The 113,159-nt window shown below is 65.8% G+C and carries 100 protein-coding genes and 1 pseudogene (2 of these 101 running past the window's edge); 61 read left to right on the top strand and 40 right to left on the bottom strand.

Translation table 11 applies throughout. From position 1 onward, the window contains the following. On the top strand, positions 1–128 hold the 3' portion of the coding sequence (locus ABD687_RS13260) for a solute carrier family 23 protein (protein WP_302263696.1). The gene continues 1,477 nt to the left of window position 1, outside the view; only the last 128 of its 1,605 coding nucleotides appear in the window; its start codon lies beyond the left edge, outside the window; it ends in the stop codon at positions 126–128. A 139-nt stretch (positions 129–267) separates the two neighbouring features. Here ABD687_RS13260 and ABD687_RS13255 read toward each other — a convergent pair whose 3' ends face one another. Beyond that, positions 268–2,058 (bottom strand): CocE/NonD family hydrolase, encoded by a 1,791-nt coding sequence (locus tag ABD687_RS13255; RefSeq protein WP_302263697.1) that lies wholly within the window; start codon positions 2,056–2,058, stop codon positions 268–270. A gap of 233 nt (positions 2,059–2,291) precedes the next feature. On the opposite strand from ABD687_RS13255, the pseudogene ABD687_RS20725 reads away from it, so the two are divergent. From ABD687_RS20725 to ABD687_RS13240, 3 genes and pseudogenes are all read left to right on the top strand, one after another. Beyond that, a pseudogene (locus ABD687_RS20725) lies at positions 2,292–3,033 on the top strand (DUF5937 family protein); the annotation flags it as partial. A gap of 87 nt (positions 3,034–3,120) precedes the next feature. Beyond that, positions 3,121–3,378 carry an ArsR/SmtB family transcription factor gene (locus tag ABD687_RS20720; protein WP_302266388.1) on the top strand — a complete coding sequence of 86 codons (258 nt, stop codon included), beginning with the start codon at positions 3,121–3,123 and terminating at the stop codon, positions 3,376–3,378. A gap of 253 nt (positions 3,379–3,631) precedes the next feature. Next, entirely contained in the window at positions 3,632–5,188 is a 1,557-nt protein-coding gene (locus tag ABD687_RS13240; RefSeq protein WP_302263698.1) for an AbgT family transporter, read from the top strand. 892 nt (positions 5,189–6,080) lie between these two features. Here the strand turns inward: ABD687_RS13240 and ABD687_RS13235 are convergent. Next, positions 6,081–6,845 (bottom strand): IclR family transcriptional regulator, encoded by a 765-nt coding sequence (locus ABD687_RS13235; protein ID WP_264271577.1) that lies wholly within the window; start codon positions 6,843–6,845, stop codon positions 6,081–6,083. Between the two features lie 217 nt (positions 6,846–7,062). Between ABD687_RS13235 and ABD687_RS13230 the strand changes: the two genes are divergently transcribed. Genes ABD687_RS13230 through ABD687_RS13215 form a run of 4 tightly spaced genes read left to right on the top strand, consistent with a single transcriptional unit; the run spans position 7,063 to position 12,206 of the window. Continuing rightward, positions 7,063–8,451 carry an NAD-dependent malic enzyme gene (locus ABD687_RS13230; RefSeq protein WP_310290462.1) on the top strand — a complete coding sequence of 463 codons (1,389 nt, stop codon included), beginning with the start codon at positions 7,063–7,065 and terminating at the stop codon, positions 8,449–8,451. Between the two features lie 23 nt (positions 8,452–8,474). Beyond that, the gene (gene aceB / locus ABD687_RS13225; protein WP_310290465.1) at positions 8,475–10,103 is read left to right on the top strand and encodes a malate synthase A; all 1,629 of its coding nucleotides are present in this window, start codon (positions 8,475–8,477) and stop codon (positions 10,101–10,103) included. Further along, positions 10,100–11,377 carry a DUF6986 family protein gene (locus ABD687_RS13220; protein WP_310290470.1) on the top strand — a complete coding sequence of 426 codons (1,278 nt, stop codon included), beginning with the start codon at positions 10,100–10,102 and terminating at the stop codon, positions 11,375–11,377. The genes aceB and ABD687_RS13220 overlap by 4 nt, the downstream gene beginning before the upstream one ends. Continuing rightward, positions 11,370–12,206: a bifunctional allantoicase/(S)-ureidoglycine aminohydrolase gene (locus ABD687_RS13215; RefSeq protein WP_217390763.1), complete on the top strand. Its 837-nt coding sequence runs from the start codon at positions 11,370–11,372 to the stop codon at positions 12,204–12,206. The genes ABD687_RS13220 and ABD687_RS13215 overlap by 8 nt, the downstream gene beginning before the upstream one ends. 144 nt (positions 12,207–12,350) lie before the next feature. Here ABD687_RS13215 and ABD687_RS13210 read toward each other — a convergent pair whose 3' ends face one another. Then, positions 12,351–13,049: a maleylpyruvate isomerase family mycothiol-dependent enzyme gene (locus ABD687_RS13210; RefSeq protein ID WP_264271581.1), complete on the bottom strand. Its 699-nt coding sequence runs from the start codon at positions 13,047–13,049 to the stop codon at positions 12,351–12,353. Between the two features lie 161 nt (positions 13,050–13,210). Here ABD687_RS13210 and ABD687_RS13205 point away from each other — a divergent pair, with 161 nt between their 5' ends. Further along, complete coding sequence (locus tag ABD687_RS13205; protein ID WP_310290475.1) at positions 13,211–13,801, top strand: GNAT family N-acetyltransferase; 591 nt, start codon at positions 13,211–13,213, stop codon at positions 13,799–13,801. Positions 13,802–13,834: 33 nt separating this feature from the next. On the opposite strand, the gene ABD687_RS13200 is transcribed toward ABD687_RS13205, so the two are convergent. The 4 genes from ABD687_RS13200 to ABD687_RS13185 form a co-directional block, all read right to left on the bottom strand. Then, complete coding sequence (locus ABD687_RS13200; protein ID WP_310290478.1) at positions 13,835–14,326, bottom strand: FBP domain-containing protein; 492 nt, start codon at positions 14,324–14,326, stop codon at positions 13,835–13,837. Positions 14,327–14,620: 294 nt separating this feature from the next. Continuing rightward, positions 14,621–15,379 (bottom strand): formylglycine-generating enzyme family protein, encoded by a 759-nt coding sequence (locus ABD687_RS13195; protein ID WP_310290482.1) that lies wholly within the window; start codon positions 15,377–15,379, stop codon positions 14,621–14,623. 201 nt (positions 15,380–15,580) lie between these two features. Continuing rightward, a complete protein-coding gene (locus ABD687_RS13190) occupies positions 15,581–16,321 on the bottom strand; it encodes an aspartate/glutamate racemase family protein (protein WP_310290484.1) in 741 nt (246 codons plus the stop codon). A gap of 45 nt (positions 16,322–16,366) precedes the next feature. After that, the gene (locus tag ABD687_RS13185; protein ID WP_310290488.1) at positions 16,367–17,887 is read right to left on the bottom strand and encodes an NCS1 family nucleobase:cation symporter-1; all 1,521 of its coding nucleotides are present in this window, start codon (positions 17,885–17,887) and stop codon (positions 16,367–16,369) included. A gap of 302 nt (positions 17,888–18,189) precedes the next feature. On the opposite strand from ABD687_RS13185, the gene ABD687_RS13180 reads away from it, so the two are divergent. The 6 genes from ABD687_RS13180 to ABD687_RS13155 all read left to right on the top strand — a co-directional run bounded on the left by ABD687_RS13180 (position 18,190) and on the right by ABD687_RS13155 (position 25,300). Continuing rightward, positions 18,190–18,981, top strand: a complete 792-nt coding sequence (locus tag ABD687_RS13180; RefSeq protein WP_310293419.1) for a hydroxypyruvate isomerase family protein — start codon at positions 18,190–18,192, stop codon at positions 18,979–18,981. A gap of 71 nt (positions 18,982–19,052) precedes the next feature. Continuing rightward, positions 19,053–19,970 carry a 2-hydroxy-3-oxopropionate reductase gene (locus ABD687_RS13175; protein WP_310290491.1) on the top strand — a complete coding sequence of 306 codons (918 nt, stop codon included), beginning with the start codon at positions 19,053–19,055 and terminating at the stop codon, positions 19,968–19,970. Positions 19,971–20,139: 169 nt separating this feature from the next. Then, a complete protein-coding gene (gene gcl, locus ABD687_RS13170) occupies positions 20,140–21,945 on the top strand; it encodes a glyoxylate carboligase (protein ID WP_310290494.1) in 1,806 nt (601 codons plus the stop codon). Between the two features lie 31 nt (positions 21,946–21,976). Continuing rightward, the gene (locus tag ABD687_RS13165) at positions 21,977–23,122 is read left to right on the top strand and encodes a glycerate kinase (RefSeq protein ID WP_310290497.1); all 1,146 of its coding nucleotides are present in this window, start codon (positions 21,977–21,979) and stop codon (positions 23,120–23,122) included. Positions 23,123–23,171: 49 nt separating this feature from the next. Next, positions 23,172–24,563, top strand: a complete 1,392-nt coding sequence (allB, locus tag ABD687_RS13160) for an allantoinase AllB (protein WP_310290500.1) — start codon at positions 23,172–23,174, stop codon at positions 24,561–24,563. Positions 24,564–24,808: 245 nt separating this feature from the next. Further along, a complete protein-coding gene (locus ABD687_RS13155; protein ID WP_302263712.1) occupies positions 24,809–25,300 on the top strand; it encodes a hypothetical protein in 492 nt (163 codons plus the stop codon). Positions 25,301–25,312: 12 nt separating this feature from the next. On the opposite strand, the gene ABD687_RS13150 is transcribed toward ABD687_RS13155, so the two are convergent. Beyond that, a complete protein-coding gene (locus ABD687_RS13150) occupies positions 25,313–26,260 on the bottom strand; it encodes a GlxA family transcriptional regulator (RefSeq protein WP_310290508.1) in 948 nt (315 codons plus the stop codon). Positions 26,261–26,365: 105 nt separating this feature from the next. On the opposite strand from ABD687_RS13150, the gene ABD687_RS13145 reads away from it, so the two are divergent. Then, positions 26,366–27,016, top strand: coding sequence for a cysteine hydrolase family protein (locus ABD687_RS13145; RefSeq protein WP_310290511.1), 651 nt, complete (start codon positions 26,366–26,368; stop codon positions 27,014–27,016). 94 nt (positions 27,017–27,110) lie between these two features. Further along, positions 27,111–28,463: a flavin monoamine oxidase family protein gene (locus ABD687_RS13140; protein ID WP_310290514.1), complete on the top strand. Its 1,353-nt coding sequence runs from the start codon at positions 27,111–27,113 to the stop codon at positions 28,461–28,463. A gap of 186 nt (positions 28,464–28,649) precedes the next feature. Here ABD687_RS13140 and ABD687_RS13135 read toward each other — a convergent pair whose 3' ends face one another. After that, positions 28,650–28,907: a metal-sensitive transcriptional regulator gene (locus ABD687_RS13135; RefSeq protein ID WP_149619517.1), complete on the bottom strand. Its 258-nt coding sequence runs from the start codon at positions 28,905–28,907 to the stop codon at positions 28,650–28,652. 533 nt (positions 28,908–29,440) lie between these two features. Between ABD687_RS13135 and ABD687_RS13130 the strand changes: the two genes are divergently transcribed. From ABD687_RS13130 to ABD687_RS13105, 6 genes are all read left to right on the top strand, one after another. After that, positions 29,441–30,838, top strand: coding sequence for an MBL fold metallo-hydrolase (locus ABD687_RS13130; RefSeq protein WP_310290518.1), 1,398 nt, complete (start codon positions 29,441–29,443; stop codon positions 30,836–30,838). Positions 30,839–30,946: 108 nt separating this feature from the next. Continuing rightward, the gene (locus tag ABD687_RS13125) at positions 30,947–31,531 is read left to right on the top strand and encodes a rhodanese-like domain-containing protein (RefSeq protein WP_310290520.1); all 585 of its coding nucleotides are present in this window, start codon (positions 30,947–30,949) and stop codon (positions 31,529–31,531) included. Positions 31,532–31,639: 108 nt separating this feature from the next. After that, entirely contained in the window at positions 31,640–31,936 is a 297-nt protein-coding gene (locus ABD687_RS13120; RefSeq protein ID WP_310290524.1) for a rhodanese-like domain-containing protein, read from the top strand. Between the two features lie 69 nt (positions 31,937–32,005). Continuing rightward, positions 32,006–32,899: a sulfite exporter TauE/SafE family protein gene (locus tag ABD687_RS13115; RefSeq protein WP_310290527.1), complete on the top strand. Its 894-nt coding sequence runs from the start codon at positions 32,006–32,008 to the stop codon at positions 32,897–32,899. 163 nt (positions 32,900–33,062) lie between these two features. Continuing rightward, positions 33,063–33,713 (top strand): class I SAM-dependent methyltransferase, encoded by a 651-nt coding sequence (locus ABD687_RS13110; protein WP_310290530.1) that lies wholly within the window; start codon positions 33,063–33,065, stop codon positions 33,711–33,713. A 169-nt stretch (positions 33,714–33,882) separates the two neighbouring features. Next, positions 33,883–34,230: a monooxygenase gene (locus tag ABD687_RS13105; protein ID WP_302263722.1), complete on the top strand. Its 348-nt coding sequence runs from the start codon at positions 33,883–33,885 to the stop codon at positions 34,228–34,230. On the opposite strand, the gene ABD687_RS13100 is transcribed toward ABD687_RS13105, so the two are convergent. The 4 genes from ABD687_RS13100 to ABD687_RS13085 form a co-directional block, all read right to left on the bottom strand. After that, a complete protein-coding gene (locus ABD687_RS13100; RefSeq protein ID WP_310290533.1) occupies positions 34,227–35,414 on the bottom strand; it encodes a siderophore-interacting protein in 1,188 nt (395 codons plus the stop codon). The genes ABD687_RS13105 and ABD687_RS13100 overlap by 4 nt on opposite strands. Positions 35,415–35,539: 125 nt before the next feature. Continuing rightward, positions 35,540–37,021, bottom strand: a complete 1,482-nt coding sequence (locus ABD687_RS13095; RefSeq protein WP_310293421.1) for a carboxyl transferase domain-containing protein — start codon at positions 37,019–37,021, stop codon at positions 35,540–35,542. Positions 37,022–37,047: 26 nt separating this feature from the next. Continuing rightward, positions 37,048–38,280 carry a CaiB/BaiF CoA transferase family protein gene (locus ABD687_RS13090; RefSeq protein ID WP_310290537.1) on the bottom strand — a complete coding sequence of 411 codons (1,233 nt, stop codon included), beginning with the start codon at positions 38,278–38,280 and terminating at the stop codon, positions 37,048–37,050. 44 nt (positions 38,281–38,324) lie between these two features. After that, positions 38,325–39,689 carry an SLC13 family permease gene (locus ABD687_RS13085; protein WP_310290540.1) on the bottom strand — a complete coding sequence of 455 codons (1,365 nt, stop codon included), beginning with the start codon at positions 39,687–39,689 and terminating at the stop codon, positions 38,325–38,327. A gap of 135 nt (positions 39,690–39,824) precedes the next feature. Here ABD687_RS13085 and ABD687_RS13080 point away from each other — a divergent pair, with 135 nt between their 5' ends. After that, on the top strand, positions 39,825–40,526 hold the full coding sequence (locus ABD687_RS13080; RefSeq protein WP_377700283.1) for a FadR/GntR family transcriptional regulator: 702 nt from the start codon (positions 39,825–39,827) through the stop codon (positions 40,524–40,526). Positions 40,527–40,553: 27 nt separating this feature from the next. Here ABD687_RS13080 and ABD687_RS13075 read toward each other — a convergent pair whose 3' ends face one another. Continuing rightward, positions 40,554–41,444, bottom strand: coding sequence for a LysR family transcriptional regulator (locus ABD687_RS13075; RefSeq protein ID WP_310293423.1), 891 nt, complete (start codon positions 41,442–41,444; stop codon positions 40,554–40,556). A gap of 130 nt (positions 41,445–41,574) precedes the next feature. On the opposite strand from ABD687_RS13075, the gene ABD687_RS13070 reads away from it, so the two are divergent. Together ABD687_RS13070 and ABD687_RS13065 are read left to right on the top strand one after the other, a co-directional pair. Continuing rightward, entirely contained in the window at positions 41,575–42,990 is a 1,416-nt protein-coding gene (locus ABD687_RS13070) for a M20 family metallopeptidase (RefSeq protein ID WP_310290543.1), read from the top strand. Positions 42,991–43,014: 24 nt separating this feature from the next. Then, positions 43,015–44,322: an MFS transporter gene (locus ABD687_RS13065; RefSeq protein ID WP_310290545.1), complete on the top strand. Its 1,308-nt coding sequence runs from the start codon at positions 43,015–43,017 to the stop codon at positions 44,320–44,322. Between the two features lie 69 nt (positions 44,323–44,391). On the opposite strand, the gene ABD687_RS13060 is transcribed toward ABD687_RS13065, so the two are convergent. Then, a complete protein-coding gene (locus ABD687_RS13060) occupies positions 44,392–45,291 on the bottom strand; it encodes a LysR family transcriptional regulator (protein ID WP_264271607.1) in 900 nt (299 codons plus the stop codon). An 85-nt stretch (positions 45,292–45,376) separates the two neighbouring features. On the opposite strand from ABD687_RS13060, the gene ABD687_RS13055 reads away from it, so the two are divergent. After that, a complete protein-coding gene (locus tag ABD687_RS13055; RefSeq protein ID WP_264271608.1) occupies positions 45,377–46,303 on the top strand; it encodes an EamA family transporter in 927 nt (308 codons plus the stop codon). Between the two features lie 108 nt (positions 46,304–46,411). Here ABD687_RS13055 and ABD687_RS13050 read toward each other — a convergent pair whose 3' ends face one another. The 7 genes from ABD687_RS13050 to ABD687_RS13020 all read right to left on the bottom strand — a co-directional run bounded on the left by ABD687_RS13050 (position 46,412) and on the right by ABD687_RS13020 (position 55,010). Next, a complete protein-coding gene (locus ABD687_RS13050; protein WP_264271609.1) occupies positions 46,412–47,389 on the bottom strand; it encodes an aldo/keto reductase in 978 nt (325 codons plus the stop codon). A gap of 181 nt (positions 47,390–47,570) precedes the next feature. Beyond that, the gene (locus ABD687_RS13045; RefSeq protein WP_310290550.1) at positions 47,571–48,653 is read right to left on the bottom strand and encodes a maleylacetate reductase; all 1,083 of its coding nucleotides are present in this window, start codon (positions 48,651–48,653) and stop codon (positions 47,571–47,573) included. 135 nt (positions 48,654–48,788) lie between these two features. Beyond that, a complete protein-coding gene (locus tag ABD687_RS13040) occupies positions 48,789–49,277 on the bottom strand; it encodes a MarR family winged helix-turn-helix transcriptional regulator (RefSeq protein WP_302263732.1) in 489 nt (162 codons plus the stop codon). 1 nt (position 49,278) lies between these two features. Next, complete coding sequence (locus ABD687_RS13035) at positions 49,279–50,907, bottom strand: MDR family MFS transporter (protein ID WP_310293425.1); 1,629 nt, start codon at positions 50,905–50,907, stop codon at positions 49,279–49,281. Between the two features lie 243 nt (positions 50,908–51,150). Next, the gene (locus ABD687_RS13030; RefSeq protein WP_302263740.1) at positions 51,151–52,689 is read right to left on the bottom strand and encodes an MFS transporter; all 1,539 of its coding nucleotides are present in this window, start codon (positions 52,687–52,689) and stop codon (positions 51,151–51,153) included. 20 nt (positions 52,690–52,709) lie between these two features. After that, the gene (locus ABD687_RS13025; protein ID WP_310293427.1) at positions 52,710–53,945 is read right to left on the bottom strand and encodes an amidohydrolase; all 1,236 of its coding nucleotides are present in this window, start codon (positions 53,943–53,945) and stop codon (positions 52,710–52,712) included. A 204-nt stretch (positions 53,946–54,149) separates the two neighbouring features. After that, positions 54,150–55,010 (bottom strand): prephenate dehydratase, encoded by an 861-nt coding sequence (locus tag ABD687_RS13020; protein WP_310290556.1) that lies wholly within the window; start codon positions 55,008–55,010, stop codon positions 54,150–54,152. Between the two features lie 236 nt (positions 55,011–55,246). On the opposite strand from ABD687_RS13020, the gene ABD687_RS13015 reads away from it, so the two are divergent. The 5 genes from ABD687_RS13015 to ABD687_RS12995 all read left to right on the top strand — a co-directional run bounded on the left by ABD687_RS13015 (position 55,247) and on the right by ABD687_RS12995 (position 61,099). Then, on the top strand, positions 55,247–55,759 hold the full coding sequence (locus tag ABD687_RS13015; RefSeq protein WP_310290559.1) for an RraA family protein: 513 nt from the start codon (positions 55,247–55,249) through the stop codon (positions 55,757–55,759). 525 nt (positions 55,760–56,284) lie between these two features. Then, positions 56,285–56,992, top strand: coding sequence for a FadR/GntR family transcriptional regulator (locus tag ABD687_RS13010; RefSeq protein WP_310290561.1), 708 nt, complete (start codon positions 56,285–56,287; stop codon positions 56,990–56,992). Then, complete coding sequence (locus tag ABD687_RS13005) at positions 56,989–57,954, top strand: asparaginase (RefSeq protein WP_310290565.1); 966 nt, start codon at positions 56,989–56,991, stop codon at positions 57,952–57,954. Before ABD687_RS13010 ends, ABD687_RS13005 begins: the two co-directional genes overlap by 4 nt. Positions 57,955–58,056: 102 nt before the next feature. Beyond that, positions 58,057–59,490, top strand: a complete 1,434-nt coding sequence (locus tag ABD687_RS13000) for an aspartate ammonia-lyase (protein ID WP_310290568.1) — start codon at positions 58,057–58,059, stop codon at positions 59,488–59,490. A 79-nt stretch (positions 59,491–59,569) separates the two neighbouring features. Then, on the top strand, positions 59,570–61,099 hold the full coding sequence (locus tag ABD687_RS12995) for an amino acid permease (RefSeq protein WP_310290571.1): 1,530 nt from the start codon (positions 59,570–59,572) through the stop codon (positions 61,097–61,099). Between the two features lie 104 nt (positions 61,100–61,203). Here the strand turns inward: ABD687_RS12995 and bcp are convergent, their stop codons facing one another. Next, positions 61,204–61,680: a thioredoxin-dependent thiol peroxidase gene (gene bcp / locus ABD687_RS12990; RefSeq protein ID WP_264271348.1), complete on the bottom strand. Its 477-nt coding sequence runs from the start codon at positions 61,678–61,680 to the stop codon at positions 61,204–61,206. 303 nt (positions 61,681–61,983) lie between these two features. Here bcp and ABD687_RS12985 point away from each other — a divergent pair, with 303 nt between their 5' ends. The 6 genes from ABD687_RS12985 to ABD687_RS12960 all read left to right on the top strand — a co-directional run bounded on the left by ABD687_RS12985 (position 61,984) and on the right by ABD687_RS12960 (position 71,029). Continuing rightward, on the top strand, positions 61,984–63,717 hold the full coding sequence (locus ABD687_RS12985; RefSeq protein WP_310290577.1) for an ABC transporter ATP-binding protein: 1,734 nt from the start codon (positions 61,984–61,986) through the stop codon (positions 63,715–63,717). An 87-nt stretch (positions 63,718–63,804) separates the two neighbouring features. Further along, entirely contained in the window at positions 63,805–65,793 is a 1,989-nt protein-coding gene (locus ABD687_RS12980) for an ABC transporter ATP-binding protein (protein WP_310293429.1), read from the top strand. Positions 65,794–65,959: 166 nt separating this feature from the next. Next, positions 65,960–68,155, top strand: coding sequence for an acyltransferase family protein (locus ABD687_RS12975; protein WP_310290579.1), 2,196 nt, complete (start codon positions 65,960–65,962; stop codon positions 68,153–68,155). 145 nt (positions 68,156–68,300) lie between these two features. Next, on the top strand, positions 68,301–68,957 hold the full coding sequence (locus ABD687_RS12970; protein ID WP_302263759.1) for a pentapeptide repeat-containing protein: 657 nt from the start codon (positions 68,301–68,303) through the stop codon (positions 68,955–68,957). A 60-nt stretch (positions 68,958–69,017) separates the two neighbouring features. Continuing rightward, positions 69,018–69,782: a CPBP family intramembrane glutamic endopeptidase gene (locus ABD687_RS12965; protein ID WP_302263761.1), complete on the top strand. Its 765-nt coding sequence runs from the start codon at positions 69,018–69,020 to the stop codon at positions 69,780–69,782. 95 nt (positions 69,783–69,877) lie between these two features. Beyond that, complete coding sequence (locus ABD687_RS12960; protein ID WP_377700282.1) at positions 69,878–71,029, top strand: MFS transporter; 1,152 nt, start codon at positions 69,878–69,880, stop codon at positions 71,027–71,029. A gap of 309 nt (positions 71,030–71,338) precedes the next feature. Here ABD687_RS12960 and ABD687_RS12955 read toward each other — a convergent pair whose 3' ends face one another. Beyond that, entirely contained in the window at positions 71,339–71,623 is a 285-nt protein-coding gene (locus ABD687_RS12955; protein ID WP_302263763.1) for a transcriptional regulator, read from the bottom strand. 2 nt (positions 71,624–71,625) lie between these two features. Continuing rightward, positions 71,626–72,282 carry a hypothetical protein gene (locus tag ABD687_RS12950; RefSeq protein WP_310290585.1) on the bottom strand — a complete coding sequence of 219 codons (657 nt, stop codon included), beginning with the start codon at positions 72,280–72,282 and terminating at the stop codon, positions 71,626–71,628. Positions 72,283–72,420: 138 nt separating this feature from the next. On the opposite strand from ABD687_RS12950, the gene ABD687_RS12945 reads away from it, so the two are divergent. Further along, complete coding sequence (locus ABD687_RS12945) at positions 72,421–73,776, top strand: MATE family efflux transporter (RefSeq protein ID WP_310290587.1); 1,356 nt, start codon at positions 72,421–72,423, stop codon at positions 73,774–73,776. A 12-nt stretch (positions 73,777–73,788) separates the two neighbouring features. Here ABD687_RS12945 and ABD687_RS12940 read toward each other — a convergent pair whose 3' ends face one another. Then, on the bottom strand, positions 73,789–74,448 hold the full coding sequence (locus tag ABD687_RS12940; protein WP_310290590.1) for a GntR family transcriptional regulator: 660 nt from the start codon (positions 74,446–74,448) through the stop codon (positions 73,789–73,791). Positions 74,449–74,593: 145 nt separating this feature from the next. Here ABD687_RS12940 and ABD687_RS12935 point away from each other — a divergent pair, with 145 nt between their 5' ends. The 4 genes from ABD687_RS12935 (at position 74,594) to ABD687_RS12920 (ending at position 78,166) form a co-directional block, all read left to right on the top strand. After that, positions 74,594–75,928, top strand: a complete 1,335-nt coding sequence (locus ABD687_RS12935; RefSeq protein ID WP_264271339.1) for an MFS transporter — start codon at positions 74,594–74,596, stop codon at positions 75,926–75,928. Positions 75,929–75,997: 69 nt separating this feature from the next. Next, complete coding sequence (locus tag ABD687_RS12930; RefSeq protein WP_302263770.1) at positions 75,998–77,218, top strand: alpha-hydroxy acid oxidase; 1,221 nt, start codon at positions 75,998–76,000, stop codon at positions 77,216–77,218. 34 nt (positions 77,219–77,252) lie between these two features. After that, a complete protein-coding gene (locus ABD687_RS12925; RefSeq protein ID WP_302263771.1) occupies positions 77,253–77,825 on the top strand; it encodes a hypothetical protein in 573 nt (190 codons plus the stop codon). 38 nt (positions 77,826–77,863) lie between these two features. After that, positions 77,864–78,166, top strand: a complete 303-nt coding sequence (locus tag ABD687_RS12920) for a hypothetical protein (protein WP_264271336.1) — start codon at positions 77,864–77,866, stop codon at positions 78,164–78,166. A gap of 330 nt (positions 78,167–78,496) precedes the next feature. Here ABD687_RS12920 and ABD687_RS12915 read toward each other — a convergent pair whose 3' ends face one another. Beyond that, positions 78,497–78,826 carry a hypothetical protein gene (locus ABD687_RS12915; RefSeq protein WP_302263772.1) on the bottom strand — a complete coding sequence of 110 codons (330 nt, stop codon included), beginning with the start codon at positions 78,824–78,826 and terminating at the stop codon, positions 78,497–78,499. Between the two features lie 57 nt (positions 78,827–78,883). After that, positions 78,884–79,438, bottom strand: a complete 555-nt coding sequence (locus tag ABD687_RS12910; protein ID WP_302263774.1) for a CGNR zinc finger domain-containing protein — start codon at positions 79,436–79,438, stop codon at positions 78,884–78,886. 145 nt (positions 79,439–79,583) lie between these two features. Here ABD687_RS12910 and ABD687_RS12905 point away from each other — a divergent pair, with 145 nt between their 5' ends. Next, positions 79,584–80,558 carry an EamA family transporter gene (locus ABD687_RS12905; RefSeq protein WP_377700281.1) on the top strand — a complete coding sequence of 325 codons (975 nt, stop codon included), beginning with the start codon at positions 79,584–79,586 and terminating at the stop codon, positions 80,556–80,558. A 96-nt stretch (positions 80,559–80,654) separates the two neighbouring features. Here the strand turns inward: ABD687_RS12905 and ABD687_RS12900 are convergent, their stop codons facing one another. The 3 genes from ABD687_RS12900 to ABD687_RS12890 all read right to left on the bottom strand — a co-directional run bounded on the left by ABD687_RS12900 (position 80,655) and on the right by ABD687_RS12890 (position 83,739). After that, positions 80,655–82,937: a heavy metal translocating P-type ATPase gene (locus tag ABD687_RS12900; RefSeq protein WP_302263775.1), complete on the bottom strand. Its 2,283-nt coding sequence runs from the start codon at positions 82,935–82,937 to the stop codon at positions 80,655–80,657. 75 nt (positions 82,938–83,012) lie between these two features. After that, entirely contained in the window at positions 83,013–83,336 is a 324-nt protein-coding gene (locus ABD687_RS12895) for a heavy-metal-associated domain-containing protein (protein ID WP_302263776.1), read from the bottom strand. A 73-nt stretch (positions 83,337–83,409) separates the two neighbouring features. Continuing rightward, positions 83,410–83,739 carry a metal-sensitive transcriptional regulator gene (locus ABD687_RS12890; protein WP_310290596.1) on the bottom strand — a complete coding sequence of 110 codons (330 nt, stop codon included), beginning with the start codon at positions 83,737–83,739 and terminating at the stop codon, positions 83,410–83,412. Positions 83,740–83,822: 83 nt separating this feature from the next. On the opposite strand from ABD687_RS12890, the gene ABD687_RS12885 reads away from it, so the two are divergent. After that, positions 83,823–85,091, top strand: a complete 1,269-nt coding sequence (locus ABD687_RS12885) for a carboxylate--amine ligase (protein ID WP_302263778.1) — start codon at positions 83,823–83,825, stop codon at positions 85,089–85,091. A gap of 325 nt (positions 85,092–85,416) precedes the next feature. On the opposite strand, the gene ABD687_RS12880 is transcribed toward ABD687_RS12885, so the two are convergent. Then, on the bottom strand, positions 85,417–85,833 hold the full coding sequence (locus tag ABD687_RS12880; RefSeq protein ID WP_302263780.1) for a VOC family protein: 417 nt from the start codon (positions 85,831–85,833) through the stop codon (positions 85,417–85,419). Positions 85,834–86,102: 269 nt separating this feature from the next. On the opposite strand from ABD687_RS12880, the gene ABD687_RS12875 reads away from it, so the two are divergent. Next, positions 86,103–87,413: a helix-turn-helix domain-containing protein gene (locus ABD687_RS12875; RefSeq protein ID WP_302263782.1), complete on the top strand. Its 1,311-nt coding sequence runs from the start codon at positions 86,103–86,105 to the stop codon at positions 87,411–87,413. On the opposite strand, the gene ABD687_RS12870 is transcribed toward ABD687_RS12875, so the two are convergent. Then, the gene (locus ABD687_RS12870) at positions 87,410–89,206 is read right to left on the bottom strand and encodes an HNH endonuclease signature motif containing protein (RefSeq protein ID WP_302263784.1); all 1,797 of its coding nucleotides are present in this window, start codon (positions 89,204–89,206) and stop codon (positions 87,410–87,412) included. The two genes, ABD687_RS12875 and ABD687_RS12870, sit on opposite strands and share 4 nt — an antisense overlap. A gap of 255 nt (positions 89,207–89,461) precedes the next feature. On the opposite strand from ABD687_RS12870, the gene exaC reads away from it, so the two are divergent. From exaC to thpD, 7 genes are all read left to right on the top strand, one after another. Next, positions 89,462–90,985: an acetaldehyde dehydrogenase ExaC gene (gene exaC, locus ABD687_RS12865; RefSeq protein ID WP_302263786.1), complete on the top strand. Its 1,524-nt coding sequence runs from the start codon at positions 89,462–89,464 to the stop codon at positions 90,983–90,985. Positions 90,986–91,160: 175 nt separating this feature from the next. Continuing rightward, entirely contained in the window at positions 91,161–92,189 is a 1,029-nt protein-coding gene (adhP, locus tag ABD687_RS12860) for an alcohol dehydrogenase AdhP (protein ID WP_217387020.1), read from the top strand. Positions 92,190–92,337: 148 nt separating this feature from the next. Then, positions 92,338–92,751, top strand: a complete 414-nt coding sequence (locus ABD687_RS12855; RefSeq protein WP_217387021.1) for a DUF779 domain-containing protein — start codon at positions 92,338–92,340, stop codon at positions 92,749–92,751. Positions 92,752–93,315: 564 nt separating this feature from the next. Beyond that, on the top strand, positions 93,316–93,861 hold the full coding sequence (gene ectA, locus ABD687_RS12850) for a diaminobutyrate acetyltransferase (RefSeq protein ID WP_254455710.1): 546 nt from the start codon (positions 93,316–93,318) through the stop codon (positions 93,859–93,861). A gap of 143 nt (positions 93,862–94,004) precedes the next feature. Further along, entirely contained in the window at positions 94,005–95,273 is a 1,269-nt protein-coding gene (ectB, locus tag ABD687_RS12845) for a diaminobutyrate--2-oxoglutarate transaminase (RefSeq protein WP_217387023.1), read from the top strand. A gap of 66 nt (positions 95,274–95,339) precedes the next feature. Continuing rightward, positions 95,340–95,744, top strand: a complete 405-nt coding sequence (locus ABD687_RS12840) for an ectoine synthase (RefSeq protein ID WP_264271322.1) — start codon at positions 95,340–95,342, stop codon at positions 95,742–95,744. 144 nt (positions 95,745–95,888) lie between these two features. Then, on the top strand, positions 95,889–96,788 hold the full coding sequence (gene thpD, locus ABD687_RS12835; RefSeq protein ID WP_310290611.1) for an ectoine hydroxylase: 900 nt from the start codon (positions 95,889–95,891) through the stop codon (positions 96,786–96,788). Here the strand turns inward: thpD and ABD687_RS12830 are convergent. Next, positions 96,785–97,240 (bottom strand): pyrimidine dimer DNA glycosylase/endonuclease V, encoded by a 456-nt coding sequence (locus ABD687_RS12830; protein WP_310290614.1) that lies wholly within the window; start codon positions 97,238–97,240, stop codon positions 96,785–96,787. The two genes, thpD and ABD687_RS12830, sit on opposite strands and share 4 nt — an antisense overlap. 91 nt (positions 97,241–97,331) lie before the next feature. Between ABD687_RS12830 and ABD687_RS12825 the strand changes: the two genes are divergently transcribed. From ABD687_RS12825 to ABD687_RS12810, 4 genes are all read left to right on the top strand, one after another. Then, positions 97,332–97,778 (top strand): acyl-CoA thioesterase, encoded by a 447-nt coding sequence (locus ABD687_RS12825; RefSeq protein WP_310290616.1) that lies wholly within the window; start codon positions 97,332–97,334, stop codon positions 97,776–97,778. Between the two features lie 147 nt (positions 97,779–97,925). Further along, entirely contained in the window at positions 97,926–98,141 is a 216-nt protein-coding gene (locus ABD687_RS12820; protein ID WP_264271318.1) for a hypothetical protein, read from the top strand. Between the two features lie 595 nt (positions 98,142–98,736). Further along, entirely contained in the window at positions 98,737–99,042 is a 306-nt protein-coding gene (locus ABD687_RS12815; RefSeq protein WP_310290617.1) for a transcriptional regulator, read from the top strand. 220 nt (positions 99,043–99,262) lie between these two features. Next, the gene (locus ABD687_RS12810; protein WP_310290622.1) at positions 99,263–99,790 is read left to right on the top strand and encodes a DUF3253 domain-containing protein; all 528 of its coding nucleotides are present in this window, start codon (positions 99,263–99,265) and stop codon (positions 99,788–99,790) included. A 494-nt stretch (positions 99,791–100,284) separates the two neighbouring features. On the opposite strand, the gene ABD687_RS12805 is transcribed toward ABD687_RS12810, so the two are convergent. From ABD687_RS12805 to ABD687_RS12785, 5 genes are all read right to left on the bottom strand, one after another. After that, positions 100,285–100,773, bottom strand: coding sequence for a hypothetical protein (locus ABD687_RS12805; RefSeq protein ID WP_264271315.1), 489 nt, complete (start codon positions 100,771–100,773; stop codon positions 100,285–100,287). A 224-nt stretch (positions 100,774–100,997) separates the two neighbouring features. After that, the gene (locus ABD687_RS12800) at positions 100,998–102,248 is read right to left on the bottom strand and encodes a phospholipase D-like domain-containing protein (RefSeq protein ID WP_302263802.1); all 1,251 of its coding nucleotides are present in this window, start codon (positions 102,246–102,248) and stop codon (positions 100,998–101,000) included. 137 nt (positions 102,249–102,385) lie between these two features. Next, on the bottom strand, positions 102,386–103,861 hold the full coding sequence (locus ABD687_RS12795; protein ID WP_310290626.1) for an aldehyde dehydrogenase: 1,476 nt from the start codon (positions 103,859–103,861) through the stop codon (positions 102,386–102,388). 732 nt (positions 103,862–104,593) lie between these two features. Then, positions 104,594–105,412, bottom strand: coding sequence for a CPBP family glutamic-type intramembrane protease (locus ABD687_RS12790; protein WP_310290630.1), 819 nt, complete (start codon positions 105,410–105,412; stop codon positions 104,594–104,596). Between the two features lie 212 nt (positions 105,413–105,624). Further along, the gene (locus ABD687_RS12785; protein ID WP_310290633.1) at positions 105,625–107,133 is read right to left on the bottom strand and encodes a SulP family inorganic anion transporter; all 1,509 of its coding nucleotides are present in this window, start codon (positions 107,131–107,133) and stop codon (positions 105,625–105,627) included. Between the two features lie 436 nt (positions 107,134–107,569). Between ABD687_RS12785 and ABD687_RS12780 the strand changes: the two genes are divergently transcribed. Beyond that, positions 107,570–109,888 (top strand): helix-turn-helix transcriptional regulator, encoded by a 2,319-nt coding sequence (locus ABD687_RS12780; protein ID WP_310290636.1) that lies wholly within the window; start codon positions 107,570–107,572, stop codon positions 109,886–109,888. Positions 109,889–109,904: 16 nt separating this feature from the next. Here the strand turns inward: ABD687_RS12780 and ABD687_RS12775 are convergent, their stop codons facing one another. Continuing rightward, positions 109,905–110,561 (bottom strand): IclR family transcriptional regulator, encoded by a 657-nt coding sequence (locus ABD687_RS12775; RefSeq protein ID WP_310290639.1) that lies wholly within the window; start codon positions 110,559–110,561, stop codon positions 109,905–109,907. A gap of 256 nt (positions 110,562–110,817) precedes the next feature. Between ABD687_RS12775 and ABD687_RS12770 the strand changes: the two genes are divergently transcribed. The 3 genes from ABD687_RS12770 to ABD687_RS12760 form a co-directional block, all read left to right on the top strand. Continuing rightward, positions 110,818–112,053, top strand: coding sequence for a CaiB/BaiF CoA transferase family protein (locus ABD687_RS12770; RefSeq protein WP_310290642.1), 1,236 nt, complete (start codon positions 110,818–110,820; stop codon positions 112,051–112,053). 1 nt (position 112,054) lies between these two features. Then, positions 112,055–112,933 (top strand): hydroxymethylglutaryl-CoA lyase, encoded by an 879-nt coding sequence (locus tag ABD687_RS12765; protein ID WP_310290645.1) that lies wholly within the window; start codon positions 112,055–112,057, stop codon positions 112,931–112,933. A gap of 76 nt (positions 112,934–113,009) precedes the next feature. Beyond that, a protein-coding gene (locus tag ABD687_RS12760; protein ID WP_310290647.1) for a 2-hydroxycarboxylate transporter family protein crosses the window boundary here: on the top strand, positions 113,010–113,159 show its 5' portion. It continues 1,260 nt past the right edge of the window; 150 of the gene's 1,410 nt are visible here — the first part of the coding sequence; the start codon lies at positions 113,010–113,012; its stop codon lies beyond the right edge, outside the window.

Below are 113,159 nucleotides of genomic sequence, written 5' to 3'. Positions count from 1 at the left end.
CCGTCGTCGACGACGACGAATTCAAGGGCATCGTCGAGGAGTATCGCAAGAAATGCGAGGCGGCCGGCGTCCCGTGCCCGGACGAGTCCGAGTTCGTGCGATCCGGGAAGCCCCCGCAGCTTCACTGAGCGACTCTGGCCCGTGCGGCCATTGGCACGGATCCAGGAACCACAGTCGACCCGGTTCCCTGGGTCCGTGCGGACGCGCATTTTCGGGTTGTACACATCGCTTCCATTGCCGGTTCTGCCAACCGGCGAGGCAATGGAGCTAGTCGGGTAACACGTCTAGTGAAAGCGACGTCGGATGGGCATCCGACATGTGCACGGTGTTTTCGGCCACGATCTTGATCCTGTCGGTGGCAATCGTCCCGCCGGTATTTGAGTTCACGTCAAAGCGCGGAAAGTTGCTCGATGAAACATCAAGGCGGATCCGATGGCCTGCGGCAAAGAGATTTGCGGTCGCAGGTGCCGAGACCGTGACGCGGTATACCCGGTGGGGCTCCATTAATTCAGGTTTGGTGAAGGAATTGCGATAACGCACCCGCAGGATTCCTTCGGTGAGATTCATGGCAAAACCCTGGGGGAAGTCGTGGCTCGGCGGGTACTCGTCGATCAGCTTGATGGTCAGGTCGGTATCCTTGGCCGAGGATGAGAGGAAGATCTCCGCGGTCACTTCACCTGCGATGCCCACTTGCTCCTGCAGGGGCTGGGTGCGGAATACCAGAACGTCGGGCCTGGCACTGAGCGGTAGGTGCGGCTGGCTGGCTCCGAAGATTTCGTCGCTGGGCACCTGGTTGTAGGCCCCGCCGCGCATGACTGGTTCGCCGCTGGTGACCTGGCCACCGATGGTGGGGACCGGGTCGTTCGGATCAAAGGCATAGGTGATAGAGGTTTCCTGTTCGACCGGTTCGGGAATCAGTCCCCCGTCTGGCGAGCAGTACAGGGTGACCCTTTGCGCGTTTTCCGGGGGCCACGTAGCCGCGTGTTCCCATCGGCCGCCATGATCCAGCCGGCCATGGGCCGTGGCATTGCCCCTGCCGCCACCCATCAGGAAATAGGTGACAGCGGCCCGTTGCACGGCACTCGTGTCCCGTCCCAGGACCTCGTCCATCCAATCAGCCCTAAAGTCCAGGTACGACGGAGCAAGATTGCCGTCAAAATATGCCGCCGGGCCAAAGTCGACGTCGCCTGCGTAGCTCTGGCAGCGTTTCCCATGGGTCCAGGGTCCCAGGAGCAGGTAGGCCGGACTGGACTTGCGATCTCCGAGCTGCTGAAAATTCTCGATGGCCGAGGCAATGTAGGGGTCGTACCAGCTGGAGATGTGGAAGCTTGGCACATCGGGAAACTTGTCGTAGGAATCGCGGGCATAGATTGCAGGCTGTGCCCAGTAGTCGTCGAAGTTCTCATGGGCCCACTGCTCCAGCAGGTAGCCTTCATAATCGGGGGCCAGACTCAAAGGTGAGCTGCCCTGCCGCCACGGCGTCTGGTGGAACCAGTCCGCTACGTTCAGCGCGGCCAGCCCGGAAGCGAGAACGGGATCGCCTGCTGCTGCCGGACTTCGCACCGCATGGCGGAAGGCCCACGTGGCCTGCTTGAGTTCGAAGGCGCCGCCCATGCGCATGCCCACCTCATAGGCCGAGGAGAATCCGCCCGAGTCCATAAACATGGCAGCCAGGCCGGAGGGGGCCAAAGCAGCCGCCGCCGTTTGCACATGGGCCGAGTAGGACACCCCGTTCATCAGCACACGCCCGTCACACCAGGGCTGGGCTTCGATCCAGGCGATCGTGTCTACCCCGTCCTGTCCCTCATTGAGGTATTTGACGAATTCGCCCTCCGAATTACCTCGGCCGCGGCAGTCCTGACGGATCACGACATAGCCTCGTCGGACGAAAAAATCGGCGATCTCGGATGGCAGAGGTATTGGCTGGTCATGTATTGACTGGTCCGAATCCCGGCTTGAACGCTTCCCATAGGGTGTGCGTTCCAAGAGTACGGGCCGGGGCGCTTCGGGAGCATCGCCCAGGTATACGTCGGTGGCAAGCCGGCATCCATCACTCATCGCAACCATGAATTCCTGCGGATGGCCGACTTCCTCAGACAGCAAGGATCTGTCGTCGATATATCTGGTCAACTGTGATCTCATTCCTTGATTTTCACTTCCCGGTGTTACTTTTAGGTTGCGCCGGCGGAGCCCTACATCATGAAGTTAGCCAGTGAACCGGCGCCGCGTGCGACAGTTGGCTGAATTGAGTCAACTGTTCGTAACAAGGCCGGCATGGCAGAGGAGGTCTCATGGCCATTGCACTTCAATTTGCAGGATTCGACATCAACAACCTGCGCGTATCGGTCTCCCCCCTGTCCGAACTGATGGCGGTACTCCACGTCTTGGCGGAACCTGACCATCACTTCGAATCGTCCGCAAAAGTTCAGGCCATCGCGCGGAATCTGGACGATCGGCTGATCGCCGAGTTCAACGCTCTCTCGCCCCTGTGGGCACGGTCGCGCACGATTCTTCTTTCCGGTGTCCACCGGACCAAAGCAGAATCTTGACCGTGAACTCGCTGGCATGGCCGCCCTGCCGCTTGAGGCTTTCGTCTCCATGGCGGCCGAAGCCATCCGCGGCTTCAGCAAGGACCTCCCGGCAGCCTCGGAACTGTTGCATGATGAAAAAACCCGTCGGGAGTTCCTTGACACGTGCCGGTCGCGATCTTTGGGCCGATTCGAGTTGGCCGAACAACTTCTGAATGACCCGGAGCAGTTCAGGCGGAGGATCATCGAATTTTGCTCGGATTGCTGGAGTTCGTTCTTCAGGAAGGAATGGGAGGATCTCGCCCTCAACATCAGCGGCGCCGCAGCCCAACTCGCAGACAAGCTGAACCGCGACGACCCCATCGCAACGATCGCCTCGCTCAGCGTCACGGCCAAGGCGTTCCGCGGAGCCTCCGAGGTCCGTTTCGACACGCTCCAGCAACGCCGGGTGAAGATGGCAGGACGCCAGCTGCTGCTGGTCCCCTCGCGTTGGATCGGCAACCACCTCACGGTTAAGGACAATGCCGGGTACCCGGTCATCGTCCATTTTCCGGCGCAGACCCCGCAGGAGGAACTCCTGCAGATCCAGCAGATGCGTGGCAGGCTCAGCGCGCTTAGTGCCGACTCCCGAATGGAGCTGTTCCGGCACATCTCGGCAGAGCCCATGACGACCTCCGATCTTGCGGTCAGGCTCGGTCAACCCGCGGCACAGATCTCCCGATCCCTGCGGGTACTGCGCGAAGCGGGCTTGGTGGTCTCGGACCGCCAGGGAAAGCTGGTCTACCACCGCATCGACACCGCCACGGTGCTCAGGATGGGCCCGGACCTGCTGGCCACCCTGACCAGATGACTTCTCCTACCTGGCGGCACGTTTCCGACGTCGGCGAATGGTGGGGATCATTGGTTGGCATTCATTGAACCGTCCTTATGCATCTCGCGGGACAGTTTCCAAATCCTCGTCGCAACTTCCGGAACGATTGTCGAAAATTGGATAATCATCTCCCAGCACCGCGGTGCTTGTAATACAAATCACGAGTGGGGTTTTCGATTCCCACGCTACTGGGCAATCCGCGGCTCAGGGTTACCGCACTACTGGAGGATCCATGACCATCACCAAAATCGGAGGCCGGAGCGAATCGCTCGGGCTCCGTTTGCTCGCCAGCGTGGAAAGGGCAGGCAATGCACTGCCGCATCCGTTCTGGCTGTTCTGGATTCTCTTCGGCGTGCTTGCCGTCGCCAGCTGGATATTGTCGAGCGCAGGGGTGCGCGTCACGGATCCCGCGACCGGAGAGACTGTCGGGGTCAACAACGCGTTGAGCGTCGAGGCCATTCGCTCCCTGCTGACCGGCGCGGAGGAATCCTTCGTCACGTTTGGGCCGCTGGGGACGGTGCTGATCGTCATGCTGGGCGTTGCCGTGGCGGACAGGTCCGGACTCTTCGAGGTCATTGCCCGACGTGCGCTCAGCAATGTGTCGCCGCGTTCCGTCGTATTCGCCGTGGCTCTGGGCGGCGCGCTTTCCAAGTTCCTCTCCGACTCCGCCTACGTGGTGTTGATTCCGCTGGGCGCGGTGGCTTTTAAGGCCGTAGGCCGCTCTCCGATGCTGGGCATGATCGTAGCCTTCGTCTCGATCAATGCAGCCGGAGATGCCAATCCACTGATCGCCCCCGGCGATGTGGTCTTTGCAAAGGTAGCCACCGAGGCCGCCCACCTCATCGATCCGAGTGTCACCGTTCGAGCCACGGACAACATGTACTTCACGACGGTCTCAGCCATAGTGTTGGCGATTACGGTCACCCTGGTCACCGAGCTGATCCTGAAGAAGCGTGAGCACACCCTGGTGGTCGACACCGAGCAGGCCGACACGGCGGCAATGTCCGCCATGGCTCCCAGCGCCCTGCTCTCCGACGAGCAGGAACGCCGTGGACTGCGCGTCACGGGACTCTCCGCGGTGGCCTTCCTCGCGCTGCTGGCCGCGGCCATCATTCCTGCGGGATCACCGCTGCGTGGAGCGGGCGGGGAGTTCCTGGAATCGCCGTTTCTGGACGGCATAGCATTCTTCCTGTCGATGTTCTTTCTGGTTCTGGGCACGGCTTTCGCCTCCGGTTCCCGGCAACTGGACTCCGCCTCAGACATCCCTCGTTTCATGGCCGACGGCGTTCGTTCGATTGCACCGCTGATCGTCCTGTTCTTTGCCGTCTCCCAGTTTTTGGCGTTGTTCAAGTTCACGAAAATCAGCACCGTGGTGGCCGTGGTCGGTTCCGATGCCATCCAAGGCCTGGGGATCAACAGCGTTGGCCTCTTCTTGATTGTTGTCGTCTGCATCGCGGTCCTCAACCTGATGATCACTTCCGGTCAGGCCCTGTGGGCGCTCGTTGCACCGGTCATCATCCCGATGATGATGCTGCTCGGGACAAATCCTGCCACCACGATGGCGCTCTACCGCATCGCCGATTCGTGCACCAACTCCATCACCCCGATGAGCACCAGCTTCGTTCTCTGTGTGGGCTACCTCCAGACGCTGAACAAGAAGGCGGGCATTGGCACGCTGATCTCCTTCACGTTGCCGTGTGCGTTGATCATGTTCGTGGTGTGGCTCGGTTTGTTCCTCGCCTGGTGGGCGCTGGGCATTCCGCTCGGTCCCGGTGCCCCCGTGCGGTAGCGCAGGCGACAACCGGCCGCCTGCGGCTCGGTGCCGGGGGCAGGTTCAAGGGATGAATCCAAAGGAATCGTCAGTTGGTGGGCCCAGTTTCCGGGTCGTAGCTGGCGGGGCAGCAAGGACCATGTCCAACCGATCACCGACTCCCCATGCCCTTAGGATCCGGAGGCTTCGCCCAGGGATCCCGGCCCGACGAGCGTTGTCGCTGCCATGTCGTCGGGCCTTGGGGCCCGAGCGACCGTCCTCCCTGACAGGAAATTGGCTGACTCGGTCCTTGGGCACGTTCGCCCGCCCTTGCGAGGATATGCAAATGCACCATTTCGTGGTGCCCCGCGGCCGACAGCAGAAGGACGATCTTGGCTCCTGAAGCATTCGCGGGTGATGCCGAAGAACGCACCAATATGGGCAGCCAGACGGCGTTGGCAGGAGGGGGCAACATGGCCACTGCTCTCTGGCGGTGCTCCACGGGGGAGTGTTTCCGGTCCACACGTCGTCACAGTTTGGAGGTGGAAGCTCCAGGTGTTGGGCTCCGGCTTAGGAAACCCGCGAGATGCTTGTTCACATTTCGTAGGCATGGGACCGGTATCGAGAGCATGCTGGTGAGGATCCCAGGGGCGGCAAGAGGGTGACCTCCTCGTTTTCCGCACCGTACCGGGCCGGCGGGCAGCCCCGAGTCCAGTGACGCAACGGTCTGCTGGACGCCTGGGCACGGCAGGGCCGGTCGCAGAACGCGCCGATCATGTGCATCGTGGCCATGGAAAGCCGCGCGGCTTCCCGCCCTACGCGGCGGCTCGCCTACGCAGCGCGCGCCAAGGCGCCGACGCGATGAAGGATCGTGCGTACAAAGTGGATTCAGGAATTCCCGGTTCCATGACGTCCCGTGCGGTCGGTCGCCCTAGCCCGTCGTGACGGCGAGGGCCGCGGAAAGCTGGGCCGTCGCTGCGCGCAAGCGCGGCACGGCCCTGGCTGCGAACTCGTCGTTGAGCCGGGTGACGGGCCCGGAGACGGAGATCGCCATCGGGGTCGGCGCGCCGGGGACCGCCATCGCCAGACAGCGCACGCCGAGCTCCTGCTCTTCCTCGTCGATGGCATAGCCGCGGGTGCGCACCTGATCGAGTTCCTCGAAGAGCTGGTGCATGGTGCCGATGGTTTTCGGCGTGTGGGGCGCCATGCCCGCCTGGTTGACCAGGCGCTGGACCCGGTCGTTTTCCAGCACCGACAGGATTGCCTTGCCCACTCCGGTTCCGTGGAGCGACGAGCGGCGACCGACCTCGGTGATCATGCGCATCGCGTGCGGCGACTGGGCTTGGGAAATGTAGGTGACCATGTCGCCGTCGAGCACCGCGATGCTGGCCGACTCGCCCAGTTCGTTCACCAGGTTCTGCAGGATGGGCGTGGACAGGGCGCCCAGCTGGCGGTTGGCGACCTCGCCCAGGCGGATCAGCCGCGGGCCGAGGGCGTAGCGGCGGTTGTTCAGCTGGCGGACGTAACCAATGCCTACCAGGGTGCGCAGCAGCCTGTGGATGGTGGGAAGCGGGAGCGGGGTGTCCATGGCAAGTTCGCTCAGGGCCGCCTCCCCGCCGGCCCGGCCAATGAGTTCAAGGAGCTCGAAGGCGCGCTCGACGGATTGGACGCCCGATGTCGTCTTTACTTCGGCCATGGCGATGCTCCTGGGTCTGCTGGTGCGCGGGCGGGAACCGTCAAAAGGTCCCGCAAACGGTCAAGTCTTGTGGTGCAACACTACCGGAACCCAAGCTATTTCTTCCACGATCCGAAACTTTGATCACAATTCCCGTGACCCACTCCACATAAGTGCTTGTAATTTCACTTCGTAGATAATAGTATCCACTATACGGAAACTTTTTCAGGAGGACGATATGGCCGTACCTAGCCCGGGATATTCACTGACGCTGCGTGTCCAAACGCCCGTCTCGATCACTGCAACCAGCGAACTGGCCGCGGCCGTGGGCCGCGCCGGAGGGTCAATCACGGCACTTGACGTGGCCGAATCCGGCCATGACCACATGGTCGTCGACGTCAGCTGCAACACCACCGATGCCGCACACGGCCAATCGGTCCGCGATGCCCTCGATGCGCTGGACGGCGTGAACGTCCGCAATGTCTCGGATCGCACCTTCCTCATGCACTTGGGCGGCAAGCTGGAGGTCGTCCCGAAGGTCGCCCTGCGAAACCGCGACGACCTCTCCCGTGCGTACACCCCCGGGGTTGCCCGCGTGTGCATGGCCATCGCCGAGAACCCCGAGGACGCCCGCAACCTCACCATCAAGCGCAACACCATTGCCGTGGTCACCGACGGCTCCGCCGTCCTGGGCCTGGGCAACATCGGCCCTGCCGCCGCGCTTCCGGTCATGGAGGGCAAGGCCGCGCTGTTCAAGCAGTTCGCCAACGTCGATGCCTGGCCGGTCTGCCTGGACACCCAGGACACCGAGGAGATCATTATGATCGTCAAGGCCCTCGCCCCGGTCTACGGAGGGGTGAACCTCGAGGACATCGCCGCACCGCGCTGCTTCGAGATCGAGGCCCGCCTGCGCGAGGAGCTGGACATCCCGGTCTTCCACGACGACCAGCACGGCACCGCCATCGTCACCCTCGCAGCATTGACCAACGCGCTGCTGGTGGTCGGCAAGCAGATCGACAAGGTCCGCATCGTCGTCTCCGGCGTCGGTGCCGCCGGCAACGCCATCATCCAGCTCCTGGCCGCCCGTGGCGCCAAGAACATCATCGCCGCCGGCCGCAACGGAGCGATCAGCCGCACCGATGTTTCCGCAGACCCGCACCGCCAGTGGCTGGCCGACAACACCAACCCGGAACAGTTCACCGGGACGTTCAGGGAAGCCATGGTCGGCGCCGACGTCTTCATCGGCGTCTCCGCCCCCAACGTCCTGGACGAGGCGGACATCGAGGCCATGAACGAGAATGCCATCGTCTTCGCCATGGCCAACCCCGACCCGGAGGTCGATCCGATCGCCGCCGGCCGCCATGCCGCCGTGGTCGCCACGGGCCGTTCGGACTTCCCGAACCAGATCAACAACGTTTTGGCCTTCCCGGGTTTCTTCCGCGGACTGCTCGACGCACGCGTTTCAGACATCACCGACGAAATGTTGTTGGCCGCAGCCGATGCCATTTCCGCCCGGGTGAGCCAAGATGAACTCAACCCAGGTTTCATCATCCCCTCCGTCTTCGACCCGCACGTGGCCGCAGACGTTGCCGAGGCCGTCTCCTCCGCGGCCGTGAAGAACAAGTAGCAAGAAAGATCTGGTCCACCACGATGAGCATCACACTGACCCACACCCCGTCCGTTGCCAAGGCCGATGAGATCCTCTCCACCGAGGCGCTGGCCTTCGTCCTGAAGCTGCACGAGAAGTTCGCCGGAACCCGCGAGGAGCTGCTGGCGGCACGCACCAAGGCCCGCGCGGAGGTCGCCAAGACCGGCACCATGGACTTCGACCCGGCCACCGCGGACATCCGCGCCGGCGACTGGAAGGTCGCCCAGGCGCCGGCCGCCCTGCAGGACCGCCGCGTGGAAATCACCGGCCCGGCTTCCCCGGCCAAGATGGCCATCAACGCGCTGAACTCCGGCGCCAAGGTCTGGCTTGCCGACCTTGAGGACGCCTCGACCCCGACCTGGCACAACGTCGTGGACGCGCTGGTGAACCTCACCGAGGCGGCCGCCGGCACGCTGTCCTTCGAAGACGCGGGCAACGGCAAGTCCTACGCGCTGCGCACCGACGCACCGCTGGCCACCGTCGTGGTCCGCCCGCGCGGCTGGCACCTGCCGGAGGCCAACGTGCTCATCAACGGCGCACCGGCAATCGGCGCGCTGGTCGACTTCGGCCTGCATTTCTTCCACAACGCCAAGGCGTTGGCGGAATCGGGCCAGGGCCCGTTCTACTACCTGCCCAAGATGGAGTCCTACCTCGAGTCCCGCCTGTGGAATGAGGTGTTCGCCTTCGCCGAGGCGGAACTCGGGATCGAGCACGGCACCATCCGTGCCACCATGCTCATCGAAACCATCCCGGCCGCGTTCCAGATGGACGAGATGCTCTACGAGCTGCGCGACTACGCCTCGGGCCTGAACGCCGGGCGCTGGGACTACCTCTTCTCCATCATCAAGTACTTCCGCGAGGCCGGCGAGAAGTTCGTCATGCCGGACCGCGCCGATGTGGCCATGACGGCGCCGATGATGCGCGCGTACACCGAACTGCTGGTGGCCACCTGCCACAAGCGCGGTGCCTTTGCGATGGGCGGCATGGCCGCCGTCATCCCGAACCGCCGCGAGCCGGAGGTCACCGCCGCCGCGTTCGAGAAGGTCCGGGCCGACAAGACCCGCGAGGCCAACGACGGCTTCGACGGCTCTTGGGTGGCACACCCCGATCTGGTCCCGATCTGCGTGGAGGTCTTCGACTCCGTGCTCGGCGCCAAGCCCAACCAGATCGACCGCCAGCGTCCCGAGGTCGCGGTCACCGCCGAACAACTGCTCGACGTCGCCTCGGCACCGGGCTCGGTGACCGAGGCCGGGGTCAACGCCAACCTCTACGTTGCAGTGGCATACACCGCCGTCTGGCTCTCGGGCAATGGCGCGGTGGCCATCCACAACCTCATGGAGGACGCGGCAACGGCGGAGATTTCCCGTTCGCAGATCTGGCAGCAGATCAACAACCAGGTCGTCGCCGCAGACACCGGCAACACCATCACCGCCGAACTCGTCGCCGATGCCCTGGCCGTCCAGGTCGCCAAGCTGCGCGACGAGGTCAACGACGAGGAAACCTTCGCCGCCTACTATGCCCCGGCCGCCGAACTCATCGGCCGACTGGTCTCCGGGCGCGAGGAGGACTTCGAGGACTTTCTCACGCTGCCTGCCTACCGCCTGCTGAGCACCGAGCTGGTGGCAAAATGATCCGCCAGGGCGCGCTGGGCGCGGCCGCACTGGCACGCATCGAAAGTGACCTGGCAGCCACCGACGAACTGCTGGAGCAGAACTACCCGGGCGACGACGGACGGCGCCAGCCGATCCACACCGCCTACGTCCCGGCCGACCGCTTCACCCCCGAGCTGCCCGCGGCCTGGGGCGCCGCGGCGCTTGAGGCCGCCGGCGGCGTGGCGGGCCTGGCCGACCTGGCCGGGAAGCTGGGACTGACGCGGCCGGAGGAACTTGCCGCGCTGGTTGCCGCGAAGCTGGGCCGCGAGCCCATCGAGGACCTGCGCCTGGACTTCGAGGACGGATACGGCAACCGCGGCGATACGGCCGAGGACGCCGCTGCCGTTGCAGCGGCAGAACAGGTCGCCAAGGCCGTGGCGGCGGGCGTGGCTCCGCCGTTCATCGGCATCCGCTTCAAGTGCCTCGAGGCACCCACCCGGGCCCGCGGGCTGCGGACGCTGGATCTGTTCGTCTCCACGCTGGCCCGCGCCGGCGAATTGCCGCCGGGCCTGGTGCTGACCCTGCCGAAGGTCACCACCGTCGCCCAGGTCCGCGCCATGGTCTTCGTCTGCGAGCAGCTGGAGGCGGCGCACTCGCTGCCCGCCGGGCGCCTGCGCTTCGAGGTCCAGATGGAAACCCCGCAACTGATCCTCGCCCATGACGGCACCGTCCCCTCGGCGACGCTGCTGCACGCGGGCCAGGGGCGGATCACCTCGCTGCACTATGGCACCTACGACTACTCGGCCTCGCTGGGCATCGCGGCGGCCTACCAGTCGATGGAGCACCCGGCGGCCGACTACGCCAAGAACGTCATGCAGGTGGCCGTCGCCGGCACCGGCGTGCACCTCTCCGACGGCTCCACCAATATCCTGCCCCTGGGCGATCCGGAACAGGTCCAGGCCGCCTGGGCACTGCATGCCCGGCTGGTGCGCCGCCACCTGGAGCGCGGGATCTACCAGGGCTGGGACCTGCACCAGAACCAGCTGCCCACCCGCTACCTGGCCACCTACGCGTTCTACCGCGAGGGCTTTGCCGCCGCGGCGGCGCGCCTGCGCAACTACGTGCACCGCATCGAATCGGCCATCATGGACGAACCGGCCACCGCCAAGGCGCTGGCCAACTTCATCCGCCGCGGCCTGGTCTGCGGCGCACTGACCGCCGAGGAGATCGCCGCGGAAGCAGAGATTTCCCTATCCACCCTTGAATCAATCGCCCTGACGCGAGCAACACAGACGGAGGACTCGAATGTCTAAGATCCAGACTCGTGCGGATGCAAGCTACTACACGAACTACGGAGGGCACCCGCCGCAGACCGACCTGTTGACCGACCGCGCCATCGTCACCGAGGCCTATACGGTCATCCCGCGCGGGGTGCTGCGCGACATCGTCACCTCGGTCTTCCCGGAGTGGACCGGCACCCGCGCCTGGGTGCTGAACCGCCCGGTCGCCGGCGGCTCGACCACCTTCGCCCAGTCCATCGTGGAGGTCTCCCCGGGCGGCGGTTCGGATCACCCGGAGCCGCAGGCCGAGGTCCAGTCCTTCGTCTTCGTGGTCTCCGGCCGGCTGACCGTGACCATCGACGGCGCCGCGCACACCCTAGAAGAGGGCGGCTTCGCCTACGTCCCGGCCGGCACACAGTGGCAGGCCCACAACAACGGCGTCGAGGTGGCGACCTTCCACTGGATCCGCAAGCGCTACGAGGTCCTGGCCGGCGTCGCGGCCCCGGGACCGGTCGTCGGCAACGAGCGCGACATCGAGCCCGGCGCGATGCCGGAGACCGAGGGCAAGTGGCGCACCACGCGCATGCTTGACCCGCAGGACGTGGCCTTCGACTTTGGCGTGAACATCGTAACCTTCGAGCCCGGCGCCTCCATCCCGTTCGCCGAGACCCACGTGATGGAGCACGGCCTGTACGTCTTGGAGGGCAAGGCCGTCTACCGGCTGAACGCCGACTGGGTCGAGGTCGAGGCGGGGGACTACATGTCGCTGCGCGCCTTCTGCCCGCAGGCCTGTTACGCCGGCGGACCGTCGAACTTCCGCTACCTGCTCTACAAGGACCAGAACCGCCAGATCGCCTTGTAACGCGGCACAGCGCTTAACACCGTCGGGCCCTTCGAACGCGATGCGTTCAAAGGGCCCGACGGTGTTTGGGGGAGGGGAAACCCCCTGCCCCCCATCTCGGCCGGCGCCCGTTGGGAAAGGGGTGGTGCCGGGGAGAGGCGTTTGCTACCAGGCCGGGAGCACCGGCAGGGGTCCGCTGGATTCAATGTAGCGTGCCTGGCCGCGCGCGAGCCACTCGATCAGGCCCTCGCGGTCCGACTTGACCTGCAGGGCGCCGTCGCCGACGACCCACTCGTCGCCTTCCTCGGTCACCAGCGTCATGCCCGGGGCGTCCTTGGCGCGCATGGTGCGCACCGCCGCCTCCACGGCGTCCAGCTGCGAGTCAGGGTCGGCCTCCTCGATGGTCCAGGCGGTGTCCAGGTCGTGGTGGTGCACGACGACCTCGGCGATGCGCAGCGCCACGATGGAGGTGGCGGGGATGACCTTGCCGTGCAGGTTCACTTCCTGGACCGCGAGCTCCCCGGCCAGGCGCTCGCACTGTTCGGCGAAGTACTCCGCGGCGCTGCGGAATTTCTCGACGAGTTCCCGGCCCGGCAGGGCAGCGAGCGCGGCGATCTCCGCGTTGCGGGCCTCCGGGGAGGCATAGAGCTGCTGCTCTTCCCCGCTGGTGGCCCAGTCGATGAGCTTGACCAGCGAACGGCCGTTGGATGCCAGGTGGGCAATGACATCGGCCCGGCTCCACCCCTCGCACAGGGACGGCGCCGACATTTCGTCGGCGGACAGGGTGTCGATCGTGGCCAGCATCATGTTGGTTTCGCGGCCGAGTCGGGAAAGGTCCGAGTGCAGGCGGGCAGTGTTGATCATGCAGACACCCTACCAACGAGCGGGCCGGCGACGGGCCCGGAATCCAATCCATATCGAACCGGTATCGACTCATATGCAGGGGCGTGGCTCGGTGCCGGGCCGCCATTCCCGGCTTTTTTGCCGCCGGACGGTAGTTTGGTGGAATGATCCCGGACCGGCAGATGACGCAACGGCTACGTCTCGATCCACCCGTCCCCGAGGACCTGGATGAGGTCTTCGCGATCTCCGGCGATCCGCGGACCTGGGCGCACATCCCCGGCGAACGGGTCACGGATCCGCGGCAGACCGAGGCCTCGCTGGAAACGTTTGGCGCCGGCTGGCGGGAGCACGGCCTCTCGCACTGGGTCGTGCGGCTGGGCGAGGCCGGCGCCTACCCGCCCCTGGAGCCCGGCCAGGTACTGGGCACCGGGGGAGTGCACCTGCTTGCGGCGATTGCCGGCAAGCCCGTATGGAACCTTGGCTACCGACTGGACCCGGCCTGCTGGGGCCACGGATTCGCCACCGAACTTGCCCGGTACGCGGCGGAACGCGCCCATGCCGCCAGGGATTCGGTGCCGGTGATCGCCCGGGTTCTTTCCACCAACCCCGCATCGCTCAAGGTGGCGCAGAAGGCCGGTCTCGAACTTCGTTGGGAGGGAGCTCCGTCGCCGCAGACGGCCGCAGCGGTCGGGAACCGGCCGGCTTCCCGGCTCATCCTTGCGGACCGTGAGCTGGATGGCGACGTGCTGGCATGGCTGGTGTCGCGGGGCTAATTGCGTCGTTCCGCAAGAGGCCAGCTGCCGGGATCAGGCGTCGTCGCGCACCCGCTTGGCGAAGTTCAGCACATGTTCGCGCAGCACGGTGATGCGCCGGTCGACCTCCGCCTCGCGATCGAAACCGAGGTAGGGCAACGATTTCATCATGCGGACATTGGCGGGGCACTGGAACTCGGCGCACACCAGGATGCCGATGGTGTCGCCACCGCGGCCGGCCTGGCCACCCTTCCTGGCATTGAAAAACACCACGTCGTTGGGCAGGTCAACGTCCTCGCACCACGAGCACTGGGGCCGGTTGCGGATCTTGCCCTCGGTCTTGCGGAACATGATGCCCACGGGTGCATCGTCGAGAACGGTGACGACATAGCCGACCAAGGGCAGCTTCGGATCCCTCCACCCCAGGAACTCGAAGGTGTCCCAATCCAGGGAGTCGAAGTCCTCCGGGAGCGTGATGGCCTTGCGTTCACGCATCGAGGCATTGATGAAGGATGTACGGATCTGTTTTTCGGAAAGTGAATGCATGGTAATTCGGGGCCTGACTGTCGTGCCGCCTCGTCGCCGCGGCGAAGGGGAGGGGGCATGCTTCGGGTGGGGCAAAGGATCCGCGCGCGGTCGGGCGACGAGTCGCCGATCACCCGGCGGCGGATGTGGGCGCGCCAAAGGGGCGCGAAATATCACCGAAAGTGGACAGCCTTATCTCGAGCCGGCGGAAAAGACGCCGGCTACCTCCGAACGCCCGCGGGGCGGTTGAGACGAGATCAAAATGGACATGCGAAAAAGTATACGCGCACGGATGGGGTGACTTGCGGGACGCGGTCAGTCACGCAGCAGGCTCCGCAATGGCGTCCACCCGAGGGGAAGAGAGCCGCGGATATCGGCCCGCCGGCGATCCGCCGTGGCGGACCACCCCTGTGCAGCGGACTCGCCGCGCTCGCCGACCGCTCCCCGCGCCACCCGGAATCCGACGTCCTCAAGCACGGCATCGGGTGCGCTGCCCCGGCGCACCGAGGCACGGCAGCTCCAGGACTTGTCGTCCCAGCCGCCACCGCGCAGACTTCTGTAGTCCCCGTAGCGTGCCGTGTCCGCAAAGTCCCAGCACCATTCCCAGATGTTGCCGATCATGTCGAAAAGGCCGAAGCCATTGGGCTCCTTGCGCCCGACTGGTTGCGGGCCGCCGACTCCGTCTCCGGAAGTCCACGCGATCTTTGGCAGCGGAGCATAGGTGGGCGCCGTGGTGCCCGCGCGACAGGCAAATTCCCATTCGGCCTCGGTCGGCAACCTGTAGCCCCCGGAGCCGACATTCCAGGTGATCTCTCGACCTGCCATCTGGTAGGCCAGATCGAGTCCGTGGTCCTGCGAGAGCTTGTTGCACCAGCGCACCGCTTCGAACCAGGTGACCGGGTGGGCGGGCACATCCTGCGCGGAGGCCTCGACGAGTTCGGCACCGCCCGCGTCCGCCCATTGGGCCTGGGTGACAGGTGTCTCGGAGAGATGGAACGGGCGGAGGCTGACCTCGCGGACCGCATCGGATCGGGCGTCGCGCAGGCGGGCCTTGCCCGCCGGGATCGAAGCCATTGAAAGTTCCACCTACCGATCATCCCGCAAAGGGCGGCGGCGAAGTGTCTTCCGGCCTCGGCGAACCCAAAGACGCGGGAGGTGGCACGATCGGGCGTGCTTCACGCTGCAGGCCAATTCTGCGACCATTGGCCAAATGAACGGGCGGCTGCCCTACCGGCAGCCGCCCCCCGTCAAGCGTGGTTCTCGATTTCCGGCGCGTCAGCCAGCGTTGACGGCGGCCTTGGTGATCGGCCAGCCGGTGACGACCTTGGGTCGCGGAGTGGCGTAGGTGCGCACCTTGGAGGTGCTCAGCCCCAGTCGGATGAGGGATTCGGCGATGGTCACCGCGGCGCGCACGCCGTCGACGATCGGCACGCCGGTGGCCTCGGCGACCTTGGCCTCAAGCTCAGCCATGCCGCCGCAGCCAAGCACGATGACCTCGGCCTTGTCGTCCTGCACCGCCTGTCGCGACTGCTCCACGATGGCGGCCACGGCGCGTTCGGGATCGGACTCAAGTTCGAGCACGCCCAGTCCGCTGGCGCGGACCGAGGCGCAGCGGTCAGTGAGCCCGGCCAGCTTCAGCCGGTCCTCGATCAGCGGAACCGTCCTGTCCAGCGTGGTGACCACGGAGTACTTGTGCCCCAGGAACTGGGCGGTGGATGCGGCCGCCTCGGTGATGTCCACGACCGGTACATCGAGCAGTTCCTGCAGGCCCTCCCGGCCGTGTTCGCCGTAGCCGGCCTGGATGACGGCGTCGAAGGGCTCGGTGTAGTTCACGACCTTGTCCATGACGGCAATGGCGGCGAGGTAGCTCTCGAAGTTTCCCTCGCAGGAATCGGCGCCGAAGTCGGGCGTCAGCTCGATGATCTCGGTTCCCGGGGAGGCCGCCGAACGGGCCGAGTCGCCGATGGACCGGGTCATGGACGCGGTGGTGTTGACGTTGAGGACCAGAATGCGCATGGGGAAACTCCTGTGTGGCGGTGGATCTGAAGCGGGCGGTGGGCCCTAGTGGGTGGGGGCGACGGCGATGGCCTCGCCGTCGACGTCCTGGTGGACCTGGCCGCGCTTGGCGATGGCCAGGTAGACGAGGGCGCCGAGGCCGGAGCCGATGAACCAGGCGAAGGCCGAGACGTGTCCCAGGGCCGGGGAGAAGGCCAGGACCAGTGCCGCAATGGCGGAGATGCCCAGGGCGGTGATGGCGCGGAAGTTCACGCCGCGGGTGAAGAAGTACGTGCCCTCGGGGTTGGTGCGGTAGAGGTCCGGGACATTGATCCGGGCGCGGCGCAGGATCCAGTAGTCGGCCATGATGATGCCGAACAGCGGGCCGAGCAGGGCGCCCAGGCCACCGAGGAAGTAGGTGATGACGGCGGGGGAGTTGTAGAGGTTCCACGGCAGGATCAGCAGGCCGATGACCCCGGAGATGATGCCGGCGCGGCGGAAGTTCAGCACCTTGGGGAAGAGGTTTGTCAATGCGTAGATCGGGGCGACGAAGTTGGCCATCAGGTTCACCGCGATGGTCAGGATCAGCAGGGCCGCCGATGCCGCCAGCAGCAGGAAGGTGTTCGGAATGGCTGCGACGACGTCCGAGGGGCTGTCGATGATGGTGCCGTCGATCTTGAACTGTGCACCGGTCATGACCACGACGATCACGCCGAAGAGCAGCATGTTCAGCGGGATGCCCCAGAAGTTGCCGCGCACGATCGAGCCCTTGGACGTGGCGCTGCGGGTGAAGTCGCAGAAGTTCAGCACGAAGGTCGCATAGATGGAGACCCACAGGGCGCCGCCGCCAAGGATCCCGAGCCACATGTCGACGCCGGTCTTGGCGTCGCCGGTGGACCAGGCGATGGAGCCGCCGGCCTGGGCGAACATCCATATGGCCAGCGCACCCATGGTGACGAGGATGACCGGGCCGGCGAAGGCCTCGTACTTGCGGATCATTTCCATGCCGTAGCTGACGATGACCAGCTGCAGTGCCCAGAGGGAGACGAAGCAGATCCAGCCCAGCATGGAAAGGCCCAGGAAGCTGTTGGAGTTAAGGCTCGCGGCGGAGGGGGCCACTGCCAGGATCATCACCACGAGCACCACGGATGCCAGGTAGGTCTGGATGCCGAACCAGGCGATTGCCACCGCACCGCGCAGGAGGGCGGGGATCTGTGCCCCGCGGATGCCGAAGGCAATGCGGCTCATAACCGGGAACGGGACCCCGGTCTTTTCGCCCATGAAGCCGGAGAAGTTCAACAGCCCAAAGAGCAGTATGGCGCCGAACCCCAGGGCCAGCAGGATCTGCCAGCCGCCCAAGCCGAGTGCAAAGAGCCCGATCGCAAATGCGTAGTTCCCCAGGGAGTGGACGTCGTTGGCCCACAGCGTGAAGATGCTGTAGCTGGACCAGGTCCTTCCCGCCTTGGTGGTGGGTGCCAGGTCGCTGTTGTACAGCGACGCGCTGAGTCCATGGGGATTCAGTTCGTGCTGGACCACGGGCGGAACGCTGGATTCGGACGTCGCTGTGCGCACATCTGGATGGGTCATGAGAACTCGTACCTTTCACCACAGGGGGTGTGACGGAGATTACTTCGTGGATCGATGATGGCATGATTCCATGTAAAAGAAAAGGATTTTCATCTGGTGGAATTGCCGGGAAAAATTCCGTGACCCGAATTTGACTGGTCACGCCCGGTTCGTGTCCGTTTCCGTCGCCCGGGGCGTGTTAGTAGGCCGACGGGCGGAGCTGTCGGGCACCCTTGACAGTGACTAAGCCCACTCGCTAGAGTTCTCATCAAGCAATAAACATATTTCACAATATGGAAGTTGGAACCATGAAGGAGTCGAAGATGGCCTACACCGTCAACTGTTCAATCCTGCTCACAGAGATCCCCCTGCTGGAGCGCGCCGCCGCGGCCAAGGCCGCGGGCTTTGACAGCGTTGAATTCTGGTGGCCGTTTGCAAGGGCCGTACCCGCCGACTCCGAAGTCGACGCCTTCGTTGCCTCGATCAAGGACGCGGGCGTCACCCTCGAGGGCCTGAACTTCTTCGCCGGCGACATGCCGGCCGGGGACCGCGGACTGGTTTCCTGGGTCGGACGCGAATCCGAGTTCCTCGACAACATCGACGTCGTGGCAGGCATCGGCGAGGCCACCGGCTGCAAGGGCTTCAACGCCCTGTACGGAAACCGGCAGCCCGGCATCGACGGCCAGGCGCACGACAAGCTGGCCATTTCCAACCTGGTCGCGGCAGCCAAGGGCGTCGAGCGCATCGGCGGCACGGTGATGCTCGAGCCGATCTCCGGTTCCGAGGCCTACCCGCTGAAGACCTCCGCCGACGCCTTCTTCGTCCTGGACAAGGTCCACGCGGCGGGCGCAGGAAACGTCAAGCTGCTCGCCGATTTCTACCACCTGGCCGTGAACGGAGACGACGTGGCCGCGCTGATCGAGGGCCACGCCCACGAATTCGGCCACATCCAGATCGCCGACGATCCGGGACGCGGGGCGCCGGGCACCGGAACCCTTCCGCTGGGCGAATGGATCACCCGCTCACGCGACCTCGGCTACGCCGGCGGTGTCGCCCTCGAATACAAGGCGGCGCACGCCGACGCCTTCAACTGGCTCATCCGCCAGCCCGCCTAACCGGCACCCCAAACACTTTCGGGCACGCGCTGCCCGAGCCACCAGCACGCACAAGTTTTCAGGAGCACGGCATGTCGAACACGCACAAGATCGCATTCATCGGCCTGGGCATCATGGGCCTTCCCATGGCCATCAACCTGGCCAAGGCAGGCTTTGAGGTCACCGGCTACAACCGCAGCCCGGAAAAGACCGCGGAACTCGTGGCCGCCGGCGGCAAGGGTGCCGGGTCCATCCCCGAGGCCGTGGCCGACGCCGACATCGTCATCACCATGGTCCCGGACTCCGCTGACGTCGAAGACGTCGTCACCGGCGAGGCCGGGGTCTTCGCGCACGCCAAGTCCGGCGCCCTGTGGATCGACAATTCCTCCATCCGCCCCGACGTGGCGGCGCGCCTGTCCGACGAGGCCCGCGCCGCGGGCCTCCGCCCGCTGGACGCCCCGGTCTCCGGCGGCGAGGCCGGCGCCATCGGCGGAGTGCTCTCCATCATGGTCGGCGGCGAGCAAGCAGACTTCGCCGACGCCGAGGCCGTCTTCAATGCCGTGGGCAAGACCATCGTGCTGGTGGGCCCCTCGGGTTCCGGCCAGACCGTCAAGGCAGCGAACCAGCTGATCGTCGCGGCCAACATTCAGGCGCTCTCCGAGGCGGTCGTGTTCCTTGAGGCCTACGGCGTCGACACCGATGCCGCGCTCACGGTCCTGGGCGGCGGGCTCGCCGGCTCCAAGGTCCTGGACCAGAAGGGCCAGAAGATCCTTGACCGGTCCTTCGAGCCAGGCTTCCGCCTGGCCCTGCACCACAAAGACATGGGCATCGTGACCTCCGCCGCCCGCGAGGCGGGCGTCGTGCTTCCGCTCGGCGCACTCGTCGCCCAGCTCGTGGCCTCCACCGTGGCCAGCGGCGACGGCGCACTTGACCACTCCGGACTTTTCCGCGGCGTACAACGCCTCAGCGGATCCGCCGACGTGCCGGCCGAACCCGTAGCCGCCAACTAGCAAGCAGGGCAGTTGGTGCGGTGCCGGCCCGGAAGCCGGCACCGCACCGTCCGCCCCAGGGATCCTTCGCGGCCAGCACCCGCTGTGCGCCATCGGTCCACCCAAACCCACACCCTCCTCCCGCCAGGCAAGTGCCGGCGCCGGGGATTGACACAAGGAGCTGAACACCATGGCAAAGTTGCGCGTCGTTGATGCAATTGTCCTGATCCTGGAAAAGGAAGGCGCCACCGAGGCCTTCGGGCTGCCCGGTGCTGCCATCAACCCCCTGTACTCGGCCATGCAGCGCCGCGGCACCATCCGCCACACGCTGGCCCGCCACGTCGAGGGGGCCAGCCACATGGCCGACGGCTACTCACGGGCCACGGGCAAGATCGGGTTGTGCCTGGGCACCTCGGGCCCCGCCGGCACCGACATGATCACCGGCCTCTACGCCGCGATCGCCGATTCCATCCCGATGCTCTGCATCACCGGACAGGCGCCGACCGACAAGCTGCACAAGGAAGACTTCCAGGCCGTGGACATCGAGTCCATCGCCAAGCCGGTCACCAAGTTCGCAGCCACCATCCTGGAGCCGGGCCTGGTCCCGGGATACTTCGCCAAGGCCTTCCAGATCATGCGCTCGGCACGCCCGGGCCCGGTCCTGCTGGATTTGCCGATCAACGTGCAGATGGCGACGATCGAATTCGACATCGACGCCTACGAGCCGCTCACCCCGGACAAGCCGGCAGCCACCCGCGGCCAGGCCGAGAAGGTCCTGGACCTGCTGGTTGCCTCCAAGCACCCGATGATCATTGCCGGCGGAGGGGTCATCAACGCCAACGCCTCGGACAAGCTCGTCGAGCTGGCCGAACTGCTGAACATCCCGGTCTCCCCGACCCTGATGGGCTGGGGCACCATTCCCGATGACCACCGCCTGCAGTCGGGCATGGTCGGCATCCAGACCCACACCCGCTACGGCAACGTCTCCTTCCTGGCCTCCGACTTCGTGCTGGGCCTGGGCAACCGCTGGGCCAACCGCCACACCGGAGGCCTGGACACCTACCGCAAGGGCCGCACGTTCGTGCACATCGACATCGAGGGCACCCAGATCGGCCGGGTCTTCTCCCCGGATCTGGGCATCATCTCCGACGCCGGCGCCGCGATCGACCAGCTGCTGGCCGCGGCCCGCGACCGCAAGGCCGCAGGCTCCCTGCCGGACTACTCGGCGTGGGCCTATCAGTGCACCGCGCGCAAGGGCACGCTGCACCGCAAGACCAACTTCGAGAACATGCCGATCAAGCCGCAGCGCGTCTACCAGGAAATGAACGAGGCCTTCGGCCGCGACACCACGTACGTCTCCACCATCGGGCTGTCGCAGATCGCCGGCGCGCAGATGCTGCACGTCTACGGTCCGCGCCAGTGGATCAACGCCGGCCAGGCCGGCCCGCTGGGCTGGACCGGCCCTGCGGCCCTGGGCGTGGTGCGCGGCAAGCCGAACTCCACCGTCGTCGCGCTCTCCGGGGACTACGACTTCCAGTTCATGATCGAGGAGCTGGCCGTCGGCGCGCAGTTCAAGCTGCCCTACATCCACGTGGTGGTCAACAACTCCTACCTGGGCCTGATCCGCCAGTCGCAGCGCCCCTTCGAGATGGATTACCACGTCTCCCTGGGGTTCGAGAACATCAACTCCCCGGAGACCAACGGCTACGGCGTTGACCACGTCAAGGTCGCCGAGGGCCTGGGCTGCAAGGCGGTGCGCGTGGAGGACCCGTCCAAGCTGGCCGAGGGCTTCGCCGAGGCCGGACGCCTGGCCGCCGAATTCCAGGTGCCCGTCGTCGTCGAGGTCATCCTGGAGCGTGTGACAAACATCGCCATGGGTGCTGAACTGGATGCAGTCAACGAGTTCGAGGACCTGGCCACCGCGGCCGCCGACGCCCCCACGGCGCTGGCCCCGCTGGAAGCATCGCACGGCGTCCACGTGGGCGCATCGGTCTAGGCCGGAACAACACGAGAGGAGGCGGCACACCATGTTGGTAGTAGTGGCACCGGACAAATTCAAGGGATCGCTCACCGGCGCGCAGGTTGCCGCCGCCATCGAGGCGGGGGTGCGCGCGGCAATGCCCGGGGCGCGCACGCTCGCGGTGCCCGTCGCCGACGGCGGAGAGGGAACCCTCGCCGCGGCCGCCCAATGCGGCTTCGAGCTGCACCAGGCGACGGTCGCCGGGCCCACCGGGGAGCCGGTGCGCGCTGCCTTCGGCCTGCGGGAGGAGGTGGCCGTCGTGGAGATGGCCGAGGCCTCCGGCCTGGACCGGCTGCCCGGCGGGAAGGATGCGCTCGGGGCCACCAGCCTCGGCACCGGCGAACTAATCGCCGCGGCGCTGGACGCCGGGGCGACCCAGGTCATCCTCGGCGTGGGCGGGAGCGCCTGCACCGACGGCGGGGCCGGCATGCTTCAGGGACTCGGCGCCAGACTGCTGGACGAGCAGGGCAACGAGCTGCCGCTGGGCGGCGGAACGCTTGGCACCCTGGAGCGCGTCGAGCTCGGTGCACTGGATCCGCGGATCGCCACGACCACCTTCACCCTCGCCGCCGACGTGGAGAACCCGCTCACCGGGCCCAACGGCGCAGCCTTCGTCTTCGCCCCGCAAAAGGGCGCAAGCCCGGAGCTGGTTTCGGCGCTGGATGCCGCGCTGGGGCATTGGGCTCAGGTGCTGGGCGGTGAATTCGGCCCCGGGCACATTAACGCGCTTGCCGCAGCCGCCGGGGCCGGGGCCGCCGGCGGCGTGGGCTTCGCCGCGATGGCCGTGCTGGGAGCAACCCGGCGCCGCGGCATCGACGTGGTGCTGGAGCTGACCGGACTGGAAGAAGCACTGTCCGGGGCCGTCGCGGTGTTCACCGGCGAGGGCAGCCTCGACACCCAGTCGCTGGAAGGCAAGACGCCGGTCGGCGTTGCCCAGCTGGCCGCCGCCCACGGCATTCCCGTCTACGCAATTTGTGGACGCAACCAACTTTCCGCCGAGCAGGCAACCGACGCGGGCTTCACCGCTGTCAGGTCGCTGCTCGAGCTGGAACCCGATGTTGCCCGTTGCATGAGTGAGGGTGGACCACTTGTGCAACGGGCGGCAACCCTCTTGGCCGAAGAATTCCTGGCCACCCACGCGGCCCCCGCGTAACCCCGCCAACCACCGCATTTTCCAACGCACGAGATCTAAGGACGAGACCATGGGCAACACCGAGCTCACCGAGGCAACGACGCCACGGACGGAAGAAAACACAGGCGCGGACTTCGACCTGGTGATCCGCGGCGAGCGGATCGTCACGGGCGCCGGAACCGTCGCGCGCGAAATCGGCATCCGCGACGGCAAGATCGTGGCCATCGAGCCGCTGGGCAACAACCTCTCCGGCGCGCGGCTCATCGAGCTTTCCGCCGAAGAGGTGCTGATCCCGGGCCTGGTGGACACGCACGTGCACGTCAATGAGCCGGGGCGCACCGAGTGGGAGGGCTTCGAGTCCGCCACCAAGGCCGCCGCCGCGGGCGGGGTGACCACGATCGTGGACATGCCGCTGAACTCGATCCCGCCGACCGTCAACGTCGAGGCCCTCGAGCTCAAGCAGGACGCTGCCCGGGCCAAGGCCTACGTGGACGTCGGATTCTGGGGCGGGGCCATCCCGGGCAACAAGTCCGACCTGCGCGAGCTGCACGACGCGGGGGTCTTCGGTTTCAAGTGCTTCCTGCTCCACTCCGGCGTCGAGGAATTTCCGTACCTCGAACCCGACGAGATGGAAGAGGACATGACCGAGATCGTGTCCTTCGCCTCGATGATGCTGGTCCACGCCGAGGATTCGCGCGCCATCGACCGCGCCCCAAACGCCGAGGGCGACCACTACGACCGCTTCCTGGCCTCGCGTCCGCGCGGCGCCGAGAACGTCGCGGTGGCCGAGGTCATCGAGCGCGCCCGCTGGACCGGCGCCCGCGCCCACATCCTGCACCTGTCCTCCTCCGACGCGCTTCCGATGATCGAATCGGCCAAGCGCGACGGCGTGAAGCTGACCGTGGAGACCTGCCCGCACTACCTCACGCTGCTGGCCGAGGAGATCCCGAACGGCGCCACCGCGTTCAAGTGCTGCCCGCCGATCCGCGAGGCCTCCAACCGCGAACTGCTCTGGAAGGGACTCGAGGACGGGATCATCGACTGCATCGTCTCGGACCACTCGCCCTCGACCATCGACCTCAAGGACGTCGAGAACGGCGACTTCGGCGTGGCCTGGGGCGGGGTCGCCTCGCTGCAGCTGGGCCTGGCGCTGATCTGGACCGAGGCCCAGCGTCGCGGCATCAAGCTCGAGACCGTGCTGGACTGGATGTCCAAGCGCCCGGCGGAAATCGCCGGCCTGCAGCACAAGGGTGCGATCGCGCTGGGGAACGACGCCGACTTCGCCTTCTTCGCACCCGAGGACAGTTTCCTGGTCGATGTGAACAAGCTGCACCACAAGAACCCGATCTCCCCGTACCAGGGCAAGGTCCTGGCCGGCAAGGTCCGCCGGACCTTCGTGCGCGGCACCGAGGTCGACTTCACGACCCCGCAGGGCAAGCTGATTCGCCGCGGCGAGGTCTAGGCCGCCGAGCCGACTTAAACTTCCGGGCCGCCCCGGCTTCTCCCGCCACCTTCAACGCGTCTCCTTGGTCAGTGACCGCGCTGAGGGTGCGGGGATCGCCGGAGCGGCCCGGTATTCTTAACTTCGGATCGGCCCGCCAATCGCTTTATCCAAGAGGTTGACTATATGCTGGAGTGGTGCGGGTTTGCACCACGCATCGCACCACGTCGACGTGGGGCCGAACAACTTCGAGCCGGGGGAGCGCCATGGCGGGGACAGACAGGACGCAGGCGTATTCCGCGACCCCGCCGGACCGCGGTCCGGGCAGGGATTCGGCGGCCCCGAGCTGGCAGCGGGTCAATTGCCTGGGGATGGTGGTGACCGCGGTCCTCACCGGCGCGATCCTTTTCGTGCTCGCCGGCAATAGCCACGGCGGCCTGAACGAATTCCGGATGGTCAACACCCTGCTGCTGGTGGCCTTCGGTTTCGTGGTGTTGGCCGCGCTGTTCAGCGCATTGGGCGCGAAGTTCCTCGGGCTCACCTCCCGTTGCACCTGCATGCTCGCCGTGGGGCTGGCCTGGGCGCTCTGCGTCCCGCTCGCCGCCTGGATCAACATGGGCGGGGCGACGGCCGAGGCGTTCGAGGTGGAGTTCGGCGACTGGGGCTGGGCACTGCTTCCGGCGTTGGCCTATGCCCTGGTGATTCTCGCATTGCAGCTGGGCGATCGCCGTCGCGCCACGGGCTCCGCCTCGGCGTAAACGGCCCGCCGCTCAGCGGGCGGTGAAACGGTGGCGGTATGAGGTCGGCGTGGTGGAATAGGCGGAAACGAAGTTCTGGCGGAAGGTCACCGCGCTGCCGAAGCCGCAGGATTCGGCAATGCGGGCAATGCTCCAGTTGGTGGTTTCCAGCAATTGGCGGGCATCGTCGAGCCGGCGGCCGAGCACCCAGCGCGCGGGGGAGAGCCCGGTGACCTCCTTGAACCTGCGGGTGAAGTTCCGCTTGCTCATCGTTGCATGGGCCGCCATGGCGTCCACCTCGAGGTCCTGGTCGAGGTTCGACAGTGCCCACTGAATGGTCCGGCCCAGCGGCCCGTCCAACTCGGGATCCGGCAGCGGGCGGGCGATGTATTGCGCCTGGCCCCCATCGCGGTGCGGAGCGATGACGATCTGGCGCGCCACGGTGGCCGCGGCCGCCGAGCCGAGGCGGGTGCGCACGATGTGCAGGCAGGCATCCAGGGCCGAAGCGGTGCCGGCCGAGGTGAGCACGTCGCCGTGGTCGATGTAGAGGGCTGAATCGTTGAATTCCGCGGCATGCGGCTTGGCCGCGACCTCCCGGGCGGCTCCCCAGTGCGTCACGGCCGTGCGCCCGTCGAGCACGCCGCTGCAGGCGACCGGGTAGGCGCCGAGGCACAGGCCCGCAATGGCGGCACCGCGCCCATGGGCCTCGCGAATCAGCCGAAGCAGTTCCCCGGAGGGATCGGGCAGCTCCGAGAGCCAAGAGGGGAACACCACGAGGTCGGCGTCGGCTGCAGTTTCCGGCCCGGAAATGTCGCCGATCAGGTTGCCCTCGGCGCTGCGCACCGGCTGCCCCGCGTCATTGAATGCCGCCGTCGTCCAGTCCGGGGCGAGACCCAACCGCGCAACTTCGCCGAAAACCAGCAGGGGCGTGGCGAGGTGGAACATGGTCATGCCATCGAAGGCGTGGATGGCGATCTTCATTCTGGCCCATTTCCATCGAAGACGTGCATATACGCCACTCACTGTACCCGAGCGGGCCCTGCCATGCTGGAATCACCAACCAAACACAACGAATGGGAGCCCACCATGGCTGAATTGCGCCGCGCACTGGTCATTGTCGACGTGCAGAACGACTACTTTGCCGAAGAAGGGCCATTGGCCATCCAGTACCCCAACCGCAACGATTCCCTGGCCAACATCACCAGGGCCATCGACCTGGCCAACGCGCAGGGCATGCCCGTTGTCGCCGTGCAGCACCAGTACCCGGCAGGGGCGCCGGTGTTCGCCGAGGGCTCCGAGGGCTGGAAGCTGCACCCGGAGATCGAAGCCCGTCGCAAGGATTCCTGGAAGTCCCTGGTCAAGAGCTACGCCAGCGTCTTCGCCGGCACCGACTTCGAGGCCTGGCTGCGGGAGAACCAGATCGACACCATCACCCTGGTCGGCTACATGACCAATAATTGCGACCTGGCCACCGCCGCGGCCGCAGAACCGCTGGGCTTCGGCGTGGAGATCCTCTCCGACGCCAGCGGAGCGGTCCACCTGGCCAACGAGGCGGGCCAGGTCGATGCGCAGCAGTTGCATGAAGCACTGATGGTGCTGTTGCACTCGAACTTCGCCACCGTCGCCACCGCCGACGCCTGGGCGACGTCCGTCGAGGGCGGCGCCGAGCTGCCCAAAGGCGACCTCGGCTCCTCCGCTGTCCAGGGACGCGCCGCGTTCGCACCGGTCGCCGGCTAGATCCGCTGACTTTGTCCCGGGGCCAGCGCCCCGGGACAAAGTCGTTTAACGCGCCGGTGTTGTGGCCAAGGCAATGACCTAGTGGAGGTTTTGGATGTTTGATGTGGACGTAGTTGTCGTGGGTGCGGGCCTGGCCGGTCTCAGCGCTGCCCGGAAGTTGGTGGCGGAAGGCCGGTCCGTGGCAGTGCTGGAGGCCCGCGACCGGGTGGCGGGGCGCAATATGGGCGGCTTCCTGAGCAATGGGGAGCCGGTGGAGCTGGGCGGCCAATGGGTCGGCCCGACGCAGGATGCGGTGCTGGGGCTGATCGAGGAACTGGGGCTGGAGACCTTCGCCAGTTTTGACGAAGGCGAGTCGCTGACCGCGTATGACGGGAAGGTGGTGCGCTACGCGGACAAGTCCTATGGCCTTCCGCCGGAAACGGCCGCGGAGGTGAACCGGCTCTGGGAGGAGCTGGAGGCGATGGCCTCCACGGTGGCCTTGGGCGAGCCGTGGGAAACGGCCGGAGCCGGGGACTTGGATCGGCAGACCCTGGACTCGTGGGTGGTTGAGAACACCTCCGACGCGCTGGCCCATCGCTTCTTCCGGCTGCTGGTGCCCTCGCTGTTCTCGGCCGAGTCGCCGGAGCTTTCGCTTCTGCACTTCCTGTTCTACGTCAAGTCGGGAACCAGCCTGGAATCCCTGATGACCACCACGGGCGGTGCACAGGAGTCGAGGATCGTGGGCGGAACGCACCTGATCTCCGAGCGGATGGCCGAGGCGCTGGGGGAGTCGGTGCGGCTCAACGCCGTGGTGCGGACCATCCGCCAAGACGAGTCCGGGGTCGTGGTCGAGTACGAGGGAGGCAGTCTCACGACCGGGCACGTCATCGTCGCCATCCCGCAGACGCTGGCCGGGCGCCTGCGCTACGATCCGCCGCTGCCTGCGTTGCGCGACGGACTTACCCAGCAGATGCCGGCCGGGGCCGTGATCAAGTTCCAGGTTGGCTACGACACGCCGTTTTGGCGCGAGGAGGGGCTTAGCGGCACGGTGTGGAGTTTCGATGACCCCTTCAACGTCGTGCTGGACAACAGTCCGCGCGACGGGTCCTGCGGAGTGCTGGTCGGCTTCCTGGAGGGCCACCATGCCCGCACCGCTAGCCCACTGGGCGAGGCGGAGCGCCGTGCGCTGGTCGTCGCCGACCTGGTGAAGTACTTCGGGCCGAAGGCGGCGAAGCCCTTCGACATCGTGGAGCAGGACTGGACGGCGGAGGAATTCACTCGTGGCTGCTACGGGGGGCGGCTGGGTGCCGGCGCCTGGACGCAGTACGGTAAGGCCCTGGCGGCTCCCGTCGGACGCATCCACTGGGCGGGCGCGGAGACCTCGTCCGTCTGGAACGGCTACATGGACGGGGCCGTGCGTTCCGGTCTTCGGGCAGCAGACGAAATCCTTCTCGCCATGCCGAACTGAGACCACCAGTGGCGGCTAAACGTCGGCATCGGCAGGACCTTCAGCCGAATCCGAGAGGCCAGTCGTCTCGGAAACAGTCACCGAGGGTTCCCGGGTTCAAAGAACTACGATACGGATCGCGTGAATTATTTCGCCTATGCAATTTGAAGGCCTTGCAGTAATTCTGCGGCGTTGGCTGGTTGGGAACTATGCCAGTGAGAGGAAGAGCTTTTCCATGTCAGCGCGGTCGGCCGCAGGGTCCTCGCTTTTCAGGCACTGCTCGAGCCCCGTGGCGATAATGGAGAACCCGGCACGGTCGATGGCCTTGGAGGCTGCGGAAAGCTGGGTGACCACCGCGCGGCAGTCACCGCCTTCCTCCAGCATGCGTATCACCGCGTTCAGCTGGCCCTGGGCTCGTTTGAGCCTGTTGATGGCCGGTTTCATGGTGTCCGCTTCAAGTTCCATGGTGGGTCCCTCCCGGGTGTTGGTTTCATCAATTCTATACCCCCGGGGGTTTTCCGGTGGTTCGGGGACAGTGACTTTAAATACCCCCTGGGGTATGTGTCATACTCGAATGCAAAGGGGGCGAATGGGCCCTCGATAACCCGAAACGCGAGGAGCCGCCACATGTGCCGTGCGACCAAATGCCGCAAGTGCCAGAAAACCACCTGGGCCGGATGCGGCCAGCATATCAAGCAGGTCATGGCCCACGTGCCACGCAGCGAGCGCTGCACCTGTGATCCAAGTGCCCCGAGGGAAGCCCGCAAGGGCGGTGGGTTCTTCGCGCGCCTCTTTGGCCGCTAAGCCCAACCACCCAAGGCCCGGCGGCGGTCGGCATCATTCACCATGGTGCCGACCGCCGCTTTTCTGCGCAGAGGGCACCCCAGGGTTCGGCCGATAGATCATTTGACGGATACCCCCGGGGGTATTATTGTTTGTGATGGCGAGATACCCCCGGGGGTATTATTTTTTTGATTCAAGCAACCAAAGGAGAGACCATGCTTCTCGAACGCATCTATGATGAGGACCTGGCACAGGCCAGCTACTTCATTGGCTGCCAGGCCAAGGGCGAGGCCATTGTGGTGGACGCCCGCCGCGACATCCGGGTGTACCAGGACCTTGCCGCGAAGAACGGCATGAAGATCACGGCAGTCACCGAGACCCATATCCATGCCGATTACCTTTCCGGAACCCGCGAGCTGGCGGCCGCCACCGATGCAACGATCCATGTCTCGGGCGAGGGCGGGGAAGACTGGCAGTATGAATTCGACGCCAACCGTCTCTTCGACCAGTCCACCATCACCCTGGGAAATATCACCCTCCGAGCGCTGCACACCCCCGGCCACACCCCGGAACACCTCTCCTTCCTGATCACCGATGGCGCCTTCAGCGACGAACCAGGCTTCCTGCTCACGGGAGATTTCGTGTTCTCGGGTGACCTGGGCCGTCCAGACCTGCTCGACGAGGCAGCCGGCGGCACCGACACCCGCTTCGCCGGGGCGCACGACCTGTTTGTCTCGCTCAAGGACAAGTTCCTGACACTGCCCGACTATGTGCAGATTTACCCGGGCCACGGTGCAGGCAGTGCCTGCGGCAAGGCGCTGGGCGCCATTCCGTCCTCCACCGTCGGATATGAACGAAACTTCTCCTGGTGGGGCCCTTACCTCGCGGCAAACGATGAGACCGGATTCATTGAGACCCTGCTCGACGGGCAGCCCGACGCCCACGCCTACTTTGGCCGGATGAAGCGACAAAACCGACAGGGACCGGCCATCATGGTCGAACGCGCACCGCTGGTCGAGCTGTCCGGCTCCGATGTCGTTGAGGCATTGGCGGCCGACGAAATCGGCATAGTCGACACCCGCCACCACAGCGAGGTCCACAAGGGCACCGTGGTGGGGGCGCTGAACATCCCGGCCGGGAACAAGGCGGCAAGCTACGGCGGTTGGGCCATGGACCCGGAAACCGACCAGCGCCCGCTGGTGTTGTTGGCAGCCGGCAGCGAAACGGCCACCGAAATGTGGGACCACCTCGTCCGCGTGGGCATCGACAACGTCGCCGGCTACGTGACCTCGTTCGAGGGTCTTCCGACCTACACCCCGGAAACGTTGGCCCCCGCCCAATTGGCGCGGTTCGACGCGGCGATGGTGCTCGACGTGCGCAACAAGTCCGAGCACTCCGCCGGGCACATCCCGGGCTCCGAACAGCTCAACGCCGGCCGCGTGCTGTGGCACACTGACCAGCTGCCTTCCGACGGCGTGATCGTGAGCTACTGCCAGTCCGGCGTCCGCAATTCCGTGGCAGCCTCCGCCCTGCGCCGCGCCGGACACGAGGTCATCGAGCTCGAGGGCAGTTACGCCGGATGGAACGCCTGGAAGCAAGCGCAGGACGCCTAGGCGCTCCACACGCCCCTACCACCCGATCAGCATAAATCGGTCCCGCATCATCCCTTCCGGACGCGGGACCGGCCGGGCACCCTGCCCGGCGGAAAGGGCCCCAAAGCCATGAACACGACTCCCCAGACCACCAGCCCCGGAGTGCTCAACGAGTGGATTGCCTCCGGCGACCATGTCGTGGTTCTCGACGTGCGTTCCGCTGCCGAATTCGAAAGCCTGCATATCAAGGGCTCCTACAATGTCCCACTCCCGCTGCTGGCCGAGCACACCGCGGAGCTTGCCGCGAGAATCGACACCAAGGTGGTACTTGTCTGCCAGTCGGGCGTGCGCGCCACCGAGGCCCGCTCAAAGCTCGCCGGAGTCGGCTTCAACGATGCCCATGTCCTCGTTGGGGGCGTGCCGGGATACCAGCAGGCCGGCGGAGAAACCGTCCAGGGTTCCAAGCGCTGGGCCTTGGAACGCCAGGTGCGAATGGCCGCCGGTTCCCTGGTTGTCGCCGGGTTGGCCGGGGGCAAGTTCCTCTCCCCGCAACTGCGCACCGTTGCCGGTGTCATCGGTGCGGGCCTGACCTTCTCGGCTGCCACCAATACCTGCGCCATGGGCAAGGCCCTGTCCAAGATGCCCTGGAACAAGACCGGCAACGAGCCAACCCGTGAATCGGTCATCGCCCAGCTGCCCGGCAGGAACTCCTAACACCACCCCGGCCGGCTCCGTCGGCCTTTCCCCAGCCCTTTCCTGCCCCGGGACTGACACCCCGGGGCAGGAAAGGCACTCATTCCTCAACGCGCCAAAGGAACAACCATGCCCGATATCACCGTCGTCGACGCCGACCGGCGCCGCAGCGAGGACCAGATCCTCGACGTCCGCGAAGACTTCGAAGTTGCCGAGGGCATGATCCCCGGCGCCATCCACATCTCCATGGGGGAGCTGGGCAACAGGCTGGAGGAGATCGACCGGTTCCGTCCCGTCATCGTGGTGTGTCGCAGTGGCAACCGCAGCACCCGCGTCGCCGACGCACTCACGGGCGCCGGATTCACCGCCGACAACATGGACGGTGGCATGAACGCCTGGCAGCGTGCCGGCTTGCCCGTCACCTAGCGAAAACTCCCCGACGGCCACCACCCGCCGCGCGCAGAGCTGCCCCCCGACCCCGCAAGGACTTTCTCCATGACCCTTACCCTCGCTCTCACCCTCTTGCTGTCGGTGCTGATCGGACTCTCGCTCGGATTGCTCGGCGGGGGCGGATCCATCCTCACGGTCCCGATCCTCACCTATGTCGCCGGCATGAACCCCAAGGAAGCCATCGCCGCCTCGCTCTTTGTGGTCGGCGCGACCTCCGCGGTCAGCGCCGTGGACCACGCCCGCAAGAAACGCGTGAAATGGCGCACCGGGCTGGTCTTCGGGGCCGCCGGCATGGCGGGGGCCTTCGGAGGCGGCCTGCTCGGCGGCCACATCCCTGGAACCATCCTCATGGTCGCCTTCGCGCTGATGATGGTCGCCACCTCCCTGGCCATGATCCGCGGCCGCAAGGTCCCCTCGTCCGTGGCCCACGACGGCGAGCTCCCGGTGCCCAAAGTCATCCTCGAGGGCCTGGTCGTGGGGTTGGTCACCGGCCTGGTCGGCGCCGGTGGCGGCTTCCTCGTCGTGCCCGCGCTCGCCCTGCTCGGCGGACTGTCCATGCCGGTGGCCGTCGGCACCTCGCTGATCGTCATCGCCATGAAGTCCTTCGCCGGACTCGGCGGATACCTCACCACGGTCTCCTTGGATTGGGCGCTGGTCGGCGGGGTCACGACGGCCGCGATCCTCGGGTCATTCATTGGTGCCCGGCTCGCCGGACGCATCCCCGAATCCTCGTTGCGCAAGGGCTTTGGCTTCTTCGTGCTTGGCATGGGCATCTTCGTGCTCTTTCAGGAACTGCCGGCACCGGCGAACCTCATCCTCGTCGTCACCGCCGCCGCCCTCGCCGTGGCTGCGGCCCTCTGCTGGTTCGCCGTCCCCGCGTGCCCGCTGCGTCGACGGATGGCATCCCCTGCAAAGCCCGAAGGCGCCGAAACACGATGAGTCCAAGGTAGCGCGACCGCCGTCGATCTCGGCAAGGGCCGGCGGAGCAATGCGCGTAGGTTCGAACAACGTTTGCCCGGGGATATCATGGCGCCATGGGACCGCCGGCATCCCCGTGGTGGGCAGCAAGCACGATGTGCACCACTGATGAAGGAGCTGGCTGATGACTGGAACAACTGGACCGCTTGACGCGACGGCGTGGGACCGCAGGTATGCCGACCCGGCCGGAGTGTGGGGCGCCGCACCGAATGTCTGGGTGGTGCAGGAACTTGGCGCGCTGGCGCCGGGCAGGGCGATGGACCTGGCCGCGGGAGAGGGACGCCACGCGTTGTGGCTGGCCGACCGGGGCTGGAAGGTGAAGGCCGTTGATTTCTCTTCCACAGGCCTGGAGGTGGGACGCAACGTGGCGACGGCACAGGCTCTGGGCGAGAACATCGAGTGGATCGTGCAGGAGGCAACCGCCATCACACCGGAGCCCGGAAGCGCGGACCTGGTGCTCGTTGCCTATCTGCAGCTGCCGGCAACGCAGCTCCAGGCAGCGGTGACCGTCGCGGCCGGGGCTCTGGCCCCGGGTGGCCGTTTCCTGTTTGTCAGCCACGATGCCTCCAACCTCGAGCATGGGACTGGAGGTCCGCAGGATCCCGCAGTGCTGCAGACCCCGGCCCAGGTGGCCGGCTGGCTGCGCGCTGCGGGCATGTCCATCTTGTCCGCTGAAACCAGAACCAGGGCCGTGGCCGGCAAACTTCGACCGGCCCTGGACTGCGTCGTCGTTGCCCAGGCTTCACCGGGCGACAATGAACGAAACCGTGCGTAGCGTCAATAGTTGACGCACCGCACCGCAGGGCCTCTTTTTGCGTGTGGCACGCCCCCGATAGGGTGGGGCTTGGCCCTGATGCCTGTGACAATCGTCCGCCCTGCCGGACTTCGGAACTCATTCAACTGCCGTACATCCTGCTCGCCACCATGGAAAGTGAAGCCAAACAATGACTACTACAAATAATGACGCCCTCCGGTCGGAAGAGAGCCTGTGGATGGTTCAGGTCGACTTCCCCACGGAGGGGCCCTTTGGAGATGAGATGGCCAAAGGCTATGCCGAGTTGGCCCACAGCATCGCACAGGAACCCGGCTTGATCTGGAAGTTGTGGACCGAGAACAGTGAGACGGGCGAGGCCGGGGGAGTCTACCTGTTCACCGCGGAGGAAGACGCCCGGGCGTACCTGAAGATGCACAGCGCCAGGCTGGCAGGATGGGGAATCACAGGTATCCGCGGGAAGGTCTTCCAAGTGAACCGTTCCCTGTCGCAGATCACCCGAGGACTTCCTTCGGCCTAATCGTCCGTTACGGCACTCCGCTGCCCGGCCTCGAGGCGAGGACCCTCGGCTGCCGGCACGGGCCACATGCGCCCGGGCCTGCGCGCGGTCCAGTAACTGGAAACGTGGATGTTGCGCTGCTCGATGTCCCAGTGCGAGGCCAGCTTGCGGATGTCGCGCACCGCGTCGCGCCCGCCCAGCGCCAGAACCTCGACGCGTCCATGCGGAGCCGGAATGTCCCGCAACGCGTCGGCCAACAGGTTGCTGACGGCCGCGGGTTCGCCGTTGCGGTGGAGCCAGGTGAGTTCCATGTGCAGGGGTAGGTCGAACTCCTGTTCGTCCTCCGGGCCCTCCACTTCGAGGAAGACCCGCCCCGATGCCGTGCGCGGCAGCATTTCCAGCGCCGCGGCGATGGCCGGGATCCCCGCGTCGTCTGCCGCGTAGAGGTGCTGCTCGGCCTTCGGATCGGGACGGAACTTGCCCTTGGACTTGGAGAGCACCAGCTGGTCGCCGGGCTGTGCTGCCGCGGCCCAGGCGGCGGCCGGACCGGCGGGCTCGTGGATGAAGAACTCGATGGCCAGTTCCCGGGCCACCGGGTCGTGGCGGCGGATCGTGTAGGAACGGGAGGCAGGAAAGTCCTCGCGCCGCAGCGTCTTGCGAAGCGAACGCATGTCGTAGGGCGCCAGCAGCCCGAGGGCGGGGTTCGCGAAGTACAGCTTGACGTACTGGTCGGCCGCGCCGTTGGACTCGAAGTCGTCGAAACCTTCCCCGCCGGCGACGATGCGCACCATGCTGCGGCTGGGCCTTTCCACACGCAGGACTTCCATCACGATCTGCGAACCGCTGATCCGCCGCCTGGGGACCGGCATGGGTTCATGGATCGGGCCCGGCGCGAGCGGCGACCCGGTGGATTGGTGCAGGTCCGTCGGAACGGCGATCCGGTGCCCGGCCTTCCGGATTGCCTTGGCGGCGGCCGCGTATGCGGCCTTGCCACCTGCCTTCTCCGCGTCCCGCAGCACCGATTCACGCAATGCCTTGGAGAGCTTGGTTCCGTCATGCCGGGAAGCCCGCTTCAACTTCTTCTTTGCGGCCTTTCGCCCGGCCCTGCGGCCGGCTTCCATGGCGACCTCGAGTATCTGAGCGTGCCCCGCGGCAAGGGGGTGGGGCACCTTTCCGGTATAGCGGCGCTTCTTGTGATGCGACATGGCTTGGCTCCTCCGGGCGGATGAGGGCGTGGGCGTCGCCCCTTTACGTCGAGTCTGACCTGAATATGGGCCGGACACAAGCAGGTGCCCAGCCCCGAAGGGACCGGGCGCCGCGGTGCCTCCCGTCAGGCGCCCAGCGTCCGGAACTTTGCCCGGCGCCGGGCCAGTCGCTCGTTCGCCGGGATCGCCCGGGCGTTGGCCAGCTCCAGCTCGATGGCCTGGCCCATCCGGGTGCAGAATTCCCGCGGTTCAAGGGATGCATCCGGCAATTCCTCGACCACGCGGTCCACCAGGCCGATGCGCGTAAGCGAGGCCACCTCGACGCCCTGTGCGGCGGCGACCTCCGGGGCATGCTCCGCGGTGCGGTGGATGATGGCGCTGGCTCCTTCCGGTGGCAGCGGGGAGAGCCACGAATGCTGGGCGGCAATGATCCGGTCCGCGGGCAGCAGCGCCAGTGCTCCGCCGCCGGTTCCCTGGCCCAGCAGCACCGACACGGACGGCGCTTTCAGGCCGATGAGCTCGTTGAGCGACCGCGCTATTTCCCCGGCGAGGCCGCCTTCCTCCGCCTCCTTGGACAGCGCCGCCCCGGCGGTGTCGATGATGGTCAGCAGCGGTAGCTGGAGTTCCTCGGCAAGCTGCATGCCGCGGCGGGCCTCCCGCAGCGAGGCGGGGCCCATCGCGGGGGTGTCTTTGTGCCGCGGGCGCTGGTGGCCCAGCACCACGCATGACTGTTGCCCGAACCTGGCCAAGGCCAGGATCAACCCCGGGTCCTTTTCTCCCTGGCCGGTGCCGTTCAACGGCAGCGCATCGACCGCCCCGGCGGCCAGCAGCATGCGCAGGTCCGGGCGCCGGGGGTTCCGGCTGATCAGGATGGATTCCCAGGCGCTCGCGTCGCTTGGGGTCCCGGCACGTACCTCCGGCACGATGGCCGGGTCCGGCCCCTGGGTGGGCGTGAGGATCCGCAGGGCGCGGTCGACGATCGCCGGCAGTTCCTCCGGCGTCACGACCGCGTCGATAAGCCCCTTGCGGTAGAGGTTCTCCGCCACCTGGACGCCGGGCGGGAACGCGGTGCCGTTGAGGGTCTCAAACACCCGAGGGCCCAGGAACCCGAGCAGCGCGCCGGGCTCGGCCACCGTCATGTGCCCCAGGGACCCCCAGGAGGCCATGACCCCGCCGGTGGTGGGGTGGCGCAGGTAGACCAGGTAGGGCAGCCCGCTTTCCTTGTGCCGGCGCACCGCATCGGTGATGGCGACCATCCCGAGGAAAGCCAGGGTTCCCTCCTGCATGCGGGTCCCGCCGGAGGCCGGGCCCGCCAGCAGCGGCAGCCCCTCGGCGGTGGCGCGTTCGATGGCCGAGGTGATGCGTTCGGTGGCGGCCTGCCCGATGGAGCCGGCGAGGAACCGGAATTCGGAGACGATGACCGCCACCCTGCGGCCCCGGATCAGGCCCTCGCCGGTGAGCACCGATTCATCGACGCCGCTCTTGGACTCGGCGGCGGCAAGGTCCGCGGCGTATTTTTCGCCGATGACCGGGCGCCGGACCGGGGCGTCCCAGGAGGTGAACGATCCCGCATCCAGGACGGTGTCGATCAGTTCGGTTGCCGTCATGCGCTTTGCCTTCAGTTCGGTTGCAGTCACGGCCGTGCCTCCGTTTCCTCGTCCAACCAGGTGCGGATGGAGGAGCCGTCGGCGTCCAGCACCGGGGGAGCGGTGTGTGCCGTCCGGGTGGTCTCTGCCTCGGTGGCCGGGTCGAAGAAGCGCAGGGGCGGGCCGGGCAGGGTGATTTTGCCCAGCACCGGGTGCTCAACATCCACCAGCAGGCCCTGCGCGGCGACCTGGTCCCATGCGTAGACCTCGTCCAGCGTGCGGACCTTGCCGGCGGGGATGCCGGCGGCATCCAGTTTCGCCAGCAGGTCCGCCGGCTCGTGGTGCGCGAAGGCCGCCTCGATCTCGGCCAGGAGAAGTGAGTGGTTCTTGACCCGGTCGGCATTGGTGGCGAATTCCGGCCGGGTACCCTCGAGCCCGAAGGCCGCGGCGAAGGCCAGCCACAGCTTCTGGCTGCCCACGCTGATCTGGACCTTGCCGTTGCGGCAGCCAAAGAGCCCGTAGGGGGCGATGGACGGGTGGTGGTTGCCCTGGGCTTGGGGCACCTGGCCGGCCACGGTGGACCGGGTGCCCTGGAAGGCATGGACGCCGACGATGGCGGCCAGAAGGGACGTGCGGACGACCTGCCCCTTCCCGGTCCTTTCGCGTTCCAGCAGGGCCGCGAGGGCACCGTAGGCCCCGTACATCCCCGAGAGCAGGTCGGCGATGGGAACCCCCACCCGCTGCGGGTCATCGGGCCCGGACCCGGTCAGGGACATCAGGCCCGCCTCGCCCTGCAGGATCTGGTCGTATCCGCTGCGGTGCGATTCGGGGCCGTCGTGCCCGAATCCGGTGATCGAGAGGATCACCAGCCGGGGGTTGAGCTCGTGCAGCGCCTCGACGCCGAATCCAAGGCGCTCCAGGACGCCGGTGCGGAAGTTCTCCATCAGCACGTCGGAGCGCTCGATGAGCCGGGAGAGCGTTTCCTTGCCCTCCTTGCTCTTGAGGTCCAGGGCGATGGACTCCTTGTTGCGGTTGCAGGACAGGAAGTAGGTGGCCTGCGGGTTGTCCTCGGGTCCCACGAATGGGGGACCCCAGCTTCGGGTGTCGTCCCCGGTCTCGGGCGACTCGACCTTGATGACGCGGGCACCGAGGTCCCCCATCATCATGCCCGCATGCGGGCCGGCCAGGGCGCGGGTCAGGTCCAGCACGGTGTAGCCGCCCAGCGGTCCGGCGGCGGTGGCGGGGATGGTTGGCAGCGTCTTGTACGCGGTGGTGCTCACGAAGACTCCTTTAACTGGTGGGGGGGGAGGGGAGAAGAAGCAGGTTAGAGCCAGCCGGGCACGACCAGGGTGAGCCAGGCCAGCAGCGGTCCGACGGCGACGACGATGCCGCCGTAGCCCAGGATCTGCTTGTAGAAGCGGTCCTTGTCGGTGCCCTCGGGGGCGTTGGCCAGCACGAGTGCGCCGTTGGTGGAGAACGGCGAAACATCCACGATGGTGGAGGCGATCGCCAGTGCGCAGACCACGCCCACGGCGCTGACGGAACCGGAATCGAGGAACGGGACCGCGAGGGGAATGAGTGCCGCGAGGATCGCGGTGGACGAGGCGAACGCCGAGACCACCGCGCCGATGTAGCAGATCATGAGCGCAGCAAGCAGCGGCATGCCCATGTTCGCGACGCCGTCCGAGACGTACTCGATGGTCCCCGCTTCCTCGAGGACCCCGACGAAGGTGAGCATTCCGCAGATCAGCAGCACGGTGGACCAGCTGATCTTGTTGACCGCTCCCTTTTGCGCCTTGGGATTCACCAGTGCCAGGATCACGGCGATGGTGATGGACACGAAGCCCACATCGACCTTGAAGCCCAGCGCAATGACAGCCAGGGCGATCAGGCCCAGGATCGTCATGACCTGCGGGAAGCGCTCGCCGGAGGACTTGGTCGCGGCGGCGCCGTCGCCGGCCGGGTCGCGGGGGCCGTAGGTTCCGCTGCCGGAACCCTTGAAGTCGACGTCGGCGGTGCGGGCACCGACCGAGACCTCCAGGCGGGCCTCCGCAACGCGCTCGGCCAGCTGCCCGGCGCGGGATCCGGCGAGCTTGCTTCCGCCCAAGACGATGAAGAGCACCAGGGCAATGACCAGGTTGAAGACGAAGCTGGAGAGGAAGAGTGCGGTGGGGCTGAAGGCAAAACCGGTTTCGGCGATGAGCCCGTTGACGATGACGCCGTAGACGGCAATGGGGGAGAACCCGCCGGCCTGTGCTCCGTGGACGATGAGCATGCCCATCATCAGCGGATTGATCTTGTACTTGGCGGCGAAGCTCAGGCCGATGGGTGCCATGATGGCCACCGCCGCGGGACCCAGGGCGCCCACCGAGGTGATGGCCGCGGTGATGATGAACATGACCCACGGAATCAGGGCGATCCGGTTGTCGACGAGTTTCACTGCCTTGTTGATCAGCAGGTCGATGGTCCCGTTGTTCTGGGCTATGGCGAAGAGATAGGTGACTCCCACCAGGGTGAGGAACAGACCCCCGGGGAAGCTGGCCAGGATGTCCTTGGAATCCATGCCCAAGAAGACCGCGCCCAACAGGAACGCGCCGACAAATGCGAGTGCCCCCATGTTGATGGGGAGCACCGTGGCAATCAAGAACATCACCGCCAGGACGATGATGGAAATAACGGCGGGGGACATATGCGATTCCTTTGTTCAGATCCAATGGTGTGAGTCGCGTCACGATGTCACTGGACTAGCCTCCTAGACAGTAGGTGTCTTTGTCAATGGGCGTCCGGTGTAGATTGGAGTTAACACTTGAACGCTGGGAGGTCTATCGTGGCTCGGGAAAAGCCTGCATCGCTGGGCAAGGTGGCGCGTCCGCGGCTCTACGAGCAGCTGATGAAACAGATCCTCGGCTACGTCGAATCCGAGCAGCTGGGCCCCGGCGACCACCTGCCGGCCGAGCGGGACCTCGCCGACCAGCTGGGAGTCTCGCGGGCGACGATCGCCCAGGCGCTGGTGGCACTCGAGGTCCTGGGCGTTATTGACGTGCAGCACGGGACCGGCGCGGTGTTGGTCTACCGGCCGAGCATCGCCACCGTCCTGCGCGACCTCCGGGAACACCAAAACAGGCTGCCCGAAATCGTGGAGGCGCGCAGCACCCTGGAGGTGAAGCTCGCGGCGCTGGCGGCGGAGCGGCGCACCGACGCCGACCTCGAGCGCATCGAGAAGGCCCTGGACGTCATGTCCGGCGAGATCGCCGGGGGCGGCCGCGGTGAGCGAGGCGACGAACTCTTCCACGAGGCGGTAACCGCCGCCGCGCACTCGCGCGTCCTGGCCCAGCTCATGACCTTCATTGCCGAAATGGTTCTCGAGACCAGGCTCGAGTCCCTGGGGCAGCCCGGCCGCCCGGAGCGTTCGCTTGAATCGCACCAGGTGATCGCGCGGGCCATCAGGAATGGCGACGCCGCGGCCGCGGCCGCGGCCATGCAGGCCCACATCGACCTGGTCTCCGACGTCGCGCTGCTGAAGTAACCTCCCCCGACGGCCCGCGGCGGCTGGTTAGTCCTGGCGCAGGACCTTGGTCATGGTTTGGATGAATGCCGCGGCCAATGCCGATTGACGGCGCCTCGGCATGGTGAGGATCTGTGCCCGGCGCTCGCCGAGCGCCGGGTGGTCAACCGGAATGAAACGTAGCCCGTCGGTGAGGCCCTCGCGCCGGGCAAAATGGCTCAGCAGCGTTGCCCCGACGCCGGATCGAGCGAATTCCATGGCCGGATTGATGTGGTCGGTGATCATCGCAATGCGGGGCGCCAGTCCCTCCATTTGGGCGGCAATGTCGAACAGCTCCCGCTGGCTGATGCCCTTGGCGGGAAGTGAGAGCGGGTATTGGCAAAGCTCGGCCAGCGAGACCTTGGCATGCGCGGCCAGGGGATGGTCGTCGGCAACCACCGCATAGGCGGGTGCCGGGCAGGAGAATTCCACGGTGACGTCGCGCTGCGGACCCAGGGCGAAGATCATGGCCACGTCTGCACTCCCATCGACGATGCGGCGCGTTGCCTCCGGCGACGGAAGCACCGTGAGCTGGATCGACACGTCCTGGTGTTCCCGGCAGAATGCTGCGATGGCCGACGGCACCCGATAGGCGGCCAGGCCCTCGGAGCTGACGATTTCAAGCGTCCGTTGCTTGCCCGAGGCCTGCTCGCGCAATTCGCCCAGCAGTTCCTCGGCCTCCGCCTCGCTGCGGCGTGTGTGGGCAAGCAGCAGCACCCCGGCATCTGTCAGCTGCATTCCGCGCGGGTGGCGGCGGAACAACGCGACCCCCGTGGAGTGCTCGAGCTGGGTGATTTGCCGGCTGATGGCCGAGGCCGAGACATGCTGCGCTTCGGCAGCATCGGTGATCGAGCCGGTGCGGGCCACTTCATGGAAGTAGACCAGGGACGTGGGCAGCATCTGCACGATTTAATTCTCATTTCATCCGGTTTGACTTGAAGTCAACGAGGTTGCGAAAAATGCTACTGGTGGATGCCCGTCGCTGCTCTTAGTGTGATTCACGATACAACAACCAAAAGGATGTGCGGGCATGAGCAATCGCAAGGAAATCTTGAAGAAGGCGGCGTCATTTGTCGATGGCGGCGGATTCTTCTCGGAGCTGGCGGCGTTGGTCGGGCATCGCACCGTCAGCACCAACTCGGCAAACCGCCTTGAACTGAATTCATACCTCACCGACAAGATCGCTCCCCGGCTCCAGCAGATGGGCTTCGATAACCGGATCCACGCGGAGTGGAACGGCGGGGCCAACAGCTTCCTGGTCGGCCGCCGGATCGAGAACCCGGATCTTCCGACCATGCTCTGCTACGGCCACGCCGACGTGGTCGACGGACACGAGGGCCAGTGGGACGAAGGCAGGGATCCCTTCACCCTCAGCGCCGAGGGCGAACGCTGGTACGGGCGCGGCTCGGCGGACAACAAAGGCCAGCACCTGGTCAATCTCAAGGCCCTGGAATTCCTGCTCGAGGCGCACGGGAGCCTCGGGTTCAACGTGGTGTTCCTCTTCGAGTCCGGAGAGGAAATCGGTTCCCCGGACTTGGCGGAGTTCGCCGAAGCCCACCGCGAGGAGCTTGCCGCCGACGTCTTCATCGCCTCGGACGGGCCCCGGCTATCGGCCGAGACCCCGACCATCTTCCTCGGCGCCCGCGGTGGGGTCACGTTTGAACTCACCGCCGACTTGCGCGAGGAGAGCTACCACTCCGGGAACTGGGGAGGGCTGATCCGCAATCCCGCCACCACCCTGGCCGCCGCCATTGGCGTGCTGGTTGACGGGCACGGCAGGATCAGGCTCCCCGCATTGCTTCCTTCCACCCTGCCCGCCGCGGTCCGCAGCGCACTGGAAGGCATCCAGGTTGCGACAGGCGCCGACGACCCGAGCGTGGATGCGGGCTGGGGGGACCCGGAATTGACCCCGGCCGAACGCGTCTACGGGTGGAACACCCTCGAGGTGTTGGCCATGGGCGCGGCGGATCCGTACCATCCCGTCAATGCCATCCCCGGCGACGCGCGTGCCATTCTGCAGCTGCGTTTCGTCGTGGGCACCGACGTGACGGGCCTCGAGAGCCAGGTGCAGCGCGCGCTCGACGGGCACGGCTTCCCGATGGTCAGGGCGAAGGTGCTGACCAGCTTTCCGGCAAGCAGAATCGAACCTGATGACCCTTGGGTTTCCTGGGCTGCCGAATCCCTGCGCGAAAGCACCGGCCTGCCAACGACCATCCTGCCCAACATCGGCGGTTCGCTGCCCAACGCCGTCTTCGAATCGATCCTGGGCCTGCCAACCCTCTGGATCCCGCATTCGTACCCCGGATGCCTCCAACACGCCCCGAACGAACACATGCTCGAACCGATCGCCCGCCAGGGACTGCAACTCATGTGCGGCCTCTTCCACGACCTGGGGGTCCGCGGCAACAGCCCGTTCGCGCCCAGAGTCCTGTCCACCCACGCCTGACACCGCCTCCCGAGGGGAACTCCCATGAACCGCAGTCAGAACCAGATCGCCGCAACCCCGCAAGCACCGGGCGTCCCGGCGCCCCGCAAGCAATCCATGGCCCGCGGCATCGCCGCCGCCACCATCGGCAATGCCCTCGAGTGGTACGACATGTCGATCTATGCCCTTTTGGCGATCTACATCGGCCACAACTTCTTCCCCTCGGACAACCCCGCCGTCGAGGTAATCCAGGCCTTCGCGGTCTTCGGGGTCTCCTACCTGATCCGGCCGCTGGGCGGATTGATCCTTGGCTCATACGCCGACCGGAACGGCATGAAGAAGGGCCTGATGCTCACCATCCGGTTGATGGTGCTCGGGACGGCGGTGATCGCCTTCATGCCCGGCTACGACGCCATCGGGATCCTGGCCCCGATCGGCCTGATCCTTGGTCGTCTCATCCAGGGCTTCTCGGCCGGCGGCGAGTTCGGGGCAGCCACCTCGTACCTCATTGCGCAAGGCGAGGGGCGGCGCGGGTTCCTGGGCAGCTTCCAATTCGCCAGCCAGGGCTTGGGCGCCCTCATGGCCGCCATCACCGTAGTCATCCTGACCTCGGTGTTCAGCGAGGCCGAGATGAACGCTTGGGCCTGGCGGATTCCCTTCGTCATCGGGCTGCTGGTGGGACCGGCCGGCTGGATGATTCGCCGCTACGTGGACGAGGCACCGCTGGCCGCGGTGGCGCCGGAGGAAAAGCACACCCCGGTGCGCGATGTCTTCGTCTCGCAAAAGGCAGGCGTCCTCATGGCCGGCGGCGCCCTGGCGATCTCCACCGCACTGAACTTCGTCATCCAGTACATGCCGACCTTCGGCATCAAGCAGCTGGGGATCAGCCCGTCGATTTCCTTCACCTCGCTGATCCTCACCGGCGTCATCCTGACCTTCCTCACCCCGCTGGTCGGTCACCTTTCGGACAGGTTCGGGCGGATCCGGATCATGGTTCCGGCGGCCATCGCAATTGCCGTGCTGACCATCCCGCTGTTCATGTGGCTCATTGCCGGCCGGACCTTCCTGGTGCTGGCACTGGTCATGATCGTTCTTGGGTTGATGAAGTCCGTCTACTTCGGCGCCCTGCCCTCGGTCATGGCGGATGTCTTCCCGGCCAAAACCCGCGCGACGGGGCTGTCCTTCAGCTACAACGCGGCGGTGGCGGTGTTCGGTGGGTTCACGCCCATGATCTGCGCCTACCTGATCGAGGTCACCGGCCAGCCGATGGCACCGAGCTACTACCTGGCGGTGCTCGCCGGTGTCAGCATCGTCGCGCTGGCCTCCGCCGTGAAGTTCCGCGCGGTGCGCTAGCCGGACCTGGCTTCGCAACCGACGGCAGGGCCCACATGTGGGGCCCTGCCTTGGCGTATGTCGGTACGGTCAGCCGTTGCCCAGCCGCTGCAGCACCAGGGCCAGTGCAGGCCAGGCGCTGCGTCCCCGGCGCGTCCGGGCGAAGGCGCGCAGCTGCAGGTCCGGGTGGTGCAGCGGCAGGATGGCGATGCCTTCGCGTTGCGGCCGGTCGGCCGGAAGGAGGCCCACGCCCAGGCCGGCGAGGATCAGGTCCTCGACCAGGTCCAGGCTGTCGGATTGGTGGCGCAAGGCCGGCTCGAAGCCCGCCATCGAGGAGATGAGCCGGAGCACGGTTTCATCGGCAATGTTGCGGGAGTTTCCGATCCAGTCGCGCTCTCGGAAGGCGGAGAAGACCGCCGCGGCGTCAGGCATCAGGCCACCGGCCGTGAACCGTTGCGCCTCGGCGGTCGGCACGCCCAGCCCCCACGCGGTGCTCCACAGCGGCAGAGTTTCGATGTCCGCACCCACCTCGTCCGGGGCGAGGTTGTAGTCGTAGGTCAGGGCCAGGTCGAGGTCGTCCGCGGCCAGCAGCTTCAGCGACTCCGCCGGCTCGTGCTCGAGCACCACGATGCGCACCCGGGGATGGCGTTCGGCCAGTTCCTCGATCACCGGCATCAGCGTCCTGCGGATCGCGGTGGCGAATCCGGCCACGCGCAGCGTTCCGGAGGGTTCGGCCCCCGAATCCAGGTCGAGGCGGGCGGCGTCGACGGCAGCGAGGATGGTTTGCGCGTGCTCGGCCAGTCGGCGTCCGGCCGGGGTGAGGCGTACCCCGCGTCCGTCGGGCTCCAGCAGCCGGGCCCCGGTCTCCCGCGACAGCTGTGCGATCTGCTGGGAGACGGTCGAGGTGGTGGTGCCCAGGATGTCCGCCACCGCGCGCATCGATCCCATGCGGGAGAGCTCGTACAGGTATTGCAGGCGCCGGGTTTCCATGACAACCATTGTGCAGTAATAACGAACGATATGTTGATGATTCTCGCGTGGACATGGACAACCCGTCTCGGATCTACTTGAATCCATGAGTTCCACACCCGCACCCGCCGCCACGTCCGCCTCCGTCGGTTCCCTGATGGCGTTTGCCGCGATGGGCTGTGTCCAGCTGGGCCTTGCCGCGTCGATCGGGCTCGCCGGATCCCTGGGGTCCGAGGGCGTTGCCTGGTTGCGCCTGGCCTGGGCCGCCGTCATCCTGGTGGCCATTGCCCGCCCGTGGCGCATGCGGTTCACCCGGGCCACGCTGGGGGTCTGCGCCCTGTTGGGCCTGGCCACCGCGGGCATGACGCTGGCGTTCATGAAGGCGGTGGAAACCATTCCGCTGGGTACCGCGAGCGCCCTGGAATTCATGGGCCCGCTGGCCGTGGCCATCGTCCAGGGTCGGGGTGCCGGGCGCTGGTGGGCGCTGGTCGCGGCGGCCGGCGTGCTCGGGCTGACCGAACCGTGGCACGGTGCGGCAGATCTGGCCGGGGTGCTTTTCGCCCTGGCCGGCGCCGGCTGCTGGGCCCTCTACGTCCTGCTTACCCAGCGTGCGGGGGACGCCGTCGACGGGATCGGTGCCCTGGCCATTTCGATGCCCGTCGCGGCGCTGGCCGCCACGTTGGTGGTGGGGCCGGAGGTGATCGGGCGGATGGACGTGCAGGTGCTGGCCATCGGGCTGGCCCTTGCGCTGCTGCTGCCGGTCATCCCGTTCAGCCTCGAGCTGTTGGCCCTGCGCCGCCTGACCACCGCGGCATTCGGCACGCTGATGTGCCTGGAGCCGGCCATCGCCATGGTCGTCGGGTTTATCTTCCTGCAGCAGGTCCCGCGCCCGGCCGCGATCGCGGGCATCGTGCTGGTGATTGTTGCCGGGATCGGTGCCACGCGCACCGGGCGCCGCGACCCCGCGAAGCTCTCCCCGACCGCGCAGGATCCGGCCGCTACCGCGGCCGCCGCTGCGCAATCCATCCGGTAGCCGGCGGCCGGCCGGCAAAAGACCGCAATAGCGCAGCGCGGCATCCGGAAAGCGCAACGACGATCGCGCCGAGGCTCCGGCGGGACCCCAAGCGGCCCCGCCGGGCATTCACCAGCGGGGGTGGACCGCCTCGCGGAAGTAGCGGTCATAGATGGAGCGGACGCTTTCGTCGAACTCCGGGGTGATTGCGGCCCCGACGGCGGCATTGGCCCGGGCCTGCTCCACGGTGCGGGCACCGGGAATGACCGCGGTGACGCCGTCCTGGGCACTCACCCACGCGATGGCCGCCTGTGCTGTGCCTACGCCCTGCGGCACCAGCTGCTGGAACTCGGCCACGGCCTGGAGACCCAGCTCGAAATCCACGCCGGAGAAGGTTTCCCCGACGTCGAAGGCGGCGCCGGTGCGGTTGTAGTTGCGGTGGTCGTCTTCGGCGAACCTGGTTTCGCTGGTGTACTTCCCCGAGAGCAGGCCGGAAGCGAGGGGAACCCGGGCGATGATGCCCACTCCCGCGGCCTTCGCGGCGGGGAGCACCTCGTCCAGCGGCTTGAGCCGGAAGGCGTTCAGGATGATCTGGACGGATGCGGTGCCGTCGTGGCGCAGGGCCTCGAGGGCTTCATCGGTCCGTTCGACGCTGACGCCGTAGTTCTTGATGGCGCCCTCGGAGACGAGGGTGTCCAACGCGTCATACACCTCTGCGCGGCTGTAGACGGCGGTGGGCGGGCAATGCAGTTGGACCAGGTCCAGGGCTTCGGTCCGCAGGTTGCGGCGGGATCGGTCCACCCATTGGCGGAAGTTGGCCAGGTTGTAGTTCTCCGGCCGTTGTTCCAGCCGGCGGCCCATTTTCGTGGCCACCGTGATGCCGGTGCCGGGGTTCTCCGCGAGGAACGCCCCGATGGCCTGCTCGCTGCGGCCGTCCCCGTAGACGTCGGCCGTGTCGAAGAAGGTGACGCCGGCCTCGGCGGAAGCCGCGAGGATGGTCCGCGCTTGCCCCGGGTCGACGTTGCCCCAGTCGGCCCCGAGCTGCCAGGTGCCCAGTCCGATGACTGAAACGTTCCGTCCGGTCTTGCCCAATACGCGCTGTTCCATACCCCGACTATAAATTGCGAGGCCGACGCGGGGTCAATTCCGGTTCATGCGAGGTAAGGAAGTAAGGGGAACGCCATGCCGCCCGGCAACCTGCCCGACGGCCAGCCGGATGCCGGTGGCGTGCCGACAGGCCGCAACATCGCCGCGGCCAAGGTTCGAGCCGCCGGTGGCTTGGCTGCGTTCAGGCTTTGACCGGTGAGAGGCCGGCCGCGTCGGTGCCGTGGAGCGCAGCGGTGAGCAGCTCCGTCAGGTTTTCCCCGGTGACGGTCCTCGGGTTGATGGCAGGAACCTGCGGCAGGATGAGTGACACCGCCTCCGGGATGTCCGCCGCGTCGAATCCGTAGTTCTTCAGCGCCCGCGGTGCGTCCAGCCGCTTCCGCAGCGCGTTGAGCCCCTCAAGTGCCGTGGGGCTGCCAAAGGCCGCGGCAATGCGGGACTCGGCTTCGGGCGCGTGCGGCGCATTGAACGCCAACACGTAGGGCAGCACCGTGGCGTGGGTCTGGGCATGTGGCATGTTCCAGGTGCCTCCCAGCACGTGGCAGATCTTGTGGTGCAGGCCCGAACCCGCCGAGGCGAAGGCCACCGCCGACAGGTAGGCGCCATAGAGCGCCTGCTCACGGCCCTCGATTCCCGCCGGGTCGTCGGTGATGGCCGGCAGGCCGGTGGCCAGGGCGCGGATTCCCTCGGCGGCGAGTGCCGCATTGATCGGGTCGGCACGCGGCCCCCACAGCGAATCGATGCAGTGCGCCATGGCGTTCAGCCCCGAGGCGACCGAGAGCCCCGAGGGCAGCGAGAGACTGAGCTGCGCATCGTAGATGACGGTGGCAGGGAGCACCCGCGCGTCGACACCGGTCTTTTTGCGGCCGTCCTCGGTCAGGCCCCAGACGTTGGTTGCCTCGGAGCCCGCATAGGTGGTGGGGATGGCGATGACGGGCAATCCGGTGTCCAGGGCGACGGCCTTGGCCAGTCCCACGGCCGACCCGCCGCCGAGGCACACGAGCAGGTCGACGCGGTGCTCCCGGGCGGCGGCGCGGGCACGTGCCGCGCTTTCGATGGGCACGTGCTGCACGATGTCGGAATAGTGCAGGACAACCGGGAGCCGGGCGGAAAGGCCGGCGGCCGTGTTGGCGTCGCGCCGCCCGGCAATCATCATGACCCGCGTGGCCCCAAATGCAGCCACCTCCGCGGCGAGGTGTTCGGCGGCCTTGCCGGTGCCGAAGAGCACGCGTTGGGGCAGGGTGTCGTGGCTGAAGAGCAATCCCATGGGGGTATTCCTTGGTTTGGGATCCCGTGCGGGGGACCGGTGGCGCTGACTGAAACGCTACCCGATACGCATGTGGTCCCTGGCCCCGGAAGATCTTCATTCCGGGACCAAGGACCACATGGATGGGGGATGGGGCTAAATGCCCGAGTCGTTCAGCTTGGCCAGCAGGTCGGTGAAGCGGCGGACCTCGCCCGGTTCCCACTCCGCGAGCCGGTCGTGCAAGACCCGGCGGGCATTGGCCAGCGTCGCGTCGAAGCGCGCCCGGGCCAGATCCGTCATGGCGACCAGCAGGGCGCGGCCGTCGTTCGGGTCAATGCTCCGCTCTACCAGGCCCAGGGCCTCGAGCTGCTTGATGGTCCGGCTCATCATGGCTTTGTCCACCTCCGTCTCCTCGGCCAGGGCCCCCTGCTGCCGGGCTCCGGAGCGGGAGAGGATCGTGAGGACCCTGAACCCCAGCGGGTGCAGTTCGGGATGAATGGCCGCGGCCCTGGAGCGGATGCTGTTGCGGGCGTTGACGAACATCGTCGCGAATTGGTGCTCGACCTCGTCGATCAGGGACGACATCACGGCGTCATCTGTGCCCGCGCGTTCCGTGACGGCGAGGGGATCGGCCAGAGCGTCCATGTCAGTGGCGGGCCGAGGTGTCTTCGTCCGCGAGTCGCGGGGTCGCCGCGATGGCGGCCTCGCTGACCTCGGCCAGGTTCCGCTCCGCGGCCTCGGCTTCCTCGCGCTGGTGCCGGGTCTGGCTGCCCAGCTCCAGGTTGGGCATGAAGGCCACCGCGAGGATGGTCAGGATGCTCAACGGGGCCGCCACCATGAAGACGTGGGCCACGGCGTCGCCGTAGGAGGACTCGATGATGGTGCGGACCGATTCGGGCAGGGAGTGGACGGCGGGGATGTTCCCGGAGGCCAGCGATTCTGCCAGGTCCTTGCCCTTCTCACCCAGGGCAGCGATCGCGGCGCCCAGTTCGGCGCTTTTGGAACCCATCAGGTCCGCGACCTTGGTGGCCATCAGGGCCCCGAGGACCGAGACGCCGATGGTGCCGCCCAGAGAGCGGAAGAAGGCGATGCCGGAGGACGCCACGCCGATCTCGGCCGGGGTGACGGCGTTCTGCACGATCAGCACCAGGTTCTGCATGACCATGCCCAGGCCCGCGCCGAGGAGGAACATGTAGGCGGAAACCAGCACGAAGTTGGTGTCGTAGTGGATGGTGCCCAGCAGGTAGAGGCCCGCCAGCTGCAGCACCGAGCCGACGACCATGATGGCCTTCCACTTGCCGTGCTTGGAGATCATCGCCCCGGCGATGGTGGAGATGATGAGCAACCCGGCCATCATCGGGATGGTCATCAGCCCGGATTGGGTGGCGTTGGCGCCGCGGGCCAGCTGCATGTACTGGGCCAGGAACACCGAGGTGCCGAACATCGACACGCCCACGGAGATCGAGGCGATGACCGAAAGGGTGAAGGTGCGGTTCTTGAACATCGTCAACGGGATGATCGGCTCGGAGGCCTTGAACTCGACGATCACGAAGGCGGCCAGGGAGGCAACGGCGCCGCCGACCATCCATGCGGTGGTCGCCGAGGCCCACTCGAAGTCCTTGCCGGCCAGGGAAACCCAGATCAGCAGCGACGAGACGCCGGCGGAAAGCAGGACGATGCCCGCGTAGTCGATGGAGACCTTGCGCTTGGCCTGGGCCGGAAGGTGAAGCGTCTTCTGGATCAAGATGATCGCGACTGCAGCGAAGGGCAGGGCGATGAAGAAGTTCCAGCGCCAGTTGATGGCGTCGGTGATGAAGCCGCCGATCAGCGGGCCGCCCACGGTGCCCAGCGCCATGACGGCGCCGAAGAGCCCCATGTACTTGCCGCGTTCGCGCGGGGAGATGATGTCGGCCATGACGATCTGGGTCAGCGCGGTCAGCCCGCCGGCGCCCAGGCCCTGGAACACGCGCATGGTGATGAGCATGTTGGTGTCCTGCGAGAAGCCGGCGATGGCCGAGGCGACCACGAACACCAGCAGGGAGAGCTGCAGCAGCAGCTTGCGGTTGGCCAGGTCGGCCAGCTTGCCCCAGATCGGGGTCGAGATCGTGGTGGCCAGCAGGGTCGCGGTGACGACCCAGGTGTAGGAGGTCTGGTCGCCGGCCAGGTCGGAGACGATGACCGGAAGGGAGGTGGAGACCACGGTTCCGGCGAGGATTGAGACGAACATGCCCATGAGCAGTCCGGTCAGTGATTGCATGACCTGGCGGTGGGTCATGCCCGATTCGGACTTCTCCGGTTCCGCCTTCGTGGGGGTGGGTGTCTGGGACAAAACGGGGCTCCAAAAACAGCAGGAATATGGTTGATTGATATCAACCATATGAAATTGGTTGCTAAAGCGCAACCAATTTCATTGTGATGTGGAGCTCCCCTCGAAGCGCCCGGCGGGCTCGTCGAGACGCGCGAGGGGCCGGGACATGGCATGTCCCGGCCCCTCGAACCCGCTGTCGCGGGGCTCTGTTTAGTTCCCGAACGCCGGGGGAGCGACGTCGTGCGGCTCCTTGGGTTCGGGCTCCGGCACCCGGTCCTTGGGCTCTGCCGGAACGGTGACGATGATGGCGGCAATGGCGATGACCACCATCAACACGTTGAACAGCAGGCCGATGGCCCCTCCGAAGCGCAACGCCACGTTGTCTTGCCGGCCGATGAACAGGCCCCAGGACTGGATCAGTTCCGGGTTGACCGCCTGCCCGGCGACGTACAGGGCCGCGGAAATCGCGACGCCGATCGCGTTGCCCAGCGAGGAGGCCATCTTGTAGATGCCCGAGGCCGCGCCCACCTGGTTGTCCGGGACGCTGGAGAGCGCCGCGTCGGTGGACGGGGTGGCGTAGAATCCCAGCCCGACTCCGAAGAGCGTGAAGCCGATAACGGAGAGCACGATGTACTGGTCGATGTACAGGAACGTCATCGAGCACAGCAGGATGCCCACGCCGGTGATCATCGAGCCCCAGAGCATCGGTTTTTTCGGCCCGAAGCGCTGCAGCAGTTTCTCGCCCACCCGGATGGTGGACAGGATGGCGATGAGGTAGCCAAGCGTGAGCAGGCCCGATTGCAGGGAGCTCATGCCCGCGGCGATCTGCACCAAGCCCAGGGAGACGATCAGCGTGCCGGCCGCGCCGTTGAGCAGGAAGTTGGAGAGCGTGGCGCCGGTGAAGGTGCCGTTGGCGAACAGCTTCAGGTTCACGAAGGCACCCGCGCGATGCGTCTCGATGTACAGGAAGACCAGTCCCGAGACCGCGGCGAGGGCGATCAGTCCCAGTCCGCGCAGGCTTAGCCAGCCCAGTGCCGGGCCCTGTGAGATGTAGACGTTGATCGAGACCAGCAGCACGATGAACGCGACCAGTCCGCCCCAGTCAAAACCGCGCTTGGCGGCGGCCGGGTCGCTTTCGGCCTTCGACTCCGGGGTGCCGCGCAGCAGCACCAGCGCCAGGATCGAGAGCACCACGGAGATCCAGAAGATCGAGCGCCAGCCCAGTGCGCTGGTGGCCATCAGCCCGCCGAAGAGCGAGCAGAAGCCGGACCCGCCCCAGGAGCCGATCGACCAGAAGGACAGGGCACGCTGCCGTGCCTTGCCCTCGTAGAAGGTCTTCACCAACGCCATCGAGGAGGGCATGATGCAGGCCGCGGATAGCCCCTGGACCACCCGGCCACCCAACAACATGGTGCTGGTCAGCCCGCCGAGGTTCTCCGGGGTCAGGGCGATCAGCAGCGATCCGGCGATGGAGAGCCAGATGCCGGCGTAAAGGACCTTGACCCGGCCCAGTCGGTCCGCCAGGCCGCCGGCCACCACGATGAAGATGCCGGAGAACAGCGAGGTGACGGACACCGCCAGGTTCGCCAGGGTCTCCTCGACGCCGAGTTGGCCGCGGATGCCGGGGATGACATTGAGCAGGGTCTGGGCGAAGAGCCAGAAGTTGATGACCGCCAGGACGATGCCCAGCAGCCACTTGTCGGTGGGCTTCCAGGCGGTGGTTGTCGGGGAGTGGGTCTCAGCGCCCATGGTGTTCCACGTTCCTTCGATCAGTTGGACTTGCCAAGGTACGCCAGGGCGGCGAGGACCATGGTGCGGGTTGCGGTTTCCAGGGTCGGGTCGATGGCGGGGGCGAAGAAGGGGGAGTGGTTCGCCGGGATGTCGGAGGACACCGTCCCGTTGGCCACCGCCTTGCGGTAGTCGTCGGCCGGGACGCAGCCGACCATCCAGTAGCTGTAGGGGATGCCGAAGGCGCCGGGGATGGCGCCGAAATCCTCGGATGCCGTCGCGGGGGTGGCCTGGTAGACCTGTCCCGCAGGGAAATGCTCGGTGAAGGCCGTTGTCACACGCGCGTTCACCTCTGCGTCGTTGTCGGTGAGCGGGAACTGGTCGTAGTACTCGAAGTCAGGCTCCCGGGGCGAGCCGGCGGCGGCGCATTCGCCGCGCACGATCCGCTCGATGGAGGCCATGACGTGCTTGCGCAGCGCGAGGTCGTAGGTGCGGATGTTCAGCCGAAGCTCGGCCGTGGCCGGGATGATGTTGGCCGCGGTCCCGGCGTTGGAGGACCCGACGGTCACCACGGCGAACTGTCCGGGCATGGTTTCCCGCGACACGATGGTCTGCAGCTTCAGCACGATCGAGGCCGCAAGCACCACGGGGTCCACGGAGTTGTGCGGCATCGAACCGTGGGCACCGCGGCCGTGAACCGTGATTTTCAGGCTGTCCCCGGCGGAGAGGATCGGCCCGGCGGCGGTGCCGACGAGTCCGGCCTCCACTGGCATGACGTGTTGGGCCAGCGCGACGTCCGGACGCGGCAGCTTGTCCACCAGCCCGTCGGCGACCATCGCCCTGGCCCCGGCGGCGGTTTCCTCGGCGGGCTGGAAGAGCGCGATGTGGGTGCCGGACCAGGCCTCCCGGTTCTCCGCGAGCACCTTCGCGGCGCCCAGGAGGGTGGCCATGTGCATGTCGTGGCCGCAGGCGTGCATGACGCCCTCGACCGTGGAGGCATAGTCCAGTCCGGTGTCCTCGGTGACCGGAAGCGCGTCGATGTCGGCGCGGGCCAGGACCACGGACCCTTCGCCGTTGGCCAGCACCCCGACCACGCCCGTTCCGCCGATGCGCTGCACGTCGTAGCCCAGGGCCGCGAGCTCCGTCTCGAGGCGTGCGGCCGTCTGGTGCTCCTGGAGGCCGAGCTCGGGGTTGCGGTGGAAGTGCTTGTAGAGCTCCCGCTGCCACTCAAGTTGGCCGTCCAGGGAGTCAAGAAGTGAGGGGTCAACCACGGGGATCGCCTTTCCGTTCTGGCCGCGCACAGGCACTGCGGGTTGCCATGGCCTGGTTGCGGATCCGGTTATTCAACGTATCCCCGCAGGTCAGCGCTTGTCCATGTCGTGACGCAATATTCATTTAGTGTTCCCCGCAGGAGACCCCGTCCCCGGAATGGCGAGGTGCGTCCGTGCCAGACTGAAGTAGCAGTTGGCGGACCCAATGATCTATGAGCGTTCGCCGTTTCCCCGGATTCGGTAGTCCTGTGCGGCGTAGACGCCCAGGATCTTGATTTCGGATGTGAAAAACTCAAGCTCCTCCAATGCAGTCTTCAGGGGCCCGTCCTCCGGGTGTCCTTGAAGATCCACCAAGAACATGGTGGCCGCAAATTCCGCGCCCACCATGTAGCTTTCAATGCGCGTCATGTTGACTCCACAGGTGGCAAATCCACCGAGGGCCTTGAAGAGCGCCGACGGGACATTTCGAACCCGGAAAACCAGCGTCGTGATGACATTTTCGGGCAATTCGTTGCGCGCGGGCAGTGGTTTTTCCCTGGCAAGGACCACAAATCGCGTGGTGTTGGTGGGGTCGTCCTCCACTCCGGAGGCAAGCACGTCAAGACCATACATTTCAGCGGCGCGCGGTGGTGCGAGGGAAACCTTGGACGGGTCGTTCCAGGAACTTACCTCCCGCGCCGAACCGGCGGTGTCTCCGGCGATGACGGGAGTCAACTTGAGCGACTGGATTATTCCACGGCATTGCCCCAGCGCGTGGATGTGACTGTGCACTTCCCTTGCATCCTCGAGTTTGCTGCCCCGGATTCCGAGCAGGTCGAAGCGTATACCCAGAAAGTATTCCCCAACGATCTGGAGGTTGGAAGCCGGCAGAAGGCTATGGATATCCGCAACGCGACCCGCTATCGAATTTTCGATGGGGATCATCGCCAGCTCCGCCGAACCGTCGGCCACGACGGCAAAAACCTCCTCAAAGCTGGAGCAGGCCAGGGGCTCGAAATCCGGGTACATCTCCTGGCCGGCAACGCTCGAATTGGATCCGGGTTCCCCCTGATAGGCAATTTTATGATTCACGCTTGAGAAATATCCTTAGGTCTTCAGGCTTATAAGGAGCCGACGAATGTCTATACGACGAAACTTGGTGGTCAACAGGTCTGCAAACAAAATAGCACCGGAAACGAGTTTCAGATGATCATCACCGCACCCACGGAGTCCCTCCACCTCAGCCCGCAATGGGAGCGACCGGACCTGCACGGTGTCAGGCAGCTGGCCCAGTTCCCTGTCGTCCTGATCGGCGATGCCCAGGGCGCATGGGCGTCATGCACTCGGCCCTGCGCTCGGTGACCCTCGGACTGAAAATGGCCGGCACGGTTCTTCCGATCAACACCCGCGAAGGGGACAACCTCGCCATTCATCGGGCCCTCGATGACGCAAGCGAAGGCGACGTCCTGGTCATCAACGCAAACAGTGACACCGGCAGGGCGTGCTTCGGCGACATTCTGGGCGAGATCAGCATCAACAGGGGTATTGCAGGAGTCGTGATTGACGGAGCGACCCGTGACATCGATGAATTGCTGGCCATGGGGCTTCCGGTCTTCGCGCGCGGGATCAGCCCCGCGGGCCCCTTTAAATACGGACCGGGAACCATCGGCGCTCCGGTGGCCTGCGGCAATGTTGTTTGCCACCCGGGGGACGCAATCCTGGGGGACAACGACGGCATCGTGGTGGTGCCGCAGGGGCGCATTGCCGCGGCACTGGAGCGAACCGCAGCGCAAGCGAATAGCGAAGACTACATGCGGGCACTGATTCCGTCGCGCGCCTAAATCCGGGTAAGCGTCCGGCCTTGTCCGATGGCGCAGCCGACGCGGCCTCTGCGCTGATGGAGCCCGAAAAATCCACCGATGTTCCCAACCGCGCAGGTGACACCAAGGGCTCGGTCCCAACGGACGGGGCCCTTGCTGTCAGGGGCGGCAGTTGCCGTGTTCCCGCGGCACGATCACGGCATCGCGGGCAGGATCGCCAAGCGCACTGGCGATTTGGTAAAAACAGTCCCGTGACCTTGTTGCCCGCGGCTCGGGCGCACCCATTGGGCGGGCGCGGAGACCTCGCCTGTCTGAATCGGCTCCATGGACGGGCCTCCGCGGACTCGCCTGACCATCGTCGGAAGGCCGCCCCGATCCCGCCCGGGAACTAGCTGCGCGGGCTGTGGTTTCAGAAGGCGCCGCGCCTGAATCTGCGCCTTGACGGGCACGTTTGTGGCGCCCCCGGTGCCGGGTGAGAGTAGATCCCGACGGGGCGGCCGGGCGGCGCCTTGACAGCACTTTGTGAGGAGTGACATAGTTCAACGCATGAACCTGTCAGACAGCCGGACGGCCGGACCGCAGCCCATCGTCCGGGTCAGCGCGGCCGAGGCCGTATTCACTGCCATCCGCGATGCCATCGAGTCCGGGGAGCTGCCCGTGGGGCACAAACTGAGCTCCGAATCGGTGCTCGCCGGAAAGTTTGCGGTCAGCCGTTCGGTCGTTCGCGAGGCCCTGCGCTCCTGCGCCGCCCTTGGCCTCACCGAGACACACACCGGCAAGGGAACCTTCGTCATCGCGGGCAAGGCCAGCGACGACCTGGTGCTGGGCAAGTTCTCCGCGCGCAGCCTCATGGAAGCGCGCCCGCACATCGAGATCCCCGCGGCCGAACTCGCCGCCACCCGCGCCACCCCCGACCAGCTCGAGGAGCTGCGCGGCATCATCGAAGCCATGGAGGACGAGGACGACGCCCAGCGGTGGGTGGCCCTCGATGCCAGCTTCCATGCCACGATCGCCGCGGCCAGCGGCAACGGGGTCTTTGAACGGGTCGTGGGCGACATCCGCGAGGCCATGGTCAACCAGTCCGAGACCATCAACCTCATCACCGGACGCCAGCACCCTTCGCACGCCGAACACCGCGAGATCCTCGCCGCCATCGAGGCGCGCGACGGCGCCGCGGCGGGCAAGGCCATGGCCGGGCACCTAGCCGCGGTCGACGAAGCGCTGACCAAGATCCTCGGAGCAGAAACCGCATGAGCACTTCCACCTTCCCGGCCCACGCCCCGCTGGCCGTGCAGACCCGCGGCGAACTGGTGGAAAGCGTCCACTTCGGCTCGCTCGTGGCCCTGGGCGCCGATGGCAGGACCGTGCTCACCCGCGGCGAACCGACGGCTCCTAACTATCCGCGCTCGGCCCTGAAGCCGCTGATGGCAGTTGCCATGGTGCGCGCCGGACTACGGCTCTCCGCCGAGCAGCTGGCACTGGCTTCCGCCAGCCATTCGGGCTCCGTCGATCACCGCGACCTGGCCGCGAAGATCCTCGCCGACGCCGGGCTGGAACCCGGCGCGCTGCGCAACTCCACCGACCTGCCCTACGGGGTGGCCGAACAGCGGGCCTGGCTCCGCGAAGGCAACGGTCCCACCCAATTGGCGCAGAACTGCTCGGGCAAGCACGCCGCGATGCTCGCCACCTGCCTGCTCAACGGCTGGGACACCGAGACCTACCTGCACCACGACCACCCGCTGCCCACCCTGATCCGCGAGGTCGTTGCCGAACTCACCGGCGAACCCATCACCGTGGTGAGCGCCGACGGCTGCGGCACCGAGGTCTTCGCGCTCTCCCTTTCTTCCATGGCCAGGGCCTTCGGCAAGCTCGTCACCGCACCCGCTGGCACGGCGGAGTACGAGGTCGCTGCCGCCATGCGCGCTCACCCCGTGATGGTGGCCGGGCTGGGGCGCGACGTCACCGCGCTGATGGAGGCCTTCCCCGGAGTGCTTGCCAAGGACGGGTTCGAGGGCATCCAGCTCATCGCCCTGCCCGATGGCTCCGCCGTGGCGCTGAAGATCTCCGACGGAGGCGACCGGGCCCGGATGCCCGCCGCCGTCCCCGCCCTGCTGGCCCTGGGATTGGATCCGGCCAAGCTGGCCGCATTCGACCACCTCCCCGTGCTCGGCGGCGGAAGCCCCGTCGGCACGCTGGCCGGTCTGCCCTTCCCCTAGCAACCTCCCTGCCTCGCTCCACCGCACTCCCGCCCGCGCTGGCGCGCGCCCAAAAACTTCCACCCCTTGCATTTCCGCCTCACCGCCACCCCTAGGAGAGCCATGTCCGAATCCACCGCCACCTTGCAGGTCGCCGCGCCCCGCGCGGTCCGCAGCGAACACGACTTAATCGGGGACCGCAACATTCCCGCGGAGGCATATTGGGGCGTGCACACGCTGCGCGCCGTGGAAAACTTCCCGATCACCGGCCAGCCGCTGTCCACCAACACGCATCTGGTCACGGCGCTGGCCATGGTCAAGCAGGCCGCCGCCCAGGCAAACCTGGAACTGGGGCTGCTCGACGCGACCCGCGCCGCCGCCATCATCGAGGCTTGCCGCGAGATCATCGCCGGGAACCTGCACGAGCAGTTCGTGGTTGACGTGATCCAGGGCGGCGCCGGCACCTCCTCGAACATGAACGCCAACGAGGTCATCGCCAACCGGGCGCTGGAACTGATGGGCCACACCAAAGGCGAGTACCGATACCTGCACCCCAACGACCACGTCAACCTCAGCCAGTCCACCAACGACGTGTACCCCACCGCCGTGCGCGTGGCCACGATCTTCGGCGCCACCTCGCTGGTCGCCGCCATGGAGCACCTGGGCGCCGCCTTCGCCGCCAAGGCCGTGGAATTCCGCACCGTGGTCAAGATGGGACGCACCCAGCTGCAGGACGCGGTCCCGATGACCCTGGGACAGGAATTCAACGCCTACGCCGTCACCCTCGGCGAGGACCGCGCGCGCCTGGCCGAATCCACGCTGCTGATCCACGAGATCAACCTGGGCGCCACCGCCATCGGCACCGAGCTGAACGCGCCGCTCGGCTACTCGGCCCTGGCCTGCACGCACCTGGCCGCGATCTCCGGGTTGAAGCTGGAGACGGCCTTCGACCTGATCGAGGCCACCGCCGACGTCGGCGCCTTCGTACACCTCTCCGGGGTGCTCAAGCGCGTGGCGGTCAAGCTCTCCAAGGTCTGCAACGACCTGCGCCTGCTCTCCTCCGGCCCGCGCGCCGGGCTGGGCGAGATCGACCTGCCCGCGGTGCAGTCCGGCTCCTCGATCATGCCCGGCAAGGTCAACCCGGTGATCCCCGAGGTCGTGAACCAGGTGGCCTACGAGGTCATCGGCAACGACGTGACCATCACGATGGCCGCCGAGTCCGGGCAGCTGCAACTCAACGCCTTCGAGCCGATCATCGTGCACAGCCTGACCAAGTCGATGCGCCACCTGGAGGCCGCCTGCATCACGCTGGCAGACAAGTGCATCGTCGGCATCACCGCCCACGAGGAGAAGCTGCGGGGCCAGGTGGAGAACTCCATCGGCCTGGTCACCGCGCTCACTGTGCAGCTCGGCTATGCGGCTTCGACGAAGATCGCGCTCGAGGCCCTTTCCACCGGCCGCGGCGTGGCCGAGCTGGTCCTGGAGCACGGGCTGCTCACCGAGTTGCAGCTCAACGAGCTGTTGCGTCCCGAGCGACTGGCCAACCTCAGCGAATAGGCCGCCCGGCCGTTTTCAGCGTTTCAACCCGTTCCACCCTTGAGCAAGCCCCCAGACACTCCCCGAGAGGCACCTGCGCATGACACGTGAAATCCCAGAAACCCGCACCACGCACCGACCCGACACCCCCAACTCGGCATTGACCGCCGAGGACAAGGGAATGCACAAGGGATTGAAATCCCGCCAGATCCAGATGATCGCCATCGGCGGGGCCATCGGCACCGGGCTGTTCATGGGCGCTGGCGGCCGCCTGGCCGGTGCCGGCCCGGCCCTGATGTTCAGCTACGCCGTGTGCGGGTTCTTCGCGTTCCTGATCCTGCGCGCCCTGGGCGAACTGGTCGTCCACCGTCCCTCCTCGGGTTCCTTCGTCTCCTACGCCCGGGAGTTCTTCGGGGAGAAGGCAGCATTCGTGACCGGCTGGCTGTACTGGCTCAACTGGGCCATGACGGCCATCGTGGACATCACCGCGATCGCTCTGTACATGAACTTCTTCGCCAAGTACGTGCCGTGGATCGGCTCGGTCCCGCAGTGGGTGTGGGCGCTTGCGGCGCTGCTGATCGTGCTGGGGCTGAACCTGGTCTCGGTGAAGGTCTTCGGCGAGCTCGAGTTCTGGTTCGCGCTGATCAAGGTCCTCGCATTGGTCGGGTTCCTGGCGGTGGGCATCTACTTCGTCATCTTCGGGTCCCCGATTCCCGGGCACGAAGTCGGCTTCAGCCTGATCGCCGACAACGGCGGGTTCTTCCCCAACGGCCTGCTGCCGGTGGTCGTGGTGATGCAGGGCGTCGTGTTCGCCTACGCCTCGATCGAACTGATCGGCACCGCCGCAGGCGAGACGGAGAATCCCGAGAAGGTCATGCCCAAGGCCATCAACACCGTGATCATCCGCATCGCCGTCTTCTACGTCGGCTCGCTGGTGCTGCTCTCGCTGCTGCTGCCCTACACCGCCTACAAGGCCGGCGAGTCCCCGTTCGTGACGTTCTTCGGTTCCATCGGAGTTTCCGGCATGGACTCGATCATGAACCTAGTGGTGCTCACAGCGGCGATGTCCTCGCTGAACGCGGGCCTGTATTCCACCGGGCGCATCCTGCGCTCGATGGCGCTGGCCGGATCCGCTCCGCGCTTCACCGCCAAGCTGAACAAGCAGGGTGTGCCCTACGGCGGCATCGCGCTGACCGCCGCGGTGGCTGGCCTCGGCGTGGTGCTCAACGCGATTGTTCCGGCCAATGCCTTCGAGATCGTGCTGAACATGGCAGCGCTGGGCATCATCGCCTCCTGGGGCATGATCGTGCTCTGCCAACTGGCGCTCTATCGTCTGGCCAAGCGTGGGGGAGCGGTGCGTCCGGCCTTCCGGATGATCGGGGCGCCCTACACCGGGTACCTGACCCTCGCCTTCCTGGCCGCTGTCATCGTGCTGATGGCCTTCGACTCCCCGGTGGGCACCTGGACCGTTGCCTCGATCATCGTCATCATCCCGGCGCTGATGATCGGTTGGTACGCCTCGCGCGGGCGCATCCGGGACATTGCCGCGGCGCGGGCGAACGCCGATGCGCTCTCCGACCCGACGGAGAACCACGAGTTCTCTGTCAACGGGGCTTCCGACTCTCAGTAGGAAGACGGGGGCGGCACCGGCGCGGACACGATCCGCGCCGGTGCCGCCTTTTTAACCGCCGTGGCACCGGCGCCGGGACCGCGGAGCCGTGCGCGGGTGGCTTCCTAGACCCCGAGTTCCTCGCGCAGGCGGGCCACATGGCCGTCGGCGGCGACGTTGTATTCGGCCAGGGCCACCTTCCCGTCCGGGTCAACCACCACGGTGCTGCGCAGGGTGCCGGAGTACTTCTTGCCGTTGACCTCTTTCTGCCCGTACGAACCATAGGCAGTGGCCACCGCAAAATCGGGATCCGAGAGCAGCGGGAAATTCAGCGACTCGGCCTCGGCGAACGAGGCCAGCGCATCGCCCTCATCCGGGGAAATGCCCAGGACCTCGTAGCCGGCGGCCCGCAGCGAGTTGAGGTTGTCCCTGAAATCGCAGGCCTCGGTTGTGCATCCCTTCGTCGCCGCCTTGGGGTAGAAGTACACCACAACGTTCTTGCCCGCATAGTCGTCCAGGGCTACCTGCGTGCCGTGCGCGTCGGCCAGTGTGAACTTGGGTGCGCGCTCGCCGGCGGACAAGGGTGTTGAAGTCAAGGACATGAAATTCTCCATTCGATCAAGCAAATTGTTGATGTCGTTTCCAGCCTAGGGTTTTCTCGCGGACACTGAAAGGGAATCGGAGAAAACCGTGCGCTGCAAGGCATGATGGTTGTCGTCGCCGTTTCACCCCTACATCCTGCGATGTAGACCCTTTGGAAAAATCAGTCTTTGGGAGGGTCAAACCGGGGGACATCGAGGGTAGAGTGACCAATGCTTGGCTGAAAAATGCCATGTTGCCGCCCTCGAAGGGCCACCAAACCATGGTGGATTCGTGCGGCTAAAAAATCATGAGGACACTGCCTGATGCTCTTAAAGCTCATACTTAGACATTCGAAACCCTACAAGTGGTGGATTGCCGCCGTGCTGTTCTTCCAGCTCGCCACCACCATCGCCACACTCTTCCTGCCCAGCCTCAACGCCCGCATCATCGACACCGGCGTGGTCAAGGGCGACACCGACTTCATCTGGCGCACCGGCGGCGTGATGCTTGCCGTCGCGTTCGTCCAGGTGCTCACGGCCATCGCCGCCGTGTACTTTGGCGCGAAGACCGCCATGGCCATCGGCCGGGACCTGCGCCATTCCGTCTTTGACGCGGTCACCGCGTTCTCCGCGCAAGACGTCAACAAGTTCGGCGCCGCAACGCTGATCACCCGCGGCACCAACGACGTGCAGCAGGTGCAGATGCTGGTGCTGATGGGCCTGAACTTCATGGTCTCGGCACCCATCATGTGCGTTGGCGGCATCATCATGGCGCTGCGCGAAGACGTCGGCCTGTCCTGGCTGGTCTGGGTCTCCGTGCCCGTGCTGCTGGTGGTCGTCGGCGTGCTGGTCATCTTCCTGATGCCGCTCTTCCGCCAGATGCAGGACCGCATCGACGGGATCAACGGGGTGCTGCGCGAGCAGATCACCGGCATCCGCGTGGTGCGTGCCTTCGTGCGCGAACCCCACGAGACCGAGCGCTTCGAGGAGGCCAACGCCAAGCTCACCCGCGTGGGCGTGAAGGTCGGCAACCTCTTCGTGTTGATGTTCCCGCTGATCGGCATGATCCTGCACATCGCCACCGCCTCCGTGCTGTGGTTCGGCGGACACCGCGTGGAGACCGGCGAAATGCAGGTCGGTGCGCTGACCGCGTTCCTGCAGTACCTGCTGCAGATCCTGATCGCGGTGATGATGGGAACCTTCATGGCCATGATGATCCCGCGCGCCATCGTCTGCGCCGAGCGCATCGACGAGGTCACCACCATGGTCCCGTCGCTCACCGACCAGACCGAGCGCGTCGCCGAGATGGACGCCCCCGGAACCATCGAGTTCCGCAACGTCACCTTCGGCTACCCGGGTGCCGAGGCGCCGGTGCTCAACAACATCTCATTCACCGCCCGACGCGGCGAGACCACCGCCATCGTCGGGTCCACCGGCTCGGGCAAGACCACGCTGCTGAACCTGATCCCGCGGCTTTACGACGCCAGGCAGGGCCAGGTGCTGGTGGGCGGGGCTCCGGTCACGGAGCTGACCCGCGCGCAGATTTCCGCCGCGGTGGCCACCGTGCCGCAGCGTCCCTACCTCTTCTCCGGAACCGTTGCCTCCAACCTGCGCTTCGGCGCGGAACACGCCAGCGAAGAGGACCTGTGGGATGCCCTGCGCACCGCACAAGCCGAAGACTTTGTCGCAGCACGCGAGGACGGCCTCGGCTCGACGATCTCCCAGGGAGGCACCAACGTCTCCGGAGGACAGCGCCAGCGCCTGTGCATCGCCCGGGCCCTGGCCGCGAAGCCGGAGATCTACCTCTTCGACGACTCCTTCTCCGCACTCGACGTGGCAACCGACGCGCACCTGCGGGCCGCGCTGAAGGAACCCACCAAGGATGCGGCGGTCATCATCGTCGCCCAACGCATCTCAACGATCACCGCCGCCGACCAGATCCTGGTCCTGGACCACGGCGAAATCGTGGCCCGCGGAACGCACGAGGAACTCCTGGAATCCTCGGAAACCTACCAGGAAATCGTGACCAGCCAGCTGGCAGTGGAGGAGGTGGCCTAAATGGCAAAACGCACCAAGAAGGAAACAACGGCAGTCGTGGAACCGACCGACGAGATCGACGAGTTCGACACGGCCGGGGCCTCCGACATGTTCGGCGACTCGCTCCCGGTCCGCAAGGCCAAGCACTTCTGGCCCTCGGCCAAGCGCCTGGTGGGGCTGCTGGCCCCGCAAAAACTCGGCATGACCGTGGTCCTGCTGCTGGCGGCCGCCGGAGTGGTTCTCTCGGTGATCGCACCGAAGATCCTGGGCCAGGCCATGGACGTGATCTTCGCCGGCGCCATTGGCGGGAACATGCCCGCAAATGTCCCGGTGGAGCAGGTCATTGAGGGGCTGCGTGCCTCCGGGCAGAATGACCTGGCCGAGATGATGTCCAAGATGAACCTCGTCCCGGGCGTCGGCATCGACTTCCCCCTGCTCAGCCGCTACATCCTCATCGTGCTCTCCATGTACTTCGTGGCCTCGCTGTTCATGTGGGCCTCGGGCTGGTTGCTGAACCGCCTGGTCATGAAGGTCGTCTACGGCCTGCGGCGCGACGTGGAGCACAAGCTCAACCGGTTGCCGCTGAATTACTTCGACACGCGCCAGCGTGGCGACCTGCTCAGCCGCGTCACCAACGACGTGGACAACATCCAGAACGCGCTGCAGCAGGCGATCAGCCAACTGGTGCAATCGCTGCTGACGGTCATCGGCATCATCATCATGATGTTCATCATCTCCTGGCAGATGGCGCTGATTGCGCTCATCGCACTGCCGCTCTCCGCGGTCGCCGCGGGCGTCATCGGCTCCCGCGCCCAGGGGTTGTTCACCGCGCAGTGGAAGAACACCGGTGCACTGAACGGGCAGATCGAGGAGTCCTTCTCCGGCCACGACCTGATGAAGGTCTTCGGGCGCGAGCAGGACATGCTGGACCGCTTCCACGAGAAGAACGAGGAGCTCTACAAGGCCTCCTTCGGCGCCCAGTTCGTCTCCGGCATGATCTTCCCGGTCATGAACTTCATCTCCTACCTGGCCTACGTCGGCATCGCCGTGGTCGGCGGGCTGCGCGTGGCCTCGGGGCAGATGTCCCTGGGAGACGCGACGGCGTTCATCCAGTACTCGCGCGAGTTCACCCAGCCGCTGGGGCAGATGGCCGGCATGGCCAACATGCTCCAGTCCGGCGTTGCCTCCGCGGAGCGCACCTTCGAGCTGTTGGATGCCGACGAGCAGGACGAGGACACCGTGACCGCGTCGCTGCCGGCCCGCACCGACGGCCACGTCGAGTTCGAGCACGTCACCTTCTCCTACTCGGAGGACAAGCCGCTGATTGAGGACCTGTCCTTCGAGGCGCACCCGGGGCACACCGTGGCCATCGTCGGCCCCACCGGCGCGGGGAAGACGACCCTGGTGAACCTGGTCATGCGCTTCTACGAGCTGAACTCCGGGCGCATCACCCTGGACGGGGTGGACGTGACCCGGATCAGCCGGGCCGACCTGCGCTCCAAGGTCGGCATGGTGCTCCAGGACGCCTGGCTCTTCGGCGGTTCCATCCTGGAGAACATCCGCTACGGGCGCCTGGAGGCCACGGACGAGGAGGTCGTCGAGGCGGCCAAGGCCACCTTCGTTGACAGGTTCGTCCGCGCCCTGCCCGAGGGCTACGACACGGTCATCGACGAGGAAGGCACCAACGTGTCGGCCGGCGAGAAGCAGCTGATCACGATCGCCCGCGCGTTCGTGGCCAACCCGTCGCTGCTGATCCTCGACGAGGCGACCTCCTCGGTTGACACCCGCACGGAGCTGCTGGTGCAGAAAGCCATGGCGGCGCTGCGCAGCGACAGGACCAGCTTCGTGATCGCCCACCGTCTCTCCACCATCCGCGATGCCGACACCATCCTGGTGATGGAGGAGGGCAGGATCGTGGAACAGGGCAACCACGAGGTGCTGCTGGCCGCCCGCGGTGCGTACTACCGGTTGTACCAGTCGCAGTTCGCCGGCCCGGCCGAGGTTCTCGACACGGAACCCGCCCCCGGCGGCGCCCCGGTGCTCGAGGGCAGCGAGCCCGCCCTTGAACAGGACGCCGAAGCGGAGTTGAAAGGCTAGAACCGGTGCGCCGGTAGCGCGCCGGGCACTGCCAGCGCGCAGATGGCCCCGAAGGGTGCGGATCCCAAGGATCCGCACCCTTCGGGGCCACCGCCATTTGTTGGAAGTATCAACTTGTGGCCCCACGACGGATCGAGGGTTCGGGTGGTGGGATAGGCTTGCCCGAGTGACAGTTCGAACCGGTTCCGCCCCTCAGTTATCCCCGCACGGGACCCCATCCGCGGACGGTCCACGGATCAACACCAACGGCTCCTCGATGGGATTCCGGGCCGATATCCAGGGACTTCGCGCCATCGCCGTGCTGATGGTCATCATCCACCACCTGCGCCCCGGCGCGCTCACCGGCGGATTCATCGGCGTTGACGTGTTCTTCGTGATTTCCGGCTACCTGATCACCGCGCACCTGTTCCGGGAAATGCGCGCCACCGGGACCATCAAGCTGGCAACTTTCTGGGCCCGGCGCATCCGGCGGCTGCTGCCCCTGGCGTTCACCGTGCTCCTGGCCAGCGCCGCACTGGTGTATTTCTTCATCCCTGCCACCGAGCACGGCACCATGTTCAAGCATGTTGCCGCCGCCGGGTTCTACATTGAGAACTGGGCGCTGGTGGCCGACGCCACCGACTACTCGGCCGCAGGGCAAATGGCCACCGTGGTGCAGCACTACTGGTCGCTCTCCGTGGAGGAACAGTTCTACCTCGCTTGGCCGCTATTGATCCTAGGCGCCGCGTTCGTGGCCGGCAAGCTGCTGCCGCGGGCGAGCATCAACCGGCGTGGCTTCTCCGGACCAGGGACCCGCAGGCTCTTCCTGGTCGCCATCGGAGCGATCATGCTCCTTTCCTTTGCCTACGGACTCTGGGTCACCACTGCGAACCCCTCGGCAGCCTACTTCGACACGGCCGGAAGGGCCTGGGAGTTTGCCGCCGGCGGCGTGGTCGCTTTGTTCTGCGTGAATCGCGGGGTCGGTGGACTTCGCGGCGCGCTGCTGGGTTGGGGCGGACTCGCACTGTTGCTGGCCGGTGCCCTGCTGATCCCCACCGAGACCCGCTTCCCTGGAACCATGGCCTTGGTTCCGGTGCTCGGCACCGCCGCGCTGCTCGCCGCCGCAGGCACGCAGCTCCCGGGCATGCGCTGGTTCTCCCATGCCAGCTGGCTCTCGATCCACCCCGTGCGCCGGGTCGGGGACGTGAGCTACGGGGCCTACCTGTGGCACTGGCCGCTGATCATCGTTGCACCCTTCGTGCTGCACGCCGAACCAAAGTGGTACCACGAGGCAGGCATCCTGGGACTGGCACTCCTGCTGGCCTGGCTATCGCAGTTGCTGATCGAGGATCCGCTGCGCTTCGGGAAAATGCTGAAGCCGGTGCGCAACACGTTGGTCTTTGCGCTGGCAGGAATGATGCTGCTGGCATCGATCGCGTGGGCGGGCACCACTGCGTCGGCGCAGAGCGCGAACCTGCCGCGGATGGACACCGCCTCCACGTGCTACGGCGCCGGGACGCTGGAACACGCGGCCGACTGCCTGCCCGTCGCCTCGGACTTCGCACCCTGGCCCTCGGCGGTTGCCGTCTCCCAGCAGGTGCGCAGCCCCTTGTTCCCGGGCTGTGAAACCGACACCCTGCAGGTGGCGGAATCCAGCTGCCGTCTCGGCAAGACCACTGACCCCAGGTTGCGCGTTGCCGTGGTGGGGGACTCGCACGCCTCGGCCTGGCTGCCGGCGCTGGTGGAAATCGCCGAGGAGCGCGACTGGGAACTGGTGACCCACATCCGCTCCGGCTGTTCGCCCTCGGTCGCCGCGCTCAAGGGCTCCGAAAAACTCAGCGGCACGGCCGAGCGCCTATGCACCGAATCGGTGCGTGCCCTGGGTCCGCGGCTCGCGGCGGATCGGGACATTGACGCCGTGATCGTGGCCGCGCAGGGCAACAAGCGCTCTTGGATCTCCTCCCCGGGCTACGAATTCGCCGACCCGGCCACCGAGGGTTTCACCAGCCTGTGGCAATCCTGGATCGATGCCGGCAAGACGGTCGCGGTGATCCACGAGGTGCCGCGGCTGGGAAACGTGAACGTGCCCACGTGCGTGGCCTCGAACCCCCGCGACCCGCTGGCCTGCGCGGTGCCCCGCAAAGAGGGCCTGTCGATCAGGGAGAACCTGCAAAAGGCGCTGGACAGCGATGCCGCCCCACGCGGCATCGTGCGCGCGGACCTCACCAATTCCATCTGCTCGCAAGAGACCTGCTTCGCCGTCATCGGTTCGCTGATCACCTACTACGACCAGTCACATCTGTCCCACGACTTCTCGGCGTCCCTGGCGCCCATGCTCGCCAGGGAACTGGACCAAAACCCGGTCTTCGGCACCGGCGGCTAGGGCCGGCGGTGGGGAACCCCCTCCACCGTCGCGTCGACACTGCCCCGGACCTCCCGTCAAGTTGTCACCGAGGTGAGAAAGCCAACGTGCGCCTACCCACGCCCCTGCCCGGTGCCGGCGTGGTGTGCGGCATAAAATGATGCCCATGCCTGCATCCGTGAAAGCCCCCCGCCTGCCCGCCTTCAAGGAACCGGCCACCACCGGGTCCGGGGACCTGACCGGGCTGGAAACCGACGGGCGCGCCGAGGGCCTGCTCTTCGAATCCGACGACGCGGCGGGGGTGGACCTGGAGGACGCGGTCTTCACCGAATGCATCTTCCGCTCGGTTTCACTGCAGGGCGCACCCATGGCCAGGGTGACCTTCGGGGATTGCCGCATCGAGGAGGTCAATGCCCCGGTGCTCGAGGCACCCGACTCCGGATGGTGGAACACCGCAGTGGTCGGTGGACGCATCGGATCGGCCGAGCTCTACGGAGCCACGTTCCGCTCGGTGAAGTTCGAGCGGGCCAAGCTCGGCTACCTGAACCTGCGCCGCGCGAGGATCAAGGACGTGGAATTCCGCGACGTGCACATCGAGGAGCTCGATGCAGGAGGCGCCAACCTGGAACGGGTCACCTTCATCGACTGCACCATTGACACCCTGGCCCTGAACGGCGCCAAGCTCAAGGACGTGGACCTGCGCGGGGCGCGCCTGCGCACGCTCTCCGGAATCACTGCGCTCAAGGGCGCCACGGTGAGCTACGAGCAGCTCCTGGACCTGGCCCCGATCCTCGCCAACGAACTGGGCCTTCGCGTCGAGTGAGAAGTGTGCGGGGCGCGGAAGTGGATTCCGGACCTGGGAACGCTCGGTAGGCTGGAAACCATGCAGCAAACTCCTGTCCCATACCCATACGCCCCGCTGCCGCGCAAGCGGCAACCGGTCTTCGAGGCCGGGCCCATGCGGCGCGGGGACGTGGTGGTGCTGGGCACCTACCTGGTGCTCTTTGTCCTGGGCGCCGGTGGACTGCTGGCGCTGGTCCCGGGTTTCGTCGAGGCCTTCAAGAACCAGGATTCGGCGCAATTCGGCGTTAACCTCATCATCTACGTCGTGGTGTTCACCGGGGCGATCATCATGGGCTTCGAGGCGCTGCGTTCCTCATTCGCCACGTTCAAGTACCACCCGTGGGCCAAGGCCCTGATGGTTCCCGGGGGCTGGCTGGGGTCCCTGATCGTCAGCGCCATCGTGCTGGTTGCCATGGGGAATCCGGTCAAGAGCGAAAACCAGCTGGCCATCGAGGGCATGACCCGGTCGGTGCCGTTCGCGACCATGTTCGTGGTCACCGTGATCCTTGGCCCCTTCGTGGAGGAATACATCTTCCGCCACCTGCTGATCGGCAAGCTCAGCCGCAAGCTCAACGTCTGGGTCTGCGTGCCGATCTCGGTGGTGCTCTTCACCTCGCTGCACTTCATTGGATCCGGTTCCTTCGACCTGACCAGCGCGATTCCCTATACGACGCTGGGGATCATGATGTCGCTCGCCTACGTTGTCACCGGAAAGTCGCTGGCCTACTCCTACGTCCTACACGTCTTCAACAATGCCGTGGCGCTGATCCTGTCCTATACGCTGCTGCCGCTGTTCCAGCAGTAGATATCCAACGAAAGACCGTCGCACAGGTGAGTAGCGTTCCCGAAGATTCAGCGCACTGGCACGGCCATGCCCATGGCAGCCGCGGCTACCGCAAGATGATCCTGGCGCTGTTCGCCGCCGGGGTGGCAACCTTCTCCCAGCTGTACTCGGTCCAGGGCGTGCTGCCCGAACTGGCCCGCGACCTGTCGGTGAGCGAAGCCGATGCGGCGCTTGCGGTTTCCGCCGCGACGCTGGGCCTGGCCGCCTCGGTGCTCTTCTGGTCGCTGCTGGCCGACCGGATGGGACGGCTGCGCGCCATGACCATCGCCGTGACGGCGGCCGTGGCGCTGGGGCTTGCGGTGCCATTTTCCCCTGGCTTCGAATGGCTGCTGGCCCTGCGTTTCATCGAGGGCCTGGCCCTGGGCGGGATCCCCGCGGTGGCGTTGGCGTACCTATCGGAAGAGGTGTCGCCCCTGCATTCGGCGGTTGCCGCCGGGACCTATATTTCCGGGACCACCCTTGGCGGGCTTGCCGGACGCCTGGTGGCCGGGCCGCTGAGTGAATTTGTTTCCTGGCGCCTGGGCACCCTGGTGGTGTCGGTGATGGCAGCCGTCGCCGCGGGCGTTTTCATCGCGGTGGCTCCCAAGCCGCGCGGTTTCACTCCCGTGCCCTGGCGCAGCCCGAACCGGATTCCCTTGTGGAAAAAGCTGTGGATGAACCTGCGAAAGGGGCCGCTGCTGGTGCTCTATGCGCAGGGTTTCCTGCTCATGGGCGGCTTCGTGGCCGTCTACAACTACCTGGGATTCCGGCTGGAGGCCGCGCCCTTCCTGATCCCCGCCTCGCTGGCCTCGCTGGTGTTCGTCGCGTACCTGTCGGGAGCCTGGTCATCGCGCCAGTCCGGGGCGATGGTGGCCCGCTTTAACCGCCTGCCGGTGCTGCTGACCTCCATTGCGTTGATGGCCGCGGGCCTTGTGGTGACACTGGTCGATTTCCTGCCCACGGTCGTCTTCGGGCTTTTGGTGTTCACCGCCGGGTTCTTTGCCGCCCATTCGGTGGCCAGCGGCTGGATTCCAATGCTCGGCGTCGGTGGGCGGGCACAGGCCGCCAGCCTGTACAACCTGGCCTACTATTCCGGGTCTTCGCTCTTTGGCTGGGCCATCGGCATGGCGTTCAACGCCGCCAACTGGCCGGGGTTGGTGGTTTCGGTGGTTTCCCTGTTGGTGCTGGCGGCGCTGCTGGCACTCGGGGGCCTGCGTCGGCACCCCTAGGCTTGGCGGGGAAAGCGGGCCCGACGACGGGTTTTCCCGGCGAGTCTGTGCAAATCGTGCTGGCTCCGGCGCCGCCACCCGTTATGCTAAAGAAGTTCTCTGTATACCCATATTGAGAAGTAACAACGAAGAGATTGGAAGTGGACCACATGCGTGGAAGCAACCTTGTATGGACAATCGTAGGCGTTCTCGTCGCCGTTGCCTTGGTAATCTGGATCGCTTCTGCGATCTAGGGCATCGTCTCTGAGTAGTTAACGGCAAGCCCCGTCCAGTAATGGACGGGGCTTGCTGCATGCGGGGAAAGCGCAGTTAAAGCAGTTGGATGAGCTGGGCCTTGTAGGCCTCGAACGCGGCGACGCCCCGAGCGGTAATGCCGACATAGGTGGCAGGGCTTCGGCCCTCGATGACCTTCACCTGGGAGATGTACCCGGCGTCCTCCAGCTTGCGCAGGTGCGTGGAAAGGTTGCCCGCGGTCATCGACAGGATTTCGCGCAGCTTGGGGAAAGCCATGGATTCCTTCGGCCCCAGGGTGTTCAGCGCCGACATGACCCGCAACCGGGCATCCGCGTGGATGAGTGGATCCAACTCGGCCATGGCTACTTCGCCGCCCGGGAGGAAGCGCGGCGGCGGGCAAGTGCGAGGAGTCCGGCGGCGATGAAGAGGACCGGGCCGCCGATGGCGAAGATGGAAATGAAGGTCCCGGGTCCGGCGACAAGCCCGGCGACGTTCAGCGCGGTGAAGCAGACACCGAGGATGAACATGTCTCGGTCCTGGAAGATTGCGGCCCCGGCCATGTACATCAGGGAGACGACCAGGATGGCCACCGCGTTGATCAGCCAGCCGGTCGCCAACTGCGCGGAGTCCGGCATGAGCCTGGCGAAGGCGATGCTGAATACGGCCACGGTGGCGAAGCCGCCCATCCAGCTCATGCCGTAGGCCATGCCCGCGAACTTGGAATCCCCACGCACCTGGGATCCGGAACGGATGCCCAGAACCGCGGTGTAGGCCACGGCGGCGAGCAGGATTATCCCGCCGAGGACCAGCGCGGTCGTGTAGGCCAGTGGAATCCAGCCGAACGTTGCGCCGTGCAGCAGCCCGTAGCCGGCCAGGTAGGTGAGGGCCCACACGAAGTAGATGAGCGCGACGTTGGGTTCAATGGAGGCGCGGGTTACCGCGGCGGTCTGGTTGATCGCCGCCAGTGCGGCGCGCGGATCAAGTTGCTGGTGGGAGTCGGGGGCAGGGTTTGTGTTCATGGTGATGCCTTTCCTTCGCGGTGCCGGGGGATGGAATGAAACGACAATCGACCGCAAACAAGTTTGTGACACAAACCTGTTTGTGTCAATGGCTTGTGGGGAAATCGTGGGCGAGACCGTGCCCGGTAGGCTGGTGGGGTGAAAGAAGCAGGCAGGAAACAGGTCGTCACCCCCGATGCGTCCCGCGGGTTGGGCCGAACCATTCTGGCACTGGCCGTTCCCGCGCTGGGCGCTCTCATTGCGGAGCCGCTCTTCCTGCTGGCCGACATGGCCATCGTCGGGCACCTGGGCATCAACGAACTTGCCGGCGCGGGGCTGGGGACCACGGTCCTGCAAACCGCGGTGGGACTCATGGTCTTTCTGGCATACTCCACCACCCCCGCCGTAGCCCGGGCCATCGGCGCCGGCGACCTCGGGCGGGCCATGGCCGCCGGGCGCGACGGGATCTGGCTTGCCCTCGGCCTGGGCGTGGTCCTGGGCCTGGCCGGGTTCTTCGGTGCACCCATGCTGGCGGCCGCCATGGGAGCCCAGGGCGAGGTGCTCCGGTTTGCGGTGGACTACATCCAATATTCCACCTTCGGCATACCCGCGATGCTGCTGGTGCTCGCCGCGACCGGGGTGCTTCGCGGCATGCAGGACACCAAGACCCCGCTCTACGTGGCGGGGATAGGCTTTGCCGCAAACATCGCGCTTAACCTCATCCTGGTCTACCCGCTGGGGATGTCCGTTGCCGGTGCCGCGCTGGGCACCTCGATCGCCCAATGGGGGATGGCCGCGGTGTACCTGTGGATGCTCATTCCACGGATCCGCAATGCCGGACAGTCGCTGGCGCCGCACGGGCGCGGGGTGCTGGGCACCGGGCAGGTCGGATCCTGGCTGATGCTGCGCACGCTGTCGCTGCGCCTGGCGCTGCTCGCCACGGTCTGGGTGGCCACCGGACAGGGGGCTCTCACGCTCGCCGCCCACCAGCTGGTCTTCACCATCTTCACCTTCATGGCCTTTGCGCTGGATGCGCTGGCCATTGCCGCGCAGGCGCTGATCGGCAAGGAGCTGGGGGCCGGCGACGCGGTGCGGGCCAACCTGCTGACCAGGACCATGTGCCGCTGGGGCCTGTACTTCGGCGTGGCAACCGGCGCGCTGCTGGCGGTCATCGCCCCCTTTGTCGGCGCGCTGTTCACCACGAATGACTCGGTGCGGGAGGCAACCATGGTCGGGGTCTGGATCCTCGCAGCGTCCCAACCGGTCTGCGGACTCGTGTTCGTGCTGGACGGGGTGCTGATCGGTGCCGGGGACGCGCGCTACCTGGCGGTCGCCGGCGTCGTCACGCTGCTGGTCTACCTGCCGCTGCTCTTCATCGTGACGCGCTTCGAGCACGCCGGAGTCTCGGCCGTCGCCTGGATCTGGGTGGCATTCGGCCTGGGCTTCATGCTCGCCCGCGCCGCGACGCTCACGTGGCGGGTGCGCAACGACAAATGGATGCGCCTGGGAGCCTGAGCCGCGGGAAAATCAGGCCCAAAGGCTCCCCGGGTCGGTGAACTGCTGGGCCATGGCGGTGCGGATGGAACGCAGGTGCACGCGCATGGCTTCCTCGGCCGCCCGCGCGTCCGCCGCGGCGATCGCGGCGTAGAGGGCCTCGTGCTCGGCCAGCTCGGTGGGGGCGCCCATATAGTGTTGCAGCCCCGGAAGCACGTGGTGGGCGCGGGCCGTCTCGTCGAAACAGCGCCGCAGGGAATCGGCCAGGCGTGAATTGCGCGAGGCGTCCGCGATGGCCTGGTGGAAGTCCTGGGCCGCCTTCATGGCCCCCAGCGGGTCGGCGGCGGACAGCGCTGCCTGGGTATCGAGTAGCTGGCGCAGCTTCACGGTGAGTTCCTGCGGCAGGAATCCGGCGGCGGCGGCCGCCGCGTGCGGTTCCAGGAGCATGCGCAGGTCAAGGGTTTCCTGCACGTCGTGCAGGCCCATGGTGCGCACCAGATAGCCCTTCTTGGGCAACACGGTGAGCAGGCCCTGGGAGGTCAGCAGGCGCAGCGCCTCGCGGACCGGCGTCTTGGAAACGGAGTACTCCTCGGCCAGGCGCGGCTCGACCACGATGCTTCCCGGGGCGATCCGTCCCGAGAGGATGGCCGCGCGCAATTGCACGACCAGGCGATCGGTGAGCGATGGACTCATCGGTGAAACTCCCTCGGGTCGGCGGGCGTCGGTGCCCGCGTCACATTGGGCCGGATGCTTCCGCGGCCCTTGTGAAAGATACTACCTCCCTGTTAGAAATATCTTTCAGGGATTTTTCAGGATTTTGGACGGATGGATGTCAACGATGACCACTAACCCCGGGCTTCGCGCCGAGGAACAACGCGCCGAGAACCAGCGGCTCACCCCGGCCGGACGCCGGGCAGTCTTCGCCGCGGTTCTCGGCACGGTCATCGAGTGGTACGACTATGCGCTCTATGGAGCGGCGGCCGGCCTGGTCATCGCCCCGCTCTTCTTCTCCGAGGCGGTGTCCTCGGCCGCCGCCATGATGGCCTTTGCCACCTTCGCGGTGGGGTTCGTCGCCCGACCGCTGGGCGGGGTCATCGTCGGGCACATCGGCGACAAGTACGGCCGGCGCCCGGCCATGATGCTCACCATCGTCCTGATGGGCGTGGCCACCGTCGGCGTGGGGCTGCTGCCTACCAGCGCGGCAATCGGGGCGGCCGCCCCGCTGCTGCTGGTCATCCTGCGGCTGCTGCAGGGCTTCGGGGCCGGAGCCGAGCTGGCCGGGGCCATGACCCTGGTGGCCGAATTCGCCCCGCCGAAGCGCCGCGGCTTCTATACCTCGCTGGTGCTCTCCACCCCGCCGGCCGGCATCGCGCTGGCCACCTTCGCCTTCTTTGCCGTGTCCTCGCTGGGCACCGAGGCGTTGCTGGGCTGGGCGTGGCGCGTCCCGTTCCTCGTTTCCGCGGTGCTCTTCCTGTTGGCCCTGTACATCCGCAACCGGCTCGAGGAAACCCCGGAGTACTCCCGGGCCGTCGAGAAGGCGGCGGCCGAACGCACGAAGTCGCGGCTGCCGCTGCGCGACGTGCTGGCCCGCGACTGGCGCCAGGTCCTCATCGGGTTCTTCTCCATCACCGGGCACAATGCCATGAACTACATCCTGGCCGTCTACGCGCTGAGCCTGATGACCTCCCCGCTGGTGGGGCTGGCCAAGTCCGACGCGCTGTTGGCCGTCACCCTCGGCTCGCTGGTCTCCGTCGCGCTGACCCCGGTGGGTGGCCGACTTTCGGACAGGTTCGGCGCCGCGAAGGTGCTGCTTTTCGGCTCCGTCATGGGCGCGGTGCTGGCCTACCCGATCTTCGGGCTGCTCAGCGCCGGCAGCTTCGCCCTGGCCTTCACCGCGATCGCGCTGGGCTACGGGCTGGTCATCCCGGCCACCAGCGGTGCGCAGGGTGCATTCCTCACCAACCTCTTCCCGCCACAGCGCCGACTCAGCGGAATCGGCGTGGCTCGCGAGACCAACGGGGCCGTGGTTGCCGGGCTCAGCCCGCTGATAGCCGCCGCCCTGGTCAACGCCGCGGACGGCAGCACGCACCTGGCCGCCGGCTACCTGCTGGCATGCTGCCTGCTCTCGGCGATCGCCGTTCTGCTCTCCCTGAGGGTTCCCGCCAACCACTGACCCGCCCTTCCCCGTGCCCCACGCACCATCCCCCCACGCACGATCCACAGAAAGCCGGACACCCCCCCCATGAAGCGCCGCCTGCCGCAGATATCCGAACTTCGCTCGCTGATGAACTTCGAGCCCGTCACCCTGGACAGGCGGGCGGCACGACTGGCCAAGGCCGCCGACGTGTGGGACCTGCGCGCCATCGCCAAGCGGCGCACCCCCACACCGGCGTTCGACTACGTCGACGGCGCGGCCCAGCGCGAGCTGACCTACCGCCGCTCCCGGGAGGTACTCGACTCGATCGAGCTGATTCCGCGCATCCTGCACGGCACCGCGAAGGCGGATTTGTCCACCACCATTGCCGGTGCGTCCTCGGCACTGCCCTTCGGCATCGCCCCGACCGGGTTCACCCGGTTCATGCATGCCGAGGGGGAGACCGGCGCGGTGCGCGCCGCCGCGGCCGCCGGCATCCCGTTCTCCCTGTCCACCATGGGCACCCGCTCGCTGGAGGAGGTCGCCGAGGCGGCACCGGAGTCCCGCCGCTGGTTCCAGCTCTACCTGTGGAAGGACCGCGAGAAGTCGCGCCAGCTGCTGGAGCGTGCCAGGACCGCGGGCTATGACACCCTGCTGGTCACCGTCGACACTCCCGTGGCCGGCCAGCGCCTGCGCGATGCCCGCAACGGCATGGTCATCCCGCCCAAGCTGAACCTTAAAACGGTGCTGGATGCCTCCTACCGCCCCGAATGGTGGTTCAACTTCCTGACCACCGACTCGTTGAAGTTCGCCTCGCTGTCCAACAGCGCCACCGACCTGCCCACCCTGATCAACTCGATGTTCGACCCGACGCTCTCCTTCGCCGACCTGGAATGGATCCGCTCGATCTGGGACGGCAAGCTCTTCGTCAAGGGGGTGCTCACGACCGAGGACGCGCGCAAGTCCGTTGACGCCGGGGCCGACGGACTGGTGGTCTCCAACCACGGCGGTCGCCAGCTGGACCGTGCCCCGGTCTCCTTCGAAGCGCTGTCCGAGGTGCGTGCCGAAGTCGGTGCGGGGGTGGAGATCATCCTGGACTCGGGCATCATGTCCGGTGCCGACATCGTCGCCTCGCTCTGCGCCGGGGCCGACTTCGTCCTCATTGGCCGCGCCTACCTCTACGGGCTGATGGCAGGTGGCGAGCAAGGCGTCGCGCGGGTCATCGAACTGCTGGCCAAGGAAATCGAGGTCAACATGCAGCTCATGGGAGCGGCCACGATCGCCGACCTCGGCCCGGGGTTGATCCGTCGGCGGCCCGGGCGCGAATGAGGCCGGAGGTTCCATCGCCGGTAGACTTGTGGACGTGCCTGCAGTAAAAATCCCCGCAACCATTGCCGCCGAAGTAGCCACCCCAGTGATGGGGCGCGCCGCGACGGCCGCCGGTTTTGCGCTCGTGTCCATATTCTGGCCCGCCGCCAACAACCAGGTGCTGGCCTACTCGTTGGCTGCCTTCATGGTGATCAGCGCAAAGTTCCTCTGGGACTATGCCAGCGTCCCGAGCGCCCCGAAGTCCGTGCGCGGGCTCTATGCGGGTTCCGCGGTGGCCATGATCCTCGCGGGCCTGGTCATGGCGTTCCGTCCCGAGACCCTTGTGGTCGCGATCGCCGGGGCCGCCGCGTGGATCCTCGCCGGCGCACTGGAAATCGTGGTCTTCATTCGGCACCGCGCCGAGTTCGTCCCGTTCAAGGATCAGCTGGTCACCGGCTTCGTGTCCCTGGGCGCGGGGGCGTCGCTGCTGATGGGTCTGCACTTGGACGCCCACGGATTGCTCGGTCTGGCAGGCGGTGGCGCCATTATCCTGGCGGTGTTCGTACTGATCTCGGCCTTCGGCCTGCGCCATGCCGCGAAGGAACCCGAGACCGGGCTTTGGAGCTAGAATAAATGTTGAACCAAAAACCTGTAGGAGGGCCTTTCGTGGGCAACACCCCAGCCGAGAAAAAATCTTGGCAGCAGAGCATCAAGGCACCCCTTTCCTTCTCCTTGGTCATGGGCATCGTTGCCGGCGTCATTGCCACCATTTCGTCAACCGGTGGCTCGGATAACCCGTTGCGTATCGACATCGGGCTTGTGGCCTTTGGCGTCGCCTTCGTCGCGTGCTTGTTGATTATTTCCGTGATGACCATGGCGGGCAAGGAAAACCCCGAGGAAATGGGAACCGGATCCGGAGTCAACCGCTCGTCGGAAACCCCGGACGCGAAGCCCAAGAAGAAGAACTAGATAAACCACGCTTTTGGACGATGCCGCCCGGGAATCCCGGGCGGCATCGTTGGTTAACCGGCGGTGGCGGTGAAGAAAGTGCGGGCGTCGATTTCTTGGCAACCTTGTTGCAACAAGGCTTCTTCCCAGTCCCTCACGGCGACCGGACGTACATCGCTTCCGCACGGCGGCGCTGACGGGCGCCTTCATTTTCGCGCGTGGTCTTTTGGTGTTTGTCCCGATGATCAAGGGCTCCGAGCACAGGTTCAGGCGCCGGCAAGGCTTTCCCGCAGGATAGATCCGTGAAGGCCAGGTGGTTGCCTCCACGGCATGGCTTGTGCTGCTGACGGGCTAGAGCGCGGGCTCGGCGCCGTCGCGCCCGCCCCAGCGATCCAGGAATTCGTCGTGGTCCAGCTCCTCGAGGTCCGAGCGGACCATCGCCACCATTGACTCGGCATCCTCGATGCTGCCCGCATTGATGCGCAGCACCTCGGCTTTGTTGTCGATCCGGTGGACGACGACGGCAGCACCGACTGCGTCGGATCCGGCTCCGCCGAAGAAGCCATTGACCAGCGCGGCGGCCCAGCGGGCGGCGGCTCTTGCCGGGCCGTCATGGGACTTCTCCAGGTCGACTTCGTACTCGTCAGCGGCGTGTGGTTGCGGGGCTTCTTCGCTGTTCACGGTGGCTCCTCCGATCGGCGGGCCTAATACACTTTCGGCCCTGGCTCCAGTGTATGTTCACAGCCCGGGTTTTTGCTCGGATTTTCGCTGGCGGTATGCGCGCACGTGCTCCCGGTTGGCACAGTTGCCGGTGTCGCAATAGCGCTTCGAACGATTCCTCGAGAGGTCCAACAGCACCGCCTCGCAGTCCTCGGCCGCACAGGCCCGCAGGCGCGACAATTCGCCCGAACGCAACACATCCACCAGGGCCATGGCGGCTTCCACCGCCATGCGCTCGCTCAGTGGCGCCTCCGGCGTGGTGGCGTGGATGTGGTATTCCCACCCGTCGTGCTTGACCAATTGCGGCAGGGCGCGGGCGTTGCGCAGGATGTTGTTGACCCTGTCCACGGCCTCCTCCTCGGAGGCGGACCACAGCTTGCGCAGCTGGGAGCGCAGTTGGCGTACCGAGCGCAGCTCCGCGTCATTGTGGGTCCGAGAGCCGGTGAACCCCTGCTCGTTGAGGAACTCGTTGAGGTCGGCACGCGTGAGCAGCCCGTCGGAAGCTTGGACTGATGAGTTGATGAGGGCAACGACAGTGCCCAGGGCAACCTCTGTGTCAGGGGCAAAGATCAATGTGACTCCTGTGGTGCACTGTGGATTGACGGGGAAACCCCCGTGGATCTAGTGTCATGATCATACATAATTTTACTCCTGACAGTCGTTGCGGCCACAAGCCCCCTTCGCGCGTCGGGCCGACTTTGCCAAGGAGCGTATCGCCGTGCCAAGAGAAGAAATCCCCACACAGTTGGCACAGCTGTCACCCCCTGCAGTCCCGGTGTCGTCCTCGCGCCCACGCCTGGGCGGCGTCGGCATTGCGCTGTTTTCATCGGCGGTCTTCGGCCTGTCTGGTTCGTTCGCCAAGTCGCTGCTGGAGGCGGGCTGGAGTCCCGCCGCGGCGGTGACGCTGCGCATGGCAGGCGCAGCACTGGTGTTGCTGATTCCCACGCTGCTGATCATGCGTGGCAAGTGGTCGCTGCTGGCCCGCAACTGGAAGTCGATCCTGCTCTTTGGGCTTTTCGGCGTCGGCGCCTGCCAATTCTGCTATTTCCTGGCCGTCGAAAGACTCGATGTGGGAGTGGCGCTGCTGCTGGAGTACCTGGCCCCCGTGCTGATCGTGCTCTTTCTGTGGGTTCGCCACCGCAGGACTCCCAAGGCCATGACGATCGGTGGCGCGCTCCTTGCCCTCGCCGGCCTGGTCGCCGTCCTGGATCTGGCGGGTGAGACGCGCGTTGACCCGATTGGGGTGCTCTGGGGACTGGGTGCTGCCGTAGGTTTGACGGTCTACTTCTTCGTCAGCGCCCGAGCCGATGGCGCACTGCCTCCAATCGTGCTGGCCACCGGCGGGCTGCTTGTGGGGGCAGCGGCCATGGGAATTCTGGGTGTGGTCGGCCTGCTGGACATGCAGGTGAGGTTCGTGCCCGTGAAGCTGGCCAGTTGGGAAACCCAGTGGTGGGTGGCACTGGGCGGACTGGTGCTGTTCTCCACGGTCATCGCTTATGTCACCGGCATCATGGCAGCCCGGACACTGGGCTCGAAGCTTGCTTCCTTCATCTCGCTCACCGAGGTGCTTTTCGCCGTGCTGTGGGCGTGGCTTCTGCTGGGTGAGCTGCCCGCAGGAGTCCAGTTGCTCGGAGGACTGTTGATCGTCGGCGGCGTGCTGCTGGTACGGGCCGACGAATTGCGCAGCCGGTAGCCAGCGCGGCCAACACGCAAGGCCGGTGTGCAGCCGCAGTGCCCCAGACGGGAAGCGCTGCCGCCACACACCGGCCTCGTCGTGGCTCGGACGTTGCTACTTGCGCCCAAAGCTGCGCAGTCGCAGTGAGTTGGCGACCACCAGCACGGAGCTGGCGGCCATGGCAGCCCCGGCAATCATCGGGTTCAGGAACCCGAGTGCCGCCACCGGGATGCCGGCGGTGTTGTAGACGAAGGCCCAGAACAGGTTCATCTTGATGGTGCCCAGCGTCTTGCGGGACAGCTCGATGGACTGGGCCACCTGGTTGAGGTCATTGCCCATGATGGTCAGGTCCGCAGCCTCGATGGCGACGTCGGTTCCCGATCCCATGGCGATCCCGAGGTCCGCCTGGGCGAGTGCCGGAGCGTCGTTGACCCCGTCGCCGACCATGGCAACGACCCGGCCCTCGGCCTGCAGCTTGCGCACGGCCTGGGCCTTGCCCTCGGGGAAGACATCGGCAAAGACATCGGCCTCGGCAATGCCGACCCGGGATGCAACCTGCGCGGCCACTGCGGCATTGTCGCCGGTCAACAGCACCGGGCGCAGTCCCAGTTCCTTCAGCCGGGCAATCGCCGCCTCGGAGGACTCCTTGATGGTGTCGGAGAGGTTGACCAGTCCGGCGAAGGCGCCGTCGACACCGATCATGATGGCGGTGGCACCGGTTTGCTGGGCCTCGCGCAGTCTCAGGTGGTCTGACTCGTTGAGCTGGACTCCGTTTTCCCGCATCCAGCTCGACCGTCCCGCAACCACGGTCCGGTCTCCAATGCGGGCCTTGACCCCGCCACCGGGGGCGGAGGTGAACGCTGTGGCCTTTGCCAACGGTGCCTCTGCACGCGCCGCCGCAACGATGGCGTGGGCAATGGGGTGCTCTGAACCCGATTCCGCGGCGCCGGCCAGGGCCAGCAGCGTGGCGGCATCGAAACCGGCGGCCGGGACGGTGGAAGTGACCGCGAGGTTGCCCTCGGTGATGGTTCCGGTCTTGTCCAGCAATACGGTGTCGATCTTGCGGGTGTCCTCCAAGACCTGTGGTCCGCGGATCAAGATGCCCAGTTGGGCCCCGCGTCCGGACCCCACCAGCAGGCCGATGGGGGTAGCCAGGCCCAGCGCGCAGGGGCAGGCGATGACCAGCACCGCGACTGAGGCGGCAACCGCGGCGTTGATATCCCCGGTGAATACCAGCCACAACACGAAGGTCAGCACAGCAATGGCCAGCACGATCGGAACGAAGACGGCGGAGATCCTATCGGCGAGCCGGGCGATGGGGGCCTTGCCGGTCTGCGCCTGGGAAACCAGTCGGCCCATCTGGGCCAGGGTGGTGTCCTTGCCGACCCGGGTGGCGCGCACCAGCAGGCGGCCGGAAGTGTTGATGGTGGCGCCGGTGACGGTGTCTTCCGGTCCGACCTCGACAGGCACCGATTCTCCGGTGACCAGTGCCGTGTCCACGGCGGAGTGGCCGGTGACCACGAAGCCGTCGGTGGCGATCTTTTCACCCGGGCGCACCACGAACTCGTCGCCGGGCACCAGTTCGGCGGCGGGGATCTTCGTTTCGACACCATCGCGCAGCACGACGGCTTCCTTCGCGCCGAGGTCCAGCAGCGTCTTCAGTGCGTCCCCGGCCTTCGACTTGGCGCGCGCCTCCAGAAAGCGTCCCAAAAGCAGGAACGTCGCCACGACGCCTGCGGTCTCGAAGTACAGGGCGTGTTCGCTCATCGGCATGCCGATGTGGGCGGTCAGCATCGGGTCAACCGCCAATTGCCACAGGGAGAAGAAGTACGCGGCGAGCACCCCGATCGACACCAGCGTGTCCATCGTGGAGGCCAGGTGCCGCGCATTGATCGCGGCGGCGCGGTGGAACGGCCAGGCCGACCAGAAGACTACGGGCGTGGCCAGAACCAACGCGACCCAACCCCAGTGGGGGAACTGCGCCGCAGGGATCATGGAAATGATGAACAACGGAACCGTGAAGATCGCGGCACCAACCAGTCGCTTCTTCAGGTCGTTTCCGCCGTGCCCGGTGATGTGGTCCGTGCGCGGGGCCTTGGGCGGTTCGACAGTGCCGATGGAAGCCGACTGCGCCTGGGAAGGCGCGGCGGCATAGCGGTCGGCCTTCAGGCTGGCCTGGTATCCGGCTGACTCCACGGTCGCAATGATCTGCTCGTCGCTGATGGATTCCGGGACCGTGATCCGCGCCGATTCCAGCGGCAGGTTCACCAGGGCCTCGACGCCGTCGATCTTGCCGAGCTTGCGCTCAACCCGTCCCACGCACGATGCGCAGGTCATGCCCTGGATATCTAGTTCTATGATGCGTTGGTTGGCGGGGAAGGTTGTTTCGTTGCTCATCTTTTCCGTTCCTGGGGCGGGCGATGGTCCGTGCATCTGGGTGCTCGCCCCGTGCGTTGGCAATCGGGAGTGGGCCTAGGCGTCTGTGGAGACGACGGTGTAGCCGGCCTCCTGGACTGCCTGGGTCAGCACTGCGTTATCCACCTGTGAGTTGGTGGTGACGTTGGCGGTCGAGGTGCCTCCTGCGGAGAGGAAGACCTCTACATTGGTGACGCCTTCAACTTCGCGCAGTTCCTCGGTGACGGATGCGACGCAGTGGCCGCAGGTCATGCCGTCGATCTTTAGGGTGATGTTGTTCTGGCTCATGATGCCCTCCGGTCGCGTGGTGATGGTGAGTCCTTCATTCGAGTTGCATCCGCAGCTCCCGCCGCAGCAACCGCCGTTAGATGTATCGCTCATGTTTTCTCCTGGGGAGTGGTTTCTTGGGTGTGTGGAATTCAGGGATCGCGTGTGCCCCCCTAGCGCAGCCCCCCTAGCGCAGCAGTCGGCCAATGGCCGTGGTGACCTCCGCGACCTTCTCGTCCACAAAGGACTGGTCGCCGGTTTCGATGCTCTGCGCTGCGGCGTTCACGACGCAATGGGAGACGTGTTCTTCGACTAGGCCGAGGCTGACCTTGTGCAGGGCAGCGTTGATGGCGGAGATCTGCGTGAGGATGTCGATGCAGTACTTGTCTCCATTGACCATCCGATTGACGCCGCGGACCTGGCCCTCGATGCGGTTGAGGCGCTTCAGCAGCGCTTCCTTGTTGGCTGTGTATCCGTGGCCGACATGCTCGTCGATCGGAAGGGTGATGTTTTCCATACCCCAAATAATACCCCCTGAGGGTATTAAGTCAAGTACCCCCATGGGGTATCCGATTTGTGCCGGGTTGATAGTTTTGGATCATGCAGATCAACGAGAACCAGCCCTTCGTCCCTGTCATTTTGGGCGGTGACATCGGCGCGTACTCGTTGGCGCGCGAGTTCCACGAGCAGTACGACGTGCTTTCGGTGGTCGTCCCCTCGGTGATGACCGGCATTACCGAGCACTCGCGGGTCCTGGTGCCGCGGCCCTTCGCCCGGCAGGACGATCCGGCGGCGTTCGCCGCCTTCGTGTCCGGGCTGGGACGCGAATTCGGCGGCACCAACGGTGCCAAGCGGCCGCTGTTGCTCTTGGGTGCCGCCGACCAGCACATCCGCTTCATCGCCACCCATGCCCAAGAGCTCGCCGAATGGTTCACCATCCCCTATGTGGGCAATGCGGAGTTGGACCGGGCCACGGAAAAGGATGCTTTCTACGAACTTTGCCGCGACCTTGGCGTCAGCTACCCGGCCACCGTGGTCCACGACTGTGCCGGGGCATCCGCGGATCCGGTGGCTCTTGAGGCGGAGCTTGCCGCCGAGGGGGTTCCGTTCCCGGCCATCGTAAAGCCCTCGGACGGAGTGGCCTGGGGTGCACTGGAGTTCGCGGGCAAGAAGAAGGTCCACACCGTCGCATCGCTGGCGGAATTGACTGAGCTCATCGCCAACGCCTCCAACGCCGGGTACGCCGGCACCTTGGTCATCCAGGACCTGATCCCGGGCGATGACAGCGGCATGCACCTGGCCACGTTCTTCAGCGACCGAAGCGGCAAGGTCCGATTTGTCTCCTGCGGGCGGGTCATCGTCGAGGAGCATGCCCCCGGCGCGCTGGGAAACTCCGCTGCCATTGTCACTCAGCCCAACGAGACGGCGGTTGCCGAAGGGTCCCGGTTGCTCGACGCCCTCGGCTGGACCGGCTTTTCCATGTTCGACATGAAGTTGGACCCGCGCGACGGGACCTACAAGTTCTTCGAACTGAACCCGCGCCTGGGCCGCAACCACTTCTATATCACCGCTGCCGGCCACAACGTGACGCGCTTCTACGTCGAGGAATACCTTCGCGGCGGATTATCCGGGGGAGCGGAGCTAGAGGTCGCGGAGAACTTCCACCTCTACAACATCCTCCCGCTGCGCCTTTTGCGTCGCTACCTTCCGGGCGACATGAAGAACGAGGTCGAGGAACTCATTTCGGCCAAGCGCTATAGCCACCCGCTGTACTACAAGAAAGAAACCAATCCCCGCCGCTGGTTCTACATCCTGGTGAGCACGGTAAACCACTACCGCAAGTTCAAGCGCCACCACCCGGCATCCTAGAGTTCCCCTCCCCTTCGGGCGTAGAGTGATTGCACTTTAGTTCCGCAAGGTTCAAGGGAGAAAAACATGGGTGACTACAAGTTGTACACGGATGCCGAGCGCGCCACCTACTTGGCGCCTTCCTGCGAACGATGCGGGCAGCATCGCCATATCGTGTGGGAGGACAAGGGCGAGAACGAGGCCCATTGGGCACCACGCGATGCAGGTTGTTCCAACGAGGCCTGCACGGGGTGACCCTGGAGGCCCCTGCACCGGAAACCACGAGGCAGTCGTTCCTTGCGACCTATGGAGCGCAAGGAACGACTGCCTCTTCTTTTCAGGTTCCTTAGGACCCGGGGGCCGATGACATGTCCATCCAGCCCACTTCCCACTCGTGGCCGTCGGGATCCAGGAAGGCCACCGAGTACATGCCCGGGAACTCCTCCGCTGCCTCGCGGTAGATGGTTCCGCCATGTTCAAGTGCGCGGCGTGCGTACTCGTCGACTTCCTCACGGGTTTCCCCGCTGATGGCATTGAGCACCTCACGCGGGCCGGCGCCGTAGGTGGGTTTGTCTCCGTTGCGCAGGAACGAGGAGTAGAACTCCTCGGTGAGCACCATGACCCAGATGGTCTCGGTGATCATCCATGCGGAGGCCACGTCGTTGGAAAAGTCGGTGTTCTTTTCAAATCCCAGCCCGGCATAAAACGCATCCGAGGCAGTGAGGTCCTTGGTGGGAAGATTGACGAAAATCATGCGGGCCATGGGGCCGGCTCCTTTGCTTGGGGGAAAGGGGGTGCATGGGCGTGAAGTGCGAAACCGTCACGAACCCATAATGCTCGGGCCATGGGGGTCGGGGCAAGGGTTGCGGGATCCCTGCGCTTGCACGGGGAATGTGGTGACCGCCGTGGGTGCATTTGGGGTTCAGCTGACCAGGAATCTCACCTAAGCTGGGGAGCGCATGGTGAAGGGGATCACACTGGGTGTCAGTCGGTACTCCACGCCTTGGCTCCTTGTTCCCCGGAAGGTGAAAAATGCGTCTCAATTCTCCGGCATCGCCGGCACTGCAGCGCAGTGCGCTGGCGGCCCACGAGACGCTGGGAATCGGGGCGCTCGACCACGTGGCTTGGAAATTGCGCGACGTTGTTCGCGAATCATGGCTGCGGTCCCTGGAATACAAGGGCAAGGCCGAATCCAACGCCCACACGGTGCTCAGCGACGATGCCCTGCGCGAATTGCGGAGCACCTCGCCGTTGCGGCTTGTTCTTCCGGTTTTTGACCGGCTCCTTCTCGAACCGGCACGGGAGACCGGGTTGATCCTGGCCATCGGGGATCCCACGGGACGCCTACTCTGGGTCAAAGGAGACAGCCAGGCCTTGCAGGACGCCGAATCCATGGCTTTTGTGCCCGGTGCCGATTGGTCCGAACGCACAGTGGGTACCTCGGCGCCGGGCACGGCGCTTGCCACCCGAGGCGGAGTGCAGGTTTCAGGTGCGGAACACTTCGACCCCATTGCCCAACGCTGGAGCTGCACAGCTGTCCCCATCCATGCGCCAGGCACCGGGGAAATACTCGGCGTCGTGGACATTACCGGCGGCGAGGAAGCCGTCGCCGCACATTCACTGGCACTCCTGAAAGCGGCGGTGGCGGCGGCCGAGTCCGAGTTGCGCTGGCACCAGGAAAAAGTCGAACCGTCGCAAAGGTCCTTTATTGTTCCTTCGGCCTCCCGGGTGAAATCCGAACCGGTATCGAGGTCAATGCTTCGGCTGACCTCCGGCGCCGGAGCGGAGCTCCACCGCGGCGACAAGGTCATTGATCTAAGTACCAGGCACGCGGAACTGCTCGCGTTGCTGAGTTGGCATCCCCGCGGGCTAACCGGCGAGGAATTGGTCGAGTTGTTGCATCTCAATCCCGATGCCGCCGATGTGGGAACGCTCCGGGCGGAAATGGTCAGATTGCGCAAGGTCTTGGCGGAATTCGATCCACTGCTGGTACCCCTTTCTCGCCCGTATCGGCTCGGGAGTATGCCGCAAAGCGACGCCCGGGAGGTGCTGCTAGCCATAGAAGGCGGTGACCTCGACGCAGCGTTGGCCCATTTTGCGGGTCCGGTCCTCCCGCGCTCGCAGGCCCCGGGCATCGAGGTGATCCGAGACGAGGTCTTTGCCGCCCTGCGGCAGGGGATGCTGCAGGATGGCACCGATGCGCAACTTCTTCGCTTCCTGGAGCTGCCCGAGGTGCAGGACGACGAGGAGGTCCTCGGAACCACGTTGCAGGTGCTGCCCGCCCGCTCGCCCCGCCGGGCCATGGTGGTTGCCGCGCTTGAACGGCTCGAAACCCGTTCTTAGTCGGTGAACATCGGCGGGGTGTAGCCGGCGGTGCGCAGTTCGGGGTGCCAGTACAGGTTTCGTTCCGGGTCTCCGCGGGGCTGCCCGGCCCGGGCAATGACGTACGGGATCCCGTTGACCATTCTTAGGGTGATCAGGCCGGAATGGACCTGCAGATGATGGAAAGCGCAGGTCAGACATCCATTGTCCACGCTGGTGGGCCCGCCCTCCTGCCAGGGCTTCACATGGTGGGCCTCGGTGGTTGCGGCAGGACGGTGGCAGCCGGGGACCACGCAGCCGCGGTCGCGGATGGCCAGGGCCTTGCGCTGCGCCGGGGAGAAGCTGCGTGCCTCCCGTCCCAGATCTAGGATCTCCCCCTCGGTGCCGAGCACCGCGGGGAGGATGTCGCCGTTGCAGGCGAGGCGGCGGATGCTCGCGGCGGAGATCGGGCGGCCGTGGTCGGTGATCCCGGCGTCCTCGCATTGGCCCAGCAGGGCGCGGTAATCGATCAGCACCCCGACCTTCACGCGCAGGCCCCCGGATTCGGGGACGCCGGTGCCGTTCAGGGTGCCGCTGATGGCGGCGATTACCCCGTCCAACAGCAGTTGGGGGGCGGTGCGCGGGTCGCGGGCCTCCCACCACGTCGAGGTGTCCCAGGGTTTGGCGGTGGGGTTCGCAGCATTCGTGCCGTCGGCGGTGGCGGGGGGTCCGCACGCCCATTCGCTTCGCGGGACCAGGTCCGGGCTCGTGCCCGGGGCCACTGCCCACTCGGGCGCGGGCATGCCGACCGGAGCGGCGGCGTCGGAGACCTGCGCTGCGTCGGGACCCGGGCCGCTGGCGCCCGTGGTGCCGGTGCCGGGATCGATGGCGAGACCGCCGGTAGAGGCGGAGGCGGGCGGGAGCTTGTCGGAGCGCGGGTTGGTCCAGGCCTCGGCGAAGGCGAGGATCGTTTCGGAGTCGATGGGGTCGCAGCGCAACAGGTACTCGTCGCAGCCGTCGCGGTAACCGCGGTAAACCATGCCGCGCTTGGCCAGGATCTCCTCGTCGGTGATCGGGGCGCCGTTCTCCGCCAGATAGGTGCCCCAGTCGGCGAGAGCCTTGTGGGAGTGCCTCGGCTCCCGGGTGCGGGCCTCGTGGACCAGGGATTCTTCGATGGCGGTGTTCAGGTTCGCCGCGTCGGGTCGTTCGGCGATGCGCGGCTGCATCGACTCCAGCCGCCCGGCCAGCTGCGCCAGGGTGCCCACGTCGGCGGACCCGTCGGCCGCGGCCCCGGCCAGCAGCGGGAACAGGGGCGCCGACACGCGTGCTGCGGGTTCATCTGGCGACCGGCGGTCCTGGCCATGGTCGGGAGACTCCGGCGGGGTGGGTGCCGGTGCGACGAGCAAACGGCCGCCGGTGATCCGGCGGCGGGCTTCGGTGGCCGAGATGTGCAGGTGCGCCTGCAACCAGGAGGCGGTGTCGCGGTGCGGTGCCATCCCCGGGCATATCCGTTCAGGAGGAACTTCCGCGGTGCCCTCGGCCAAGGCGCCGGGGTCGGCGGCCAGCGCGTCGATGGCGGCCGCGGTGTCCGGGTCCAGCCGGTGCACCTGGTTCGCATCGGCTCGGAAGGCGGTGCGCAGCTGCTCGTAGGCGATCGCCCGGTTCCCCTGTTCCAGCAGGCCCAGCAACAGTGCGGCGGATGCCGCGTCCGGCTCCAGCCCGTCGAGCTCCCGCTGCGCGGCACGCAACCGGGCCACCGCGTCGGCGAGGTGGCGGATCGCGGTGTCGGTGCGCGCATGCCCCCTCGGGGGGATCGGTGCAGCGGAAGTCCTCATGCGCTCGAGTGTGCTCCGCCCACGACCCGGGCCGCTGCCGGAACGGGGAAATGTGGGGGAGAGTGGACGCGGGCAACTGTGGCGGCGGGCGAAACGGGTCATGGTGCAACGTGGATTGCCGGCACATGACGGGTGCCGGGGATAGTTCGGAGGTGCCCGGCGCCGTGGAAGGGACTGATGCAACCTTGCCGCAACGTTGGTGTGAGTAGGCTCACGTCCAGAGTCGCACCACACCACCGATTGCAAGGAGTCGTCATGACGGTCTACGCCAACCCCAACACCGAGGGTTCCCTGGTCCAGTTCAAGTCCCGCTACGAGCACTACATCGGGGGCCAGTGGGTCGCCCCGATCAAGGGCGAGTACTTCGAGAACATCACCCCGGTCACCGGCAAGGGCTTCTGCGAGGTCGGCCGCGGCACCGCCGAGGACATCGAGGCCGCCCTTGACGCGGCAGAGGCCGCAGCCGGACCCTGGGGCAAGACCAGTCCGGCGGCACGCGCCGTGATCCTGAACAAGATCGCGGACCGCATCGAGGAAAACCTGGAGATGCTCGCAGTCGCCGAGACCTGGGACAACGGCAAGGCGGTGCGTGAGACCATCAACGCCGACATGCCGCTGGCCGTCGACCACTTCCGCTACTTCGCCGGCGCCATCCGCGCCCAGGAGGGCGGCCTCTCGCAGATCGACGAGCACACCACCGCCTACCACTTCCACGAGCCGCTCGGCGTGGTCGGGCAGATCATCCCCTGGAACTTCCCGATCCTCATGGCCGTGTGGAAGCTGGCCCCGGCCTTGGCGGCGGGTAACGCCATCGTGCTCAAGCCCGCCGAGCAGACCCCGGTCTCGATCCTGGTGCTCATGGAACTGATCGGCGACCTGCTCCCGGCCGGCGTGCTGAACGTGGTCAACGGCTTCGGCGTCGAGGCCGGCAAGCCGCTGGCCTCCAACAAACGCATCCGCAAGATCGCCTTCACCGGCGAGACCACCACCGGCCGGCTGATCATGCAGTACGCCTCCGAGAACCTCATCCCCGTCACCCTGGAACTCGGCGGCAAGTCCCCGAACATCTTCTTCGAGGACGTCGCGGCCAAGGACGACGCGTTCTACGACAAGGCCAAGGAAGGCTTCACCATGTTCGCGCTGAACCAGGGCGAGGTCTGCACCGCCCCCTCGCGCGCCCTGGTCCAGGAATCCATCTACGACACGTTCATGGCCGACGTCGTGGAGCGCACGCAGGCCATCAAGCAGGGCAACCCGCTGGACACCGAGACCATGATGGGTGCCCAGGCCTCCAACGACCAGCTGGAAAAGATCCTCTCCTACCTGGACATCGGCAAGGCCGAGGGCGCCAAGGTGCTCACCGGCGGCGGCCGCGCCGAACTCGAGGGCGACCTGGCCGGCGGTTACTACGTGCAGCCGACCATCTTCGAGGGCCACAACAAGATGCGCGTCTTCCAGGAAGAGATCTTCGGCCCCGTCGTCTCGGTCGCCAAGTTCTCCGGCTACGAGGACGCCATCGAGATCGCCAACGACACCCTCTACGGGCTGGGCTCGGGGGTGTGGAGCCGCAACGGCAACACCGCATACCGCGCAGGCCGCGACATCCAGGCCGGCCGCGTCTGGGTCAACCAGTACCACGCCTACCCGGCGCACTCGGCGTTCGGCGGCTACAAGTCCTCGGGCATCGGGCGCGAAAACCACAAGATGATGCTGGACCACTACCAGCAGACCAAGAACCTGCTGGTCTCCTACTCCGAGAACAAGCTCGGTTTCTTCTAAACCGCCCTGGGGTCGGCGGCCGGAAAGCCGCCGACCCCTCCAATGCGCACCACCCCCGCACGTGAGCACCACCCGCTTTCCGCCCTGCTTCCGTGGTGCGTGATCAGGGGCCAGTCACCTTCCGGTGCACGAACCCCCTGTCCCCGCGCCATCAACCAATGACAAGGAAATACTGATGAGCACCATGCGCGCAGCCATAGTCGAGAACTTCGGCGACGAACTCACCGTTGGAACCACCGAGATCCCCGAGCCAGGCCCTGGCCAGGCGCTGGTCAAGGTCATCGCCTCCGGCGTTTGCCACACCGACCTCCACGCCGCCGAGGGCGACTGGCCCATCAAGCCGATCCTCCCGCTGGTCCCCGGACACGAGGGCGTCGGCAACGTCGTGAAGATCGGCGAAGGCGTCACCGAGGTCAAGGTCGGCGACCTGGTCGGCAACGCCTGGCTCGCCAGCGCCTGCGGCAGCTGCGAGTACTGCGGCACCGGCTGGGAAACCCTCTGCGAGTCGCAGCAGAACGGCGGATACTCTCTCAACGGTTCCTTCGGCGAATACATGCTGGTGGATGCGAAGTTCGCCGCACACATCCCCGAGGGTTCGGACCCGTACGAGATCGCCCCGGTGCTCTGCGCCGGCGTGACCGTCTACAAGGGCCTGAAGCAGACGGAAGTGAAGCCCGGCCAGTGGGTCGTCATCTCCGGCATCGGCGGGCTCGGGCACATCGCAGTGCAGTACGCGGTCGCCATGGGCATGCGGGTCGCCGCGGTAGACGTCGCCGAGGAAAAACTGGCCCTGGCCCGCAGCCACGGCGCCGAGGTCACCGTCAACGCGTTCGCGCAAGACCCGGCCGAGGCCATCCAGGCGGCCACCGGCGGCGCCCACGGGGTGCTCGTCACCGCGGTGCACCCGGCGGCATTCGGCCAAGCCATCGGCATGACCCGGCGCGGCGGAACCATCGTGTTCAATGGCCTGCCGCCGGGGGACTTCCCGGCACCGATCTTCGACATCGTGCTCAAGGGCCTGACCATCCGCGGATCAATCGTCGGCACCCGGCAGGACATGGACGAGGCGCTGGAGTTCTACGCCCGCGGCAAGATCAAGCCCACCTTCCACACCCGCCCGCTTGAGGACGTCAACGCGGTCTTCGACGAAATGAAGCACGCCAAGATCGATGGCCGCGTGGTCATCGACTACGTCAACAAGTAGCGGACGCCCAGCCCCCTGCCCCGTGGAACCAGGGCAGGGCCAGTGCAGGAACCGTTCCACACCTCCCGCCCGGCACCGATCCCCCAAGACGGTGCCGGGCGGTGGTGTCTGCCATTGGAAACACCCACAAGCACAAGGGAGCACGACCATGGAAAACGTCATCGAGTCGGCGCCGGCGATTGCCGGCGAGGAATTTTCGCGGGTGGCGCTCGGGCAGGAGGCCGCTGACCTGTTGCGCAAGCTCTGGAACCGGCACGGGCCGCTGATGTTCCACCAGTCCGGCGGCTGCTGCGATGGGTCCTCGCCCATGTGCTTCCCGGCCGGGGAGTTCAAGACCGGCGATTCGGACATCCTGCTGGGCACGTTCGCGCTGCCGGACGGCGAGGACGGTGCGTTGGGCTCCCTGGACTTCTGGATGAGCCGGGAGCAGTTCGAGTACTGGAAGCACACCAAGCTGACCATTGATGTGGTTCCCGGACGAGGCTCGGGGTTCTCCGTGGAAGCGCCCGAGGGCAAGAGGTTCCTGATCCGCAGCGAGATCATCGAGTTTCCTGAACGCTAAAGGCGGCTCCCACCCGCAGGAAAGCACCGCAGCGTACCGTCAGGCACGTATCCCGGAAGCTAGGCCGCGGTTTACGTGCAAGCCTTAGGGGGGTAAGCGGCGCCCGGTTTGGCCAACTCCATTGGCAGGCGAAAGCGGGGTCGGGATTGACGGCCAGGGTTCCCTGGATCCCGGTGGCCACGGGGAACGGGTCTCTGCATACCCGGTGTGGCGTCATACCCGGTGTGGCGTCGATTTCGGGTCTCCGGCGATCGCCCGCAACAGAGGTAGATGCTCCGATGAGCGGATTCATTCGGCGACGTTGCAGCTTTCCCGCATGCCAGTCCGCTCCTTCAATGTCGACCACTCTGCCCCCGGATCGCGCCCGGGGCCGTGGGACCCTTCGTAATATAACAAAATGATAACGGTATTTCGGGCCTTTTTCGGGTCCCGCTCGACCCCCGCGCTTCCTTAGTCGCCCATGGGATGCCTCCGAATGGGCCGGCAGCCCCGGCGTTGGCCGATTCTTGTCAAATCCCCGGACTCGGGGTTGAGTTCTGCTGACATATGGCTACGTTGGAATGGATGGTTGAAGAACTCGAAAACACATTGTCCGAGGCAACATTCCGCCAACCAGCAGTATCCGACGGCCGCGCCCTGTGGCAGATGGCCCACGACAGCCAAGTACTGGACGTGAACACTTCGTACGCGTACCTGCTCTGGGCCCGCGACTTCGCCGAGACGTCGCTCATCGCCGAAATCGACGGTGCCCCGGCCGGCTTCGTCACCGGCTACCTGCGCCCCGAGGACCCGGGAACACTCATGGTGTGGCAGGTCGCCGTGGGTGCCGACTTCCAGCAGCGCGGCCTGGCTGCGGCCATGCTCGACGAATTGGCAACACGCAGCGGCGCGGAACTGCTCGAGACCACGGTCACCGATGACAACGCGCCTTCCAACCGGCTGTTCACCCGTTTCGCCGAACGGCACGGTGCCGAACTGACCCGGACGGCGTTGTTTACCCCCGAGCTCTACCCGGACGACCACGACACCGAGTACCTGTACAGGATCGGCCCGCTGGGGCATGGCACCAATTCACCGGTGCCTGAACTGGCTGCCGCCGGAAGCCGCTAGCGGCACCATTTCCTGACCACGCCGTATCCATTGCGGCCAGCGGGCGGCCCGACCTGCCCGCACCACCATCAGTATCTTCGCACCGAGGCCAGCTCCTTCGAGGACCGGCCGCAGCTTTGTCATACCTATTGAAGGGAAAGACCATGAGCAATATTTTTGAAACCCTGGAATCCGAAGTCCGCAGCTACTGCCGCAGCTGGCCCGTCGTGTTCACGCACGCCAAAGGCGCCACGCAGACTTCCGAGGACGGGACCGAGTACCTGGACTTCTTCTCCGGCGCCGGCGCCCTGAACTACGGGCACAACAACCCCGCGCTGACCAAGCCGTTGCTGGACTACCTTTCCAGCGGCGCGGTCGTCCACTCGATGGACATGATGACCCCGGCCAAGCGAGAGTTCCTTGTGACGTTCCAGGAACTGATCCTCAAGCCGCGCCACCTTGACTACAAGGTCATGTTCCCGGGCCCGACCGGCACCAACACGGTGGAGGCCGCCCTGAAGCTGGCCCGCAAGGTCACCGGGCGCCAGCACATCCTCTCCTTCACCAACGCGTTCCACGGCATGACCCTGGGCTCGCTGTCGGTCACCGGCAACTCGCTCAAGCGCAAGGGCGCCGGCATCCCGCTGACCAACAGCTCCAAGATCCCCTACGATGACTACTTCGACGGCACCACCGCCGACTTCATGTGGCTCGAGCGGGTCCTGGAGGATTCGGGCTCCGGCGTGGACAAGCCGGCCGCCGTGATCGTCGAAACCGTGCAGGGCGAAGGCGGCCTGCGTGCCGCCCGCATCGAATGGCTGCGCAGCCTCGCGGCGCTGCTCAAGCGCCACGACATCCTGCTGATCGTCGACGATGTCCAGGCCGGATGCGGCCGCACCGGCACCTTCTTCAGCTTCGAGGAAGCCGGGATCGAGCCGGACATCGTATGCGTCTCCAAGTCGATCTCCGGCTACGGGCTGCCGATGGCGTTGACGCTGTTCCGTCCGGAACTGGATGTCTGGGAGCCGGGCGAGCACAACGGAACCTTCCGCGGCCACAACCCGGCCTTCGTCACCGCCACCGCCGCGCTGCGCACCTACTGGGCCGACGACAAGTTCCAGCAGCAGCTGGCGGGCACCATCGAGACGCTGCACCGCGGACTCGAGGAAATCGCTGGCACCGTCGAGGGCGCGGGCCTCCGCGGCCGCGGCCTGCTCGTGGGCATCATCTTCCCGGATCTGGAGACGGCTTCCAAGGTCGCCGCCGAGGCCTTTGCGAACGGACTGCTGGTCGAGACCTCCGGTCCCGATGACGAGGTCGTCAAGCTCATGCCGCCGCTGACCGTCACCGACGAGGAACTGGGCCGCGGCCTGGCGATCCTCGCCGCGGCAGTGCGCACCGTCGCCGGCACCCCGGCGCTGGCCTCCGCCTAATCACCCCCCCGACTTCCATGGCCGGCAACGGCCGCCGAGTACACTATCGATCCCCTTGGAGGACACATGCTGGTTACCAACCTGAACGACCTGAACGACACCGACCGCGACGTCAAGTCGGAGACCTGGCGCAGCCGCCGCATGGTGCTTGCGGGGGAGGGCGTCGGCTTCTCCTTCCACGACACCGTGATCTACGCCGGGACCACCTCGACGTTCCACTATGCCAACCACATCGAGGCCGTGTACTGCGTGCAGGGCGAGGGGACGCTGACCAACGAGGAGACCGGTGAGGTGCACCAGTTGGGCGACGGCACCATGTACCTGCTCAACGGCAATGAGAAGCACACCGTGCGCGCCACCACCGAGCTGCGCATGGCCTGCGTGTTCAACCCGCCGGTGACGGGCCGCGAGATCCACGACGAGAACGGCGTCTACCCGCTGATCGTCGAAGAGGCGGTTTCGGCTTCCTGACCCGCATCGGGGGGCCATTCGCCCCCCGTGGACTTGCCTGCCCCACGGGGCAGGGCAGTGCGATGTGCCGGCCCCGAAGGGTCCGGCACATCCGTGTCTGCGCGGTACGGCGCAGACAAGTTAAAAAACCGAGGAGGAACGGACATGACGGAGACATTGCGTCGCCACCACGATGCGTATCCAACACGAACAGGCAGCAACTACATGGTGCTTGATCGCCCGGGCCCGGTGGCCTGGGGAACCGCGGCCGATGGACCCATTGACGCGCAGACCCTGCAGGGTTTCGAGTCCAAGGGCTATCTGGCCATCGACCAGCTGGTGGACCCCGAGGAGTTGGAGGTTCTCCGGGTGGAGCTGCGCCGGATGTCGGAAGACCCGTCGGTGAGGGCCGACGAGCGGACCATCATCGAGGCGAAGTCCCAGGAGGTGCGCTCGATCTTCGACGTGCATCGGACCAGCGAGGTCTTCAAGAAGATCGCCAACGACCCCCGCGTGGTGGGCCGGGCCCGGCAGATCCTGGGCTCGGAGGTCTATATCCACCAGTCCCGGGTGAACTTCAAGCCGGGCTTCGAGGGCAAGGAATTCTCCTGGCACTCGGACTTCGAGACCTGGCACGCCGAGGACGGCATGCCGGACCCGCGGGCGGTGAGCATCTCGATCTCGCTGACCGACAACTACACGTTCAACGGGCCGTTGATGATCATGCCCGGCTCGCACAAGAAGTTCATTTCCTGCGGTGGCGAAACGCCGGAGGACAACTACAAGAAGTCCCTCATCATGCAGGGAGCAGGAACCCCTGACAAGGAGACGCTGACCCGGTTCGCCGATGAATACGGGATTGACGTGCTCGAGGGCAAGGCCGGCGGGGCAGTGATGTTCGATTCGAACTGCATGCACGCCTCGAACGGCAACGTGAGCCCGTACCCGCGCTCGAACATCTTCATCGTGTTCAACAGCGTCGAAAACACGTTGGTCGAACCGTTCGGCGCGGACCAGCCGCGCCCGGACTACATCGGGGTCCGGGACTTCACCCCGGCCGGCTAGCTCCGGCGTCCGGCTTCGGGCCGTTCCCAGGACTCGATGTCCCCGGGGACGGCCCCGAAGGCGGGGTGCAGCCGGGGCGGGTCAGCCGCTGCCAACAGGGCCTGGCGATCCGGATCGCGCACCGCCAGCTTGCCCAGCAGGTGCTCGCGCTCGTAGCCGACCTGACCGGCGGTGACCGTCAGCAGGCGGATCGGGCCGCGGGCAGGCGGGCGCAAAACCAACGCCCGGTTGAAGTTGTAGCCGCGCGCATCTGCCTCCAGGGCGATGCCCTCGAGGTAGTTTCCGACCGCGGCGAGTGGATCTTCCGTGGCCCGGAAACGCTGTAATTGCGGGTGGTTCCGGTAGCCCGTGGTCTTTCCGTCCAACACCTTCTGCGCCAACAGGGTCTCCCGCCAGCAGGCGAGCAGGCCCTTGGTGTCCAGGTATTGGGGGTGCAGGCTCCATAGGCGCATCCACCCATCCTAGCGATGCGTCGGAAACACCGGGCCCCCCGGTGCCGTAAACAACAGCGGACTTTCCACGCGGCTCTGGTGCAATGATGGGATGAATGAAGAAATCTCACGCGAAAATGCAGGCCGGGTGACAGATGGGCCCTTCGAACTCTCCTTGCAATTGCGCTGGTCGGACATGGACGCGCTGGGGCACGTCAACAACGCGCGAATTGTGACACTCATGGAAGAGGCAAGGCTGCGTTGGTCACGACCCGATGCGCACACCGGGCGGTTCGAATTCGGTTTGGTCGTGGCCTCGCTGCAGGTGGACTACCTCCGCCCGGTTCTCTATCGGCCGGAGATCCGCATTCGGGTCGGGGTGGTGCGCATCGGCACCAAGTCTTTCACTGTGCGCCACTCCGGTTATATGGACGGCCAGCCGGTGTTTGACGGGACCACGGTGATGGTTCCACTAGCCGAGGACGGGGTGTCATCGCGAGCGCTGAGCAAGCCGGAGCGCGGCTGGCTTGAGAGTTCGCTGATCCAGGCCCGGACCTGATTTTCCGCACCGAAGGTTTACCGTAGCGGATCTCTTGCGCCAGAAGATCTCGGGTTCGGTGAAGACGCTTGGGCGATATCCTCTCCACGCCCTCGGATTCCGATCGCAAGCATTTTCGTTCGGCGGTACCCGGTGGAGAATTGACCCATGCTTAAGGCATCCAACAGCTACCTCTGGGCTCTCGTCGTTGCCCTGTATTTTCTGGAGTACGGGGTATGGCAGCTTGCCACTGATGAATTCGGGGCCGGGGTCATTTTCACGGTGATGGCGCTCGTATGGGTTGCGCTTGCCAGAGTGCAGTATCGCAAAACTCGCGCGAAAAAGCCGAAAATGAATCCGGCGGACCGCAGGTCGGATCGATGACTCCACGGCACATGCCGTCTAATTGTCGAAGTCGACTGCACGGAAGGCTGATCCTACGGGAGCAACTGCGCGCAAATTTTCCATCACCGCCAGATTCACTTGCCATAGTGGCAAGTGACCATTACTCTTTCCACTATGGAAAGTAACTTAAGGGGTTCGTCGCCAGAAGAGGCGGCAAATGCCCTGGACACGCTGGCGTTCGACCGTAAGCGCCTCGCAGCGAGCCTTCAGACACCGTGGGTACTCTTGGCCGCTTTCGGAGCCGTAGGCGCGTGGTGGGTCTCAACGGCTGCGACCACCAACCCCGGTGAGAACTATGACCCGCCCTCCAGCAGCTGGCTGGCTCTCGTCGGGGCACTTGTGGTGGCACACCTAATCAGGCGCGAGACCGGTGTTGGCTTTCGCACTATGGGCGCGCATGCCAGCTGGGCTCTGGGCGGGATCGTTGCCAGCTGTCTTGCGCTCTTCAGCGTCTCACTCGGCTTCGTCTCGTTCGGTCTGCGGTGGCCGGTCGCATTGGCTAGCTTGGCCGCGTTTGCAACGACAACGTGGTTGGCCGGTGTCGCCTATCGGTCGGCGGTGGAGTTGTTGGCACGTGAACGAGGCTAGGTTCGATGACGTCATCCACGCCCCCGTGCGGTTGCGCATCTGCGGACTCCTGCGTCGGGTCGACCGTCTCGACTTCGCAGTGCTGCGAGATGCGCTGGAGATCGCTGACGCCACGCTTTCCAAACACGTGAAGATCCTCGCCTCGGCAGGCTACGTCTCTTCTGGCAAAGCAGCATCCTCGGATCGCAGCGACGCTCGCCAGATCACTTGGTTGTCCCTCACCGGGGCGGGGAGGTCCGCCTTCGACGCACACGTGCGGGAACTTCGGAAGATCGCGGGGCCATCCAGCTGAAAGCGGAGGCCCGGCACGCGGATCCCGGCACACCGGACCGGTGGTCGTACTTCGGTTAGGCATTCGGAAAGCAAGGAGTCAAACGAATGCGCAAAGCGCCATTTTGGCTCGTTGGTTTTTGAGCGCCAGGCCCGGGACAACGTCAGTATCATGGAGACACTCTCGATGAGTTGAGGACGCCAAGACGAAGACACCTGAGCCAGCAGGGGGGAGCCCGATCGTGACAAACGACAAAACACCGGACACCACCCCGGACGGACACCACCTCATCATCAATGGGAGAAAGTGGAGAGCGAGCGATCCCTCCATCCCTCCGAAACTTCGTCAGGAACTCGTCGAGGAACTTATGGCCGCCCGACGAGCCGTCAAGGCCCATGAGAGCGAGGCTCGGGCACGAGTCAATGATGCAAAGATCGCGCTGGGTGAGCGCGGCCAACCTTGGTGGGAGGCGCCCGAGCCCCAGGCCTTCGATGAAAGAATTTCTGCGACCATCCGAGCACTTCTGCGCAAGCGCATAGACTCGTCGATTTGCCCGAGCGAAGTCGCCCGAATCGTGAGTGGTAAGGGGGATGCTTGGCGAGACCACATGAGCGATGTCCGTCGTGTCGCGTCCGAGATGGCTTGCCACGGCGAGATCGTTGCAACCCAGAAGGGTATCCCGGTGGAAGCTGACAACGTTCGTGGTCCCATTCGCCTTAAGCGCGGTACCTCGGTTGGGGACATTCCCTCTAGCACCCGGTCCGAGTAGCCGAAGTCCATACCCGCATGCAGGAATCGATTTCATGTGAGAGGGACTTCGCGTGCTGGTTCGGACCCGTACGAACGGCGTATCCCCGTGCTCGGACGACAGATTGCAGTCGCGACGGGGGGACAGCCCCTATCGAGGCCTGATCACAGATCGGTAGGCATCCGCGCTACCCGATTCATGATGTTCCGCCATCGTCACTTCCCAGCCGGACCCGAAACAGTGCTCGAGAGAGATTGACCAAGGCCAACGGGAAACTCCTTTCGTACGGGGACGGGCAATACCCGGCTGGCGGATCGATCTTGGCGTTCGCGCTAGTTTCCCTAGATTGACCGATACCGGTCCATCTAGGGTTCACAAGGTGTAGAGGCCGGCGACTGGGAACTCGAGAGGTTGTTTCCAAGGCGACATTATGCAGCTTCTGGTTCCGGTAATCCCACGCATTGCGAAGGAACTCGAAGGATTCGGTCGCTGACCAATGGCTCGAATCGACTGTTCTAGATTTCGCGAGAATCCCCGGGAGACAGACGATCTTGGAAAACCTCGTCATATTCCATAACGGTCAACGCGGCAATCTGAACTGCTTCAATCAGTGCCAATTCCGCTGCGCGGACATACGTGCTTTGGTGTTCGCTTTGCTCATCAACGACGCGCACATACCCATCTAGATAGGGAAGCACTTCAACGGCGTCGATCCCTGACTCTCGAAACCCATTGCAGACTATTCCCATTATTGAGGAAGCATCCATGCTGCGCAGGGCAGAGGACCACAGAAATGCAGCGACAGCCTCAAGAGCCGCACGCGGATGCTCGGTCTTTTCAACATCCCCTGACGGTTTGCGCACGAGGGCCGCCCGGTCATCGAGCAACTGGCGAATTATGCCTGGACGATAGAACTCGTTGGATGGTCCGATAAGACTGCCAAACCGGGCAGCCAGCATGTGAGCTGTAGAAAAATTTTCCGGATCTAATCGGTCAGGCTGCATTCGAATCTCCTGATTTCTTGTCGGAATTTCGGTTATGCACCAGAACATCAGCTAACGTATCCGAACTCAAGGTTTCGGAAGTCTCTTCCTGGAAACGAAGCTCAACTGCCGCTCAAGTCCGCAGGGCAGCGGCACTCAACCGCGTTTTTCCCCTAGTATCCAGAGATCGGCGAGGAGACTCGGCGGAACAGCGTCTTCAGTTTCGCGTGGGTCTGGGCCGATGATCAGAGGAACGGGCGCAGCGGGATGAGGATGGTTTCGCTGATCGGCGCGGCGAAGTTCCGTTCCTTCCACTCAGTCAGTGTCAGTTCCCTGCAGTTTGTGCTGTCGATTTCGAAGATCTTTTCCATGTCGGCTGCGAATGCCCGGTCGTGGATCTCCAAGTTCGTTTCGTAGTTCCCGGTCAGGCTCAGCCGGTCGATGTTGGCGGTGCCGATCGTGGACCAGTGGCCGTCGATGGTGGCGGTCTTGGCGTGGATCATCGCGTTGCGGTAGAGCAGGACGGTCACTCCTTCGCGTAGCAAGGATGTGTAGAACCCCCGGGAGAGCCAGTCCGCAAGGACGTGGTTTGAGTCTTCCGGCTGGATAAGCCTGACGTCGACGCCCCTCTTGCTGGCAGCGATCAGGGCGCGCAGGATTTGCTTGTCCGGGATGAAGTAGGCCGTGGTGATGTAAACGTGGCTCTGCGCGCGGTTGATCGCTTCCAAGTAGATGCCCCGGATCGGGTACACCAGGTGGGCCGGGATGTTGTTCACCGTCCGGATATGTGGGTCCCACGACTGCGGGGGGTGGTGCGGGATCTCCGGCTCTGCGCACACGGTATTCCAGACGCCCACAAAGGCCTGGCGCAGGTCCCACACGGAGGGACCAGTGATCCGCACATGGGTGTCGCGCCATTCGGTGGCGTACAGGTCCCCGATGTTGTATCCGCCCACGAAGCCGGTCTCGTCGTCCACGACCAATAGCTTGCGGTGGTCCAGCCCGGTGCTGCGCAGCGGGGTGAACAACCTGGACGGGCGCAGGACCGGGAAGCGGTAGACGTGGATTTTCGGGTGGAACCGGTAAAAAGATTGCGGAACAACGAGGTTGGCGAATCCGTCGTAGACGACGAAGACCTCCACGCCGCGCTCGGCGGCTTCGGCCAGCGCCTCCTTAAACCGCCTCCCGGTGTCGTCGGACTTCCAGATGAACGTCTCCAGGAAAACCCGGGTCTTGGCGCCCCGGATGGCGGCCAGCATATCGGCGTAGAGGTCTTCGCCGTAGGTGTAGATGGTCACCTCCGAATCCGCGACGCGTCCTTCGAATACCCCGGGCTGTGGGAAATTCGGGCGCTTCGTCCTTTGCCGGTGCTTGAAGGCATCGTAGAGGACCAAGGCGCCGACTACGGCGGCCTGCACGGCCAGGAACGCCATGACGAGTCGCGTGACCGACTTTTTCGCCGCGACTACTACGGGATCAGGTATCTCGGGAAGCATGACCCCAGCATAGCGGCGGGAGAATGCCGTGCGGTGCCACAGATGACGCAGGCTGTGACTGTGGACGTGGCCAGCCGCGGATTGCCAATGTGGCGTGGCCCTTATCAGCTGGAGGCCTTGCGCGCTGGTTGGCCGCGTTAGTGCAGGGTGATCCAGATGGTTTTGATCTGTGTGTACTGTTCGAACGCTTCCAATCCGTTGTCTCTCCCACCGAAACCAGAGGTCTTGTACCCTCCGAAGGGCGTCGTGATGTCACCCTCGCTGTAGCCATTCACGGCAACCGTTCCGGCCCGCACTCCTCGCGCCAGTCGCAGTGCGGTGTCGATGTCTCTGCTCCAGACCGTGGCCGCCAGACCGTACTCTGTGTCGTTGGCCAGACGAAGCGCTTCATCCAAATCGGTGAAACCAAGAACGGCGACGACCGGGCCAAAGATCTCCTCGCGGGCGACGGACATATCGGCGGTGACGTCGTCCAAGACCGTGGGTCCTATGAACCAGCCACCGGTTTCTTCAAGGACGCGTTTCCCGCCCGTGACGATTCGGGCGCCGGCGGTCTTGGCTTGATCGATAAATCCCAAGACACGATCCATGGCGTCCTCCTCGATCATCGCCCCGATGACTGTGGCGTCCAGCGTCGGGTCACCGACTTTGCGCGCCGAGGCTTCGCGGGCCAGGGCAGCGACAAAGGGGACCTTGAGGGATTCGTGCACCAGGATCCGTGACCCCGCTGAACAGTTCTGGCCTGCATTCCAGAACGCCGAATCGGCCAGGTCAGCAGCTATCTGGTCGAGGCGGTCGCCGTTGTCGGCGGTGATGATTTGCGGGTTTTTTCCTCCGCATTCGAGCACGATGTTCTTCAGGTTGCTGTTGGCGGAGTAGCGAAGAAATTCGCGGCCAATTTCCGTTGACCCGGTGAAAGTGATCATGTCGACGTCGTGGTGGAGGCCCAGTGCCTTGCCTGCCACATGGCCGAGTCCCGGTATGACGTTGAAGACGCCGTCCGGCAATCCCGCTTGGGTGGCAAGCTCAGCGATGCGAAGCGTAGTGAGCGATGCCAGTTCCGGCGGCTTGACCACTACGGAGTTGCCAGCCGCCAGCGCCGGCGCCAGTTTCCACATCAGCATGGCGGCCGGAAAATTCCACGGCAGTACTGCCCCGACAACGCCGATTGGTTCGCGGACGATCATTCCGACGTGCCCCGACCCCGTGGGTGAGGTTTTGCCGAAAACCTTGTCGATGGCTTCCGCGTACCAACGCAACGTATTGATCACGTCTGGGAGATCGAAGTCCCGGCAATCAGTGATCGGTTTGCCTGCATCCAGTGTTTCCAATTCCGCCAATTCCGCCACGTTTTTTTCGATCAGAGCCGCGAAGCGGAGCAGGGTATTCTTCCGGACGTTGGGGTCTGCCGTGCTCCAGGCACCTGATTCAAAAGCCGTGCGGGCGGAAGCGACGGCACGGTCCACGTCGGCCGGACCGCAGGCTGAGATGTTGGCGATGGCCTTGCCGGTTGCAGGGTTGAGTGTCTCAAAGGTGGCGGCATCGCTTGCGTCGGTGAATTGTCCGTCGATATAAGCCTGCCGGTGGATGCCATCCAGGGTCGTATTTGTCATTTTCCTGGTCCTCGCTGTCTGTGGTGAATATAGAGGGGGTGGATCGCTGCTCCGGCCGTGCGGCGTCGGGGTGTGGATGTGGAAGGCTTTTCGGGCGGTTTGCCCGGCCGGCATTTCCGAGGGTGTGGGCAAGGTCGGGAACACCGCGCCGCGCGCTTGTTTCCAATCGCGGCGCTGTTCGCGGTAGCGGGCGGTGCCCACTGGGTGTGGCGACGCTTCCGGGGCTATCGCGACAAGATGTCCACGCCGTGTCGGGCTGTAAACATTCCCGCGCCATCGGTTTCTCTGTGATCTTGATGGCAGTCGACTAAGGCCTGACATCGTTCCTGGTTATCAACTCGGCTGGATCGCAGCAAATCAAGACAGCGGCCCAAGAGCAGTCCGGCACCGTGATGGTCCATGTCGGGAACCTGGCGAGGCAATTGGCGAGCGCCCGTGTTTGACGTGCCGATCATGACTGCGATTTTCGCAGCCATCGCTACTTTCCACAACACCCTCTCACGCTACCTGTGGGCGCTGGATCGGCGGAGTCTGGTCTGGAGCCGGAGGTGGCCTGCCCGCCTGATCGTCAAGACACCGCATGCTTCAGCAACGGTTCAACCCATTGGCGTTTGCCGGGCTGCACCCGTAGCCGGACCATGGCCATCATTGCCGAACCGTCCCGATTTCGAACAGGTGTTGATGCGGGACCATCCTCGGGGGAACTCGTCCACCGAACCGGACAGTCGGGGCTCAGTACAAGAAAACCGCCAACCAATCGCGGTTGTGCGCGTGCACCAATACGAGGAACAAAACGAAGTCGAAGATTAGGTGCACTGAGACGACGTAGGTCAGCGACTTCGTCAGCTTGAAGGTGTAGCCCTGCAACAGCGCGAAGGGAAAGGTCAACAGCGGACCCCAGGCCTGGTAGCCGATCTCCCAGAGAAAAGACGAGAAGATCACCGCCTGCAGGACGTTGGCGAGCCAGTCCGGAAAGTGTCGCCGCAGCAGCGTGAAGGTGGTGCAGATAAAGAACAGCTCATCCCAAATGCCAACAGCATTCACGCCCAAGAAGAGCCGCCAAAAGATGATGGGATCCGATGCATCCGGCCAGTTTTGGTAGACCCCTGTGCTGATCAGGTACACCGGCAAAATGAGGTAGCCAAGTGCTACAACACCGATCAGGTACAGCTTGGCGGCCAATGGCCATTTGCGGCCGGTGTTCACCGGAAATTTGATGATCTCTTCACGGTAGGCAAAACGTGAGGTCAGCCATGGAACCAGCACGGCCAACCCGAGTGCACCACCCATGAGGACCATGTGCTGGATGCTCAAATCAGCATTCAACGGGACCAAGCTGATGATCACCAGTCCCACCGCAATGAGCGCCAAGTGGCGCGCGAGCGCGGGGTCGATGATCGCGGCCGTGATCAGGGCCAGGGCGAGTAGGCCGTAACCGACCGGGTCATTGCCGACCCCAAAAAGCAGAACTCCGGACGCCGAGAGCAACAATGCCGGCAAGAGTTTCCAGCTGAGCGCGGTACGGGGTGGTTCAGTCAGGATCGTTCTCACACCATTAGCATGCCAGCACCGCCCATATCGCAAAACCATTGACATGCATTCGGCCTGGACCGGAACCAACCCGCACTACGCGGGCCGCGTCGTAGGAGCCATCCGGGCGGGAAGGCAGCGGGCGCGCGGGTTCCGTGCCGGCGCGGCCGGGTCTAAACGTGCGGGGCGGGGCCGAAGCAGGACCGTGCCAAGGTCCCAAGGGCGCCGAAGCGTTAGCCCAGGTGCCCCGCCAAGCGTTCGCGCATCGCGGCGCTGGCTTCGTTCAAGCCAGCGATCTCCACGCGCTTACCGCCGGCCTCGTACTTGGCCGTGATGGCGTCGAGTGCCGCCAGCGTGGAAACGTCCCAAAGGTGCGAGGCGTGCATGTCGATGACCACGTTCTCGGGATCCAGCGCGTACTGGAACTGGGTGTAAAGGTCGTTGGACGAGGCAAAGAAGAGCTCGCCGTTGACCGTGTAGGTGGCGGTTTCGCCCGCCGCATCCACGGTGCGGGTCACCGTGACAAAGTGCGCCACTCGGCGGGCGAAGAGCACCATCGCGCTCAGCACGCCGGCGCCCACGCCCACGGCCAGGTTGTGGGAGGAAACCGTGGCCACCACGGTGATGAGCATGACCGAGGTTTCGCTCTTGGGCATGCGGCGCAGCGTGGAGGGGCGGATGGAATGCCAGTCAAAGGTCGCCCACGACACGAAGATCATGACCGCCACCAGCGCGACCATGGGGATCAGTGCAACCACGTCGCCAAAGACCACCACCAGCACCAGCAGGAAGACGCCGGCCAGGAACGTGGAAATGCGGGTCCGCGCTCCGGAAGCCTTCACATTGATCATGGTCTGCCCGATCATGGCGCAACCGCCCATGCCGCCGAAGAACCCCGTCACCAGGTTGGCCACGCCCTGGCCCCAGGCCTCGCGGGTCTTGCTGGAGCCGGTGTCTGTCACGTCGTCGACCAGCTTGGCGGTCATCAGGGATTCGAGCAGGCCCACGAATGCCACCGCCAGAGCGTACGGCGCAATGACCTGGAAGGTCTCAAAGGTCAACGGGATCTGCGGGAAGAAAAGCTCCGGGAGGCTTGAGGGCAGCTCACCCTTGTCGCCCACCGTGGGAACCGCAATGGCACTGAAGACAGTCACCAGGGTCAGCACCACGATCGCCACCAGCGGGGCCGGGACCTTCGTCGTAATCTTCGGCAGCCCAAAGACGATCAACAGGGCGAGGCCCAGCAACGGGTAGACCAGCCAAGGGACGCCCATGAGCTCGGGCATCTGGGCGATGAACACCAGGATCGCCAACGCGTTCACGAACCCGACCATGACCTGGCGGGGGATGAAGCGCATCAACTTGGCCACGCCCAACACCGCCAGTAGCACCTGGAACACGCCTGCCAGCAGGATGGCCGCGACTAGGTAGTGCACGCCGTGGCTGGCCACCAGCGGTGCGATGACCAGGGCCACCGCACCGGTGGCGGCCGAGATCATCGCGGGGCGCCCGCCCACCACCGCGATGGTCACCGCCATGGTGAAAGCCGAAAACAGTCCGACCCTGGGGTCGACCCCGGCGATGATGGAGAACGCGATCGCCTCCGGGATCAGCGCGAGCGCTACCACCAACCCGCCGAGGACCTCCACGCCGAGCAGCTTCGGGGAGCGCAGGGTGCGAAGCACCGACTGGCGTTCGACGGGCGTCGGCGCGGCGGTTGCGGTGGCGGGCAGGGAAGGCATGCGGGGGTCCGTTCGGAAGAATGGGCTTGCGGGGGCGCCGGCTTCGGTGGGACCCACCGGCGCAACTAAGGGGCAGGGTGTCGCACAAGCGGCGAAAACAGGGGATTCAGCCCAATTCTAGGGGAGTCGGGGGCACCGCGGGTGGCCAATGTGTCCGAGAGGACATTCCGAAGCTTGGCGAAACTGCCGCGCGCCGAAGGAGCCGAAAACCGCCGCAGTGAATTGCTGCCGGCTTCCCGGCCCATCGGGGGGCGGCGTCCAGGTGCTGCCACAGAGGGTCAAAACGGGGAAATGGCGTTTAGGATGAGGTAACAGATGAGGTAACAAGAGACCCGTCGCCATGTGGCACTGGCGGGATCCCTGAGGAACAGCCGGAGGTGCCACCTCGGCGCACCGGTGAACGTGCAACGAGTGCATAGGGGGGGAAAGGGGTGGCATGGGGGCCGCATCCGGTCGACAGACGATTCATCCTGCCTTGGCGAGGTTCCTTGCCTGGGACGACGGAACGTGCAGGTTGCTGTTCATCCGCGCCGCGGCCGGAACCGGCCGCGAAAGTTTTGCGCGCTCGTGGATCGGGAACAAGGTAGGGGAAGTTCTCGATTGGTCCGGCGGGGACATCGACGAGGCAACCGAAGTGGACCTGCTGGTTCAACGGCTCCGTGCGGATGCCACATTGCACGTGGCCGTCATCCTGGCGCCGACCGCCTCCCTCTGGGACCTCTCCTCGCGGACCCCGTGCCTCGTGGCAAAACACCGCGACCTGTTGCTGGACGCCAGCGAGACGGCGCAGCTTGTCGGCCCGGGCACGGCGGCCGAGCGGGACGAGGCCCGTCTCATCCACGAATTGTCCGGAGGGTGGCTCGCGGCGACGCGGGCCCTTGCAGCGGATCCGCAGGCGCGCCCGCGCGCCCAGCAGATCATCCGCAGCGGCCTGGTCATCTGGCTGGCCAGCCGCGATCCAGACGGGGCGTTGTCGGAGGCGGCGTTCCTGCCCGCATACGACAGGCGCACCGTCGAGGCCTTCTACGGTGAATTTTCCCCTGTGGTCCACACCCTGGATGAACTCGTCGAGGCGGGCCTGGTGCAAGCCGACGGGCGAGGCGGTTGGATGATGCCGGCGATGGTACGCAAGGTGTTGGTGGAACGGGTTGGACAGCGTGGCCGCGAGTCCACCGTCGTGCTGGAACAGGCCGCCGTCAACGCGATGGCCGCAACCCGCGGGGTAGGCGCAGCGGTGGAGTCGGCGGTGGCGCGCCGCAGCTGGCAGGCGCTGCTGAACATGCTGCTGGAGAACTGGGTGGACATCCTCATGCGCAACCCCAAGCAGTTGGGCGTGATCGCGGCCAAGATCCCGCGGTTCATTGCGAACCAGACCGAATACATGCGCATCGGCCTGCGGATGCTGGGCCAGGCGGACCGGGACGGACTTGCGCTGCAGCTGCCGGGGTTCGAACCCGACTACGCCACCAACCAAACGGCCCAGCGCCTGCATCGTGACACGGTGCGACTCTACGCCAAGCCAAACACACACGCGCTGACGGTAGGCATTCTGGAAATGCTCCACCTGCGGCAGTCAGGCTTTTACCCGGAAGCGGCGGCCGCCGCCCATCGCCTCCGCGAGGCGCTGCACCGTGCGCTTGACGCCCAAAGGCTCAACCCGGCCCTGGTGTCGATGGTTGATCTCCAGGCCGGGATTACCCTGCAGCTGGCCGGCCGCGATGCCGAGGCCCGCCAGGCCTATGAGCAGGGCTTCCACTGGGCGCAGGTCTCCGGCAAGGCCTTCCTGCTGGCCGACGTGGCAGGAAAGATGGCGCTGCTCGATGTGCTGGAAGGGGACAGTGGCTCTGCCATGCGCTGGCTGGCCAAGCACGATGCCTCCATCGGCGAAGTCGGGTGGGGAAAGGTGATGGTGGAGCGCACGGCCGCAATGGCCCGTGCGTTCATGGCCCTGGCCCGGCTCGACTACGCCGGCTTCGATGTGGAGATGGGCGCCCTGCCGTCCGTCGTGGACAACGACGAATTCTGGCCCGTACATGTCCAGCTGCTGGCGCTGCAGAAACTCAATGCCGGCATCTTCGATGCTGCGCGGGACTTGATCTCCTCCCTGCGCCAAGAGCGTCGCTACGCGGCGGCCGCGCCCCTGGCGCGGCGGTTGTTCGACGACACGCTGCTGCTGGCCGAGATCCTGGAGCGCGGCGGCGTGCGCCCTGGAACCGGGATCGAAAACAGGGACCCCCTGCTGGTGGCGCTCGGGCACCTGCTGGGCGGGAATCCCGACGCAGCCCTGGCCGCCCTTCAGGAAGTTCCGCTCACCGGGGGCATGCGCCGGCGGGGAAACCTGGTGCTGTATTTGGATATCGCCGCCAGGAACCCCCGGGGCCCGACTCCGGCGACATTGCAGCGAGTGAAGCAGCAGCATCGGGACTCGGGGGTCCTCTACGAACTCGCGATTCTGGGCATGGTCCCCGGGTGGTCCGAGGTGGGCCGGCACCTGGAGCTTGATCCCGAAGAGCTCCAGCGGCTGGGGTACGCGCTGGATCTTGCGCCCACGCCGTTGCCCAGGCGGCCGGTGCTGACAGTGCGGGAGCAGGAGGTCTTGAGGCAGTTGCGTGCGGGAATGACCCGCCGTCAGATCGCCGAGGCGGACTACCGGTCCGAAAACACGGTCAAGTCCCAGATGCGCAGCCTGTATCGGAAACTGGAAGCCTCCGACGTGGAGCAGGCATTGGCGAACGCGCGGGCCTGGGGCCTCTGAGCCCGGGGAGGCATCCCTAGAGTTGCTTGCCCATTTCCAGTTCGGTGCCGATCAGCCGCGCCGCGCGGACGACCTTCTCCCCGAAGTCCAGGCCGGGGGAGGTCTCAACCCGGATCAGCGGCATGGCCAGGCAGAGCGTGGCGATCATCTGGTCGCGCAGCATCACCGGTGCGCTGACCGAGCCCAGGCCCGGGGTTCGCCGGCCCACCGATTCAACCCATCCGTGTTGCTCCACGGAATCGAGGGCCTCGGGATCGCGGGAGAGCAGTCGTCCGCTCGACCCGTTGGGCAGTTCCAGCACGGAGCCCGCCGGGAGCGTGGCCTTGAGCTCGTGTTGGCTGTCCATCGTCACCCGGCAGATGCGCCGTTCTCCCCGGCGAATCCACAATTGGGCGGTCTCTCCGGTGGCATTGCGCAGCTCGGTGAGTACCGGGGCGGCAATCGATTCCAACGCGGTGCGCACGAAGCGGTGGCCCAGCTTGAAGTCGCCGTCATCGATCCGGCGCAGGAACCCGTACTCCACCATCGACAGCGCCAAGCGGTGGACCGTCGACACCGACAGGCCGGTGCGCCGTGCCAGTTCGCTGGCCGAGGCCGACGAACCATCCACCGCATCAAGGACCATGGCGACTCGTTCGAGCATGCGGTTGCTGGTGGCTGCCGACTCGGCCATGACTGTCTCCTCATGGTGTGGGCGAGCGTGTCTGCCGCCCGTGGGTTGTGACGCAATTTTTCATGAATCAAGAAAACAGCCCGTGATGTCGGGTTCCGCGCCCAAGGACCGCGGTCAGGGGCGCTGGATGCGAAGCTTTAGCCGCAACGCCTCTTGCTGTGTCCTGAATCACTTGCTACTGTCTTCCTGCCTGCAGGGAATCATATCCCATTGTGTGGGAAATTTCGATGCAGTCACCTAGGAAAGGGCGAAGACCATGACTGAAAATCTCCACCTCCCGGGCAGTACGCTGCCGCTCGAGGGAATCCGCGTGCTGGAACTGGGAAGCTTCATTGCCGCCCCGTTCGCTGCACGGCTCTTCGGTGACTTCGGGGCCGAAGTCATCAAGATCGAGAAGCCCGAGGGCGGCGACGAGCTGCGCGACTGGCGCAAGACCCGCGGCACCACCTCGATGCTTTTCCGGACCATGGGGCGAAACAAGAAATCCGTCGCGCTGGACCTGCGCAGCGAGCTGGGCCGCGAGGCCGTCCTGCTGATCGTGGCCAAGACCGACGTGGTCATCGAGAACTTCCGCCCGGGGACGCTGGAAAAGTGGGGACTGGGTCCCGAGGAGCTGCACGCCGCGAACCCCAACCTGGTCATGGTCCGCATCTCCGGCTACGGACAGACCGGCCCGTACAAGAACCGTGCCGGGTTCGGCAGCTCAGCCGAGTCCTTCGCCGGCCTGCGCTACATCACCGGCGAACCGGACCGCCCGGCGGGCCGCGCGGCAGCCAGCGTCGGGGACACCGTCTCGGGTCTCTACGGCGTCATCGGCGCGCTGATGTTGATGTTCCAAAAGGCCCAGGGCGTGAAAAGCGAGGGCCCGCAGATCGTCGACGTGGCGCTCTACGAGGGCGTCTTCTCCCTGCTCGAGTCCCTGGTCCCGGACTACGACGCCTACGGCATGGTCCGCAAGCGCACCGGAGGCGCGTTGCCGGGCGTCGTGCCCACCGGTTCCTACCCGTGCGGGGACGACCTGGAGGTCGTGATCGGCGGCAATTCCAACTCCGTGTTCATCCGCCTCATGAAGGCGATCGGACGCGACGACCTTGCCGCCGACGACACCCTGCTGACCACCGAGGGCCGCGGGGCGCGCGAAGAGGAACTCAACGGAGCCATCGCCGCCTGGACGTCCTCGATGCCGCTGGCCGAGGTGCTCAACGAGCTGGACACCGCCGGGGTGCCTGCCGGCCCGGTCTACGACGCCCCCTCGATCGCCAAGGACGAGCACTACCTGGCCCGCGACATGATCCAAACCCATGAGGTCATCATCGAGGACGAACCCGAGTTGATCCGCTTCCCCGGCGTGGTCCCCAAGATCCCCGGGCACGAGGGACGCGTGAACTGGGTCGGCCCGGAGCTTGGCGAACACACCCACGAAGTCCTGCGCGACCTGGCCGGCCTGAGCATCCAGGACATCGACTCGCTCGGCGTCAAGGAGAAGAACTGACATGCAGATCCACATCACCGACGTCTTCCTGCGCGACGGCCTGCAGGACGAAAACGTCATCGTCTCCACGGGCGACAAGCTCGCGATTGCCGAAGCGCTGGTGGCTTCGGGCGTGAAGCGGCTCGAGGTCGCCTCCTTCGTGAACCCGGCCCGCGTGCCGCAGATGGGCGACGCCGACGCGGTGCTCACCGGACTGCCGACCGGCACCGGGGCGACGTTCACCTCCCTGGCCCTGAACGGCAAGGGGATCGTGCGGGCCGTGGCCGCCGGTGCCACCCACATCCAGGTGGTGACCTCCGCCAGCCAGACACACAGCACCGCGAACGCCGGGTCCAGCATCGAGCAGGCACTCGAATCCCTCGCCGCCGACGTGGCCGCCCACCCGGGCATCAACTTCTTCGCCGGGATCTCCACCGCCTTCACCTGCCCCTTCGAGGGCGAGATCGATTCCGGCCACCTGCTGCGCGTGGTGCGCGCCTTCAAGGCCATGGGCATCACCCAGATCGGACTGGCCGACACCCTGGGCACCACCCCCACCGAACGGCTCATGCAAAGTGTGCGCCACGTCCAAGACGCGGAGCCGGAGTTGACCTACTACCTGCACCTGCACAACGCCCACGGGCAGGCGCTGGCAACCATCGACGCGGCCATCGCGGCGGGCATCACGCGCTTTGACAGCGCGCTGGGTGGCTACGGCGGCTGCCCGTTTGCCCCGGGCGCGGCGGGGAACCTCGCCACCGAGGAACTCGTGGCCCACCTGCACGCCGCCGGGCACGAGACCGGCATCGACGAAGCCGGGCTGTACCGGGCAGTACGGCTGGGCCGCGATGCGGTCTCCAACTCCCCGGCACTGCCGGTGAACGCCCTGACCGGGCACTAGAAACACCTCCCATCCACCGCACGCCGGGATGCCTCCGCCAGGAGCCGGTGCGCCCCATCATTCTGCGAGGACGACGATGTCTCAGACTGAAAACCCCGTTTCCACCCTTGGGAACCAGCACCCCGACGATCCCGGCGTCCAACACCGCGTCGAACCCCATGTCGGCAAGCTGCGCGGCACGCACTTCCCCGGCCCGCGCGGCACCCGGATCGCCAGCCTGCCGGCA

Source organism: Paeniglutamicibacter sulfureus (assembly GCF_039535115.1).
Classification (GTDB): domain Bacteria; phylum Actinomycetota; class Actinomycetes; order Actinomycetales; family Micrococcaceae; genus Paeniglutamicibacter; species Paeniglutamicibacter sulfureus.
This window is presented reverse-complemented; position numbering and strand designations above follow the sequence as displayed.

What these genes read in the sequence shown, in the direction of transcription:
- ABD687_RS13255 (WP_302263697.1), bottom strand. Translation starts at nt 2,058, where the DNA reads ATGAGTGATGGATGCCGGCTTGCCACCGACGTATACCTGGGCGATGCT.
- ABD687_RS20720 (WP_302266388.1), top strand. Translation starts at nt 3,121, where the DNA reads ATGCGTGGCAGGCTCAGCGCGCTTAGTGCCGACTCCCGAATGGAGCTG.
- ABD687_RS13240 (WP_302263698.1), top strand. Translation starts at nt 3,632, where the DNA reads ATGACCATCACCAAAATCGGAGGCCGGAGCGAATCGCTCGGGCTCCGT.
- ABD687_RS13235 (WP_264271577.1), bottom strand. Translation starts at nt 6,845, where the DNA reads ATGGCCGAAGTAAAGACGACATCGGGCGTCCAATCCGTCGAGCGCGCC.
- ABD687_RS13230 (WP_310290462.1), top strand. Translation starts at nt 7,063, where the DNA reads ATGGCCGTACCTAGCCCGGGATATTCACTGACGCTGCGTGTCCAAACG.
- aceB (WP_310290465.1), top strand. Translation starts at nt 8,475, where the DNA reads ATGAGCATCACACTGACCCACACCCCGTCCGTTGCCAAGGCCGATGAG.
- ABD687_RS13220 (WP_310290470.1), top strand. Translation starts at nt 10,100, where the DNA reads ATGATCCGCCAGGGCGCGCTGGGCGCGGCCGCACTGGCACGCATCGAA.
- ABD687_RS13215 (WP_217390763.1), top strand. Translation starts at nt 11,370, where the DNA reads ATGTCTAAGATCCAGACTCGTGCGGATGCAAGCTACTACACGAACTAC.
- ABD687_RS13210 (WP_264271581.1), bottom strand. Translation starts at nt 13,049, where the DNA reads ATGATCAACACTGCCCGCCTGCACTCGGACCTTTCCCGACTCGGCCGC.
- ABD687_RS13205 (WP_310290475.1), top strand. Translation starts at nt 13,211, where the DNA reads ATGACGCAACGGCTACGTCTCGATCCACCCGTCCCCGAGGACCTGGAT.
- ABD687_RS13200 (WP_310290478.1), bottom strand. Translation starts at nt 14,326, where the DNA reads ATGCATTCACTTTCCGAAAAACAGATCCGTACATCCTTCATCAATGCC.
- ABD687_RS13195 (WP_310290482.1), bottom strand. Translation starts at nt 15,379, where the DNA reads ATGGCTTCGATCCCGGCGGGCAAGGCCCGCCTGCGCGACGCCCGATCC.
- ABD687_RS13190 (WP_310290484.1), bottom strand. Translation starts at nt 16,321, where the DNA reads ATGCGCATTCTGGTCCTCAACGTCAACACCACCGCGTCCATGACCCGG.
- ABD687_RS13185 (WP_310290488.1), bottom strand. Translation starts at nt 17,887, where the DNA reads ATGACCCATCCAGATGTGCGCACAGCGACGTCCGAATCCAGCGTTCCG.
- ABD687_RS13180 (WP_310293419.1), top strand. Translation starts at nt 18,190, where the DNA reads ATGGCCTACACCGTCAACTGTTCAATCCTGCTCACAGAGATCCCCCTG.
- ABD687_RS13175 (WP_310290491.1), top strand. Translation starts at nt 19,053, where the DNA reads ATGTCGAACACGCACAAGATCGCATTCATCGGCCTGGGCATCATGGGC.
- gcl (WP_310290494.1), top strand. Translation starts at nt 20,140, where the DNA reads ATGGCAAAGTTGCGCGTCGTTGATGCAATTGTCCTGATCCTGGAAAAG.
- ABD687_RS13165 (WP_310290497.1), top strand. Translation starts at nt 21,977, where the DNA reads ATGTTGGTAGTAGTGGCACCGGACAAATTCAAGGGATCGCTCACCGGC.
- allB (WP_310290500.1), top strand. Translation starts at nt 23,172, where the DNA reads ATGGGCAACACCGAGCTCACCGAGGCAACGACGCCACGGACGGAAGAA.
- ABD687_RS13155 (WP_302263712.1), top strand. Translation starts at nt 24,809, where the DNA reads ATGGCGGGGACAGACAGGACGCAGGCGTATTCCGCGACCCCGCCGGAC.
- ABD687_RS13150 (WP_310290508.1), bottom strand. Translation starts at nt 26,260, where the DNA reads ATGAAGATCGCCATCCACGCCTTCGATGGCATGACCATGTTCCACCTC.
- ABD687_RS13145 (WP_310290511.1), top strand. Translation starts at nt 26,366, where the DNA reads ATGGCTGAATTGCGCCGCGCACTGGTCATTGTCGACGTGCAGAACGAC.
- ABD687_RS13140 (WP_310290514.1), top strand. Translation starts at nt 27,111, where the DNA reads ATGTTTGATGTGGACGTAGTTGTCGTGGGTGCGGGCCTGGCCGGTCTC.
- ABD687_RS13135 (WP_149619517.1), bottom strand. Translation starts at nt 28,907, where the DNA reads ATGGAACTTGAAGCGGACACCATGAAACCGGCCATCAACAGGCTCAAA.
- ABD687_RS13130 (WP_310290518.1), top strand. Translation starts at nt 29,441, where the DNA reads ATGCTTCTCGAACGCATCTATGATGAGGACCTGGCACAGGCCAGCTAC.
- ABD687_RS13125 (WP_310290520.1), top strand. Translation starts at nt 30,947, where the DNA reads ATGAACACGACTCCCCAGACCACCAGCCCCGGAGTGCTCAACGAGTGG.
- ABD687_RS13120 (WP_310290524.1), top strand. Translation starts at nt 31,640, where the DNA reads ATGCCCGATATCACCGTCGTCGACGCCGACCGGCGCCGCAGCGAGGAC.
- ABD687_RS13115 (WP_310290527.1), top strand. Translation starts at nt 32,006, where the DNA reads ATGACCCTTACCCTCGCTCTCACCCTCTTGCTGTCGGTGCTGATCGGA.
- ABD687_RS13110 (WP_310290530.1), top strand. Translation starts at nt 33,063, where the DNA reads ATGACTGGAACAACTGGACCGCTTGACGCGACGGCGTGGGACCGCAGG.
- ABD687_RS13105 (WP_302263722.1), top strand. Translation starts at nt 33,883, where the DNA reads ATGACTACTACAAATAATGACGCCCTCCGGTCGGAAGAGAGCCTGTGG.
- ABD687_RS13100 (WP_310290533.1), bottom strand. Translation starts at nt 35,414, where the DNA reads ATGTCGCATCACAAGAAGCGCCGCTATACCGGAAAGGTGCCCCACCCC.
- ABD687_RS13095 (WP_310293421.1), bottom strand. Translation starts at nt 37,021, where the DNA reads ATGACGGCAACCGAACTGATCGACACCGTCCTGGATGCGGGATCGTTC.
- ABD687_RS13085 (WP_310290540.1), bottom strand. Translation starts at nt 39,689, where the DNA reads ATGTCCCCCGCCGTTATTTCCATCATCGTCCTGGCGGTGATGTTCTTG.
- ABD687_RS13075 (WP_310293423.1), bottom strand. Translation starts at nt 41,444, where the DNA reads ATGCTGCCCACGTCCCTGGTCTACTTCCATGAAGTGGCCCGCACCGGC.
- ABD687_RS13070 (WP_310290543.1), top strand. Translation starts at nt 41,575, where the DNA reads ATGAGCAATCGCAAGGAAATCTTGAAGAAGGCGGCGTCATTTGTCGAT.
- ABD687_RS13065 (WP_310290545.1), top strand. Translation starts at nt 43,015, where the DNA reads ATGAACCGCAGTCAGAACCAGATCGCCGCAACCCCGCAAGCACCGGGC.
- ABD687_RS13060 (WP_264271607.1), bottom strand. Translation starts at nt 45,291, where the DNA reads ATGGAAACCCGGCGCCTGCAATACCTGTACGAGCTCTCCCGCATGGGA.
- ABD687_RS13055 (WP_264271608.1), top strand. Translation starts at nt 45,377, where the DNA reads ATGAGTTCCACACCCGCACCCGCCGCCACGTCCGCCTCCGTCGGTTCC.
- ABD687_RS13050 (WP_264271609.1), bottom strand. Translation starts at nt 47,389, where the DNA reads ATGGAACAGCGCGTATTGGGCAAGACCGGACGGAACGTTTCAGTCATC.
- ABD687_RS13045 (WP_310290550.1), bottom strand. Translation starts at nt 48,653, where the DNA reads ATGGGATTGCTCTTCAGCCACGACACCCTGCCCCAACGCGTGCTCTTC.
- ABD687_RS13040 (WP_302263732.1), bottom strand. Translation starts at nt 49,277, where the DNA reads ATGGACGCTCTGGCCGATCCCCTCGCCGTCACGGAACGCGCGGGCACA.
- ABD687_RS13035 (WP_310293425.1), bottom strand. Translation starts at nt 50,907, where the DNA reads ATGACCCACCGCCAGGTCATGCAATCACTGACCGGACTGCTCATGGGC.
- ABD687_RS13030 (WP_302263740.1), bottom strand. Translation starts at nt 52,689, where the DNA reads ATGGGCGCTGAGACCCACTCCCCGACAACCACCGCCTGGAAGCCCACC.
- ABD687_RS13015 (WP_310290559.1), top strand. Translation starts at nt 55,247, where the DNA reads ATGGGCGTCATGCACTCGGCCCTGCGCTCGGTGACCCTCGGACTGAAA.
- ABD687_RS13010 (WP_310290561.1), top strand. Translation starts at nt 56,285, where the DNA reads ATGAACCTGTCAGACAGCCGGACGGCCGGACCGCAGCCCATCGTCCGG.
- ABD687_RS13005 (WP_310290565.1), top strand. Translation starts at nt 56,989, where the DNA reads ATGAGCACTTCCACCTTCCCGGCCCACGCCCCGCTGGCCGTGCAGACC.
- ABD687_RS13000 (WP_310290568.1), top strand. Translation starts at nt 58,057, where the DNA reads ATGTCCGAATCCACCGCCACCTTGCAGGTCGCCGCGCCCCGCGCGGTC.
- ABD687_RS12995 (WP_310290571.1), top strand. Translation starts at nt 59,570, where the DNA reads ATGACACGTGAAATCCCAGAAACCCGCACCACGCACCGACCCGACACC.
- bcp (WP_264271348.1), bottom strand. Translation starts at nt 61,680, where the DNA reads ATGTCCTTGACTTCAACACCCTTGTCCGCCGGCGAGCGCGCACCCAAG.
- ABD687_RS12985 (WP_310290577.1), top strand. Translation starts at nt 61,984, where the DNA reads ATGCTCTTAAAGCTCATACTTAGACATTCGAAACCCTACAAGTGGTGG.
- ABD687_RS12980 (WP_310293429.1), top strand. Translation starts at nt 63,805, where the DNA reads ATGTTCGGCGACTCGCTCCCGGTCCGCAAGGCCAAGCACTTCTGGCCC.
- ABD687_RS12970 (WP_302263759.1), top strand. Translation starts at nt 68,301, where the DNA reads ATGCCTGCATCCGTGAAAGCCCCCCGCCTGCCCGCCTTCAAGGAACCG.
- ABD687_RS12965 (WP_302263761.1), top strand. Translation starts at nt 69,018, where the DNA reads ATGCAGCAAACTCCTGTCCCATACCCATACGCCCCGCTGCCGCGCAAG.
- ABD687_RS12960 (WP_377700282.1), top strand. Translation starts at nt 69,878, where the DNA reads ATGATCCTGGCGCTGTTCGCCGCCGGGGTGGCAACCTTCTCCCAGCTG.
- ABD687_RS12955 (WP_302263763.1), bottom strand. Translation starts at nt 71,623, where the DNA reads ATGGCCGAGTTGGATCCACTCATCCACGCGGATGCCCGGTTGCGGGTC.
- ABD687_RS12950 (WP_310290585.1), bottom strand. Translation starts at nt 72,282, where the DNA reads ATGAACACAAACCCTGCCCCCGACTCCCACCAGCAACTTGATCCGCGC.
- ABD687_RS12940 (WP_310290590.1), bottom strand. Translation starts at nt 74,448, where the DNA reads ATGAGTCCATCGCTCACCGATCGCCTGGTCGTGCAATTGCGCGCGGCC.
- ABD687_RS12935 (WP_264271339.1), top strand. Translation starts at nt 74,594, where the DNA reads ATGACCACTAACCCCGGGCTTCGCGCCGAGGAACAACGCGCCGAGAAC.
- ABD687_RS12930 (WP_302263770.1), top strand. Translation starts at nt 75,998, where the DNA reads ATGAAGCGCCGCCTGCCGCAGATATCCGAACTTCGCTCGCTGATGAAC.
- ABD687_RS12900 (WP_302263775.1), bottom strand. Translation starts at nt 82,937, where the DNA reads ATGAGCAACGAAACAACCTTCCCCGCCAACCAACGCATCATAGAACTA.
- ABD687_RS12895 (WP_302263776.1), bottom strand. Translation starts at nt 83,336, where the DNA reads ATGAGCGATACATCTAACGGCGGTTGCTGCGGCGGGAGCTGCGGATGC.
- ABD687_RS12890 (WP_310290596.1), bottom strand. Translation starts at nt 83,739, where the DNA reads ATGGAAAACATCACCCTTCCGATCGACGAGCATGTCGGCCACGGATAC.
- ABD687_RS12885 (WP_302263778.1), top strand. Translation starts at nt 83,823, where the DNA reads ATGCAGATCAACGAGAACCAGCCCTTCGTCCCTGTCATTTTGGGCGGT.
- ABD687_RS12880 (WP_302263780.1), bottom strand. Translation starts at nt 85,833, where the DNA reads ATGGCCCGCATGATTTTCGTCAATCTTCCCACCAAGGACCTCACTGCC.
- ABD687_RS12875 (WP_302263782.1), top strand. Translation starts at nt 86,103, where the DNA reads ATGCGTCTCAATTCTCCGGCATCGCCGGCACTGCAGCGCAGTGCGCTG.
- ABD687_RS12870 (WP_302263784.1), bottom strand. Translation starts at nt 89,206, where the DNA reads ATGAGGACTTCCGCTGCACCGATCCCCCCGAGGGGGCATGCGCGCACC.
- exaC (WP_302263786.1), top strand. Translation starts at nt 89,462, where the DNA reads ATGACGGTCTACGCCAACCCCAACACCGAGGGTTCCCTGGTCCAGTTC.
- adhP (WP_217387020.1), top strand. Translation starts at nt 91,161, where the DNA reads ATGAGCACCATGCGCGCAGCCATAGTCGAGAACTTCGGCGACGAACTC.
- ABD687_RS12855 (WP_217387021.1), top strand. Translation starts at nt 92,338, where the DNA reads ATGGAAAACGTCATCGAGTCGGCGCCGGCGATTGCCGGCGAGGAATTT.
- ectA (WP_254455710.1), top strand. Translation starts at nt 93,316, where the DNA reads ATGGTTGAAGAACTCGAAAACACATTGTCCGAGGCAACATTCCGCCAA.
- ectB (WP_217387023.1), top strand. Translation starts at nt 94,005, where the DNA reads ATGAGCAATATTTTTGAAACCCTGGAATCCGAAGTCCGCAGCTACTGC.
- ABD687_RS12840 (WP_264271322.1), top strand. Translation starts at nt 95,340, where the DNA reads ATGCTGGTTACCAACCTGAACGACCTGAACGACACCGACCGCGACGTC.
- thpD (WP_310290611.1), top strand. Translation starts at nt 95,889, where the DNA reads ATGACGGAGACATTGCGTCGCCACCACGATGCGTATCCAACACGAACA.
- ABD687_RS12830 (WP_310290614.1), bottom strand. Translation starts at nt 97,240, where the DNA reads ATGCGCCTATGGAGCCTGCACCCCCAATACCTGGACACCAAGGGCCTG.
- ABD687_RS12825 (WP_310290616.1), top strand. Translation starts at nt 97,332, where the DNA reads ATGAATGAAGAAATCTCACGCGAAAATGCAGGCCGGGTGACAGATGGG.
- ABD687_RS12820 (WP_264271318.1), top strand. Translation starts at nt 97,926, where the DNA reads ATGCTTAAGGCATCCAACAGCTACCTCTGGGCTCTCGTCGTTGCCCTG.
- ABD687_RS12805 (WP_264271315.1), bottom strand. Translation starts at nt 100,773, where the DNA reads ATGCAGCCTGACCGATTAGATCCGGAAAATTTTTCTACAGCTCACATG.
- ABD687_RS12800 (WP_302263802.1), bottom strand. Translation starts at nt 102,248, where the DNA reads ATGCTTCCCGAGATACCTGATCCCGTAGTAGTCGCGGCGAAAAAGTCG.
- ABD687_RS12795 (WP_310290626.1), bottom strand. Translation starts at nt 103,861, where the DNA reads ATGACAAATACGACCCTGGATGGCATCCACCGGCAGGCTTATATCGAC.
- ABD687_RS12785 (WP_310290633.1), bottom strand. Translation starts at nt 107,133, where the DNA reads ATGCCTTCCCTGCCCGCCACCGCAACCGCCGCGCCGACGCCCGTCGAA.
- ABD687_RS12780 (WP_310290636.1), top strand. Translation starts at nt 107,570, where the DNA reads ATGGGGGCCGCATCCGGTCGACAGACGATTCATCCTGCCTTGGCGAGG.
- ABD687_RS12775 (WP_310290639.1), bottom strand. Translation starts at nt 110,561, where the DNA reads ATGGCCGAGTCGGCAGCCACCAGCAACCGCATGCTCGAACGAGTCGCC.
- ABD687_RS12770 (WP_310290642.1), top strand. Translation starts at nt 110,818, where the DNA reads ATGACTGAAAATCTCCACCTCCCGGGCAGTACGCTGCCGCTCGAGGGA.
- ABD687_RS12765 (WP_310290645.1), top strand. Translation starts at nt 112,055, where the DNA reads ATGCAGATCCACATCACCGACGTCTTCCTGCGCGACGGCCTGCAGGAC.